This window comes from Coprococcus sp. TM115-187, assembly GCF_027679115.1.
GTDB lineage: Bacteria > Bacillota > Clostridia > Lachnospirales > Lachnospiraceae > Allocoprococcus > Allocoprococcus comes.
The window spans coordinates 229,456-344,798 of record NZ_JAQEKS010000001.1 but is presented as its reverse complement, the minus strand read 5'-3'; the positions used below and the strand labels follow the sequence as shown (position 1 = coordinate 344,798).

Here is a 115,343-nt window from a genome sequence, read left to right as displayed (position 1 = left end):
TGTGGATAATCGGCAGTTTCTGTGTGAATTGGTTGAGAGCATGTGGGAAGAATTGCCGAAGAAGAAAGAGAAAAATTGCACGTAAGACTTGACAAAACCGAACAAATATTCTATATTAATAGCGGAGATTTTATACCCAAAAGCAGAAAATACAAATGTACAAATGGAGCTCAAGCCCTTGTGGTTTGGGCTTTTTCTAATTTTGTAGAAAATCTGAGAACAACTATTTCTAAAAAGTCAATTATCATTTTGTAATGGAAAATGGACAGAATTATTCACAAAACTGTTTGTGCAATACTAACAAATTTTTGAGCGTATATAATCTTGCAAAAGTGGCAGCATGGCAATCGAGTAACATCGGTTGCTTTTTTGTTGCCTATTTTTAGAAAGTCATTAAATGCCCCGATAGAGTGATTTCTAAAAAACAAAGTAAAAAGAGTGGAGGAAATGCAAAGTGAAAGAGTATTCAAAAGGTATTTATGTGAAATTTAAACCGGAGGAGGTGGAAATACTGCATGATCGGATGAAGGAAGCCGGAGTTCAAAATATGAGTGCGTATATCAGGAAGATGGCGATAAACGGGTATGTAATAATCCCTGAATGGCCTGATTTGAACCGGGTAATATCTTTACATGCAAGGATTAGTAATAATCTCAATCAGTATGCTAAGAAAGCAAATGAAACGGGGAAGCTGTATGAAGAGGATATTGCAGAAATAAAAATGATGAATAATGAGCAAACAGAACTTCTGAAAAAGGCACTTGAAGCAGTTATTCATCTATATGAGGAAGATTCAAAAAAGAGAAAGTGAATTGATAAAAAGCGTTAGCGTGGCTCTGCGGTTTATCCGCAGTTCGAGGGGATTGGGGCATTTTTCCCAACAAGCAAAAATGCGCCGGGTATATACCGGGGCACTGCTTGCCAATTTGCAAAAAATGAAAGGAAGGACTTTATTTATGAGAAATTTAGAAAAAGAACAGAGGCTTGGAAGAAATGGAATAGAAAATCTGTGCATTAAGCCGACGTTTAATTACTGTACTGGTGAAGAGCAGTTTACATTCTTCAAGTTACCAAAATGTCTGGTAGATGCTGCATGCTTTTTGGGGTTGTCAATAGATGCAAAACTTTTATATGCAATCTTTTTAGATAGGGTTTCATTATCTATAAAAAATGGATGGGTGGACGAAAACGGAAGAGTATTTATCTATTATTCTGTAATAAATATTTGTGAGATATTGAATTGTGGAACACAAAAAGCCTGCAAGTTATTGGACGAGCTGGAGACATTCGGGGCACTTGAACGTAGGAGACAGGGACTTGGAAAACCTAACAAGCTCTATTTAAAGAAAGTGTTTTGAAAGATATCCACATAAGAAAAAATCAAAGCACATAAGACGTAAAAATCACAGTCAGAAATTTTGATTTTTACGATTACAGAGTTTTTATTTCTACAGGTCTGGAACTGAAAAAATCAAAATCTAATAAGACTAATATTAACAAGACTAATTTTAATAATATCTATCTTATCCTATCTGAACGAAAGAATAGTATCTTGGATAGGATATGATGGATAACAATGGCAGAAAGGATTTCAATTATGATTAAAAATAAAGTGGTTATAAAAGAAAGAGATGCATGGAGTGATTTGGCGAATTTTATTGGAGAAATGGTGGCAAAGTATGCAGACGCAATGGAACTGGACCAATTACCGGATCCTGATAATTATCTTCGCATGAAGAGAATAAAACAGTTGTACATGGAATTATATAAAACAGAAAATATTGAGAAATTCAGAAGTATTATCATTTCTATTGAAAGAAATGCTGCGGCATGATAGAATGACCGTATAAACGGAAATAAAAACGATAAATACGGATATAAAATATAACGGAGGAACACACATGATTATCAGTGAAAGAATTTTTTACATAATGGAGCAGAAGAACATGAGTCAGTTGGAACTGTCGAGAAGAACTGGGATTGCAACAAGTAACATTAGTGATTGGAAAAAGAAAAAGACGAATCCAAAAGCAGACTGTCTGTTATCCATATGTGACGCATTGGATATTACACCGGAACAGCTTTTAACGGGTAAAGGAATTGATCCGGAGTATAAAGATGCAGATATGGATTATGAAGTTACCAGGTCGGATATTAAGATATTAAAGCAGATTCATAGCCTTGGAGACGAACAGTATAAAAGACTGATGGCATATATGAAGGCATTGCAGAAACTGGAGCAGATGGAAAGCATTGTGGAGAAATAGTCTGTGAAGTCACAATTGACCGAGTTCTTTGAGCGAGGGATGCTTCTTGTCCGAAGGGCAAGAAGATGGAATATACAAGGAATGCTAATAACAAGGGATGTGTGATTTCATAGAAACGGAATAGGAATCAGCAATTTATAGAAATTGTAATCGATTGGTTGGGAGGAAGAATGGAAGGAACAAAAGAATTGATTACTACAGATGCTATTCGGAGTAAGGTGTACATACTTCGTGGACAGCAAGTAATGTTGGATCAGGATTTGGCAGAAATTTATGGTTATCAAGTTAAAAATTTAAATCAACAGGTAAAACGTAATTTGACAAGATTTCCAGAAGATTTTATGTTTCAACTAACTAAAGAAGAAGTGGAATTGGTGAAATCACAATTTGTGACTTCACGGAATATAAATTATTTTGAAGGGCAGGAAGGAGGTCGTAGAAAACTACCATACGCATTTACAGAACAAGGAATTTATATGCTTGCGACAGTTCTTCGTGGAGAATTGGCAGAACAGCAGAGTATATTTATAATGCGCACTTTTAGGGAGATGCGTCACTATATTAGTCAAAATCAACAGTTTGTTACTAGAAATGAAATGGAACTTTTAACAGCGAAGGTTGGAACGATAACTGAGAGACAGGATCGAATGGAGAAAAGGGTAGAGTTCATTCAAAAAGATGTGACTATTTTAGCAGATAACTTTATTACTGATAAGGATAAAAAGGATTTTGTTATTTATAAAGGCCAGAAGTTAGAAGCTGACATTGCATACATAGAAATCTACCAACAGGCAAATAAATCAATCTATGTTGTGGATGATTATATGAATGCAAAATCATTACAACACCTTTCACAGAAAGCAGATGGCGTGGAAGTTGTTTTATTCACAGAGAATGGAAAAGGTGGGAGAGGATTTCTTACGAACTCTTTAGTGACGGATTTTCAAAATGAATATCCAACGATTCGGATTAAGCCGAATCCTGATTGTCACGACAGGTTAATTATACTTGATTATGGGGAAAAGACAGAACTGGTTTATCATTGTGGAGCATCCAGTAAGGATGCAGGGAAGAAACTTTGTGCCATCAATCAGATTACAGAGACAGAAATCATTCATCCGGTAATAGACAGATTACTTTCATTGCCAGATAAACAGGTATAATTAGTAGCTATGCTTTGACTGCGAAAATGACGTTAAGAGGTGATAAGAATATCTAAAGAAAAGATAAAAGTGTATCTTTACACCCGTGTTTCTACAACAATGCAGATAGACGGATATTCTCTAGATGCACAGAAAACAAAAATGAAAGCCTTTTGTGATTATAATGAGTATGAAATTGCCGGGGAGTATGAGGATGCAGGAAAATTCGGTAAGTCAATAGAGGGAAGAATTGCATTTAATCAGATGATGGACGATATCAAATCAGGAAAAGATGAAGTGTCTTATGTCCTTGTATTTAAGCTTTCCAGATTTGGAAGAAATGCGGCAGATGTTCTTGCAACATTACAAGTGATGCAGGACTTTGGTGTGAATCTGATTTGTGTAGAGGATGGAATAGATTCATCTAAAGATGCCGGGAAACTTATGATATCTGTTCTGTCAGCAGTGGCAGAGATTGAACGTGAGAACATCCGTGTTCAGACAATGGAAGGCAGGATGCAGAAAGCCAGGGAAGGTAAATGGAATGGTGGTTTTGCACCATATGGATATGCTCTCATTGATGGAAAATTGGTAGTGAATGAGGAAGAGGCAGTAGTTATCAGAACGATATTTGACCAATATGTGAATACAGATCTGGGAGCGAATGGAATTGCTAAGTATTTAGAAAATCATGGAATCCATAAGATAGCCAGGCAGAATGGCAAAAATCCATTATTTGATGCTGCTCTTATCAGAAGAATTATACAGAATCCGGTTTATAGCGGTAAAATCTCCTATGGTAGAAGACGGACAGAAAAGGTTCATGGTACAAGGAACGAGTACAGACAAGTTAAGAAAGATGATTATCTGTTGGTAGATGGTTTACATGAAGCTCTTGTATCAGAAGAAGTATGGGAGCAGGCGCAGGTCAAGGTGGCGGCACAGGCTAAAAAGTACGAAAAGGTCAATCGTGATAAGAAAGAAAAGATACATCTTTTATCTGGAATTTTAAAATGTCCTGTCTGCGGTGCAGGAATGTATGGCAACAAGGCCATTAAGAAGCGCAAGGATGGAAGCCATTATAAGGACTTTTATTATTATGGCTGTAAACACCGGAATATGACCAGAGGTCATAAATGCGGTTATAAAAAACAGGTGCATGAAGAAATGCTGGATGCTTCTGTTGCAGAGGTGATCAGTAAACTGGTTAGCAATCCTAAATTTTCGGATTTAATACGCAGCAAGATAAATATGGAAGTAGACACAAGCGCTTTAGATCAGGAAATAGCAAATTACGAAAAGCAATTAAGACAGCTATATCATAACAAAGATACGATCTTGTCAGATATTGATTCTCTTGATTATGAGGATAAACATTATCAGCGAAGAAAAACAGATTTAGAGAACCGTTTGTACAAGACTTATGATAAAATAGATGAAGCAGAGGAATTGCTTATATCTGCAAAAACTAAGAAACGCGCTCTGCTGGCAGACAAGATTACCGGAGACAATATATACAAGGCACTCATTTTCTTTGATAAGCTGTATGCCAAAATGAACGAAGCTGAGAAACGAGAGTTCCTGTCACAGTTGGTGGATAATGTACAGATTTACGAAGAACGCAAAGAGAATGGTCAGTGGCTGAAATCCATAGAATTTAAGTTGCCGATTATAGAAAAAGAGTTTACACTAGGTTTGGATAACAATACACAAAATGAGACGGTAGTTTTGATGTCAAAAGTACAGAAGTAAGAACTGCAAATAGTCTTGAAATAAAGGGATTTCGAGAGCTTGGAGTAAATTATTATAGGTTTGCTCCATGCTCTCTTTTTTGTGTCTGAGAGAACTGGTCTACTGTGATTTTTCGGTAGGGTTGAGTTGACAAGATGAACATTGGCATTGTTTGAATGATTGAAAGGCTATACCTAAACGTTGTGCAATCGTCTTCATACTGCCTTTTCCATCTAAATATTCTTGAACTGCACTTATCTTTTCTTCAGCACTGTATCTTGCTTTTCTTCCCAATAAAAATACCCCCTTTCAGGTAACAAGTTTTATATTATTTTACTTGTCTACCTAAAAGGGAGCATATCACAGATGGAGAGGTTTGAGTGATCATGGTTTTGTTTATGTATCGGAATAAGAACTGCATTTTTCTTCCAGCATTTTGAAATTACAGCATCTTGCAGCAAGGGAAGAATCCGGCTTGGCAATGCACTTTTGGTATAATTTCAGGGCTTTGTTTTGCAGAGTGTCCTGAACATTGTCAATCAGGGCTTTTTCTTTCTGGAGAAGGTAAACATAGTCGGTTTTTTCCTTTTCGTTGCTGAAAGAACGGAAACTTTCTACCTGATTATATTTTAACTGAGTAAGGCAGTTATCAGGAACCGGAATCATATTATTGATATTCAATACAGCATAAAGATATCCGGCGGATTCATCCTGGAGTTTGTGGAAATCCAGACTGTTGGACATCTTCTGATGTTTCGGTTTTGCAGAGGAAATAGGGACATAGTAGTGGAAATCTCCGATAGTAAGAAGAATTCCCACATGGAGTTTCAAACGTTCCCCATACTCCACATATCCGACACGGGAATCAAACTGTGTCAGGTAATTTATGTATTTTTTATCGACAACGTACCAATCCATAGAGCCTCCTGAAAAGTAAAAAAGCGGGTGGATTACTCCACCCACTGCTGTTAACCGATTGTTTTAATTGGACAATCTAACCGCTTTTAAACGAGCATTTTAACTGGACGCTCTAACCGCTGCACAGATATTTCTATCTGTGTTTTTATTATATGCAATTTACAGCGAAAAATCAATGCCTTTAATTGCTAAAATTTTATGAACTTTTTTCGATATCTATGAAATCAATTTTATCACAGACAGGAACAAAAAGAAAGAGAGGGATAGCAGATGGGTATAAAAAGTTTGCTTGGTTTCGGTCAGGCGAGGGATAAGCCTGTACGGAATTACAGTAATGGTGAGTATTCGTTCAATTTCGGACGAAGCACCAGCGGAAAGAGCGTCAATGAAATGACAGCCATGCAGACTACTGCAGTTTATGCATGTGTGAGGATTTTGTCAGAAGCAATTGCATCACTTCCGATTCATGTATATCGATACAAAGATGGTTGGAAGAAAATGGTCTGTGACTACCCGCTTTATACGCTGCTCCATGATGAGCCAAACCCGGAGATGACTTCATTTGTGTTCAGAGAAACACTGATGAGTCATCTTTTAATTTGGGGAAATGCGTATGCACAGATCGTACGAAACGGGAAAGGAGAGGTGCTTTCGCTGTATCTGCTTCTGCCTAACAAAATGAGTGTGGAGAGACAGCAATGGTGTTCTGTATTATGTGTATTCACGCTATTCGGATGAAAACCTCAATATGAAAAAGATGGGAGATGTTACCTTAAGGCAGGAGGATGTGCTTCATATTCCCGGACTTGGATTTGATGGTCTTATCGGTTACTCACCTATTGCGATGGCAAGAAATGCTGTCGGTATGACAATGGCCTGTGAAGAATACGGAGCCAGCTTTTTTGCCAATGGCGCAAATCTCGGTGGTGTATTAGAGCATCCGGGAGTATTGAAAGACCAAGCAAAGGTAACTGTATTATCAAAGAAGACGGCTCTGTTGTGACATGGGGACTGAAAGGTTACTTACTTGGAACAGATAATCTTGGAAGAAACGTATTCTACCGTATCTTAAAGGGTGGACAGATGACTATGACAGGCGGATTCATCGCTGTTATCATCCAGTTTGCGATCGGTATCTTAGTAGGGGGTATTTCCGGATACTACGGTGGAACTGTGGATATCCTTCTTATGCGTCTGGCAGAGGTTGTCGGATCCCTTCCGTTTATCCCGCTGGCACTGATTCTTTCAGCTTTGATCGGAAATAAAGTATCTGATGTCGGAAGAATCATCATGATCATGTTGATCCTCGGTTTCCTCGGATGGACCGGTATCGCAGGTCTTGTCCGTGCACAGGTGCTTGCAGAACGTAACAAAGAATTCGTTGTCGCTGCAAAAGCACTGGGTGTAAGAGAAAAGAATATTATTTTCCGTCATATCGTACCGAACGTAATGACGATCATTATCGTACAGGCAACAATCTCATTTGCAACCTGTATGCTGACAGAATCCGGATTATCATTCTTAGGATTCGGTGTTGCAGAGCCAATTCCTTCATGGGGAAATATGCTGAACAATTGTCGTTCTTCAGAAGTTATCTCACAGTACTGGTGGAGATGGGTATTCCCGTCAGTTGTATTAGGACTTTGTACTGTAAGTATCAACTTGTTTGGTGACGGACTTCGTAGAGCAGTTGACCCGAAAGCAAATGAAAGGTAGGAATAACGATGGCATATTTATTGGAAGTAGATGATCTACATACATTTTTTAAGACAAAAAAAGGAATTGTAAAAGCGGTCAACGGTGTTTCCTATCGAGTAGAGCCTGGGAAAACATTAGGTATCGTAGGAGAATCCGGAAGTGGAAAGAGTGTATCGGCAATGAGTATCTTAAAACTTTTGGATGGAAACGGATATATCGACAGCGGTACAATTACTTTCAAGGGAAGAAATCTTGCGGAGTGTACAATCAATGATATGTACCAGATTCGTGGAAATGAGATTTCCGTTATTTTCCAGGAACCGATGACAAGTTTGAACCCGGTATATACGATCGAAAAACAGTTAAATGAAGTTTATTTAACCCATCAGAAAATCACAAAAAAAGAAGCAAGTGAGAAATCACTTGAAATGTTAAAAGCTGTTAAGATCCCGAATCCGGAATCTGTTATGAAACAGTTCCCGCATCAGCTGTCAGGTGGAATGCGTCAGAGAGAAGAAAGTGGAACTTGAAAAAGCGGAGAAGAAGTTAGAAGAACTCCGCAGTAAATATAAAAACGATGAAGCTTTTACAAAATACGAAGCATACCGTGATAATGGAGTAGATCTTGCGAGACTGAAAACACAAGAAATGCGTTTCCTACGTAAAGATATGCAGATGATCTTCCAGGATCCATACTCATCACTGAATCCGCGTATGACAGTTGGACAGATCATCGGAGAAGGTCTTCTTGCACATGGCATTTTTAAGAAAAATGATGAAAAAATGCAGGCGTATGTTATGGAAGTCATGGAAAAATGTGGACTTGCACCATATATGATCCATCGTTATCCACATCAGTTCTCCGGTGGACAGAGACAGAGAATCGGTATTGCACGTGCACTTGCATTGAAACCAAGATTTGTAGTCTGCGATGAGGCGGTTTCCGCACTTGACGTTTCCATTCAGTCGCAGATCGTCAACCTTCTGAAAGATCTCGGAAGCGAAGACAATCTTGCATACTTATTTATTTCACATGGTTTGAGTGTTGTAAAATATATCAGTGACCGAATTGGTGTTATGTACCTTGGAAACATCGTAGAGCTTGCAGAGTCACAGGAAATGTTTGATCACCCTACACATCCATATACAGAAGCGCTGTTATCAGCAATTCCGACGACAGACGTAGATTCTAACAGAGAGATGATCCCGCTTGAAGGAGATATCCCAAGTCCGGTTCATCCGCCGAAAGGATGTAAGTTCCATACAAGATGTAAATACTGTACAGAAATCTGTAAGCATATTACACCGGAACTTGTGGAAATGAGACCTGGACATTTTGTAGCCTGTCATAATCCACTCGGAGTAGAAAAGGATTCATAAAATCAGAAAGGAATTAGCATGAGCTTTTTTGGAGGATACAGCAAACGAGGAAGACAGTTGGAAGAACAGGATAAAAAGTTCCTGGAATTTAAAAAGCAGATGAGTGACCAGAACATTGTTTTTGAAAAGGGAGATTATCTGGCAATGGTTTTGGGGGCATTCTGGGCACTCTGGCCGGCTCTGGCCATTACACTGGCAGTAATTGTGGGGATCAGCCTGTTCTTTTTATAAAAAAACTGCAAAAATCTGAAAGGAAGAATGAATGGATTATACCAGGAAGGCATCAATACAAAGAAAAACTCTTTGGCAGCAAATCGCTGATGTGTTAAGAGAAGATATCATTCGGGGGAAGATCAAACCGGGGGAACGAATTGTAGAAGAAGATATTGCGGAGAAGTTTCATGTAAGCCGGGGACCGGTCAGAGAAGCCCTGCGTCATATCGGGGAGGAAGGATTTGTTGTTTATGAGTCTCATAAAGGCAGTACAGTAAAGACGATTTCCTATGAAGAAATGCAGGAAAAATATCTTGTCCGCTCTACCCTGGAAGTTCTGGCAATCAGGATCATTGCCGGAAAACTTCCGGAAGAAATCGAACGGGAAATGGATGAGTGTCTGGACCAGATGGAAAAAGCTGCGAAAGAAAAAGATGTGTACCACATTATGTGTTATGATGAACAGTTTCATTCATGCATTGTTCGGGCAGCAAAGTGCGAAACCTTATATAAAATATGGGCAATGCTCCGGGAAAGCAATTTGTGCGGGTATTATACAATGGGTGTTGAATCCATCATTCCCTTTGATGTACTTCGCTACAATCATGAGATCCTTTTAAAAGGAATAAAAGAATTGCCTGTTGAAAAGACAGCAAAATTGATTGAGGAGCATTACATGATTGTTCCGGAAGTTCTGCATGAAAAGCAGTGTAAGAAATCCGAATAGAACGAAGGATAATGTGATTTCAGTTGTTTTAGATCAGGTGGCTAAAAAGGCCACCTGACAGCGGCGTTCTGCTTCAAAGTTTCGTTACAAAACAGTCTGTGTAAATGCTTGCAATTACAAGTAAAAACGAATACAATATAGAAAAAGAGGCAGGTATTAGGCAGAAATGAGACAGATGGAATTTAAAATGGAGCGTCCGGGACTGGTTGAGCCCGGACAGATTGTTGATGTGACAGAGGGCGTTGTAGCAGCGTATTTTTATTATACGATTGAGCCGGCTGTGGCAATGAGTGCCAATTACCGTTCATGGCAGAGGCTTAAGTCCGGACAGGGAAAGGTGATTGACGTAAAGCAGACACCGCAGGGGTATTATGTGGTGTGTGAATTTGATGAAGAGGATGTGGAATAACGAGAAGGAAAAATCCACTGGAAAGAATTCAATATAAAAAGATCAGAGAATGATAAAAAATGTGATTATCAGACTCTGATCTTTTTATATTGTCATGTGTATGGAAGGAAACTACCGGTGGCAGACTCTGCAGATGCTGAATGATGGAAAAAACTGCTATATAATCCTGAACCAGGAACATAAACAGAGAAAATCTACAGTCCAAGAAGAGCAGGAAGTTCCCTGATTGCGCCAATCTGTCTTGGTGGATTCGGAACATCACCAAATCCATACGAAGCATAAATAAAAGGCACGTCTGCTTTCTGGCAGGCATCAAAATCACCTGAGGTATCTCCGACATAAACCACATCCTGCAGATGATTGCGCTCCATCAGAAGACGGATGGATTCGTTTTTTGGAACCTGTGTCTGACCAAAGCATAAAAAATCTTTGATGTATTTTCCGAGTCCCATCGTTTTTAGAAAAACTTCGATATATCCACATTGGCAGTTGCTGACGATATAAAGATCGATTTTCTGAGAAAGGCTTTCCAGTGTCCGTGCAACATCCGGGTAAAGAATACCATGATCGGTTTCAAGCAGCCGGTTTTCATAGTCAAAGCAAAGATAGCCGATCCGGTCACGTTCTTCTTTTGGGCAGGAAGGAAAGAGTGCAAGCGTGATCTCATCCATAGTTTTTCCGAAAAGTGACTTAAGCCCATCAGCTGTAAGTGAGAGGGAAAAATCTGTATTCTCCTCTATCGCCTGATTCCAGGATCTGGCAACTGCTTCGGTTGAGTCCCAGAGTGTGCCGTCTACGTCAAATATAATACCATCCATGATTCAATCTCCTGTATCTGAAAAATTATTTAACAGATTAAGGATAGCACAAGGTGGATATCCGGGCAATGATCTGTAAAATATTTTATCGAAAAGTTACAGGTGATGTCGAAAAAATGCGAATTAGTAAGAAAGAAGAAAAGAAGTGTAAGATAGTAGAAACAGAAAAAACAAAAGAAATAAGTGGGGGAAAGAAATGGCTGAGGGGAAAATCAGGATCAAAGATATTGCAAAAATAGCCGGAGTGAGTGCAACAACTGTATCGAATGTGATCCATGGAAGAACGGAAAAAGTATCAAGAAAGACGAGAAAAAGGATAGAGGAGATCCTGGATGAACAGGAATATGCCCCAAGCATGGGAGCACGTATCCTTTCTGGAAAATCTTCCGGGATGATTGCTGTAGTTGTTGGAAAAAGGCAGGAATGGGAGCAGGAGAGTGAAAAATTAGAAGAAATACTGCGTGAGATCGAGAAGAGTCTGGATGAGAGAGAATACTATATGCTGCTGCATTTTGTAAAAACAGCAGAAGAATTTGTACGATATGCGGCGGTATGGAAACTGGATGGGGTTATCTGTATCTGGCTCAATGAAGAGGAGTGTACAAGAATCCGGCAGATGTGTGCAGTTCCGGTGGCTGCGATATACAGAACAGACCGGATTTACGGAAAAGCCGGTGAGGAAGTCGCAAGGTTTCTGTTTAAAAGAGAGGAACGGAGAATCTGGTTTCTGGATGGAACGGAAGAGTACGGAAAAGCGGTATGGCAGGGAATGCAGAAAATATTTTCAAAAAAAGGCTGCTGTCTTGAAGAAGAACAATATCTGGAAATTCCAAAAGACAGGGATCTGCGGAGAATGTTCTATAAAATCCGGCTGGCAGGGCTTGCTTTATCCGCAGATATGCTCGTATTTGCATCTGCCGTACAGGGAGCAGAAGCTGTCGGTTATCTGCATGATCTGGAAATCAAGGTGCCGGAGGAAATTGAAGTGATGGCAGTCGGAAAAGAAGAAACAGCACTCATTTGCCGCCCGCAGCTGACAACAGTCGAATTTGACAAAAAACGATTTGTCCGGCAGGCAATTGAAGAATTATATGTTCAGATGATAAAAGGATATATTTTGACAAAATCCGGAAAAATCAGTGTGAAAACGATAATTAGAGGTTCCTGTAATTGATAAAATCGAATTAAAGTGATAAAATTTTAGAAAGCTACTTGACAAAGGTGGTGTCAATTGCTACAATAAAAAAACAGAACGCACTCTGTTTTGTAAAGTAAAGGAGTATGTTATGAGAAAACAAGCTTATTCAATTTTGGTTTATAACAATCCGGGACTATTAAGCCGTATGGCAGGATTGTTCAGCAGACGTGGGTACAATATTGAAAGTATTACCGCAGGTACAACTGCAGATCCGAGATTTACAAGGATCACGATCGTAGCAAGTGGAGATGAACAGATTCTTTCACAGATCGAGAAGCAGGTTCGCAAGATGGAAGATGTGATTGAGGTGAAGCCGTTAAACGACAGCAATTCAGTATGCAGAGAACTGGTTATGATCAAGGTTCGTGCAAATGCATCTGAAAGAGCAGACCTTATTTCACTGGCAGATATTTTCCGTGCGAAGATCGTTGATGTTGAAAAAGACTGTCTGATGATTGAACTGACGGGAACCGAATCAAAGCTGAAAGCGTTTATGGAGCTTCTGGACGGATATGAGATCCTGGAGCTGGCAAGAACCGGTATTACCGGACTGAAGCGCGGAAGCGATGATGTGATCATGTTTGATTAAAGCAGAGAGACGTTTTGAAAAGAGCGACGAGCTCGAAAGCAGCACCTTCAGGGATGCAGCAGTAGTTACATAAGAAAGCTAGGGGCATGGAGCCTTTAACTCTATAGAATTCAATAAGTCATAGGAGGAAATTAAAAATGGCAGCAAGAATTTTTTATCAGGAAGACTGTAATTTATCAGTATTAGAAGGACAGACAATCGCTATCATCGGATATGGTAGCCAGGGACATGCACATGCACTGAACCTGAAAGATTCAGGATGCAATGTCATTATCGGTCTCTACGAAGGAAGCAAATCATGGGCAAAAGCAGAAGCTCAGGGATTTGAAGTATATACAGCAGCAGAAGCTGCAAAGAAAGCTGATATCATTATGGTCCTTATCAACGATGAACTTCAGGCTGATATGTATAAGAAAGACATCGAACCAAACCTTGAGGAAGGTAATATGCTGATGTTCGCACACGGATTCAACATCCACTTCGGATGCATCACACCTCCGGCATATGTAGATGTAACAATGATTGCTCCAAAAGCACCGGGACATACAGTAAGAAGCGAATATCAGGCAGGAAAAGGAACACCATGTCTGATCGCAGTAGAACAGGATTACACAGGAAAAGCCTGGGACAGAGCACTTGCTTACGGTCTTGCAATCGGTGGAGCAAGAGCAGGACTTCTTGAAACAACATACAGAGTAGAGACAGAAACAGACCTCTTCGGAGAACAGGCTGTACTTTGCGGTGGTGTATGTGCCCTTATGCAGACAGGTTTCGAAACACTTTGCGAAGCGGGATACGATCCAAGAAACGCATACTTCGAATGCATCCATGAAATGAAACTTATCGTAGACCTGATCTACCAGAGCGGATTCGCCGGAATGAGATACTCAATCTCCAACACAGCAGAATACGGTGATTACATCACAGGACCAAAGATCATCACAGAAGATACAAAGAAAGCAATGAAGAAGATCCTCTCAGACATCCAGGACGGAACATTCGCAAAAGAATTCCTTCTCGACATGTCACCGGCAGGACGTCAGGTACACTTCAAAGCAATGAGAAAGAAAGCCGCAGAACATCCATCAGAAGTAGTAGGAGAAGAAATCAGAAAACTCTACAGCTGGAATGGTGAAGACAAACTGATCAATAACTAAGCGATAGGCAACAAGCCGGTCAGCTAAGCGGAAATAGAAGGAGTCCCGGAAAAACATGCTCGCATGCTTTTCCGGGACTCCTTCTATTTCTGATTAGTTAGTTGGCGCCGCCAACGGTCGAACAAGCTCTGCTTGTGAGACTCTGACCGGCTTGTATGTAAATCATTCGACCCACAAACTCACAAACACACCCAGCGGAATCGCGCTATGCGCCAATTCCGCGTCCCCTCAAAACAAAAGTCCCGTCCTTCCACAAACACATCCCAGCCAAACCGCGCTATGCGCCAGTTTGGCGTCCCCCCAAAACAAAAGTCCCGTCCTTCCACAAACACATCCCAGCCAAACCGCGCTATGCGCCAGTTTGGCGTCCCCTCTAAACACTCATCCCGTTCCTCCACCATACTCCCCCCCAATATACATATTGCACAACCCATCCCTCTGTGCTATACTAAAACCAGTCAAAACCACCAAAACAACTTAAAGGAGGAACTAGAAATGGATGAAAGACTGGAAGACCTTCGCTCCGCTAAAAACCCAAAGGCGCGAATTAAAATTTTAAAAGGACACTTTGCAACAAGTCATTCCCACATCAACACCTACATCGACATGTCAACGGTCAAATCCCGTCACAACAACGCCCGTGAAACTGCAAAAGTTCTTGCAGCAGCTTACCTTTCTAACACAACGGTAGATACCATCGTTTGCATGGAAGAGACAGAAGTGATCGGAACCTTCCTTGCCGAGCAGCTTGCCGATGAGAACCAGTACTCACTCAGCAAAGGAAACAACATTTCCATTATTACCCCGGAGATGTATCAGGATGGACAGATCCTGTTCCGTGACAACAAACAGAGAATGGTTGAGAACAAACAGGTTCTGATTCTTGCAGCGTCCATCACAACCGGTAAATCTGTCAAACAGGCAATCGAGTCCATTCTGTACTACGGCGGAAGAGTCTGCGGAATCAGCGCAATTTTCAGTTCAGTCAACAAGATTGCAGGGATGGAAGTCAATACGATCTTCACAAGCAGTGACCTTCCACATTACAGAGCATATTCTCCGGAAGATTGCCCGAAGTGCAGAGAAGGACAGCGGATCGAAGCTATCGTGAACAGCTACGGCTATTCTAAATTATAAGAGAAAATCAGAAGACAAAAAAGTCTGTACCGAATACAAGCAGCATTCAGTACAGACTCTTTTTTGGAAAGGTTTATGAAAACAAAAAAGACAGCCACTGACGGGATGGCTGCCTTTCTATCATTCATTATTTATCTCGAAACCGGAATTAAGCAATTTCGTTAACAGCTTTTGTTAAACGAGAGATCTTTCTTGCGCAAGTATTTTTGTGGTAAACACCCTTGCTTCCTGCTTTGTTGATTACAGAGATTGCTTCTTTTAATGCAGCCTTTGCAGCTTCAACATCTTTCTTTTCAACAGCAGTTTCAACTTTCTTTACATAAGTTTTCACTTTAGATTTGATTGCTTTATTTCTAGCTGTCTTTGTCTCAGTTACTAAAATTCTCTTTTTTGCGGATTTAATATTAGCCATTTCCGACACCTCCAAATTATCATTTTATAAATTATATAATCATAATATTGAATTCGACGAAAAGTGACACGGAACATCCGTCGAACACACTTATTTATTTTAGGCGAAGAAAGATTGCTTGTCAATACATAATTCCAATTTTTTGCGAAAAACTAAGTGAATAAAACAGAAAATACAGAAATGGGAGAGGACTATGGTTGAAAAGTATAATATCAGGACGGATCTGGCGCTGGAAGAGAAGGAACGATTTGAATCTGATCATGTTGAGGTCCAGGGTGTGATCCTGACGGAAGAGTATGATGAGGAAAATGAGATCCGCATCACAACGGTGCGGATTGAAACCGAAAACGGAGCAAAAGTGATGGGAAAACCAGTTGGCAGCTATATCACGATCGAGGCACCGGAAATGGCAGTTCCCGATGAAGGATATCATGAGGAGATTTCACAGCAGCTCCGGAAATTCATTGGAGAACTGCTTCCTAAAAGAAAGATGGAAAAGATCCTGGTGGTCGGTCTTGGCAATCGGCAGGTGACACCGGATGCACTTGGTCCTTATGTGGTAGACAACCTGCATATCACAAGACATATCATTGAGGAGTACGGAAAGTATGCAACAGGGGAAGATGAGGTCTGGTCGGTCAGCGCGATCGTGCCGGGGGTTATGGGGCAGACCGGAATGGAGACTGTGGAGGTGATCCGGGGGGTGGTGGCAGAGACAAAACCGGATATCCTTCTGGTGATCGATGCGTTGGCAGCGAGAAATTCAAAAAGGTTGAACCGGACGATCCAGATTGCGGATACGGGAATCAATCCGGGATCCGGGGTGGGAAATCACCGGAATGCAATCACGGAAAAGACAGTCGGGATCCCGGTGATTGCAATCGGTGTGCCGACTGTAGTGGATGCGGCAACCATTGTAGGCGATACGATGGATAATCTGCTCAGTGCAGTGGAAGTATCTGAATCTTTAAAAGGCATGGCAAGTGTGATCAAAGGATACAGTCCGGCAGAAAAATATGAGCTGATCAAAGAACTGATCGCGCCACATTTAAATGGAATGTTTGTAACACCAAAAGATATTGATGAGACCGTCAGGCGAATCAGTTATACGATTTCGGAGGCACTGAATATGCTTTTTGCAGCTTCAGCGACATAATCAGGCAGTGAGCTGCATATATTATGTCAATATGACACAAAAGGTCCGGGGCAGGATCCAGTCTGGAAAGATATGGTTTTGCTACAGCGATCTTCAGAAACTGGCAGGGAGGCGCGCAGATGAAAAAAGAACAGAGAATTTGTGTGCTTCTTGCCATTATGATTTTGGGAATCTGGGGACTGGAAGCAAAAAGCAGCGGTTCACTGATCCCGAAGTCCTGGAAGATTAGGATGATCCAGAGCGTTCAGGAGAATGCGGAGCGGCTTTATATGCCGGGAGTTACATATACGGAAAAAAAACAAGGGGAAATCCGGGTGACGGAGGCTGTTGTCCACATGGCATCTGCTCTGATTCCTCTTGGCAATTATGTGACTGAACGGGAGGCGGCAGAGCTTCTGACAGAAGATGAGGCTACCTATGCGATTCTTGCAAAAAAGCAGGCAGAAGAAGAAAATTCGGTGGATGAAAATGGACAGCTTATCGGGAAAGACAAAAGTGAAGAGACAAGGCAGGCGTCCGTACCGACGATGGATCTTTCGATGGAGCGGCTAAACGATTTTGAATATCTTGTGAGCAATTTTTATACGGTGGACAGCGTGACTTATATCAATCCTTCGGAATTGAACGCTTCGGAGCTGCTTGGAAAGGATTTGAGGATCGATCTGAGTACGGGCGGTTCGAAAATTCTGATCTATCACACCCATTCCCAGGAAACATTCGTAGATTCGGACAATGATCCGTCCACCTCAATTGTAGGGATCGGGCGTTATCTGACGGAGATTTTAAATAACAAATACAAGATTCCGACCATGCATCATGAGGGTGTATATGATCTGATCAATGGGAAACTGGACCGGAGCGAGGCCTATGAATTTGCCAAACCTGAGGTGGAACAGATCCTTGCGGAAAATCCGAGTATCGAAGTGGTGATCGATCTGCATAGAGACGGCGTGGCGGATACTACGCATCTGGTGACAGAGATAAATGGGAAACCGACGGCACAGATCATGTTTTTTAACGGACTGAGCCGGACGCGGGTAAACGGAGACCTTGTCGGAATGGCCAATCCATATTTGCAGGATAATCTTGCATTTTCCCTGCAGATGAAGATTGCGGCAGAAACAAAATATCCGGGATTTGCAAGGAGAAACTATCTTCGCGGCTATAAATACAATATGGATCTGATGCCGCGGATGCTTCTTATTGAGGCGGGCGCACAGACCAACACGGTAGAGGAAATGCGAAATGCCATGGAGGTGCTGGCAGACCTTTTAAATAGTGTGCTGACCGGACGATAGAGGGAGTATTCTTATGACAGAATGGAAACTACAGAAGTTTAATGATATAAAATATGTTATAATGGCAGGGAGGGTCAATTTGGCTTGACAAGAGGATTGAAATTGAGATAGAATTTTTCTTACTGAATTGAAGAAACAGATCAGGGAATCCGGGAAATTGTAAGGAGGCTGCTGCCGCAGGATTTTACCTGGATATTTTAGGATAGATCATAAGAGGAGAGAAAGAAAATGGCAAAAAAGACTACATATGACGCGGAGAGTATTACCATTCTGGAAGGACTTGAAGCCGTCCGGAAAAGACCGGGAATGTATATTGGAAGCGTCAGTACCAAGGGGCTTAACCACCTGGTGTACGAAATTGTAGATAATGCGGTAGATGAGCATCTGGCAGGATTTTGTTCACAGATAGAGGTGACACTGGAAAAGGACGGTTCTGCAACGGTAACAGATAATGGACGCGGTGTGCCGGTAGGTATGCATGCAAAAGGAGTATCGGCGGCCAGAATCGTATATACCACCCTACATGCGGGAGGTAAGTTCGATGATTCGGCATACAAGACAAGTGGCGGTCTGCACGGAGTAGGTTCTTCGGTTGTTAATGCACTATCTACTTATATGGATGTAAAGATCAGCCGTGACGGTGCGGTCCACCACGACCGTTATGAGAGAGGAATTCCGGTGGTAGAACTGGAGGATGGACTTCTTCCGGTGATCGGAAAGACCAAAAAGACCGGAACCTGTGTCAATTTTCTTCCAGATCCGACAATTTTCGAGAAGACGAGATTTAAAGAGGAAGAGATCAAGAGCCGACTGCATGAGACAGCCTACCTGAATCCGGAACTGACGATTATATTTACAGATAAAAGAAAGACACAGGAAGAGAGGATCGAGTATCATGAACCAGATGGGATCATTGGATTTATCAAGGATCTGAATTCCAAAAAAGAAGTGATCCACGATCCGGTTTACTATAAAGGAGAAGCAGAAGGTATCGAAGTGGAAGTTGCATTCCAGTATGTGAATGAATTTCATGAAAATGTACTAGGTTTCTGCAACAATATTTATAATGCGGAAGGGGGAACCCATCTGACCGGGTTCAAGACGACATTTACGACGATCATGAACCAGTATGCCCGTGAAATTGGTGTGTTAAAGGATAAGGATGCCAACTTTACCGGTGCGGATGTACGGAACGGAATGACGGCGATCGTATCGATCAAGCACCCGGATCCGAGATTTGAGGGACAGACCAAGACAAAGCTGGACAACCAGGATGCGGCAAAAGCGACCGGAAAGGTGACCAGTGATGAGATCCCGCGTTTCTTTGACCGGAATCTGGAGACACTGAAAAAGGTTCTTTCCTGTGCGGAAAAAGCAGCAAAGATCCGTAAGACTGAGGAAAAAGCAAAGACGAATCTTCTGACCAGGCAGAAATATTCTTTTGACAGTAACGGTAAGCTTGCCAACTGTGAGAGCAGGGATGCATCCAAATGTGAAATCTTCATCGTTGAGGGAGATTCTGCGGGAGGAAGCGCAAAGACTGCCCGCGACAGAATGTATCAGGCAATCCTGCCGATCCGTGGAAAGATCCTGAACGTGGAAAAAGCAAGCATCGATAAGGTTCTGGCAAATGCCGAGATCAAGACCATGATCAATGCATTTGGATGTGGATTTTCAGAGGGATACGGTAATGACTTTGATATCACAAAGCTGCGGTATGACAAGATTATCATCATGGCGGATGCGGATGTGGATGGAGCGCATATTTCCACACTATTGCTGACCTTATTCTACCGGTTTATGCCGGAACTGATATACGAAGGTCATGTCTACGTGGCAATGCCGCCGCTTTATAAGGCAATGCCGAAAAAGGGAGAAGAAGAGTACCTTTACGATGATAAGGCACTGGAGAGATATAGAAAGACACATTCCGACTTTACCCTGCAGCGATACAAAGGTCTGGGTGAAATGGATGCAGAGCAGCTCTGGGAGACAACCCTCAACCCGGAAACTCGAATGATGAAACGGATCGAGATCGAGGATGCACGTATGGCATCCGGTGTAACAGAGATGCTGATGGGAACAGAAGTTCCGCCGCGCCGCGCATTTATTTATGAAAATGCGACAGAGGCAGAACTGGATATTTAAAAACAGATCGGAAAGGCATGGATTTTCAAAAGGGGAAAGTCTGTGTATCAGAAAACATAAACTAGAAGAGGTAAGAGAAAATGGAAGAGTCACAGATCATCCGGACGGAATATTCGGAGCTGATGAAAAAATCATATATTGACTATGCCATGAGTGTTATCATTTCCAGAGCCCTCCCGGATGTCAGGGATGGTTTGAAACCGGTACAGAGAAGAACACTCTATGACATGTATGAGCTGGGAATCCGTTATGACAGACCATACCGTAAATGTGCGCGTATTGTCGGGGATACCATGGGTAAATATCATCCACATGGAGACAGCTCGATCTATGAAGCGTTGGTTGTTATGGCACAGGAATTCAAAAAAGGAATGATCCTGGTAGATGGTCATGGAAACTTCGGCTCCATTGAAGGAGACGGGGCTGCAGCCATGCGTTATACTGAAGCAAGACTGGCGAAAATCACACAGGAGGCATATCTTGCCGATCTGGACAAAGATATCATTGATTTTGTACCGAATTTTGATGAGACAGAAAAAGAGCCGGCAGTTCTTCCGGTAAGAATTCCGAACCTTCTGCTGAACGGTGCGGAGGGAATCGCAGTTGGTATGGCAACCAGTATTCCGACACATAACCTGGGCGAGATTGTGGATGCGGTTAAGGCATACATGAAGAACAATGACATCACGACAAAACAGCTGATGAAGTACATCAAAGGACCGGATTTCCCGACAGGCGGGATCGTCGTCAATAAAGATGATCTGGCAGAAATTTATGAGACTGGAACCGGAAAGATCAAGATTCGTGGAAAAGTAGATGTGGAAGAGATAAAAGGCGGACGGAAGAAGATCGTCATTTCCGAAATCCCGTACACCATGATCGGAGCCGGAATCGGTAAATTTCTGAACGATGTCTGCAATCTGGTGGAGACAAAGAAGACCAGTGATATCGTAGACATTTCCAATCAGTCTTCCAAGGAAGGAATCCGTATTGTAATTGAAGTGAAGCGTGATGCAGATGTGGACAATCTGATCAACATGCTTTATAAAAAGACCAGACTGGAGGATACCTTTGGTGTCAATATGCTTGCGGTAGCTGATGGCAGACCGGAAGTACTGGGACTCAAACGTATCATCGAACATCATGTAGATTTCCAGTTTGAACTTGCAACCAGAAAATACAAGACGCTGCTGAAAAAAGAGCAGGATAAAAAAGAAATCCAGGAGGGTCTGATCAAGGCGTGTGACGTGATCGACCTGATCATTGAGATCCTGCGTGGAAGCTCGTCCATCAGGGATGCAAAAGAATGTCTGACAACAGGTACGACGGAGAAGATCAAGTTTAAGTCGAAAAGATCTGAGAAGATGGCATCCATGCTCCGGTTTACTGACCGGCAGGCACAGGCAATTCTGGAGATGCGTCTGTACAAGCTGATCGGTCTGGAAATCGAGGCGCTGATGAAGGAGCATGAGACAACGCTTGCAAATATTGCAAAATATGAGGATATTCTGAATAATTATGATTCTATGGCGCAGGTGATCATTGATGATTTGGATGCGCTGAAAAAAGAATATGCCGTGAAGCGTAAAACGAAGATCGAGAATGCAGAAGAAGCTGTGTTTGAGGAAAATAAAGTACAGGAGCAGGAGGTTGTCCTTCTGATGGACCGCTTTGGTTATGCAAAGACGGTGGATGGATCCGTCTATGAACGTAACCGGGAAGCGGCAGATAAGGAGAATAAGTATATTCTGCGCTGTATGAATACTGGCAAGTTGTGTCTTTTTACATCGGATGGCAAGATGCATCAGATCAAAGTGATGGATCTTCCTTATGGAAAGTTCAGGGACAAAGGATTTCCAATCGACAATGTAAGTAATTTTGACAGTACAAAAGAAGAAATCGTATATCTGTGTGATGACAGAGAACTCTTTTTCTCAAAATTCCTGTTTGCCACGAAGCAGGGAATGATCAAAAAGGTGGCAGGAAGTGAATTCCAGGTAACTAAGCGGACAATCGCGGCAACGAAACTGCAGGACGAAGATGCACTGGTAAGTATCCAGCCGATCCGGGATGTGCAGGATGTAGTTCTGATGACGGAGAATGGATTTGTACTCCGTTTCCCTGCAGAAGAAGTTTCGGAGAAGAAAAAGGGTGCAGTTGGTGTACGCGGTATGAAATTACAGAAAAATGACAATGTAGAAGAAGTATATCTGTTTGAAGAAGGAACGGAGAGCAAGGTAATCTTCCACGAAAAAGAAGTGACACTGAACCGTTTGAAACGGGCAAAAAGAGATGGAACAGGAACACGAATGAGAAAGTAGGTCGGTCATATGGCAACGGTAGGAATTGATCTTGGAACAACAAACAGTCTGGTAAGCGTATGGCAGGATGATAAATGCACGTTGATTCCAAATAATCTGGGAGAATATTTAACACCGTCGGTAGTAGGAATTGATGAAAACGGTGAAATGCTGGTGGGAAAAACCGCGAAAGAGCGGCTGATCTCCCATCCGGAAAGTACAGTGGCAAGCTTCAAGCGTTTTATGGGGACGGAGAAGACATTTATGCTTGGAAACAGGCGGTTTACAGCGGCAGATCTGTCGTCCATGGTCCTGCGGCAGCTGAAAGAAGATGCGGAAAAATACCTGGGTGAGCCGGTTGAAGAGGCAGTCATCAGTGTTCCGGCGTATTTTAATGATTTTCAGAGAAATGCGACGAAGATGGCAGGAGAGCTTGCCGGACTTACTGTGGAGCGTCTGGTCAATGAGCCGTCGGCGGCAGCACTTGCCTATCGTTTTGGAAAGACTAAGGAGGATCAGACCTTTCTGGTGTTTGATTTTGGCGGAGGAACTCTGGATATCTCGATCGTAGATGCATTTGACAGTGTGATCGAGATTGTGGCAGTTGCCGGAGACAATCATCTCGGTGGGGATGATGTGAACCGTGCAATTGCGGAAAAATTTCTAAGTGTCAATCGGATTGATGAAGGAAAGATCACTAATGAAGAAAGAGCCAGCCTGATCCGGGAGAGTGAGAAGCTGAAACGTACACTGACTGATGCGCCGGAGGGCGAGATGGAGGTTGTGATTGGCGGACAGATTTACCAGATGAAACTGGATGCGAAAGGACTTCTGGAGGTGTCTGCAAAGCTGCTGGAAGGAATCGGGATTCCGCTGAAACGGGCGATGAACGACAGTGGTTATGGATGGGAAGATATTGACGAGATCATTATGATCGGTGGATCCGGTAAGATGAAGATCGTGCAGAATTATCTGCAGTTTTTGAGCGGCAAAAGACCGCGGTGTGAGATCGATCCGGATGTTGCGGTTGCGGTCGGCGCCGGAATGTATGCCGGGATTAAGGAACGACAGCAGGCAGTGCGGGATGTACTTCTTACAGATATATGTCCGTTTACACTCGGAACCGAGATCATTCACGGGGATACCAAGGGACCGGCGATCATGTCTCCGATCATTGAGCGAAATTCGGTTCTTCCGATCAGCCGGGTGGAGCGATACTGGACGGTACATCAGTTCCAGGAATACTGTGATATCACGATTTTACAGGGCGAGCACCGCTATGCAGACCAGAATCTGGAGCTTGGGCGGATCCGTGTGCCGGTGCCGCTGGCAAGAAGAGAGGATCAGAGGGAAGCGGTGGATGTCCGATTTACCTATGACATTAACGGAATTCTGGAAGTGGATGTGACCGTGGTGAGCACCAAAGAGCATTTCAGTAAGGTGATCGTCAACAAAAATATCCATCTGACACCAGAGCAGATTGAGGAAAGAAGAAAAGAGCTGCAGAAGATTAAGATCCATCCGAGAGAGCAGGAAAAGAACCGGCTTCTGCTGGAAAGAGGCGACCGTCTTTACGAAGAAAACACCGGAGAAATCCGAAAATATCTGGACAAGATCCTGGCAGATTTTTCAGTTGCATTAAATGCACAGGATCTGCGGACAATCGAGAAGGCGTATATAAGGACAAGTGAGCTTCTGGATATTGTGGAGAATACACCGAAGAGATCGGTGCCGGTCAAGATAGAAGCTTATCTGTATGATGAGTGGAGGAGGCAGCAGTGATGAACTGTTTTACGGTACTTGGGATTGAACCAACAACGGAAAAGAAAAAGATAAAGAGAGCATATGCGGCAATGTCCAGGGAATTCCACCCGGAAGAACATCCGGAGGAATTCCAGAGGATCCACGATGCCTATGAAGAGGCGCTTGCGTGGGCGGAGCGCAATGCGGGAAGAGGGGAAGAGCCACAGATGCCGGAAGAGCCGCGGCGGATGGAGATGGGAGCAGCGGAGCAGGAAAAAGCAGCGGAATCTGAAACATGGAATTATGCAGAGCCGGAGAGAAATCCGGAAGAGGCTTACATGGAAAATCCTCAGAAAGAAGATGCACAGTCAGAAGAATCTTCTGCGCAGTATGAAGAACTTCCTGTGCATTCTGACGAAGATTCTGAGGAAAGTTTCCGGGAAGAAGAGGCAGGAGAGCTACCTGTACAGTTAGAGGAAGATTCCCAGACATGGGACAGTGACTGGACCCGTCAGTTCCAGAATATGGCGGATGCTTCTGAGCAACAAGGTGCGGATGACCGTGAGGTCCGGAAAATCATGGAGCAGTGCATCAGTCTGTATTTGAATGAAAAGGAGCGAAATAAGCTGTATCACTGGAAGGATATTCTGGAGGAACCGGCGTATAGAGAATATTTCCGAACAAAAACCTTTGTGGAATCCTGGTATCATTTTCTGGACACCCACCGGATGTTTGATGCGGCGATCTGGCAGTATTTTCAGTGGATCGATGGGAAATTATTTTCAGCTCTTGAAGCAGGTGTGATGCCGTTTGACTATCCGACACAAGAAGAAATCGAAAGAATGCCGCGGCAGGAGACACCGGAACAGACGCAGGAGAGGCGAACACCGGAGCCTGGTCCGGCACTTCCAAAGGTGAAAAAGGAGAAATCCAAAGCGGTGAAGGTACTCTTATATCTTGTGGTGCTTGCGGGAACCGGGATCGGCGGAATGATCCTTGGAATTATAGCAGGTACGATATTAGGGTAAGGAGGACGGAAGATGAAAAAGAAAAAATCCGGAAAAAGAATTTTTGCAATCGTTCTTCTTGTTGTGATTGGAATTGGCGGTTTTTACTTTGGATATGATATCGGAAGAATGGATCACGATGAGGAGAGGATTCGGGCAGAGCTGAAAAAGACGACTGCTGATTCAGAAATATCCATCCGCCCGGTTGCAAAGGGTGGTACTGGAAAAACGGAGATCGAAATCCTGACAGAATGTCTGGAGGATGCGAAGGACAGCCTGGAGAATCTGGAAAAATATAATGAACAGCTGCAGGCGCTCGATGGAAAGACACCGGATACAGAAACCGTTGTTTTGATACAGGATCTGGATGATAAGAACGAAAAAGCATATGAAGTACTGAAAGATCTTACGGAAGACCCGGCGGGATACATCGCAGAAAAAGCGGCGGCGCGTGGCGAAGGTGATGAAGTCTGGGCAGATGACTGGGCAGCAGATATCCAGGTTGTAAAATGGCTGAAGGAGAACGACGGAAAGCGTCTTTACAAAGAGAATCAGGCATATATTTTAAAAATCCTTGCATTTCAGGAAAAGTAGTGCTATACTGTATGCAGTTACATAAGAAATCTGGCAGAAGAGTGGACGAAAGTTCACTCTTCTTTTTGCCAGTCATACAACCAAAATCGGACAGATTTTTGGAGCCTGATTAAGAAAGGAAGTTGCAGATTGTCAAAAAAAGAAGTATATGAACAGAAAACAGAAGAGATTCTGAACCCAATCGTGGAAAAGCATGGATTTGATCTCTGGGATGTAGAATATGTAAAAGAGGGCGGAAACTGGTACCTGCGTGCTTATATTGATAAGCCGGGAGGAATTATGGTCGATGACTGTGAGGTTGTAAGCCGGGAACTTTCAGACATTCTGGATGAGAAGGATTTTATCGATGAAGCGTATATTCTGGAAGTGAGTTCGCCGGGACTTGGCAGACCGCTGAAGAAAGAAAAAGACTTTGCAAGAAGCCTGGGAGAAGAAGTAGAGGTTCGTACTTACCGGGCAATCGACAGACAGAAAGAGTTTATTGGAATCTTAAAAGATTATGATAAAGATACAGTTACCATTGAATATGAAGACGGCGAGACGATGACATTTGATAAAGCAGACATCGCACTGATCCGTCTGGCGTTCGATTTCTAGTGACAGGAGGAAGAAGGAAATGAATACCGAATTATTAGAAGCACTTACAATTCTTGAAGAGGAAAAAGATATCAGCAGAGATACTCTGATGGATGCCATTGAGAATTCACTGATCAATGCATGTAAGAATCATTTCGGAAAAGCAGACAATATCAAAGTAATTATGGATAAGGAGACATGCGATTACACTCTGATCCAGGAGAAGACCGTTGTAGAAGAAGTAGAGGACAAAGTAGAACAGATCAGTCTTGCAGATGCGAAGATGATCGATCCTTCTTATGAGATCGGCGACATCGTACAGATCCCGGTTGAGTCCAAATCTTTCGGACGTATCGCAACACAGAATGCAAAGAACCTGATTCTTCAGAAGATCCGTGAAGAAGAAAGAAAAGTTGTATATGATCAGTACTTTGAAAAAGAAAAAGATATCGTGACAGGTGTGGTTCAGAGATATATTGGCAAGAATGTCAGTGTAAACCTTGGAAAAGCAGATGCGATCCTTACTGAGAATGAGCAGGTAAAAGGTGAGAAATTCGAGCCGACAGAGCGTATCAAACTTTACGTTGTAGAGGTGAAGAACACGACAAAAGGACCAAAGATCCTTGTATCAAGAACACATCCGGAACTGGTTAAGCGTCTTTTTGAGGCGGAAGTAACCGAGGTGCGTGATGGTATTGTAGAGATCAAGAGCATCGCAAGAGAAGCAGGTTCCCGTACCAAGATCGCAGTATGGTCTAACGACCCGGATGTAGATCCGGTTGGAGCATGCGTTGGTATGAACGGTGCCAGAGTCGGAGCCGTTGTAAATGAACTCCGCGGTGAAAAGATTGATATCATCAACTGGAGTGATAACCCGGCAATCCTGATCGAGAATGCACTCAGCCCGGCGAAGGTTATTTCTGTAATGGCTGATCCGGATGAGAGAACAGCAAGTGTAATTGTACCGGATTACCAGCTTTCACTTGCAATCGGTAAAGAAGGTCAGAATGCACGTCTTGCAGCAAGACTGACCGGATATAAGATCGATATCAAGAACGAAACACAGGCGATCGAGTCTGGCGAACTTCCGGCAGATTATATGAATATGGCTGAGAATTATGAAGATGATTATCAGGAGGAAGAGTATTCAGACAAAGAATATTCTGCTGATGAAGAATCAGAGGAAGAAGTAGCAGATGATCTTGATCTGTATGAAGAATAGACAGAGGTGATTATTTGAGTACGACCAAAAAGATCCCGATGCGTAAATGCGTGGGATGTCAGGAAATGAAGAATAAAAAAGAAATGCTGCGTGTTCTGAAAACAGCAGAAGGCGAATTCATTCTGGACGCAACCGGACGTAAGAACGGGCGCGGGGCATATCTGTGCTTTTCCGGAAAATGTTTGCAGGAAGCAATAAAGAATAAAGGACTGGAACGTTCTTTCAAACAGGCGATACCAAAAGAGATATACGAAAATCTGGAAAAGGAGCTGGAGCAGCTTGAACATAAATAGAGCATTATCGATGATCAGTCTGGCGACCAAAGCCGGCAAGACAAAGAGCGGGGAATTCATGACAGAAAAAGAAGTCAAAGAAGGACGCGCGCATCTGGTGATTGTGGCAGACGACGCATCGGACAATACAAAAAAGAAATTTCAGAACATGTGTGATTTTTATAAAGTGCCAATATACTTTTTTGAAGATAAAGATACCCTGGGCCATGCGATGGGAAAAGAGTTCCGCGCTTCGCTTGCAGTAACAGATGCAGGGTTTGCAAAAGGAATCAGAAAACATCTGGATATGGAAGAAGGATAATAGGAACTGTATACAGGAGGTAGATTTATGGCAAAATTAAGAGTATATGAACTGGCAGAACAGATGAATAAGACAAACAAAGAAATACTCTCTATATTAAAAGACAAAGGAATTGAGGTGGCAAGTCATATGAGTACACTTTCAGATGAACAGATTGATGCAGTAAAAAGTGAAAAATCTTCTGAAGATACCCCGAAGAAGAAAAATATCGTTCAGGTTTTCAGACCGCAGAACTCACAGGGCGGCGGAAGAGGCCGTAATGGTCAGGGACGCCCGCAGGGCAGTCGAAACGGACAGCGCCCGCAAGGCAATGGAAATGGACAGGGACGCTCACAGGGCAATGGAAACAGACAGGAACGTCCACAGAATGGTAACAGCCAGGGACGCCCTCAGGGAAATGGCCAGGGACGTCCGCAGAACGGAAACAGACAGGAACGCCCGCAGGGTAATGGAAATGGCCAGGGACGTCCACAGAACGGAAACAGACAGGATCGTCCGCAGGGAGAAAACCGTGATAACAGACAGCGCAGAAATCCAAACGGACCAAGAAACGGTCAGGATCAGAGACAGGGACGCCCGGGTGATGGAAGAAGAGATGGCGGATTCCAGAACCGCGGAGACAGAAGAGATAATCGAGATAACCGTGATAACAGAGACGGAAGAGAGATGCGTGATGGCGGACGCCGTGACGACAGAAGAAAATCCAGCCCGTCTATTCCGGCACCTGCAATCGCAGAACAGAAACCAAGCCGCAACAAACCAAAAGATGCGCACAAGAAGAAAGAATATAACAGAAATGAAGAGAACGAAGACAGACTGCAGAAAGGCAAAAAGGGCAAAAACAATAACGCTCAGCCGAAAATGGTAAAACCACAGCCAAAGAAAGAGGTTGTGGAGGAGCAGATCAAGCAGATCACAATTCCGGAAGTACTTACAATCCAGGAACTTGCAGATGCAATGAAGATCCAGCCATCCGTAATCGTTAAGAAACTCTTCATGCAGGGCAAGATTGTAACAGTCAACCAGGAAATTGATTACGAGACAGCTGAAGAAATCGCTCTGGAATTCGATGTGCTCTGTGAAAAAGAAGAAGTAGTCGATGTGATCGAAGAACTTCTGAAAGAAGACGAAGAAGACGAAAAGAAAATGAAGAAACGTCCGCCGGTAGTCTGCGTTATGGGACACGTTGACCACGGTAAAACCTCTCTTCTTGACAAGATCCGTGATACTCATGTCATCGCAGGAGAAGCAGGTGGAATCACACAGCATATCGGTGCTTCAGTTGTGGAAATCAACGGTGAGAAAATCACCTTCCTCGATACACCGGGACATGAAGCATTTACCGCAATGCGTATGCGTGGTGCAAATTCTACCGATATTGCAATCCTGGTTGTTGCAGCAGATGACGGTGTCATGCCGCAGACTGTAGAAGCGATCAACCATGCAAAGGCAGCAGGGATCGAGATCGTAGTTGCGATCAACAAGATTGACAAGCCAAGTGCCAATATCGACCGTGTAAAACAGGAACTGACCGAATATGAACTGATTCCAGAAGACTGGGGCGGAAGCACTATCTGTGTACCGGTATCTGCTCATACAGGAGAAGGAATCAAAGAGCTTCTGGAAATGGTTCTTCTTACCGCAGAAGTGATGGAACTGAAAGCAAATCCGAACCGCCGCGCAAGAGGTCTTGTAATTGAGGCTGAGCTTGACAAAGGAAAAGGACCGGTTGCAACCGTTCTTGTACAGAAGGGTACACTCCGTGTCGGAGATCCGATCGCAGCAGGCTCTGCATATGGTAAAGTACGTGCCATGATGGATGACCAGGGACGCCGTGTAAAAGAAGCAGGTCCTTCTATGCCGGTTGAGATCCTCGGTCTTAATGATGTGCCGAATGCAGGTGAAGTATTTGTTGGCTGCAAGAATGATAAAGATGCAAGAAGCTTTGCAGAGACATTCATCAGTCAGAACAAGATCAAGAAACTGGAAGAAACCAAGTCCAAGATGTCTCTGGATGATCTGTTCAACCAGATCCAGGAAGGCAACTTAAAAGAACTTGGAATCGTTGTAAAAGCAGACGTACAGGGATCTGTAGAAGCGATCAAGCAGAGCCTTGTCAAACTTTCCAATGAAGAAGTCGTTGTTAAGATCATCCATGGTGGTGTTGGTGCGATCAATGAATCTGACGTTACGCTTGCAGCAGCATCCAATGCGATCATTATCGGATTCAATGTACGTCCGGACGCAACTGCAAAGGAAACGGCAGAACGTGAAGGTGTTGATGTGAGACTGTACCGTGTCATCTACAATGCGATCGAAGACGTTGAAGCAGCCATGAAGGGTATGCTTGAGCCTGTATTTGAAGAAAAGGTACTTGGCCATGCCGAAGTACGTCAGACATTCAAAGCTTCCGGAGTCGGAACAATTGCAGGATCTTATGTCCTTGACGGTACATTTGAACGTGACTGCCAGGCAAGAATCGTCCGTGACGGCGTTGTCATTTACGATGGTAAGCTTGCTTCATTAAAGCGTTTCAAAGATGATGTGAAGGAAGTCAAAGCCGGATATGAATGTGGTTTCGTATTTGAACGTTTCAACGATGTCAAAGAAGGAGACCAGGTAGAAGCATTCAAGATGGTGGAAGTTCCTAGATAAAGAAGGGTAGAAAATGAGAAAAAACAGCATTAAGAATACAAGAGTAAACGCAGAGGTACAGCGTGAACTTAGTACTATTCTGCGTGGAGGGATCAAGGATCCGCGTGTTGCACCGATGACTTCGGTTGTAGCGGTAGAGGTTGCTCCGGATCTTAAAACCTGCAAAGCATATATCAGTGTCCTGGGCGATGAAAAAGCCCAGGCTGATACCCTGAAGGGATTACAGAGCGCAGAAGGCTATATCCGCCGCGAACTTGCTCATACACTGAATATGCGTAACACACCGGAGATCAAGTTCGTACTGGATCAGTCCATTGAATATGGTGTCCGGATGTCAAAGAAAATTGATGATGTAACAAGAGATTTACGGGAAGAGGATGATTAGTATGTTATTAGATGCAATTTCAAAAGCCGGGACGATCGCACTTGGCGGACATGTCCGCCCGGATGGGGACTGTGCTGGTTCCTGCATGGGATTGTATAACTATGTCAGAGAGAATTTTCCTGAAAAAGAGATCGATGTTTATCTGGAAGAGCTTCCGAATACACTGAAGTTCATGAAAAATACAGATAAGATCCGGCATGAAGTGACGGAAGAAAAAACCTATGATCTGTTTATCGCACTGGATTGTGGGGATATGGGAAGACTTGGATTTTCGGCAGTCCTTTTCAAAAAAGCGGCAGTAAGATTCTGTGTAGATCATCATGTGAGCAACCAGAGTTTTGCAGACCAGAACTATATCATGCCAGATGCAAGCTCGACAAGTGAGCTGATCTACGATCTGCTGGATTATGGGAAGATGTCTGTGGAGACTGCCGAGTGCCTTTACACAGGAATGGTGCATGATACCGGTGTGTTCCGTTATTCCTGTACCCATCCGTCGACCATGCGCGCAGCAGCAGCACTGATGGAAAAAGGGATCGATTTTACAAAAATAATTACAGAGACTTTTGATGAAAAGACCTATGCACAGAACCAGGTTCTGGGGCGTGCATTGTTGGAAAGCTTTCTTTTTATGGACGGAAGATGTATTGTATCTTACGTTACAAAAGAAGAGATGGATTTCTACCAGGTAAAAGCGAAACATCTGGATGGAATCGTAAGCCAGCTGAAACTCACAAAAGGTATCGATGTTGCAATTTTTATGTATGAGCTTGAACATGGAACTTTTAAGGTAAGTCTGCGATCCAGTGAAAAGATAGATGTAAGTGTAGTTGCAAGCTATTTTGGCGGCGGCGGACACGCAAGGGCAGCCGGATTCTCCATGACTGCCACACCACATGATATCATCAACAATCTGGCAAGAAGACTGGAACTTCAGTTTAACAGTGGGAGCGAAGCGGAATGATACATGGCGTACTGAATGTATATAAAGAAAAAGGCTATACGTCCCATGATGTGGTTGCAAAGCTGCGCGGGATCGTAAAGCAGAAAAAGATCGGGCATACCGGAACCCTTGATCCGGATGCCGAAGGAGTACTTCCGGTCTGCTTTGGGAAAGCAACAAAGCTTTGTGACCTGCTGACAGATAAAGATAAAACCTATCAGGCGGTCCTTCTTCTCGGTCAGGTGACGGATACACAGGATACTTCCGGTCAGGTTCTGGAAAAACATAGCACAGAAGATCTGACCAATGAAAAAGTAGAAAATGTGATCCGCAGCTTTGAGGGAGAATACGATCAGATTCCGCCGATGTATTCGGCACTCAAAGTTAACGGAAAAAAGCTTTATGAGCTTGCCAGAGAGGGCCAAGAAGTAGAGCGGAAAGCACGGAGAATCACGATTCATGAGATCCGGATCCTGGAGATCAATCTTCCGGAGGTAAAACTGGAAGTGACCTGTTCAAAGGGAACGTATATCCGTACACTGTGTCATGATATCGGTCAGAAGCTTGGCTGTGGCGGATGCATGAAAGAGCTTTTGAGAACACGTGTAGAGCGGTTTGGACTTGAAGACAGTATCCGGCTCGGTGAAATTGCACAGCTTCAGAAAGAAGGAATTCTGGAGGAGAAGATCATCGCGATAGATGAAATGTTTCCAACGTATGCACAGGTCGTACTGCCACCGAAAACGGCCGCGGCAGTACGGAACGGGAATAGTTTCAGAAAAAGAGATATTTCACAGGAAACAGCATTAAAGGAGTATGAGAACGATGAGAGAGTCCGCGTGTATGATGAATCGCATCAGTTTATTGCGATTTACTGTTACTGCAGGAAAGACGATCTCTTCAAGATTGTAAAAATGTTTTTTGATGGAAATGAAAAAAAGTAATTAAAGAGGAAAGAACATGGACTATATCAGAGGGCTGGAAGCCTATCAGGATTCCAGAGAGGCAGCAATCACACTCGGCAAATTTGATGGAGTTCACAGAGGACATCAGAAGCTGATCAAAAAAGTATGTCAGCTGAAGGCGAAAAAAGGCGTTCGTTCTGTTGTGTTTGCATTTGATATGAATCCGCTTTATGAAAAGCTTGGAAAATCAAGAGAAGGGATCATGTCCAATGAGGAGCGCAGATGTCTTCTGGACGAGAAAGTAGATGTACTGCTGGAATGCCCGTTTTCCGAAGATGTCACAAGTATGTCGGCAGAGGATTTCATCCGGAAGATCCTGATTGAGAAAATTCATGCCCGGTATATTGTGATCGGAACGGATTTCCACTTTGGGCATGACAAGCGTGGTGATGCAAAAATGCTTGCAGAATATGCCGATGTGTATGGATATGAACTTTTTGTGATTGAAAAAGAGATGTACGGAAAACGGGAGATCAGCAGCAGCTATGTCAGGGAAGAACTTCGGAAGGGAAATATGGAAGCTGTGAATGATATGCTGGGGTATGCATATACTGTACGGGGAAAAGTAGAGCATGGCAGGCAGCTGGGCAGAAAACTGGGATTTCCGACACTTAATGTACATCCGTCAAGGGATAAACTTCTTCCACCGAACGGAGTTTATCTGGATAGTGTGAGGATTGATGGAATCTGGTACAACGGAATCGGTAATGTCGGGTTTAAGCCAACGGTATCCGATGAGAACCGGATGCTGATCGAGAGCAATCTGCTGGATTACAGTGGTGATGCCTACGGAAAAGAGGTAGAGATCCAGCTTTATCATTTTAAGAGACCGGAGCAGAAGTTTGAATCGATAGAAATGATGAAGGCTCAGATCGATCAGGATATTGCTTACGCAAAAGAATTTTTCCGTTATCATCATAAGAAATAACAGAGCCGGTGAAAAAGCTCCGGAAATGCGGTTATTTACAGGCAGCCTGTGAACAGGAATATGAAAACCTGCCAGATGCGGGAAAGATAAAATCCTTCTTGACAGGATTCGGGGCATATGGTACACTAGGCAAGTATGAAAAACCGATGTTCGGCAGATGGAATCTCCAACCACTGCTTAATATCAGGCAATTAACAGTATATTTAGGAGGTAGTGACAAATGATCACAAAAGAAATGAAAGAACAGATTATCAAAGAATACGGAAGAACAGAAGGAGATACAGGATCTCCGGAAGTACAGGTAGCTCTTCTTACAGCAAGAATCAATGATCTTACAGATCACTTCAAAGCTAATCCGAAGGATCACCACTCAAGAAGAGGACTTCTTAAGATGGTTGGACAGAGAAGAGGACTTCTTGCATACCTTAAGAAGAATGACATTGAAAGATATCGTTCACTGATCGAAAGATTAGGTTTAAGAAAGTAAGACGTATTTTACAGGGAGCGAAAGGCATCAGCTGGATGTTTTCGCTCCCTGTTTGTTTACGCAAACAATGAGCCGAACCGGTACAACATGCATCATCCATGCCAATCAGCATAGTGATTGACATGGGAGTGACCAATAACCGTGTTTTGCCACATTTTAAAGTTAGTTATATAGAATCTTGCAAGAGATGTAAGGATATGATATAATACAAAAGATTGTGGGTAGAGATTGCGTCCGAGACCACTGAAAAGTATATTTTGAGAAGTGTATTTTTCAGTAGTTTCGGAGATTTTACCCGTCAGATAAACAGATAAAAAAGGAGAACATTTATGTACAAAAAGTTTGAAATGGAACTGGCAGGCCGTACACTCCGCGTAGATGTTGGAAGAGTTGCCAAACAGGCGAACGGCGCAGTACTTATGCATTATGGTGATACAGTTGTGCTTTCAACAGCAACTGCATCCGACAAACCAAGAGAAGGAATTGACTTCTTCCCGCTCAGCGTTGAATACAATGAGAAGCTTTATGCAGTAGGAAAGATCCCGGGAGGATTTAACAAGAGAGAAGGAAAGGCATCAGAAAATGCTGTTCTTACCTGTCGTGTGATCGACCGTCCGATGAGACCGCTTTTCCCGAAGGATTACAGAAATGATGTAACTTTGGAGAACCTGGTTCTCTCTGTTGAACAGGACTGCTCACCGGAGCTTACCGCTATGCTTGGATCAGCGATTGCAACTGCTATTTCTGATATCCCGTTCGATGGTCCGACAGCTTCTACCCAGGTAGGACTTGTTGACGGAGAACTGGTATTCAATCCAACCGCAGAGCAGAAAGAAAAGTCCGACCTTGCACTGACTGTTGCATCTACAAGAGAAAAGGTAATCATGATTGAAGCCGGAGCAAATGAAGTACCGGAAGCTAAGATGCTCGAAGCCATCTTCGCGGCGCATGAAGTGAATCAGAAAGTCATCGCATTCATCGACCAGATCGTTGCAGAATGTGGAAAACCAAAACATGATTATGTAAGCTTTGCAGTACCGGAAGAACTCTTTGAAGCGATTCAGAAGATCGTAACACCGGAAGAGATGGAAGTTGCAGTATTCACAGATGACAAGCAGACAAGAGAAGAAAATATCCGTAAGATCACAGAAAAGCTGGAAGAAGCTTTTGCTGATAACGAAGAATGGCTTGCCAAACTTGGTGAAGCTGTATATCAGTACCAGAAGAAGGTTGTCCGCAAGATGATCCTCAAAGACCACAAGCGTCCGGACGGTCGTGCAATCGAAGAAATCCGTCCACTTGCCGCAGAAATTGACCTGATCCCGAGAGTACATGGTTCTGCTATGTTTACACGTGGACAGACACAGATCTGTACCATCACCACACTGGCTCCGCTTTCAGAAGCACAGAAGGTAGACGGACTGGATGAATCTGAGACATCCAAGAGATATATGCATCACTATAACTTCCCGTCATACTCTGTAGGTGAGACAAGACCTTCCAGAGGACCGGGACGTCGTGAGATCGGACATGGAGCCCTTGCTGAGAGAGCACTGGTACCGGTACTTCCGTCAGAGGAAGAATTCCCGTATGCGATCCGTACCGTATCTGAGACATTTGAATCTAACGGTTCTACTTCTCAGGCAAGTGTATGTGCATCTTCTATGTCACTTATGGCAGCCGGTGTACCAATCAAATCTGCAGTTGCAGGTATCTCATGTGGTCTGGTAACAGGTGCTACTGACGATGATTATCTGGTACTTACAGATATTCAGGGGCTGGAAGATTTCTTCGGAGATATGGACTTCAAGGTAGCAGGTACACATAAAGGTATTACAGCGATCCAGATGGATATTAAGATCCATGGACTGACAAGACCGATCATCGAAGAAGCAATTGCACGTACAAGAAAAGCAAGAGTTTACATTCTGGATGAAGTTATGGCTAAGACAATCGCTGAGCCAAGAGCACAGGTTGGCAAGTATGCACCGAAGATCATTCAGATGAATATTGATCCGGCTAAGATTGGTGAAGTTGTAGGTCAGAGAGGAAAGACCATCAACGCAATCATCGAAAAGACAGGCGTTAAGATTGATATCACAGATGAAGGAAGCGTATCTATCTGTGGCGTAGATGCAGACAGCATGGAACAGGCAAGAAAGATGATCGCTACCATCGTAACAGACTTCGAGGCAGGAATGGTTCTTGAAGGTGATGTTGTAAGCATCAAAGAATTCGGCGCATTCATCGAATTTGCACCGGGCAAAGAAGGAATGGTACACATTTCCAAAATCGCTAAGCAGAGAATCGATCATGTAGAAGATGTTCTTTCTATCGGAGATCATGTCAAAGTGGTTTGTCTTGGAAAAGACAAGATGGGACGTTTGAGCTTCAGCATCAAAGATGTTGCAGAATAAAGTTTTATAAAATCAGAAGGACTTTACCAGTATCGGTAGAGTCCTTTTTTAGTTCTATTTTTCTCCTGCCTTCCATATACATTCTTTAAAGAGAGGTGGACAAGATGAGAAGAGAAAAGAAAGATCAAATTCTGGCGGTGCTTCCGGAGAAAATCCGAGGGATCCTGTTGAATCATAGACTGGATTTTGAGAAGATCCAGGAGATCCGGCTTCGGGAAGAACAGCCGCTTGCAGTGAAAAAAGAGGGAAAGGAAGAACTTTTTACCCATCGGGTGACAAAAGAAGAACTGCGTGAAACGATGGAATATGTATCCAATTATTCCCTGTATGCCTATGAAAATGAACTGCGCCAGGGGTTTCTGACGATTGAAGGAGGGCATCGGGTCGGAATTTCCGGGAAAATTATTTCGGAAAAGGAACAGATCCGGAATTTTCAGTATATTACATCGATCAATATCCGAATCTGCCATGAGATTACAGGTTGTGCGAATAAGCTGTTTCCTGTGATCCTTGAAAAAGGAAGACTTTGCCATACCATGATCATTTCCCCACCAGGTGGAGGAAAGACTACACTTTTGCGGGATCTGGTGCGGCAGATTTCGGATGGGAACCGCTGGGTGGAAGGAAGAAATGTGGGTGTGGTGGATGAACGTTCAGAGATTGGAGGGTGCTACCGTGGCGTGCCACAGAACCAGCTTGGGATGCGGACAGATATTCTGGACAACTGCCCGAAAGCAGAAGGAATGATGATGCTGGTGCGGTCCATGGCGCCGGAGGTGATTGCGGCAGATGAGATTGGGACAGCGAAGGATGTAGAGGCGATCGAGTACGCCATGCACTGTGGGGCAACCATGCTGACGACGGTGCATGGTTCCGGTATGGATGAGATCCGTGAAAAGCCACTGGTCAGCAATCTGGTAAAGGAAAGATGCTTTGCCAGATATGTTGTGATGAAATCTGGGAAACATGTAGGAGAAATTGAAGGGATTTATAACGAACGGGGAGAAAAACTGTGTATCTGAAAATGGTCGGATGCCTGGGAATTGTGGCGGCGACATCCGGCTATGGATACAGCAGGGGAATGGAATATCAGAGACAGATCACGGATACCGGAGAGCTGCAAAGAGTGATAAGGCAGCTTGCGGGAGAAATGGAGTATACTTATGCACCACTCGCCCAGGTATGCGCTTCTGTTTCCCGAAGATGCAGTCAGAACTACAGGATCTGGTTGGAACATCTGGCAAAAGAATTGGAGATGCCGTCAAGAAGTCTTGCAATAATCTGGGAGAGGTGCTGCGAAAGTGATCTTGAATGTCTGCTCCTTGGCAGGGAGGAAAGGGTACGTCTGCATGAGCTTGGGATGCAGCTTGGCAGCCTGGATAAGAAGCAGGAAACGCAGATTTTCTTGCAGTATGCAGAATTTCTGGAAGAAAAAAGAGGCGGTCTTTTAAAAGAAATTCAGGAAAAACGGAGGCTTTGCAATCTGCTGGGTGTTACAGCAGGGCTTTTCCTGACAATTTTGATTCTGTAAATAGGAGCGAAACATGAGTGTAAATCTGATATTTAAAATTGCGGCAGTCGGGATTCTGGTTTCTGTCCTGGGACAGGTGTTGAAACACAGCGGAAGAGAAGAACAGGCATTTCTCACAAGCCTTGCAGGACTGCTCCTGGTTTTATTCTGGATCCTTCCTTATATTTCAGATCTGTTTGACGATATCAGACGGCTCTTTGCTCTGTAAAGGAGGGAAAAGATGAGTATCCTTAAGGCAGCCTGCATCGGGATTGCAGGAACTTTCCTGGCATTACAATTTCAAAATACCAGAAAAGAGTATGGGATCTATCTGGGGATTGCGGTCAGCATTTTCCTTTTTCTCGGAATGAGCCGGAATCTGTCGGTGATCCGGGAAACTTTGGAATTGGTTGGCAGCTTTGTAAAGATCGATGCGGTATATCTGACGGCAATGCTGAAAATCCTGGGTGTGACCTATCTGGCGGAATTTGCGGCAGCAATCTGCAAGGATGCCGGTTATCAGACGATCGCCGGGCAGATCGAGGTCTTTGCAAGGCTCAGTATACTTGCAATAGGAATGCCGATATTAAAAGCACTGCTTCTTGCAATCCGCGAACTTGGACAGTAAAAGGGAAGAAAAATGAAACATTATTTTCAGAAATATGGCATAGCATGCATGATCGGACTTGTAATCTTCGTACTGATACTGCCGGTACAGGTATTTGCGGCAGGGGAAGATTCTTCTTCGGAAAACAACCGGACAGAAGATAATATGACAGAAACGGATCTGGAAAAAACGCAGGAGGAAACAGAGCAGAAAATCTGGGAGCTGACAGAGGTAAAGAATCTGGATACGGCAATCCGGAAACTGTTCCCGGAAGAAAAACTGCATTTTCAGGATCTTGTTGAGTCTGTGATCCGGCAGGATGAGAACCTGTCTGCCGGACAGATCAGAAACTTTGTGACGGATCAGTTTTTCTATGTGCTGAAGGTCAATAAACCGGTGCTTGCATCTATCATTTTTCTGGTGCTGATCGCAGCGGTTTTTTCCAACTTTTCGGAAGTGTTTCAGAACTGCCAGATCTCACAGACCGCCTTTTTTCTGGTATACCTGTCTGTGATTACAGTCGGCATACGGAATTTTCAGGCAGCAGCCGTAGAGGTACAGCATGGACTCGAAAATCTGATCCTCTTTATGCGAGTACTCTGTCCTGTCTACTTTGTCTGTATGGCAGTCGCAGTGGGAAGTATTTCTGCGATCGCATTTTATAATCTGGCGATTTTCCTGATCTTTCTTGTGGAACTTGTGATTTTGAAATGGATCGTTCCGCTGATCCAGATCGCACTTCTGATGGAAATCTTGAACAATCTGACGGAGGAGGAATTTCTTTCTAAGGCAGCGGAACTTTTGCAACTTGTAATCGGATGGAGTCTGAAAAGTCTGCTTGCCCTGGTGACGGGGATCGGGTTTATCGAGCGGATAATCAGTCCGGCGGCAGATCAGGTGAAAAGGAGTGTCTGGACAAAGGGCGTGGGAATGATTCCGGGAATCGGTGATGTAGTCAGCGGGACAAGCGAAGTCGTGCTTGGAAGTGCGGTCCTTTTAAAAAATGGAGTTGGAATTGCAGGGGCACTGCTTGTAACGGGAGTTGTGATGATCCCGGTCATCAATATGGGAATTCTGACGCTTCTTTACAAAGGAACGGCGGCACTTATCCAGCCGGTGTCTGATAAACGGATCGTGGAGGCCATCAGTTTTACCGGGGAAGGTTATCATATGCTGCTAAAGACGGTGCTTGCGACGGCGGTCCTGTTTCTGGTGACACTTGCAGTTGCGGCATCGGCAGCTTCGTAGGAGGGATAAAATGATACAGCTGGTTTACAGGTGGATGCAGAATCTCGCCGTTTATATGCTTCTTGTAACCGCATTTTTGCAGGCACTTCCAGAGAATAGCTACCGGAAATATGTCCGTTTTTTCTGCGGACTTCTTCTGACAGTTCTGCTTGCCCAGCCGGTTCTGGACCTTATGGGGGAAGCTGGACAGGTAACGGAGCTGTATCGGACGGCGGAGTATGAGCAGATGATAAAAGAGATGGAGTATGCGGCGGATTTGCTCGAAAAGGGCGGTGAATGAAGATGTTTGAAATCCGTAAAATAAAAAAAGACAAGTGGCTGATCATATTGCTTGTCGGACTGCTTCTGGTTGTGATCGCGATGCCTGTTTCCGGTATAAAATCAGACCAGACACAGGATGAACAGCAGGTGCAGAAGGCGGAAAATGCATCGGAGGATACTTATACAGATGCTCTGGAAACACGGCTGGAAAATGCACTTGCAAAAGTAGAAGGAGTTGGAAATGTAAAGGTGATGATCACTCTGGCTTCTTCCTCGGAAAAGGTAGTGGAAAAGGATCAGGAGATGACAAGTGAGGTGCAGGAAGGGGAGAGCGGAGGAAAAAATACCAGTTCTTCAGAGACGGCAGTTTATGCAAACGGAAATGGAGAAGAAACGCCATATGTGAAACAGGAATTAAGTCCCCGGATAGAAGGTGTTCTCGTAATTGCAGATGGCGGAGATAATGCCATCGTGATTGAAAATATCACAGAGGCTGTGCAGGCATTATTCGGAGTAGACACGCATAAGATAAAAGTAATGAAGCATAACTAAAAAAGAATCTTATAGGAGGAAGGCTAGTGAAAAAAGTATTTAAGAAAAATCAGATTGTGATTGCGGTTCTTGCGGTGATGATCGCTGCGGCAGGATATCTGAACTATTCCGGAAAAATTTTTGGCTCGAAAAACAAAACAGCAGAGACGGGAAGCGAGATGGCAAATAAGGAACTTCTGGATATTTCGGATCAGGACACAGGAGGTGACAGCTCCCTCCAGACAGCGGATAACGATCAGGTGGACGGAAATCCGGGAGAGGCGGTGCTGACCAATGGATCGGTCAGTGCGCTTGTAGCACAGGCAAAAGTGAACCGGGAGCAGGTGCGGGCAAAAAACAAAGAAACCCTGCAGGCGATCATTGATAATGCAGATATCGCAGAAGACCAGAAAGCAGATGCAGTTGCGCAGATGGTGGAGATGACACAGCGCGCCGAACAGGAGGTCGCAATTGAGACTCTGCTTGCCAGCAAAGGCTTTCAGGATGCGGTGGTAAGTCTTACCGAAGAATCCGCAGATGTGGTCGTTGATGTGGCGGATCTGTCGGATGCAAAACGGGCACAGATCGAGGATATTGTCACACGTAAAGCAGAGGTAAATGCTGCAAATGTGGTGATCACACCGATCCATGAAAGTACAAATACGAGTGAATCAGGGGATTGATATTATGGCAAAAATACCATATAATAAGAGTTTGAGTGACATTGAGAAAATAGTAGGAGTAGAATAACATGGCAGATTTTACGAATGAGATAAAGAAAAGAAGAACATTTGCGATCATTTCCCATCCGGATGCAGGTAAGACTACCCTGACAGAGAAGTTTCTGTTATATGGTGGGGCAATCAATCAGGCAGGTTCTGTAAAAGGAAAGGCAACAGCGAAACATGCGGTTTCAGACTGGATGGAGATTGAAAAAGAAAGAGGTATTTCGGTAACATCTTCTGTCCTGCAGTTTCAGTATGACGGTTATTGCATCAACATTCTGGATACACCGGGACATCAGGATTTCTCGGAAGATACTTATCGTACTCTTATGGCGGCCGATTCGGCGGTTATGGTGATCGATGGATCAAAAGGTGTGGAGGCACAGACAAGAAAGCTGTTCAAAGTCTGCGTCATGCGTCATATTCCGATTTTTACATTTATCAATAAAATGGACCGTGAAGCGATGGATACCTTTGAATTACTGGATGATATTGAAAAGGAACTGGGGATCGCTACCTGTCCGATCAACTGGCCGATCGGTTCCGGAAAAGAATTCCGCGGCGTATTTGACCGGAACAGCAGAGAACTGGAGATTTTCTCAGATACCAAGAAAGGAACCTCGATCGGGGAAGTTGAGAAGGTTTCCATCGACAGTGAGGAAGCAAAGAGCATCGTAAGTGAAGCACAGTTCACACAGCTGGAAGAAGAGATTGAGCTTCTGGACGGAGCAAGTGCAGAATTTGACCAGGAGATGGTCAGCAAAGGAGAACTCTCTCCGGTATTTTTCGGATCAGCTCTGACCAACTTTGGTGTGGAGACCTTTCTTCAGCATTTCCTTAAGATGACGACTTCACCGCTTCCGAGAATGTCCGACAAAGGACTGATCGATCCGATGAAAGAAGAAGATTTCTCCGCATTTGTGTTTAAGATTCAGGCAAATATGAATAAGGCACACCGGGACAGAATCGCATTTATGCGTATCTGTTCCGGTGAGTTCAAGGCAGGCATGGATGTCTTCCATATCCAGGGAGGCAGGAAAGTCCGTCTGTCACAGCCACAGCAGATGATGGCGAGTGAACGTCACATGATCGATACCGCTTATGGTGGAGACATCATCGGTGTATTTGATCCTGGTATCTTCTCCATTGGAGATACACTGACCAATTCAGCGGAAAAATTTGCATACGAAGGAATTCCGACTTTCGCACCGGAACATTTTGCCAGAGTACGCCAGGTGGATACGATGAAGAGAAAGCAGTTCATCAAGGGAATCAACGAGATCGCACAGGAAGGCGCGATCCAGATTTTCCAGGAATTCAACACCGGTATGGAAGAGATCATCGTCGGTGTAGTCGGTGTCCTGCAATTTGATGTATTAAAATACCGTCTGGAAAATGAATATAACGTGGAGATCCGTCTGGAACCACTTCCATACGAACATATCCGCTGGATCGAGAATGAAGAAATCAATATGGACAAGCTGGTCGGCACATCCGATATGAAGAAGATCAAGGACCTGAAAGACAGACCGCTTCTTCTGTTTGTCAACAGCTGGAGCATCCGTATGGTGCTGGAACGAAACGAAGGACTGAAACTTTCCGAATTCGGACGTTCCTAAAAAACTTTCCAATAAGGATCTTTTATGTTACAATGAACGCATAGCGACGAGCGCAGGACTGGGTGGGAAATGATCGGCTGTTTGCAGGCGAATCATTTTCAAACCAGGACTATGTGAGTGCAACGAACATCGAGGAACCGAAAGGTTCCGAGATGAGCGCGAGGAGCGTAAAAAGAGCGCAGGACTGGGTGGGAAATGATCGGCTGCTCGCAGACGAATCACTTTCAGCCCAGACCTATGTGAGTGCAACGAACATCGAGGAACCGAAAGGTTCCGAGATGAGCGCGAGGAGCGTAAAAAAAGCGCAGGACTGGGTGGGAAATGATCGGCTGCTTGCAGGCGAATCATTTTCAAACCAGGACTATGTGAGTGCAACGAACATCGAGGAACCGAAAGGTTCCGAGATGAGCGCGAGGAGCGGAAGAACCGCAGACAGGAGGACTTATAATGAGTAAAGAAGAGAGAAATACCTATAAGATAGAATCAGATGAGAACCTCGGAGAAGTACAGATTGCTGATGAAGTAGTTGCAATTATCGCAGGACTTGCAGCAATGGAGGTAGAGGGGGTATCTTCCATGGCAGGAAATGCAACCAGAGAACTGATCGCAAAGCTTGGAATGAAGAGCCTTTCCAAAGGAGTAAAGGTAGACGTGCTGGAAGGTATCGTTACCGTATCCCTTGCCCTGAACCTCAAATATGGTAGCAGTATCAAAGATACTACTTTAAAGGTACAGGAAAAAGTAAAGGCAGCAATCGAGAATATGACAGGTCTTACCGTTGCAGACGTAAACATCCGTGTTGCAGGTGTGGACATGCCGGAAGAAGAATAATTGGAGAGAGAACATGCGAAGAAGTAAAGTCAGAGAACATATATTTAAAATGCTCTTCAGCATCGGATTTGATGCGGCTGATGCAGACGAACAGATCGAACTGTATCTGGAACAGGTAGAAGAAGCAAGTGAGGAAGAACGCGGATATATGCGCAAAAAGGTCAAAGATATCGCAGCACATGAAGAAGAAATCGATGCGATGATCAATGAACATACAACCGGTTGGAAAACCGGACGTATGAATAAAGTGGATCTTTCTGTTCTTCGTCTTGCCGTATATGAGATGAAGTGGGATGACGAAGTGCCGGTCAAAGTAGCGATCAATGAAGCAGTTGAGCTGGCAAAGAATTTTTCAGGAGATGAGGGACCGGCATTTGTCAACGGTGTACTCGGAAAGCTTGCATAAGAATCAGAAATCATGCGAAATGTATATACTGTAAAACAGGTCAATGCGTACATTAAGAATATGTTTACGCAAGACTTTATGTTGAATCGAATTTATATCAAAGGGGAAGTGTCAAACTGTAAGTACCATACTTCAGGACATCTGTACTTTTCACTGAAAGATGAGTCCGGAACGATTGCCTGTGTTATGTTTGCCGGGCAGCGCAGCGGGCTTTCTTTTCGTATGCAGGAAGGGCAGCAGGTAATCGTGCTTGGAAGCGTCAGCGTCTATGAAAGAGATGGCAGATATCAGGTTTATGCAAAGGAGATCGTACTGGATGGTGCGGGACTTCTCTATGAAAAATTTATAAAGCTCAAAAAAGAGCTGGAAGAAATGGGAATGTTTGCGCCGGAATATAAAAAGCCGATTCCGAAATATGTGCGGACAGTTGGTGTTGTAACGGCACCAACCGGAGCGGCAGTGCGCGATATTATCAACATTACCAGGCGGAGAAATCCATATGTGCAGATTCTTCTGTATCCGGCACTGGTACAGGGGGATGGCGCGTCTGAAAGTGTGGTACGGGGAATCCGTGCACTGGAGGAAGCAAAGGTTGATGTGATGATCGTTGGCAGAGGCGGGGGGTCTATTGAAGATCTGTGGGCATTTAACGAGGAAAAGGTAGCGCGCGCAGTTTTTGAATGCAGTGTACCGGTTATTTCAGCAGTAGGACATGAGACGGACACGACGATCATAGATTATGTAGCGGATCTTCGTGCACCGACGCCTTCTGCTGCGGCAGAGCTTGCAATCTGTAATTACCGGGAACTTCTGGAAACGATCCGGACAGAATGGGAAAGGATGCACCGAAGTATGAGGAGAAAGCTGGAGGTTGCGTCACTTCATACAGCGCGGTATGCAGAAAAATTCCGTTACTTAAGTCCGTCAGGGAAACTTAAGTCCATGCGCCAGCAGCTTGCAGACTATGAGGAGCAGATTCCAAAAGCCATGCATCAGCGGTTGGAACAGGAACAGGAGAGGACCCGGAAAGTGCAGGAGATGCTGCCGCTTCTGATGGAGCGGAATCTGCGGGAAAACCGTCAGCAGCTTGCAATCCGGATCGAACGGATGAAGGGACTTTCTCCGCTTGCCAAGCTGAACCAGGGTTTTTCCTATGTACAGGGATCGGAAGGGACCGTAAAGAAAGTAGCGGATGTAAAAAAAGGAGACTGGCTTCGGATTTATGTGACAGACGGGCAGATCGAGGCACAGGTAACAGATACCAAGAAGGAGTAGGAAAATGGCAGATAAGAAAAACGAGATTGCAGAAGAAATGCCGGAAGAATCTCTGGAAGAGCTTTTTGCAAAGCTGGATCAGGTGGCAAAAGAGCTGGAATCGGGGGATACTTCGCTGGAAGAGTCCTTCGGACTGTATCAGAAGGGTATGGAAATGCTGAAGCTTTGTAATGAGAAGATTGATACAGTAGAGAAAAAAGTGCAGGTGCTGGAAGAGAATGGAGAAATACATGACTTTTAAAGAAGAAATGAAAGAAAGAACAGAAGTGATTGAAAAGCTTCTTGTAAAATATCTGCCGAAAGCAGAAGGTTACCAGAGCCAGATCATGGAGGCGATGGAGTACAGTGTGATGGCAGGCGGAAAGAGACTCCGCCCAATGCTGATGCAGGAGACATACCGCCTTTTCGGAGGAGAAGGAAAAGAAATCGAGCCGTTTATGGCAGCAATGGAGATGATCCATACTTATTCCCTGGTGCACGATGATCTGCCGGCAATGGACAATGACGAGTACCGTAGAGGAAGAAAGACAACGCATATTGTATACGGGGAAGCAATGGGAATTCTTGCCGGGGATGCACTTCTGAACTATGCGTTTGAGACGGCGGTAAAGGCATTTGAAATCGCACCTGAAAAGAGTCTTCTGATTGGAAAAGCTTTAAAAATCCTTGCAGAAAAAGCCGGTATTTATGGGATGATAGGCGGTCAGGTCGTGGATGTGGCTTCCTGCGGTGTGGGACTTGATGAAGGCATGCTGAACTTTATCTATGAACTGAAAACAGGAGCGCTGATCGAAAGTTCGATGATGATCGGGGCACTTCTTGCAGGTGCAGAGGATGCAGAGCTTGAGAAAGTGCAGAAGATCGCATCGGATGTGGGGATTGCTTTCCAGATCCAGGATGACATCCTGGATGTGACAAGTACTACAGAAGAGCTTGGCAAACCGGTCCACAGCGATGAAAAAAATGAAAAAACAACCTATGTTACATTAAAAGGTCTGGAAAAAGCAACCAGAGATGTGGAAGTTATTTCACAGGAAGCACTGGAGCTGCTTTCCGGGTTGGACAGAGAAAATACGTATCTGACACAGCTGATACAGGAACTGATACACAGGAAAAAATAAGCGGGGTGGATGAAGTGTATCTGGAGCAGATTCACGAAGCGAATGATATCAAAAAATTAAATGAACAGGAACTGGCAGGGCTTGCAGAAGAAATCCGTACCTTTCTTGTTGAGAAGATCAGCAAGACAGGAGGGCATCTTGCGTCCAATCTGGGTGTGGTAGAGCTTACCATGGCAATGCATCTCAGTTTTCAGCTTCCGGAGGATAAGATGATCTGGGATGTAGGGCATCAGTCTTATACGCATAAAATTCTGACCGGAAGGAAAGAAGGATTTGATGATCTGAGAAAATATGGTGGGATGAGCGGTTTCCCGAAACGAAAAGAAAGTGACTGTGATGCCTTTGATACCGGTCATAGCTCCACTTCAATTTCGGCCGGACTTGGCTATGCCAGAGGAAGGGATATCCTGGGGCAGGATTATTCCGTGATCTCTGTTATCGGTGACGGATCCCTGACCGGAGGAATGGCATATGAAGCACTGAATAATGCTGCGGAGATGAAGACGAATTTTATCATCGTGCTTAACGATAACCATATGTCTATTTCCAAAAATGTCGGTGGAATGTCCAGTTATCTCGGAGAGCTGCGCACTGCCCGGGCCTATACCGACCTGAAGGATACCGTGGAAAATGTACTTGGCAGTATTCCATTTGGCGGTGAAAAGATGGTGCGGCATATTAAGCGCACCAAGAGCAGCATCAAGCAGCTTTTGGTTCCGGGAATGTTCTTTGAAGATATGGGAATCAAGTATTTAGGACCGGTGGACGGGCATGACCTGAAGGCACTGTGCCGTGCGTTTACCGAGGCAAAAAGGGTAAAAGGACCGGTGCTTGTCCATGTACTGACGAAAAAGGGGAAAGGGTATCTCCCGGCAGAAGAAAACCCTTCCCGTTTCCATGGAACAGGTCCGTTTGATATCCAGACAGGAGAGCCGATTTCCAAAAGTGGAAAGGATTCCTGTACAGATGTGTTTTCCAAGGTTATGCTGGATCTGGCAAAAAAAGATGACAGACTGGTAGCGATCACGGCGGCAATGGAAGACGGTACCGGCCTGGCAGCATTTCACAGATACTATCCGGACCGCTTTTTTGATGTGGGGATCGCAGAGGGACATGGCGTGACCTTTGCGGCAGGACTTGCTGCGGCAGGACTGCATCCGGTATTTGCTGTATATTCTTCGTTTTTACAGAGAGGATTTGACCAGATGATCCATGATGTCTGTCTGCAGAAGCTTCCGGTTGTATTTGCCGTGGACAGGGCAGGACTTGTGGGAAGCGACGGGGAGACCCATCAGGGGATCTTTGATCTTTCTTATCTGTCAATGATTCCGAATATGACCGTCCTTTCTCCGAAAAATAAATGGGAACTGGCGGACATGGTGCGGTTTGCGGTGAGACTTGGAGCACCGGCAGCAGTGCGCTATCCAAGAGGCAGCGCATTTGACGGATTCCGTGAATACAGAGCACCGATTGAGTATGGAAAGAGTGAGCCGGTCTATGAAGAAGAGGATATTGCGATCATCAGTGTCGGACATATGTTTGAGCAGGCAGTTCAGGTTCGGAAGCGTTTGAAAGAGATTGGATATAACTGTACCCTGATCAATGCCCGGTTTGTAAAGCCGGTGGATGAGGAGATGCTCCGGAAACTGACGGTGGAACACCGGCTGATCGTGACACTGGAAGAGAATATCCGCAGAGGCGGATTCGGAGAATTTGTGACTGCTTATCTGGCAGGTCTTGAGACAGACGCAGAGGTTCTGAATCTGGCACTGCCGGATGACTATATCGAACACGGAAGTGTAGACCTACTTCGCAGTGAGGTGATGCTGGATATTGAATCCTGCGTGGCCAGGATTATCACTGCATATATAGCAGAAGAGAGCAGGAGGGATTGATAGAGAATGAAAGAACGGTTGGATGTATTACTTGTAAAGAGAAATCTGGCATCCTCCAGAGAAAAGGCAAAAGCGATCATCATGTCCGGCAATGTATTTGTGGACGGGCAAAGAGAGGATAAAGCGGGAACTTCCTTTTCGGAAGAGGTTCAGATCGAAGTCCGTGGACATGCACTTCCGTATGTCAGCCGCGGAGGACTTAAGCTGGAAAAGGCGATGAAGAATTTTGATGTATCCATGGAAGGAAAGGTATGTACCGATGTGGGATCTTCGACAGGAGGATTTACAGACTGCATGCTGCAAAATGGAGCAGTCAAGGTGTTTGCCATCGATGTGGGACATGGTCAGCTGGACTGGAAATTACGTCAGGATGAAAGAGTGGTCTGCATGGAAAAGACCAACATCCGTTATGTACAGCCGGAAGATCTGGGAGAACCGATTGATTTTTCATCAATTGATGTTTCTTTTATTTCGCTGACGAAGGTACTTCTCCCAATCCGCAATTACCTGAAAGAGAACGGAGAGATCGTTGCGTTGATCAAGCCACAGTTTGAAGCCGGACGTGAGAAGGTTGGGAAAAAAGGTGTGGTAAGGGAAAAGAGTACCCATATCGAGGTCATCGAAAAAGTAACCGATTATGCAGTATCGATCGGCTTTGAAGTAGCAGCACTTGAATTTTCACCGATCAAAGGACCGGAAGGGAATATCGAGTATCTGGTACATCTGAAAAAAAGGCCGGAGGAAGAGGCAAGGATTGTGGAGAGCGTAGACATTCGGGGGACTGTCGATGCTGCTTTTGACACACTTGCGAAAAAGGATCCGGCTGAGGAGAAGAAATAAAAAGACATGGAAAAGTTTTACATTATCACGAATGATATGAAGGATGCAAATCGGAAGATCACCGTGAAAATAAAAAAATGCATTGAATCCTACGGGAAGAAATGTTATCTGGAAGAGCGGCCGGAAGAAGGGAATTTTTCGAAGATCAAGATTCCAAAGGATATTGATTGTGTGTTGACGGTAGGCGGAGATGGAACCTTTATCCAGGCATCCAGACGTCTGTTCGGACGGGATCTTCCGATGCTTGGAATCAATATGGGCACCCTTGGCTATCTGACCGAGGTAGAGGTGCAGAATGTAGAAGAGGCTGTAAAACAGCTCGTAGAGGGCAATTATACGATTGAAGAGAGAATGATGCTGTATGGATCCGCTGCATACCGCAATGTAAGGGATGTGGCACTCAATGATATTGTCATGACAAGATCCGGCAGCATGAAGATTGTTCATTTTAATCTCTATGTTAACGGAGAGTTTCTGAACTCCTATGATGCGGACGGATTGATCGTGTCCACACCAACGGGTTCTACTGCGTACAATCTGTCTGCAGGAGGACCGATCGTGGAGCCGACAGCGTCATTGATCGTTGTGACACCGATCTGCTCGCATGCACTCAATTCCCGCAGTATCGTTTTCGCGGACAAAGATGAGATCGTGATCGAGATTGGTGCAAAACGGGAAAATCAGATCGAGGAAGCAGTGATTGCATATGATGGTGCGGATGAAGTCACGCTTCATACCGGTGACCGGATCCGGATCAAAAAGGCATGGGAGACAGCGAAAATCGTAAAACTCAGCAAAGTGAGCTTTCTGGAAACATTACGTGAAAAGATGAAAGGAAACTAGAAGATGAAAGTAAACCGACATGCCAAAATTGTAGAATTGATCAACAAATATCAGATTGAGACACAGGATGAGCTTGCCGAGTATCTGAATGAAGCGGGATTTAAAGTGACGCAGGCAACGGTATCCAGAGACATCCGCGACTTAAAGCTCACCAAGGTTCCGGCAGAAAACGGCAGGCAGAAATATGCGGTACTCCAGAGTGCACAGAACGGAATGACTGAAAAATATGTGCGCATTTTGCGGGATGGATTCAGCTCTATGGATATGGCTCAGAACATTCTGGTACTGAAAACGGTATCCGGTATGGCGATGGCAGTGGCTGCGGCACTGGATGCGATGAACTGGAATGAGATCGTTGGCTGTATTGCCGGGGATGATACGATCATGTGCGCTGTGCGGACCGTAGATGATACGATTCTACTGATGGAAAAGATCAAGAAACTACTGGAACAATAGACAGGAGAAAGAATGTTACAAAATTTGCATGTAAAAAATCTGGCGCTAATCGATGAGGCGGAAGTGGATTTCTCTGGTGGACTTAATATCCTGACAGGGGAAACCGGTGCCGGAAAATCAATTATCCTGGGGAGTGTCAGTCTTGCCCTGGGCGGAAGATATTCAGCAGATATGCTTCGTAAGGGAGCCGATAAGGGACTTGTAGAACTGACCTTTTATGTGGAAAATCCGGAAACGGTACGGAAGCTGGAAGAGATGGATCTTTCGCCGGACGGAGGGCAGATCATTATCACCAGACGGTTTAACGGAAACCGAAGTGTGAGCCGGATCAATGGAGAGACTGTGACACTGGGGCGGCTAAAGGAAGCAGCCCAGGTTCTGATCGATATTCACGGGCAGCATGAGCATCAGTCACTGTTATATAAAAAAAATCATCTGGCAATTCTGGATGCATTTGCAAAAGAAGCCGGAGAATGGAAGAAAAAAGTGGCGGATTCATACAGGGAATACCGCCGGCTGGAAAAAGAACTTAAGGAAGCCGATAAAGACGAGGCTGAGAGAGCCAAAGAGATTTCTTTTCTTGAATTTGAGATTGATGAGATTGAAAATGCAGGAATCACTGCGGCAGAATGCCAGTCGGTAGAAGAAGATTACCGGCGGATGATGCAGGGGAAAAGAATCGCAGAGAATCTGGAAGAGGCGTATCTGTATACAGCAGGAGAAGGCGGTATAAGTGCGGCAGAAGCGATCGGACGGGCAGTACGTGCGGCAGCTGTGGCGGCAGAACATGATGACAAATCGGGAGAACTGTATGAACAGCTGGTCGAAGTGGAGAATCTGATCGGGGATTCCGGGCGCGAGCTTCGCTGTTATCTGGACAGTCTTTCCTTTGAACCGGAACAGTTCTATGAGACGGAGAGCCGGCTGAACCAGATCAATCATCTGAAGGTCAAATACGGAGATTCGGCAGAGGCAATCCTGCAGCATAAGGCGGATGACGAGGAGCGCCTCCTGATTTTAAAAAATTATGATGAATATTTAAATGAATTAAAGGGAAAACTGAAAAAATCAGAGGAACGTCTGCAAAAAGAATGCGAGGGTCTGTCGAAGATCCGTAAAAAAGAGGCAAAGCTTTTGCAGGCAAAGATCGCAGAAGGACTTCAGGATCTGAATTTCCTGGATGTCTGCTTTGAAATTCGGTTTTCAAAAACCTCCGGGTACACAGTAGAAGGAACGGATGAGGTGGAATTTATGATCTCCATGAATCCGGGTGAACCGACAAGACCGCTTGCAACTGTGGCATCCGGCGGTGAACTTTCCCGCATCATGCTTGCGATCAAGGCAGTCATGGCGGATAAAGATGAGATCGAGACACTGATCTTTGATGAGATCGATGTGGGGATCAGCGGTCGTACCGCACAGAAGGTTTCCGAGAAGATGTGCCTGATCGGCAGGAAACATCAGGTGATCTGCATTACGCATCTGGCACAGATCGCTGCAATGGCAGATACTCATTACCTGATTGAAAAACGGGTGGAAGATCAGATGACAAAGACCAAGATCCGGCAGCTTGACGGGGAAGAATCTGTGCAGGAGCTGGGAAGGATCCTTGGAGGCGCAAAGATTACGGATGCGGTGCTGAAAAACGCACGGGAGATGAAAATTCTGGCATCCGGTTTGAAAAAATAAGATTGAGCACATACTAGAGGCAGGAGAAAAAATCCTGCCTTATTTTTTGCGGAATTTTAGGGAGGAAAAAGGGGTGTGCAATGTCGGTTAGAAGTTATCGGAAAATGTTAAGTGTGTTATTAGCGGTAATCGTGGTTATAGGAGGCGGCTATTGCTACAGGGAATGGCGGGCTGAGAAAGCGGAGAGGGAGGCTTCGGTCAGTGAACTTTCGGGAAACCTTCTGATTCCGGGAGGGATGCCGGTTGGGATCTATATGGAGACGGATGGCGTGATGGTGCTGGGGACGCAGGAAATTAAGGGAAAAGATGGGATCGGTGTGAATCCGGCGAAGCATCTGGTGAAGGAGGGAGATTATATTGTCGGAGTTGATTCTGACAGTATTTATAATAAATCTGAGCTTATCGAACGGGTTAAAAAATTATCGAATAAGTCCGTTGTCTTACACATTCGTCGAAAAAAAGTGTATATTGATGTACAACTTCATCCGACAAAAGATGAAGGCGGGGCATATAAACTTGGAATCTGGGTGCGTGATAACGCGCAGGGACTCGGCACAATCACTTTTCTGAATGCAGATAGTGAATACGGTGCGTTGGGACATGGAATACATGATGTAGATACCGGCAAACTGATCGAAATGTCAACGGGAAGATTATATGATACCAGCATTCAGAATATTAAAAAAGGTGAGAACGGAAATCCCGGAGGGATGGAAGGGATCATTGTCTACAATCATTACAATATTTTAGGTTCGATTACTACAAACACAGAGACAGGGATTTATGGGAAATTAGACAGGATTGAGAGAATATTTGACAGCAAAGAAGCTTATCCGGCTGTGGCAAAGGAAGAAATTCAGGTCGGAAAGGCGTATATCCGCTGTGCGGTAAGCGGAAAGACAGAAGATTATACAGTCAGAATCACAAAAGTTGACCTGGATGCCAGGGAGGTGAATAAGGGGATTGAAATTCAGGTTACTGACAAACGGTTACTTAAACTGACCGGTGGGATTGTGCAGGGAATGAGTGGAAGCCCCATTATGCAGAATGGAAAGATTATAGGCGCAGTAACACATGTTTTCGTACAGGATGCGACAAAAGGATACGGAATATTTATCGAAAACATGCTGGAAAATCTGAAAAAAGATTGAAATATGCGAACCTTGTCAGATTTCTGCGACACCATTTGCTTGTATTCGCAGAATACAGAAGGTTATAATAGGTTCCATTCCAGTGCAAATTGTCACTTTAAGGAGGGGAAAGGCTTTATGGAAAAACTGAATGTAGCGATTGCTGACGATAACGAAAGAATGTTGAATTTACTAGGAGAAATTGTAGAAAGTGATAAAGATCTCAAACTGGTGGGAAAAGCCAGGAACGGAGAAGATATTTATCACATTATAAGAGATAAACAGCCTGACGTTGTACTTCTTGACCTAATTATGCCGAAAATGGATGGAATCAGTGTGATGGAAATGATAGGCGCAGATAAAACAGTAAAGAAACAGCCGAATTTTATTATTGTAACTGCGATTGGACAAGAGAGGATCACGGAAGATGCCTTCGAAAAAGGAGCAGCCTACTACATCCTGAAACCATTTCGCAATGAAACAATCCTTCAGCGGATCAAAAGCTCCGGACATGCGGAAAAGAGTGTAGCGCCTTACACAGATTATACCGTATATGCGGAACCTTCTGAGGAGGACCTGGAAACACAGGTGACAGAACTGCTCCATGAAATCGGAATCCCGGCACATATAAAAGGGTATCATTATTTGAGGGATTCCATTCTGATGGCGGTTGACGATATGGAAGTTTTAAATGCGATCACAAAGATCCTGTATCCGACAGTCGCGAAAAAGAACCAGACCACATCGAGCCGTGTTGAACGGGCGATCCGCCATGCGATCGAGGTTGCATGGAGCAGGGGAAAGCTGGATACCTTAGAAGCTCTTTTCGGTTACACAGTAAGTAACGGGAAAGGAAAACCGACCAATTCTGAATTTATTGCTCTGGTCGCAGACACGATCAGACTGAAATCAAAGCGCAGATAATTCTTTTCAAACGGATGAAATTGCGGTATAATTATAAATAAGCCGCGAGAGTAAGGAGGGTGTTAAATGAAAAAAGTATTATTTGTGTCATCTGAATCAGTTCCGTTTATCAAAACAGGAGGATTAGCCGATGTAGTGGGATCACTACCAAAATATTTTGATAAGAACAAATACGATGTACGTGTTATGCTTCCAAAGTATATGTGCATGAAAGACGAATGGAAAGATAAACTTTCTTACAGACTTCATTTCTATATGGATCTGAACTGGAGACAGCAGTATGTAGGGCTTCTTGAACTTCAGTACGAAGGAATCACTTTTTATTTCATAGACAATGAATATTATTTTAATGGTTCGCAGCCATATGGTGATATTGCATACGATATTGAGAAGTTTGCATTCTTTTCAAAAGCAGCCTTAAGTGCACTGCCACTTCTGGATTTCAGACCGGATATCATTCACTGTCATGACTGGCAGACCGGGCTTGTTCCGATTTATCTGGATAATTTCCGCTATAACAATGAGTTTTTCCGTGGAATCAAGACTGTGATCACCATACATAACCTCAAATTCCAGGGTATCTGGGATAAGAAGACGGTTATGGATATCACCGGACTTCCGGCATACTATTTCTCACCGGATAAGCTGGAAGCATATGACGATGCCAACTATCTGAAAGGCGGAATTGTCTACGCTGACCGTGTGACAACGGTAAGTAGCAGTTACGCGGAAGAGATCAAGACACCGTTTTACGGGGAGAAGCTGGAAGGACTGATGCAGGCAAGATCAAACTGCCTGTCAGGAATTGTCAATGGTATTGATTACGGTGATTTTAATCCGGCAACAGATACCAACATTGCAAGAACTTACTCTGTCGAAAACTTCCGCAAGGAGAAAGTGAAAAATAAAATGGCGCTGCAGGAAGAACTCGGACTGGAGAGAGATCCGCACCGTATGATGATCGGTATCGTATCCAGACTGACCGACCAGAAGGGGTTTGACCTGATCGACTGTGTGATGGATGAACTTTGCCAGGATGCGGTTCAGATCGTCGTACTCGGTACCGGAGATGAGAGATACGAGAACATGTTCCGTCATTTCGCATGGAAGTATCCGGATAAGGTATCTGCACAGATCTATTATTCAGAGCCGATGTCTCACAAGATCTATGCATCCTGTGATGCATTCTTGATGCCGTCATTATTTGAACCATGTGGACTGAGCCAGCTGATGAGTCTGAGATATGGTACGGTGCCGATCGTAAGAGAGACAGGCGGACTCAAAGATACTGTAGAAGCTTACAATGAGTACGAGAAGACCGGAACCGGATTCAGCTTCACCAATTACAATGCGCATGAGATGCTTGCAACTGTAAGATATGCAGAACAGATTTACTATGACAAGAAGCGTGACTGGAACAAGATTGTAGAGCGTGGTATGGAAAAAGACTTCTCATGGAAGAATTCAGCCAAGCTTTACGAAGAACTTTACGAAAATATGTAAAATGCATTCTGGTAATTTACCGGAAAATATGGTATCATGAAATGAAAATTTTACAGAGGAGAAACATTCATTATGAGGATTATAGACAAAATTAAAGCAGACGGAGTACATATTTCCTTTGAAGTGTTTCCACCGAAAACGGATGCGGGCTTTGAATCCGTGTTAAAAGCAACGGATGGGATCGCAGAACTTACCCCGTCATTTATCAGTGTTACCTATGGAGCCGGTGGTGGAACCAGTAAGAATACGGTTAAGATTGCAAGTCATATCAAGAATGACCTGAAGATTCCGGCACTTGCACATCTAACCTGTGTGTCCTCAACCAAGGAAGAGGTACATAAGGTTATCGGACAGCTTCAGAAAGAAGGGATTGAGAATATCCTTGCACTCAGAGGAGATATCCCGCAGGATGGACAGTTTCCGCTTCCGGGACAGTATTCTCATGCCTGTGAACTGATCGAAGACATCAAAAAAATGGGAGACTTCTGCATCGGAGCTGCATGCTATCCGGAAGGACATGTAGAGATGGAACACAAGAAAGATGATATCCGTTATCTCAAAGAAAAGGTAGATTGTGGAGTGGATTTTATTACCACACAGATGTTTTTCAATAATGATATTTTCTATAATTTTCTGTATCGTATCCGTGAACAGGGAATCATGATACCGGTGCTTCCGGGAATCATGCCGATCACAACGAAAAAGCAGCTCGCAAGAAGCTGTGCCCTTTCAGGAACTGCTGTTCCGCAGAGATTCCGTGCGATTGTAGATTATTTTGGAGATGATCCGGCAGCGATGAAGCAGGCGGGAATTGCATATGCGACCGACCAGATCATTGACCTGATCGCAAATGGAGTCCGCAATATCCACGTATATTCGATGAATAAACCGGAAGTAGCTGCTGCAATCATGCAGAACCTTTCAGAAATCGTAAAATAAAGGAACATAAGAAAGATGACAGATGCCAGAACGAAAGAAGCAATTCGTTATCTGGGATATGGAAGACATGCGGTAGATGAACAGACGCTTGCGCTGATCGATGTTTCCTTCGGGGAGCTCGATCAGACTACGCAGGCAAAATCCGTCTATCGCATTTTTGACTGTAAAGTTACAGGAGAAGACCAGGTGACGATCGGAAAAATGAATATTAAAAGCAGAAGTCTCGGAAAGAATCTCAGAGGTTGCAAAGAGGCAGTTGTATTTGGCGCAACACTCGGTACCAGTGTCGATATACTGATGAAACGTTATTCACTGACAGATATGGCGAAATCTGTCGTATTGCAGGCATGCGCAGCTGCATATCTGGAGGAGTACTGTGACGATCTGCAGCTTTCGATCGGAGAAGAGTTAAAAGCACAGAATAAATGGCTCAGACCGAGATTCAGTCCGGGGTACGGTGATTTTGATATCCATCATCAGGACGATATCTTACGGATGCTGGATACGGCAAAGAAGATCGGACTTACCATGACAGACAGCTATATGCTCACACCGACAAAATCGGTGACTGCAATCATTGGGATCAGTGATACGCAGGAAAAATGCCACATCAAAGGCTGCGAAGTGTGTGAGAAGAAGGACTGCATTTACAGAAGAAATTAAGGAGCGTAGGGTATGAATATCAGAGAACGTTTGGGAAAAGAACTTTTATTTTTAGATGGAGGAATGGGAACTCTTCTGCAGGCAGAAGGACTTGCACCGGGAGAACTTCCGGAGACCTGGAACATCGAACATCCGGAAAAGGTGGAAGCGATTCACCGCAGATATTATGAAGCAGGAAGTGATGTGGTTCTTGCAAATACCTTTGGCGCTAATGTCTGCAAATTTCATGATGACAGATATACGGTTGAAGAAGTGATCCGTGCAGGGATTGCAAATGCAAAAAGAGCAGGGGAGCAGATTGGAAAAGAGACTTATGTGGCACTGGATATGGGACCGACCGGAAAGCTATTAAAACCAATGGGAGATCTGGATTTTGATGATGCTTATGAAGCATTTGCAGAAGCCGTCCGCTATGGAGAAAAGTACGGTGCAGACCTGATCCATATCGAGACCATGAGTGACACCTATGAAGTAAAGGCAGCCATTCTTGCAGCAAAAGAAAATTCTTCTCTTCCGGTATTTGTAACCATGATCTTTGATGAAAGAGGAAAGCTTCTGACAGGCGGGGATGTCCCTTCTGTTGTGGCAATGCTGGAAGGACTCCGTGTAGATGCACTGGGGCTGAACTGTGGACTTGGGCCGAAACAGATGCTTCCAATCCTAAACGATTTAAGAAGATATACCTCCCTTCCGATCATTGTGAAGCCAAATGCCGGACTTCCGAAGCAGAAGAACGGGGAAACGTATTACGATGTAGAGCCGGATGAGTTTGCCCGGATCATGCAGGAGGTTGTAAAAGAAGGAGCCTGTGTGATTGGCGGATGCTGCGGAACGACACCGGAGCATATTAAAAAGCTGGTGGAAGAATGCAAAGATCTTCCGCTGCGCGAGATCGAGAAAAAGCATGATACGATCGTATCTTCTTATGGACAGGCTGTGATCCTGGATGATATGCCGCGTATCATCGGGGAAAGAATCAACCCGACTGGAAAGAAAAAATTCAAAGAAGCACTGAAAAATGAAGATATGGACTACATTTTGAAAGAAGCGATCACGCAGCAGGATAAGGGCGCGCACATTCTGGATGTCAATGTAGGACTTCCGGATATTGACGAAGTTGCCATGATGGAAAAAGTTGTAAAAGAACTGCAGAGCGTGACCAGTCTTCCACTTCAGATTGACACAGTAGATGGAAAGGCTATGGAACGTGCAATGCGTATCTACAATGGAAAGCCGATGATCAACTCTGTAAACGGAAAGCAGGTTTCTATGGACGAAGTCTTTCCTCTGATCCGGAAATATGGCGGTGTGGTTGTCGGACTGACCATTGATGAAGAGGGGATTCCGAAGGATGCAGAAGGCCGTGTGCGTGTTGCAGGTAAGATCATCAACGAAGCAGCCAAATACGGAATCGACAAGAAAGATATCGTGATCGATGTGCTGACCATGACCATCAGTTCGGAAAAGGACGGGGCAAAGGTTACCTTGGAAGCATTGAAGAGAGTACGGGAAGAATTCGGGGTCAGAACCGTTCTTGGAGTATCGAATATTTCTTTTGGACTTCCAAGGCGCCCGATTGTCAACAGCTATTTCTATGCGATGGCAATGCAGAACGGACTGACGGCAGGAATCATCAATCCATCCTCAGAAGATATGATGAAAGCTTATCGTTCTTATAATGCACTGATGGGCTTTGATGAAAATTGTACGAATTATATCAGTACTTATGCGGGAACCACAGAGACGGTGACAGTCCAGGCATCGCAGGCAGCTGCAGCAGCCGGAAATGCACCAAAAGCTGCAGGCGTTGAGATGACACTCAAATATGCAATCGAGAGAGGGCTGAAAGAAGAGGCGCATCATATCACCCGTGACCTGATCGGTACGAGGGAACCGCTGGATATCATCCAGGAGGAACTGATCCCGGCACTCAATGTAGTCGGTGAAGGTTTTGAAAAGGGAACCGTCTTCCTTCCGCAGCTTCTGATGAGTGCGGATGCTGCGAAGATTGCCTTTGCAGTTATCAAGGATGTGCTTGCTTCATCCGGACAGGAAGAAGAAAAGAAGGAGAAGATCATCCTTGCTACCGTAAAAGGTGATATCCATGATATCGGAAAGAATATAGTGAAAGTTCTTCTTGAAAATTATGGTTTTGATGTGATCGATCTCGGAAAGGATGTGCCGCCGGAGGCAATCGTAGAAAAAGCAGTTGAGGAGAATGTCACTTTGGTAGGCTTAAGTGCGCTGATGACCACAACTGTAGTCAGCATGGAAGAGACGATCAAACTCTTAAGAGAGAAAAAACCGGACTGCAAAGTCATGGTAGGCGGGGCTGTTCTGAACCAGGATTACGCGGATATGATCGGGGCAGATTTCTATGGAAAAGATGCCATGCAGTCCGTACACTATGCGCAGAAATTTTTTGGCATGGTGGAGTAGGAACTGCAAGGCAGATACAAAAGGTCGAAATTGTATGTGAAAATGCTAAAAAAGTTTGGAAAATTTTTTTGTATATGCTATAATATGCATAAATCAAGGAGAAAAGAAAATGATAGCATGGGAGGCATGACAAGATGGCATTTTTTTCAACACTGATCTCTACGGTATTGAAGATGCTCTTTATCGGAGTGTTTGCAGTCGGAGGGGTTTTTGCAGGCAAGAAGCTTCGCGAAAGAAAAGACGCAAAGAATTCAGAGACTAAGTAGAATGGAAAAAAGAAGGAATCGCAGAAAATGCGGTTCCTTTTTAAATTTCATTATATTGACAAGCCATCAAAATCTCTTTATAATTAGAATTTAGCTGATAGAAGCGAGGAGGATAAAGATGAAAGCTTACGGAGTTAACGAACTTAGACGCATGTTTCTTGACTTTTTTGAGAGCAAAGGTCATTTAAAAATGAAAAGCTTTTCGCTGGTGCCGCACAATGATAACAGCCTTCTGCTGATCAATTCAGGAATGGCACCGCTGAAACCATATTTTACAGGACAGGAGATCCCGCCGAGACGCCGTGTGACAACCTGTCAGAAATGTATCCGTACAGGAGATATCGAGAACGTAGGAAAGACTGCACGTCACGGTACTTTCTTTGAAATGCTTGGTAACTTCTCATTCGGTGATTACTTTAAGACAGAAGCGATCCACTGGTCATGGGAATTCCTGACAGAAGTGGTTGGACTGGATCCGGATCGTCTGTACCCGTCCGTATATGAAGACGATGATGAGGCATGGAAGATCTGGAACGAAGAGATTGGTATTGCACCGGAGAGAATTTTCCGTTTCGGAAAAGAAGACAACTTCTGGGAGCATGGATCAGGTCCGTGCGGTCCGTGTTCAGAGATTTACTATGACCGTGGAGAAAAATACGGATGCGGTAAACCGGGATGTACAGTAGGCTGCGAATGTGACCGTTATATGGAGATCTGGAACAACGTATTTTCACAGTTCGACAATGATGGACATGGAAACTACAGCGAACTGAAGCAGAAGAATATTGATACCGGTATGGGACTTGAGAGACTTGCATGTATCGTACAGGATGTAGACTCTATGTTCGATATTGATACTTTAAAAGCACTGCGTGACCAGGTATGTGAGGTCGCAGGAGTATCTTATGGAGATAATGAAAGCACAGACGTATCTCTGCGTGTAATCACAGACCATGTGCGTTCTGTATCTTTCATGATCTCTGATGGTATTATGCCGTCTAATGAAGGAAGAGGATATGTTCTTCGCCGTCTTCTCCGCCGTGCATGTCGTCACGGAAGACTTCTGAACATTGCACCGGGATTCCTTACAGATCTTGCTGCAACTGTGATCGAAGGCTCTAAAGACGGATATCCGGAGCTGGAAGAAAAGAAAGACTTTATCATGAATGTCATCCGCAAGGAAGAAGAGCAGTTTGAGAAGACCATCGACCAGGGGCTTGTCATTCTGAATGAGATGAAAGAAAAGATGGCAGAAGAAGGAACAAAGACTCTGTCCGGAGAAGATGCGTTCAAATTATATGATACCTATGGATTCCCGATCGATCTTACCAAAGAGATCCTGGAAGAAGAAGGTATGGATATTGATGAAGAGGGATTTAAAGCCGCAATGGAAGTTCAGCGCCAGACTGCAAGAAAAGCACGTAAGGCAACGAACTACATGGGAGCAGATGCAACTGTATACGAATCCATCGATCCGTCTGTAACTTCTAAGTTTGTCGGATACGAGCATCTGGAATATGAATCGAAGATTACGGTACTTACCACAGAAGATGAGATCGTAGACGCTCTTTCTGACGGTGAGAGAGGAACCATCTTTGTAGATGAGACTCCGTTCTACGCAACAAGCGGTGGACAGGAAGCCGACCACGGTGTGATCAAATGCGGTGACGGTGAATTTGTTGTGGAAGATGTGAAGAAGATGCTTGGTGGCAAGATCGGTCATATCGGTTATATGGCAAAGGGTATGATGAAGGTTGGAGATCAGGTTACTCTGACCGTTGATTCGCAGAGACGTGTGCTTTGTGCAAGAAACCACAGTGCGACCCATCTGCTTCAGAAAGCACTCCGTACCGTACTTGGTACACATGTAGAACAGTCCGGATCTTATGTGGACGACAAGAGACTTCGTTTCGACTTCTCTCATTTCTCGGCAATGACACCGGAAGAACTGCAGAAAGTAGAAGATATGGTAAATGAAAGCATTTCCAGATCTCTGCCGGTTGTCATTAAGAACATGCCGATCGAAGAAGCAAGAAAGACCGGAGCACAGGCTCTGTTCGGTGAGAAATACGGCGACATCGTCCGTGTTGTAAATATGGGAGATTACTCTGTTGAGTTCTGCGGTGGTACACATGTTGCCAATACAAGCGAGATCGGAGCATTCAAGATCCTGTCTGAAAGTGGTGTGGCAGCAGGGGTACGCCGTATCGAAGCACTTACATCCAAAGGACTGATGGATTATTATGGAGAACTGGAACAGTTGCTTCATGAAGCAGCTAGGCTCCTGAAAGCAACTCCGGATACTGTATCTGAGAAGATCGCACACCTTCAGGCTGAGAACAAAGAACTTCACAGTGAAGTAGAAAGCCTGAAGAGTAAGCTCGCAAAAGATGCCATGGGTGATGTGATGGATCAGGTAGAAGAAGTAGCCGGCGTAAAAGTGATTGCTGTCAGCGTAGAAGATATGGACATGAACGGACTGCGTGACCTTGGAGACCAGCTCAAGGAGAAAATCGGAGAAGGCGTGGTCGTGATCGCATCCAGCGCGAACGGCAAGGTAAGCCTGATGGCTACAGCAACAGATGAAGCAATGAAGAAAGGTGCTCACGCAGGCAACCTGATCAAGGCAATCGCTTCCTGTGTAGGTGGTGGCGGCGGTGGACGTCCGAACATGGCACAGGCTGGCGGAAAGAACCCGGCTGGAATCCCGGATGCCCTTGCAAAAGTCAAAGAGGTACTGGCAGAACAGATAAAATAATGCCGGAAAATGACAGATTTATGCATATTTTTCCTATTTTTCAAAAAATTCTTGACTGAGATGAAAAATATGATATAATCTAATGTAGTGCAATAAATATACCCGAACAGTCGTATGATGCACAATACCAGGCTGGAGGGGAGGTTAGGTGTGAGACTATGTCAAATGTAATCGTTAAAGAAAACGAAACGTTAGATAGTGCTTTACGCAGATTCAAAAGAAACTGTGCCAAAGCAGGAATTCAGCAGGAGATTCGCAAAAGAGAACATTACGAAAAACCAAGCGTTAGACGTAAAAAGAAATCTGAAGCTGCTAGAAAACGTAAATATAACTAATATGTGCAGAACAATAATGGAGGGTTTATGATTCATAAACCCTCCATTTTTACAGGAAAATTTTATGTGGTGGAATAGGATAATATTTGGAATAGATGGATATGAGGTTGTGATGTGGTTTCTGACTTACAGCATGATGGGATGGCTGGTGGAATCCATCTATATGTCATTTTGTAATCATAAGATTACGAACAGGGGATTTGCAAAAGGTCCGTTTTGCCCGATCTACGGGTTTGGTGCTCTTACGGTGTTTTTTATATTACGTCCGTATAGCGACAATAGTATACTGCTGTTTTTCCTGGGATCGTTTCTTGCAACGACGTTGGAATTTCTGACGGCACTTGTGATGAAGCGCATTTTCGGTGAGATCTGGTGGGATTACCATGAGAAGCCATTTAACTACAGGGGGATCATCTGTCTGGAGAGTTCGATCGCATGGGGATTTTATACGTTGTTCCTTTTTATGTTCCTGCAGAACATAGTTGCAGCGTTTGTTGCCATGATACCGGTTCGTGCAGGGCGTGCAATTGGTAATTTGATCCTGATTGGATACATTATGGATTTTTCTGCGACAATTTATCGCCAGAAGAAAGAAAATCTTCAGGAAAGCATGGATGAGGAACAAATACAGCAGATTGAACAAGCAAAAGACAAAATGAAAGATAATTTTTTGACATAATTGTTGTTGACAAAACCATAGACTGTGGTCTATACTGTGTCTTGTAAACGACAAGGACGTCATGTACAGTTAGTACATGGCGTCTTTTTGTTTAGCGGTAAATTCCGAAGGAATTTCCTGCTAAACAAAAGGCACATTCTTTTACACATTTTTATTCGAAGTCCGGAACGAATAGCATGAAGTAGTATATGATCAAAAGAAGGAAAGCGAGGAGATTCTTATGAAACTCAAAGACACAGGACTCACAGCAGAAGAATTAAAGGACATTGTAAAAAAATATATGGTAGAAACCTATGCAAGATATGATTTTATCGCAGAACGTGCAGAAGGTATGTATCTCTACGATGAAAAAGGGGTAGCTTACCTCGACTTTTATGGTGGAGTTGCCGTAAATACACCAGGTAACAGAAATCCGAAGGTTGTCGCAGCAGTAAAAGACCAGCTTGATGACATCATGCATACATTCAATTACCCATACACAATTCCACAGGCACTTCTCGCAAAGAAGATCTGTGACACGATCGGAATGGATAAGATTTTCTTCCAGAACTCAGGAACAGAAGCCAACGAATGTATGATCAAGATGGCAAGAAAATACGGCGTTGAAAAATATGGCCCGGAACATTACCATATCGTAACAGCAATCAATGGTTTCCACGGAAGAACATACGGAGCACTTTCCGCAACAGGACAGCCGGATAACGCATGCCAGCTTGGATTCAAACCGATGCTTCCGGGATTCTCCTACGCAGAATATAACAACCTTGAAGATTTCAAGTCAAAAGTAACAGATAACACGATCGCGATCATGATCGAGCCGGTACAGGGCGAAGGTGGTGTACATCCGGCAACACAGGAATTTATCGAAGGACTTCGTAAACTCTGTGATGAAAGAGGTATGCTTCTCCTTCTCGATGAAGTACAGACCGGATGGGGACGTACAGGATCTCCAATGGCATTCATGGGATATGGTGTAAAACCTGACTGTGTAACGATGGCAAAAGCTATGGGAGGCGGAATGCCGATCGGTGCATGCTGCGCAAGCGAAGAAGTAGCTGCAGTATTTACATCAGGAACACATGGCTCTACATACGGTGGACATCCACTTGCATGTGCCGCATCTCTTGCTTCCATTTCTGAAATCCTCGACAGAGATTTAAGTGGAAATGCAAAAGTAATGGGTGAATACATGAAAGAAAAACTTGCAGAGCTTCCACATGTAAAAGAAGCAAGAGGAAAAGGACTTCTGGTAGGATGCGAATACGATATTCCGATCGCTCTTGAAGTAAAATGGGCATGCTTCAGAAGAAGACTTCTGATCACAGCGATCGGCGACAGCGTAAACCGTATGATCCCGCCACTGATCCTTGCAAAAGAACACGTAGATCAGGCAATCGAGATCATGCGAGATGCAATCAACGAAGCTGCTGCAAAATATGAGGCAGATCAGAAGACTGCATAGTATAGACATTCCTCCGACTTATTGATATAATTGTATAAAAAATAGAGTACCGGCACAGAAATCCCCAAGTTTCTGTGCCGGTTTTTGAGGTGAAAAATATGTTAGAAAGAATGCAGCTTTTTCCGCTGAATTTTTATAAAAAAGCGAAATTTAACGGAAGTATGGGAAAAATGAATTATCGCCTGGCGAAAGAAGAAAAAAAGACCGATGAGGAAAATTCAGAAACGATTCTTGTCGGAAGTATCTGGGAAGGACCGTTTATTTATGATAAGATTCCACAGGAAAAGATCACAAAGAGAGAATTCCCATTTGCAGAAGAAGGAATCTGTCAGGCAATGGACTGGTTCAATGAGGAAGGCGAAAAAATGAACCGGGAAGTGTAAAGAAAGGTTCTATTTTCCTGTCAGAAGGCTTATTTATATAGTATCGATGGATGGAAAAAAGGAGTCTTATGATGCGCAAATTTCTGGCAGGTCTGCTTGGCATGGTTCTGTGCGTGCAGACCGTATATGGGATCCCGGTCCGGGCGGCGGATGTTTTTGAGCCGGGAGAAAGACCGAAAGCTATGCAGGATGTGATCCGGCAGGAGGATCCGGAGCAGACGAACAAAGACAATTCGGGCAATCTGACCGGTCTGGAACTATCTGCTGAGTCCGCAGTTATTATGGAAGCTTCCGGAGGTCAGGTTCTCTTAGAAAAAAATGCGGATGAGAAAAAGCCCCCGGCGAGTGTGACAAAGGTTATGACGCTGCTTCTGATCTTTGATGCACTGGCAGACGGAACGATCACGCCGGATACCGAAGTCACAACTTCTGAGTACGCTGCATCGATGGGTGGATCCCAGGTATTTCTGGAAGCTGGTGAGAAGCAGACTGTGGATACAATGATCAAGTGCATTGCTGTGGCAAGTGCCAATGATGCCTGCGTGGCGATGGCAGAAAAGATTGCCGGGAGTGAACCGGCTTTTGTGGAAAAGATGAATCAGAGATCGGCAGGGCTTGGAATGACGAATACCCATTTTGTCAACTGCAATGGACTGGACACGGAAGGGCATCTGACGACAGCGAGAGACATTGCACTGATGTCGCGGGAACTGATCACGAAGTATCCACAGATCGAGGACTACTCAACGATCTGGATGGAAAATATTACCCACACTACGGCAAAGGGCAGTAGTGAATTCGGACTGAGTAATACCAACAAACTGATCCGGCAGTATGAATACGCAACCGGACTGAAGACCGGATCCACAAGCGGTGCGAAGTTCTGCCTGTCTGCAACGGCAAGAAAAGACGGGGTCAATATGATTGCGGTTGTAATGGCAGAGCCGGATTCTAAGACACGGATAAAGGATGCCATTGCCATGTTAAACTATGGCTTTGGGAAATGCAGTATTTACCAGGATGAAAGGGCACTGGAAAAAATTGTGTATGCCGAAGTGAAACATGGAATGCAGGAGAAGGCAAAGGGAGAGACACTGGAGGGTTTCCGGTATGTGGATACCAGTGGATCAGATCTGTCTGCCGTGGAAAAAGAGGTACAGATACAGAAACAGACTGCCCCGGTAAAGAAAGGCGACCAGATCGGAGAAGTCATTTACCGGCTGAATGAGAAAACCATCGGAAGCGTTCCGGTTTATGCGACAGAAGGTGTCGGGGAGTTGACATTTGGGGGCGCATTCCTTAAAATTCTGGAAGAAATGATGGTATAACGAAAGAGGGAAGAGATGAAGGCAACAGGGATTATCGTATTGATACTGGTGATTTTTGCAGCAGCAGTTCTTGCAGAAGTATGGCGGGAGCTGCACTGCTTCAAGATTACAAGATACCGGATCAGAACCAGTAAAATAAAGGGAGATGCCGGAAAAGTACGGATTGCTTTCTTAAGTGATCTGCATAATCATGTCTATGGAAAAGAGAATGAGGAGCTGCTTTTGGCGATCAGGGAAGCAAAGCCGGATCTGATCCTGGCAGGCGGCGATATGCTGGTCGGGAAAGCCGGAAGAGACTGGACACCGGCAGCGGATTTGATGAAAAAACTTCCACAGATCGCACCGGTCTGGTGCTGTAATGGCAATCATGAGCAGAGAATGCATGAGCAGCAGGAGATTTACGGCAAAGAATATGGATATTATGAGAATGAACTGAAAAAGGCAGGGATTCATGTCCTGGTGAATGGATCAGAAGAGATCCCGGTAAACGGGATGAAACTGCGCTTATATGGGATGGAGCTTCCATTTGGATGCTATAAAAAAGGATGGAAGGTGTGTCCGCTTACGACTGGCGAGATGGAAGAACGGATTGGCAGTGCAGAGACGGACGCATACTGCATTTTAATGGCACATCATCCGCTTTACGCAGAAACCTACTGGAAGTGGGGAGCAGACCTGGTGCTGTCCGGACATTTACATGGCGGGATTGCCAGACTTCCACTGCTTGGCGGTGTGATCAGTCCGCAGTTCCGTCTGTTTCCACGCTACAGCGGGGACTGTTATGAAAAAGACGGGAAATATATTGTGGTAAGCAAAGGGCTCGGAACCCACACGATCAATTTCCGCTTCTGGAATCCGGCAGAGTTAGTCGTACTTGATATCATCCCGGCTTTCCTGTATAATAAATAAGGTTATCGACAATTTGACTGGAAAGGATATCTATGGGAAAAGGAATACCGGTAAAGCTGCAGGTTTTTGAGGGACCTCTGGATCTGCTCTTACATTTGATCGATAAAAATAAAATAGACATCTACGATATTCCAATCGTAGAGATCACCAACCAGTATATGGAATATATCCAGGCGATGGACAGAGCAGACCTGAATGTCATGAGTGAGTTTCTGGTCATGGCGGCGACACTTCTGGACATCAAATGCAAGATGCTTCTTCCAAAGGAAGTCAATGAAGAGGGCGAGGAAGAAGATCCGCGTCAGGAACTGGTAGAGCAGCTTTTGCAGTACAAGATGTACAAATACATGTCTTATGAACTGCGTGACCGCCAGGTGGACGGAGAAAAGCTGTTCTATAAGGGAGCGACTATTCCGGATGAAGTAAAGAAATACGAAGAACCGGTAGATCTGGATACGCTTCTTGACGGGCTGACCCTGACGAAGCTGAATGATATTTTTCAGGATATCCTGAAAAGACAGGCAGATAAGACGGATCCGATCCGGAGTAAGTTCGGCAAGATCGAGAAAGAAGAGGTTACGCTTCCGGAGAAACTGGAATATGTTTATGAGTATGCAAAGGTACATCACAGATTCAGTTTCCGGGATCTCCTGAAAAAGCAGGCATCCAAGGTACAGATCATTGTCACCTTCCTGGCGGTGTTGGAGCTGATGAAGACAGGAGAGATCCAGGTATATCAGGAACATACGTTTGATGATATCATCATTACATCGGACGAGGGACTGCGGCAAGGAGTATAGAAGAAAATGAGAACAAAACAGTTGGAGAGTATCATAGAGGCAATCCTGTTCACTATGGGAGATTCGGTTGAGGTGAGTAAGATCGCATCCGCGATCGAGCAGGATGTGCCGACGACGGAGAAACTTATCCATAATATGATGGACAAGTATCAGAAAGAGGAGCGTGGCATCCGGATTATCGAACTGGATCATGCATATCAGCTCTGTAGCAAACCGGAGATGTATGAGTATCTGATCCGGATCGCAAAGCAGCCGAAAAAGTATGTCCTGACAGATGTCATGCTGGAGACACTTTCAATCATTGCTTACCGTCAGCCGATCACCAAGCTGGAGATTGAGAAGATTCGCGGAGTCAAATCGGATCATGCGGTAAACAAGCTGATCGAGTACAATCTGGTCTGCGAGCTTGGGCGCCTTGATGCACCGGGACGTCCGCTGCTTTTTGGAACAACCGAAGAATTTCTGCGCAGATTCAGTGTGCAGTCTTTAGATGATCTCCCGGGCATTGAACCGGAGAAGTTGGAGACATTCAAAGAAGAAGCGGAAGATGAGGCACAGATCCGGCTGAATATTTAAAATGGAATCTATAGTATAAACGCCCGTCCCTGTTCATAAAATGGAACAGAAAAGAGCAGGAGGGAGACCGGGGCGCATGAAAAAGAAAGAAAAGAAGAGGAATGGAATACCGGCACGGACCAGAAGAGGGATTCTGGCAGCGTGCATGGTATTCTTTTTTAGTTTGCAGATTTTTCAAGGAAAGATGCTATGGAGAGAATCCACAGGAGAAAGTCCGGGTAAGGTCTTATCTGGGAAAGTGCCTGCGGAAGAAAATGAACGGACGCAGATAATGGAGACTACGCAGCAAAAGGAACCGGTCTCGGATGCGCAGACTGCACAGGAAAAAGAAACCCGTGAGCAGGAAAGGGAGCAGCTTCTTACCCGGCTCTATGCCCGTTCCGCTGCGCTGGTGGATGCGGACAGCGGCAGGGTTCTGCTCGGAAAAGAAGAGCATGTAATGCGCCCGATGGCAAGTACAACGAAGATCATGACTTGTATTCTTGCGCTGGAAAAGGGGAATCCGAAGGACCTGGTGACAGCCTCTGCAAATGCGGTCGCACAGCCGAAGGTTCATCTGGGAATGCACGAAGGGGAAGCGTTTTATCTGGGGGATCTTCTATATTCCCTGATGCTGGAATCCCATAATGATTCTGCAGTGGCGATCGCGGAACACCTTGCAGGATCCGTTCCGCAATTTGCCGGGTGGATGAATGAAAAGGCGGAAGAGATCGGATGCACTGAGGCACATTTTGTTACGCCAAACGGATTGGATGGAGAGGATGTGGGCGGTGTACACAGCATTTCAGCTGCAGATCTGGCAAAAATCATGAGCTACTGTGTCCTGCGTTCTCCCAAAGCTGCAGAATTTCTTGCGATCACGCAAATGCCGGTATACAGCTTTTCTGATGCTGAGGGAAAGGGGAATTTTAGCTGCAGCAACCACAATGCATTTCTTCAGATGATGGATGGCGCAATTTCCGGGAAAACAGGGTTTACCGGGGATGCCGGATATTGCTATGTAGGGGCTTTACAGAGTGAGGATCGTACATTTGTAGTGGCACTGCTTGCCTGTGGCTGGCCAAACAACAAGAATTATAAATGGACAGATACCAGAAAACTGATGGAGTACGGAATGGCACATTATCGTTATGATGAGGTGTGGAAAATACCGGAGCTTTCGAAAATACCCGTGGAAAACGGTGTTTCCCAAAATGGTTTGTTTGGAAAAGCAGCAGTGGAAGTGGAAATCAAAGGAAAAGAAAGTCCGAGTAAGATTCTGGTCGGAGATGATGATGTGGCAGAAGAAAAGACAGAAGTACCGGAAAAACTGGATGCGCCGGTGAAAAGCGGAACACCGGTCGGACAGATCACGTATCTCTTAAACGGGGAGAAATGGGGGAGCTGCCAGGCTGTTGTAAAAGAAACAGTCAGACGGAGAACATTTACCTGGATAGCCATGAAAATGTGTGAAATGTTTTACCAATTTAATTTTTAAAACACGAGAAAAATAAAATAGATCAAGAAAATTGCTTAAATTCATCAATGGACTTTCGCGATAAGATATGTTAGCATTAGCTAGACAACAAAATAAGACAAGAAAGTTGACGGATATTTGTGAAAAGTCAGGAATTAGGCAAATTGTGTGATTTTTATGAAAAATTTCTTGTTTTTTCATATGAACAGAAGAAAAAGCAGATGCCGCCCTTTCCAATTAAATAAAAGGAGAGAAACAAAATGGAAAACTGTAAAAAATACGAGAGACAATATTTTATGCCTCCGAAATTTGAATATGATTGGGTGAAAAAAGATTATGTAGACGCACCGCCAATCTGGTGCAGCGTTGACCTGCGTGATGGAAACCAGGCACTGATCGAGCCGATGAGTCTGGATGAAAAGCTGGAATTCTTCCAGTTATTGGTCGATGTGGGATTCAAAGAGATCGAAGTCGGATTCCCGGCAGCATCTGAGACAGAGTACCAGTTCATGCGTACCCTGATCGAGAAAGACATGATCCCGGATGACGTGACTGTCCAGGTACTGACACAGGCAAGAGAGCACATCATCAAACGTACCTTCGAAGCCGTACAGGGAGCACCACATGCTGTGATCCACGTGTACAACTCAACCTCTGTTGCACAGAGAGAACAGGTTTTCAAAAAAGATAAAGAACAGGTAAAACAAATCGCCATCGACGGAGCAAAGCTGTTGAAACAGCTTGCTGATCAGACAGAAGGAAACTTTACTTTCGAGTACAGTCCGGAAAGCTTTTCAGGAACAGAGGTGGACTATGCAGTGGATGTCTGCAATGCAGTACTGGATGTATGGCAGCCGACAAAAGATAAAAAAGTCATCATCAACATTCCGACAACCGTAGAAAACGCAATGCCGCATGTATTTGCAGGACAGGTAGAATATGTAGACAAGAACCTGAAATACCGTGACGGGGTTGTACTCAGCCTTCACCCACACAATGACCGTGGATGTGGTGTGGCAACTGCTGAAATGGGTATTCTTGCAGGTGCAGACCGTATCGAAGGAACCTTATTTGGAAATGGAGAACGTACCGGTAACGTGGATATCGTGACACTGGCACTCAATATGTTCTCGCAGGGTGTAGATCCGGGACTGGATTTCACTGACATTCCGAAGATCCGTGAAATCTACGAACGCCTGACCAGAATGCATGTCTATGAAAGACAGCCATATGCAGGAGATCTGGTATTTACCGCATTTTCCGGTTCCCATCAGGATGCCATCGCAAAAGGTATGGCATGGCGTGAAGCAGAAGAAAGAGATCACTGGACCGTACCGTATCTGCCGATCGATCCGAAGGACATCGGAAGAACTTACGATAAAGATGTTATCCGTATCAACAGCCAGTCAGGAAAAGGCGGTGTAAGCTACATTCTGAAACAGAACTTTGGCATCAGCGTTCCGAAAGAAATGCGTGAAGAAGTCGGCTACATGGTAAAAGATGTATCCGATAAAGCACACAAGGAGCTGACTCCGGACTGGGTATACCACATTTTTGAAGATCATTATGTAAATTACAAAGGAATCTTCTCTATCGATGAATGCCACTTCAAACAGGAAGATGGTATTATAGCAGATGCAACCATTTCCCATGCAAATGGAAAACGTGTGGTAACAGCAGGCGGTAACGGACGTCTTGACGCAGTCAGCAATGCGATCAAACAGTACTTTGGTATCAGCTATGAACTGAGCTTCTACGAAGAACATTCCCTGACACGTGGTTCTTCTTCCAAGGCATGTGCTTATGTAGGTGTCATCTGCAATGGAAAGACCTACTGGGGAGTCGGAATTGATGCCGATATCATCAAAGCTTCTATTGAGGCATTGACAGTTGCTGTCAATAAGATCGATGAACTGAAGAATGTGAATGAATGTAAAGATGAAAGAATGGTAGAGATCATGAACTATATCCAGGCAAATTATCTGGATGTATCTTTAGATGATCTGGCAGAAAAATTCTTCCTGTCCAAACCGTATCTTTCTAAATATATCAAAGAAAAATCCGGAATGACTTTCGGGGATATTGTCAAAAAAGTCAGAATGAAAAAGGCACGTGCCCTGTTAAAGAGCAGCAGCATGACCGTTGAAAATATTGCACTGACCGTTGGATACCAGAATGTAGAACACTTCAACAGGCTCTTCAAAAAGGCGTACAATATCACACCGGTACAGTTCCGCAACCAGAAATAAATAATACAGAAAAATGACGAAAAAAGGGCGCAAAAAACGGTTAAAAAGACGTTTTTTGCGTTCCTTTTTTGTCAATGTTTATGAATGTGAACAAAAATTCATATTTACAGGCAAAATTATTGACAAAGTAAACAAAAAAAAGTAAGATATTTGTATGTTCATAATAAAAAACAAAAGTTAAAAATTATGAAAAAGGAGGAGTGAAGACATCTGAGGATGGGGAAATAATTAACGATTGTTTTTTGCTGAATGAATAGAATACAAAAGGTTATCTTGGAGGAAAAAATAATGAACGAACATGATGAGGCGTTAAGAAAACAAACCGCCTTTTTAGGACAGCCAAAGGGTGTGGGAACCCTGAGCTTTATGCAGCTTTGTAACTCTTTCGCAAGCTATGCGATGAGTGCGGTACTGATTTACTACTTATACGCAAATGCACCGGAAGGACTTGGATTCAGCAAGGCAAATGCAGCACAGCTGATCTCTTTATATTCAACAGTTGTCGTACTGACAGGTATTGTCGGAAGCTTTGTCTGCGACCGTATCTTAGGATGCCGGAAGTCCTTATTTATATCAAGATCACTTTCATTTATTGGATATGTATGCCTTGCATTACCACTTGGCGTTCCTGGCTATGGAATCGCTATGGGATGTCTGGCAATCGGACCGATGTTCGGTGGCAGATGTCTGGATGCTCTTCTTGGAAAATTCTATGATGAATCCGATGGAAGACGTGACAGCGCTTACACGATTTCTTACGTAATTTCCAACATTGGTGCAGCAGCTCCGGTACTTTCCGGTATAATCGCAGCAGCACTCGGATATCATGTAGCATTCGCGGCATGTGCAGTCCTTGCATTCCTGGGTATCGTTGTATATGCAGTTACATACAAACCGTTCTTCGGTAATATCGGTATTGAACCGGATGATCCGCTTCCGGATGATAAGAAACGTTCTTTCATCACAAAGATGATCATTGTACTTGTTATCTGCGCAGTTGTTCTTGCGACGCTTTTTGCAACAGGAACATTAAGTATTTCTGTATTTTCAAATGTAATCAGTACTGTATCGATCATTATCCCGATCGTATACCTGGTAGTTATTTACAAAAGTAAAAAGACAGAGCCACATGAGAAGAAGAAAATCCTCTGCCTGGTTCCGCCGTTCATCTGTAACGCAGTTACCCTGCTGATCTGGACACAGACAATTTCAATCCTTGCAATCTTCTATGAAGAAAAGGTTAACCGTGTACTGTTCGGAATTGAAGTGCCTGCAGCATCTATGCAGACAATCCCAGCAGTATTTGCAGTTATCATCGGAAGTATCCTGACAGCAGTATGGACAAAACTCGGAAAGAAACAGCCATACGGAACCACAAAGATGGGTATCGGAACAATCTTCTGGGGACTTGGAGCTTTAATCATTGCACTCCTCTATGTAATCTATCCTGGAGATGCAAAAGTCAGCGCATGGTGGATCGTATTATTCTATGCAATCCTGATGCTTGGTGAAGGATTTACCTGCCCGATCGGTTACTCAATCACGGCTGTTGCAGCACCGAAGGCATTCATGACACAGATGATGACAATCTGGTCAATGTCACAGTCTACAGGAGCTGCTCTTAACACGCTGCTCACAAACTTCTACAAAGAAGGAAGCGAAATTCCGTTCTTCGTAGCAATCGGTTTGGGTGTATGTGCAGTCGGTGTGGTTGTAGCAATTTTCAGTAAAAAGCTTGCAGTCGGAATGGGACTGGACAAGAACGCAGAAGCATAAAAGATTAGAAAATAAGTTTATGTTTCAGGAGGATGAAAAATAAATGTCAGAGAATTGTAATTATGCACCGGTCGAAAAAGTCATTCTGATCGATGACAGAAGAATTGAGATTTATTGGGGCGAACAGATGCGCCGTGCTGATAATGAAAACGATTATCTGGTAAAATACAAAGGGGAAGTACAGGAACTGGTACACTGGACCAGTGATATGACATGGGATTATGGTACGGTATACCAGAAAGAATCCATGCGTACCACACTTTCCCTGGTTCATCCGGTTGATCCGGAATGTGCAGGAGAGGTTACCGTACAGGTTGTCGGAAAGCTGACTGATGTAAAAGACAGACCGGTAGACAATGAAAAGGTCTACCAGACCGTGTATCAGCCATATTATGTAGTCCGCAAAAAAGGAACCTCCGGCATTGTAGTAAAAGCCGGAGAAAAAACAACACCGGCTGTAGTGGATAAAGCACTTGCAATTATTGATATGATGCTTGAAAAGATCCCGGAAGTAGCAGAAGAGCTCGTCCGCAGAGGCGCAGAGATATCTGTTTTCGGACTGCTTGAGAATGCATACGATGTCCCGGAACACAGAATGGGATATCTGCTTGCAACCCGCCACGTGGCAGGTTACGGCGGTGAGATGACGAATCCGGCATCCTCTATTTCAGAGGCAAATGTAATCCGTCTCAGAACCGGAAGATATGCAACCAGTTATCCAAATGAGATGATCCTTGTGCATGAATTTGGACATGCGATCCATCTGGTTGGAATGAATGGTCTGAAAGACCAGACGCTTGCAGACATGATCCGGAAAGCATATCAGCATGCCAGCGACAATGGTTTGTGGCCGGACACTTATGCGATCAGCAATTACGAAGAGTATTTTGCAACCTTAAGTACTGTCTGGTTCAATGTCATGCAGGAAGGTGTTGACGGACGATGGGATGGTATCCGCGGACCGGTCAACACAAGAGAGGAACTGAAGGTCTATGATCCGGAAGGATATGAGCTGATGAAGCACATTTATCCGGAGAAGACACTTCCGGAACCTTGGCATTATAATGTAAACATCTATGATATTGATGGAAAACCATACAAATCATATGATGAAAATATGAAATTCAACTGGGATTTCATTCAGTAGGAGATGGAACAATGAATACACGCATACAGAAAATTGTAGATGCTGTAAAGAAAAATAGTCATGACGGAATTGTGATCAGCAAAGGCAGCGACATTAAGTATCTGACCGGCTTTACCGGAGAATATGGAGTTGCGGTCCTGCTTTTGACAGAAAAGAAAAACTATTTTGTAACCGACGGACGGTTTGAATTCCAGGCCGCACAGGAAACAGAAGGATTTGAAGTTGTTGTCTACGGTGAAGGACTGAATTACTTCAGCCAGACCGGTAAATTGGCAGCAGAAGCAGGGGTAAAACAGTGTGCAATCTGTGGAGCCGATCTTACGTTTGATGATTATCAGGATCTGGTAAGTCAGGCGCCTGATACCAAATTCGTTTCCGAAGGGTCTTATGTAGAACCTTTACGTGCGATCAAGACACCGGAAGAAATCGAGACGATCGAACAGGCATGCCGGATTTCAGAGAGATCTTTCTATGCACTGCTTGATGTGATCAAACCGGGCGTTACAGAGATCGATATTGCAAATGAACTGGAATATCAGTTCAGAAGCCGTGGCGGCTCCGGATTCTGCTTCGAGACGATCGTAGCATCTGGTCCGGATAACGGAGCAAACTGTCATGCGACAGCATCCGATAGAAAAATCCAGCTTGGTGATTTTGTGACGATTGATTTCGGAACTTATTATCACGGATACTGCTCGGATATTACCCGTACTGTTGCAGTAGGGAAAGCCAAAAATCCGGAGCTTTACAAGATGTTTGACGTAGTCAGAAAAGCAAAGGATGCTGGTCAGAACAGCCTGAAACCGGGAATGGTTATGGGCGAGCTCAGAGATATCATCGTGAAGGTAGTAGAAGATGCAGGCTATCATATTCCACATGGTCCGGGACACAACTTCGGACTGGATATTCATGAACAGCCGTATATCTGTACCGGCAGTAAAGTGACCCTTCAGCCGGGAATGGTTCATACGATCGAACCTGGAATTTACATTCCGGGAATCGGTGGCGTCCGTCAGGAAGATGATTTCCTGATCACAGAAGATGGATACCGCAGAATTACAAATATTACAGATGCGCTGATCACACTGTAATAAGAATGTTGTCATCCTAAAAAAGTATAAAGAATTGAGGAAATCCTTATCTGGTGATTTGCCGGGTAAGGATTTTCTTTTTTGTGGGGACGGTCTGCGAAAGGGAGGTAGTGAGGCAGATTAAAAAAATATAGGGGTGAAGTCCATTGTGCAAACCATTCAGATGAGCCTCTGGAAGCGAAAATTGTGTCAGCAGAGGCTTCCACAATTTTTAAGTCTCATCTCCATTGCACAATAAGTGCCTTCACCTCTATATTTTTTAAAATCTGCCGCTGTAATCTTTGGACGCAGACCTGGGAATCACAAAATTTTAATATTGATTGTTAAACGATGTTGTGAGTAAAATGAAAAGCGCAAGCGTATCCGTATAAAGTTTTGGACGTAAAACGGATTAAAAAATGCAAAATATTTAACAGATTCTGTGGAAAACGGTTGCGTTGGTCTGAAAAAACAAGTATAATACACTTCAAGATGGTTGCACTTTAAAATGTTAAAGAATGGATGCGACGGGAGAAAGGCAGCATGAAAGGGCTGCGTGTATTTGAAAAATAAAGGAATAAAAGAGGGATCAAGGGATGATTATCAGTACGAAATATCTGATTACAGGAGATGGAAAGACCGTTCTTACGGATAAGGCAGTTTATATTGGAGAGGACGGCAAGATCGGAAAAATCGCACCGAAAGAAGAGTTGCTGAAAGAATTTCCGCAGGAGGAAGTTAAGGAGTATGGTGATGCGACACTTCTTCCTGGACTTATGGATATGCATGCGCATCTTGCATACGGCTATTCCCAGCCGGACAGCTTTAATTATGGGGCACAGCTGATCATGTTATATGCGTTGCAGCATGCGCAGTCTGCATTTGAAAGAGGGATCACCACGGTGCGGGATATGTCTTCTGCACATGGTGTATGCAAGAATCTGAAACTGGCAGAAAAGAAGGGATTTGTCGTGATCCCGAGAATCGTGCATACGGATACCGGAATCTGTATGACAGGCGGGCATGCCTGGGAAGAGGTAGAGGAAATGGACGGTCCGTGGGCAATCCGTAAAGAGATCCGTAAGCAGGTGCGTGACGGTGCGGAATGGGTGAAGATCCTGACCACCAACCGGGAACCATATCCGGAGTTTACCCAGGAAGAACTGGATGCGGCGGTGGATGAGTGCCACAGAAGAGGAATCAAGTGTGGCGTGCATGCCGGAACCAATCCGGGGATCCAGATGTGCATTGATGCCGGATTTGACACGATCGAACACGGGACCTTTATGACACTGGATCATGCAAAGCAGATGGCAGAAAAAGGTATTGCCTGGACACCGACTATCATGGCATATACTTATCTCTATAAACTGTGCAAGGAAAATATTGAGAAGAATGGCGATGCACCGGTCAGCGATCCGGTCATGCAAAAAGAGATGGCAAATTATGAATTCTTTGAACCGGCATATAAAGCGTACCGGGATCATTTTAAAGAATTTTATGATACGGGTGTGACGGTTCTTGCCGGCACCGATATGGTGATGTATCATTCTCCGCTCTTGCCGCTTCCGAGAGAACTGCAATATATGGTGGAATACGGAATTACGCCGGTGCAGGCAATACAAGTGGCAACATCCAACCCGGCAAAGGTACTGGGTGTGGAAAAAGAACGCGGACTTGTTGCGGAAGGACTGGATGCAGATCTTCTGGTAGTTGGCGGTGACTTAAGCCGGGATATCACCAGATTAAAAGATGTAAAATTTGTTACACTTGGCGGAAAGAGAGTCTTTGAAGACGGAATCCGTTATGTTGGAACAGGGAATATGTTTATGTAAGAAAAGGCTTCTGCGTTGCAGAGGCTTTTTTTGCACGTGAAAATTACTTGTCGAAAATTTAACAAAATAAGAGAAAACTTATCAAAAACAGTTGCGTATTGCATAGAAAGCAAGTATAATATACACGGCAGAAAATTTGATTTAATTATTAAATTTATAAAAATGGAGGGCTAGATTTATGAGCAACACAACATCATCAAACCCGGCGAGCTTAAGAATTGCCAATTTGCTCGATGAGGGAAGCTTTGTTGAAATCGGTGGACAGGTAACTGCAAGAGCAACAGATTTCAACATGCAGGAGAAAAAAGCTCCGACAGATGGCGTCATCACAGGTTACGGTGTAATCGATGGAAACCTGGTATATGTATACAGCCAGGACGCATCTGTACTGAACGGAACCATCGGCGAGATGCACGCAAAGAAGATTGCGAACATTTATGATATGGCAATGAAGATGGGCGCACCGGTGATCGGTCTGATCGACTGCGCAGGACTTCGTCTTCAGGAAGCAACTGACGCACTGAACGCATTCGGAAGCTTCTATTACAAACAGGCTATGGCTTCTGGCGTAATTCCACAAATCACAGCAGTATTCGGCAATTGCGGTGGTGGACTGGCAGCGGCAGCAGCACTTTCTGATTTTACATTTATGGCAGAGAACGGAAAATTATTCGTAAACTCTCCGAACACCATTCCGGGCAACACTGCGGACAAATGCGATACAGCAAGCGCAAAATTCCAGAGTGAAGAATCCGGAATCGTTGACGGCGTAGGAAGCGAAGAAGAAATTCTTGACGAGATCCGCTCACTCGTAGCAATTCTTCCGGCTAACAACGAAGACAACGATGCATATGATGAATGCACAGATGATCTGAACAGAGTATGTGCAGATCTTGAGAATGCAGCAGAAGATGCAGCACTTGCTCTTTCTATGATCTCTGACAATGGTGTATTCATTGAGACAAAGAAAGCTTATGCAAAAGATATGGTAACAGGATTCATCCGCCTGAACGGAATGACAGTAGGTGCTGTTGCCAACCGCTCAAAAGTATACGATGAAGAAGGCAACACAGCAGAAGAATTCGACGGCACACTCTCAGCAATGGGATGCAAGAAAGCAGCAGCTTTCGTTAAATTCTGTGATGCATTCGGAATTCCGGTACTCACACTTACAAACGTAAAGGGACTCAAGGCAACTGCATGCTCAGAAAAGAACCTTGCAAGAGAGATGGCAGCTCTCACTTATGCATTTGCAGATGCAACTGTACCAAAAGTCAATGTGATCACAGGTAAAGCATTCGGAAGCGCATATGTGACAATGAACAGCAAAGCAATCGGAGCAGACATGGTATACGCATGGCCGGAAGCTGAGATCGGAATGATGGCAGCAGACATGGCAGCGAAGATCATGTACACAGATGCAGATGCAGATACATTAAAAGCAAAGACAGAAGAATACAAAGCACTTCAGTCAAGCCCGCTTTCCGCAGCTGGAAGAGGATATGTAGATACCATCATCGAACCGGCAGATACCAGAAAATATGTGATCGGTGCATTTGAGATGTTATTTACAAAAAGGGAAGAAAGACCATCCAAAAAACACGGAACAATTTAGCGAGGTGAAGCAAAGTGAAGAAAAAGATTAGTTTAGTAGTCGCAGTTCTGGTACTTGTGCTCGGCCTTGCAGGCTGCGGAAATGCCAAGACCGTCAGCTATGACAAAGATACACTGATCCAGTCTTGTGATGCTGTTTTTGATATCATTGAGAGCGGATCCATCACAAGCGACCAGATCACAGAGATGTCAGACTGGAATCAGGGATATCTGATGGCACAGTTTGAAAGCCAGACCGGTGTGCAGATGGAAGCAGACACTTTCGCAACTGCACTGGAAGGATGGAAAGCATCCCTGGAAGAATGCGGCGATTATGAAAGCCATAAAGACTATGAATTCGAGGCGTCTTCTACAGGTGTTACGGTAACTGCACCGGCAACATTTTCTGACAGAAGTGCAGACCTGGAATTCGTATTCGATGAGAATATGACTCTGGAATCATTTACAGTCAATGCTCATTACGGCATGAGCGAAATCCTTGAAAAAGCGGGACTTAACACATTACTTGGTATGGGAACTGTATTCGTAATGCTTATTTTCATGAGCTTTATCATTTCCCTGATCAAATACGTTCCTGCATTACTTAACGGTACATCCAAGAAGAAAAAAGAAGAAGCTCCGAAGGCAGCACCGGCACCGGCAGTGGCAGCAGCTGTAGAAGAAGCAGAAGAAATGGATGATACCGAACTTGTTGCAGTTATCGCAGCAGCGATCGCAGCAGCAGAAGGAACTACTACAGACGGATTTGTAGTACGTTCTATCAAGAGAAGAAAATCAAACAAATGGAATGCATAGTGCGAATAGAATCAGGAGGATTTAAAGATGAAAAACTATACAATCACAGTTAACGGCAACGTATATGATGTTACAGTAGAAGAAAACGGAAACGGAGCAGCTGCAGCACCAGTAGCAGCACCAAAGGCAGCTCCGAAAGCAGCACCGAAGGCAGCTCCAAAAGCAGCAGCCGGAGCTGGAAGCATCAAGGTAGAAGCAGGTGCAGCCGGAAAAGTATTTAAGATCGAAGCGAGCGTAGGACAGAAAGTATCCCGCGGTGATGCAGTTCTTATCGTAGAAGCAATGAAGATGGAAATTCCTGTTGTAGCTCCGGAAGACGGAACAGTTGCAAGTATCGATGTAGCAGTGGGTGATGCAGTAGAAGCAGGACAGACACTGGCTACATTGAACTAAGGAGCAACATCCTTTTGAAAAACAGGAGGTTATAACATGGAATATATCACTAACACACTGGGAAACCTCGTGCAGCAGACTGCGTTCCTCAACCTGACTTGGGGTAACTACATTATGATCGCAGTTGCATGTTTTTTCCTTTATCTTGCAATCAAGCATGGGTTTGAACCGCTTCTGCTTGTACCGATTGCATTTGGTATGCTCCTGGTAAATATTTACCCGGATATCATGCTTCATGCAGAAGATTCGGCTAACGGAACGGGCGGACTTTTGTATTACTTCTTCCAGCTGGATGAGTGGTCTATTCTCCCGTCACTTATTTTCATGGGTGTCGGTGCGATGACTGACTTCGGACCGCTCATTGCCAACCCGGCGAGCTTCCTCCTCGGTGCGGCAGCACAGTTTGGTATTTTCGCAGCTTATCTTGGTGCGATGGCTCTTGGTTTCTCTGATAAGGCAGCAGCTGCCATCTCCATCATCGGTGGAGCAGACGGACCGACTTCCATCTTCCTTGCAGGTAAGCTCCAGCAGACAGCACTTATGGGACCGATCGCCGTGGCAGCCTACTCTTACATGTCACTGGTTCCGATCATCCAGCCGCCGATCATGAAACTTCTCACAACCGAGAAGGAAAGAAAGATTAAAATGGGACAGCTTCGTCCGGTTACACAGCTTGAGAAAATTCTGTTCCCGATCATCGTAACCATCGTTGTATGTATGATTCTTCCGACAACAGCTCCTCTGGTAGGTATGCTGATGCTTGGTAACCTGTTCAAAGAATCCGGTGTTGTAAGACAGCTGACAGAGACTGCATCCAACGCAATGATGTACATCGTAGTTATCCTGCTTGGTACATCTGTAGGTGCTACTACAAGTGCAGAGGCATTCTTAAATGTCAGCACATTGAAGATCGTAGTACTTGGTCTGATCGCATTCGCATTCGGTACCGCAGCAGGTGTCCTGTTTGGAAAACTGATGTGCGTAGCCACACATGGCAAGGTAAATCCGCTGATTGGTTCAGCCGGAGTATCTGCCGTACCTATGGCAGCCCGTGTATCTCAGAAAGTAGGAGCGGAAGCAGATCCGACCAACTTCCTTCTGATGCATGCAATGGGACCGAACGTAGCCGGAGTTATCGGAACAGCCGTAGCAGCCGGAACATTTATGGCTATTTTCGGAGTTATGTAGCAACAGGAAGCGCGTATCTGACAGTGAGATAACAATCCTGGAGCTTAATAAACCTTATAATAATTGGAGGAAGATATAATGGCAGCAATTGAAAAGAAACCGATTAAGATTACGGAAACAGTTCTGCGTGATGCGCATCAGTCCCTGATCGCAACAAGACTTACCACAGAACAGATGCTTCCGATCGTAGATAAAATGGACAAAGTCGGATACCATTCCGTAGAGTGCTGGGGCGGAGCTACATTTGATGCATCCCTTCGTTTCCTGCATGAAGATCCATGGTCAAGACTTCGTAAATTCCGTGACGGATTCAAGAACACCAAACTTCAGATGCTCTTCCGTGGACAGAACATCCTTGGATACCGTCCATACGCAGATGATGTAGTAGAATACTTCGTTAAAAAATCTGTTGCAAACGGAATCGATATCATTCGTATTTTTGACTGTCTGAATGACCTTAGAAACCTTCAGACAGCAGTAAAAGCAGCAAATTCTGAAAAAGCAGAAGCACAGATCGCACTTTCCTATACTCTTGGAGATGCTTACACCTTAGATTACTGGGTAGACATCGCTAAGAGAATCGAAGATATGGGTGCAAACTCTATCTGTATCAAAGATATGGCAGGACTTCTTCTTCCGTACAAGGCAACAGAGCTTGTCGGAGCATTAAAAGAAGCTGTTGATATCCCGATCCAGCTGCATACACATTACACATCAGGTGTTGCTTCAATGACATACTTAAAAGCAGTTGAAGCCGGTGTAGACGTGATCGATACCGCTATTTCACCGTTCGCACTTGGAACTTCTCAGCCGGCAACAGAAGTTATGGTTGAGACATTCAAGGGAACACCTTATGATACAGGATTTGACCAGAATCTTCTGGCTGAGATCGCTGATTACTTCCGTCCGATCCGTGACGAAGCACTTGACAGCGGACTTCTCAATCCGAAAAACCTTGGTGTTAACATCAAGACTCTTCTGTACCAGGTACCGGGTGGAATGCTTTCCAACCTTACTTCCCAGCTCAAAGAGCAGGGAGCAGAAGACAAGTTCTACGACGTACTTGAAGAAGTACCGAGAGTTCGTAAAGACCTTGGTGAACCACCGCTGGTTACTCCGTCATCACAGATCGTTGGTACACAGGCAGTATTCAATGTCCTGATGGGCGAACGCTACAAGATGGCAACAAAAGAGACGAAAGACATCCTGAGCGGAAAATACGGTGCAACTGTTAAACCGTTCAACCCGGATGTTGTTAAGAAAGTACTCGGAGACAATCCGGAAGTTATCACATGCCGTCCGGCAGACCTGATCCCGGATGAACTCGGAACTCTTGAAAAAGAGATGGAACAGTACAAAGAGCAGGATGAAGACGTACTCAGCTACGCACTCTTCCCGCAGGTAGCTACAGACTTCTTCAAATACCGCGAGGCACAGGAGAAGAAAGTAGATGCTACAATTGCAAAAGACGGAAGTTATCCGGTATAATAGCATATTAGTAAGAACAGCTTTTTGGCAACAAAAAGCTGTTCTTTTCATATAAAAAAAGGACAGGCATATAATTTATAATAAGAAATCAATAAAAAAGGAAATGGTTAAATGCTGTCTTGTTTTGAAGTAGAAAATTATGGAAATTTTATAGAAAAATTATCAATAGAATGGAATCAGGGGATTTCGTGCGTATTTGGAAAATGTGGAGCTGGAAAAACTACATTGTGTATGGCATTAAAAGATATTATTACTGAACAAGATTTGAAAAATCAATATATAGAAAATAATGGAAAGTTCAAATATATATTTTTAATAGAAGATATAGAAATTGAAATAGTATACGAGCGGAAAAAGAATGGGAGGATCTATTGTGGATGCATTAAAATAGAAAAAATGCTTTTTGAATTTATTTTAAAGAATGAAGTAAACGTGCCTATAGATATGATAAAAAAATCAGTTAAATATGCAAAAGTAAAAAATTTGAAAAGAGAAACAGAGATTTTAGAAAAATGTATGAATATGTTTCAACAAAAGGAATATGTTGTTGAAGTTACGAAAAATGACAAGTCTGTGGAATGGAACAAGGTGAGAAATGATTTAAAGAAAGAATATTTGAAAAGAAATAGTAAGAGAACGAAAATAAAAATTATTGATGATGTGGATGATAGCGAAATAGATAGAATAAAAAAAGAAGGTATAGATTCAGAGGTTCAGATTATAGTGTTTGCGAGAAGAAGCTGTTGGATAGATGAATGTATTGCACCATTGGATAATTACTATTACATAAACGGAGGAAAGATGATAAAAATGATAAATGGGATAGAAAAAGAAATAAAAACAGTGTACCAGCTAAAAAAACTTTTTTTAAAGGGAATTTATGATATATAACTGTAGTTTTTTTACGGATGAATATTGTAAATGCCTTTTTTTTGGTGTAATATGAAAAGACAGGAGGAAAGAAGGCAATGTTAAAAAAGTTTTGGCTGAAAAATTTTAAAAATTTTAAAGAGGACTTATTGCTTGATTTATCTAAAATAAATAATTATGGATTTAGTGATAAAGCAGTTCATAATAGGACGATAAAAACCGCACTCGTATATGGGGAAAATGCGAGCGGAAAAAGTAATCTGGGATATGCTTTATTCGATATTATTTTACACTTAACAGATAAAGAAAGAAATTTTGAATTCTATCGGTTATATGGGAATCTGGAAAAAGATGAGCCGACTGAGTTTTATTACGAATTTGAATTTGAAGAAGGAAATTTGAAATATTGGTATAAAAAAGAAAGTGCACAAAAGTTACTGGAAGAAAAGGTCTGGATCAATGGAGATATTTATCTGAGATATAATTATGAAACGCATGAAGGAGAGGTACTGCTGGCAGGGGCAGAGACATTGAATACAAATCTGACAGAGAAGAACATTTCGTTTGTAAAATATGTTTCTAATAATACAGTTTTGAAGAACACAGAAGAATGTATAGTATTTACTAAATTCATGAGATTTGTCGATCGGATGCTCTGGTTCAGTTCTTTGGAAAAAAATGATTATCAAGGATATTATAACGGCACTGAAAAAATTGCACAGGGAATAATCAAACGTAATAAGGTAAAAGATTTTCAGGAGTTCTTACACGAATTAGGTATAGAATATGAATTAGTAGCTAAAGAAATAGAAGGTGAACAACAATTGTTCTGTAAATTTGGTAAGCGAGAAGTGAATTTTTATAGTGTGGCTTCGCGAGGAACATGTTCATTGACATTGTTTTATTATTGGCTGATGCATTTGGAAAATGTATCACTTGTGTTTATTGATGAATTTGATGCATTTTATCATAATAATCTTGCAACAGCAGTTGTAAAAGAACTTTTGAAACTTCCTAAGACACAAAGTATACTGACAACACATAATACAGATATCATGAGTAATGATCTGCTTCGACCAGATTGTTATTTGCGTATCCAGAACGGAAAGATTAAATCATTCAGTGAAGCAACCAATAAGGAATTGAGAAAAGCACATAATTTGCAAAAGCTTTATAATGCGGGGGCATTTGATGATTAAAAAATACATAGCGATTATTTATGAGGGTGAACGGACAGAAAAGCAGCTTGTATGGAACTTGAATCAAATCTTTTTCTCGGAACAATGCGAGCTTGTGCCGATTACGTTTCCGGCAGGAGAAAATATTTACATGTTGTGGAAACAATTAAAGAAGGACGAGTTTGAGACCGATGTAATTGAAGTACTAAGGGAGTCGAATAAAGAGGCGAAAAAAGTACTGGAAGGTTTTGAACGAAATGATTTTATGGAAATATATTTGTTTTTTGATTATGATGGCCATAATAATAATCTGAAAGCGAAAGAAAAAGATGTAGATATTCTGGAAGAAATGTTAAATACATTTAATGAAGAGACAGATTTGGGAAAGCTGTATATTAATTATCCAATGGTGGAGTCGTTAAGGGATCAATACGCATTTGAAGAAGAAAAATGTTATCGCAGATGTATGCTTGATATTGATGATATCAAAAAATATAAGAAAACAGTTCATGAAATCAAAAAATATCAGGATTTCAGACATTTATCGAAAAATGACTGGTATGATTTATGCCGAAACAGTTTACGCAAACTAAACTGTATTATAAAAGGAAGATATGAATTGCCTGAAAGAAATGATTTATTTAATGAGCTGACTCAGGACAGATTATATGATTTTCAAAAGACTAAATTTATAAAAAATGGAAAAATAGGAATTATCAATAGTTTTCCATTGTTTATATATGAATATTTTAGAGAGTCTATATGGGAAGCTTAACAGGGGACGAGGAATCGTCCCTTGTCAAATGATACTGGAGGCAAATTGTGAGCACAAAAAATGAGTTACTGATTAGAATTGATGAGAGATATCCGAAGTTCAGCAAGGGACAGAAGCGGCTTGCGGATTACATCAAAGAAAATTATGATAAAGCAGCCTTCCTGACGGCTGCAAAGATGGGAGAGGCAGTCGGTGTCAGCGAATCAACGGTTGTCCGTTTCGCAACACAGCTTGGATATAAAGGCTATCCCGAATTCCAGAAAGCACTGGGAGAACTGGTGCGTACCAAGCTGAATTCTATCCAGCGTATGGAAGTGACCTACGGACGGATCGACCGGAGCGAGATCCTGGCGACGGTTCTGCAGTCTGATATCGAGAAGATCAAGCAGACATTGGAATCCGTGGACAATCATGCATTTGAACTGGCGGTGGATACGATCCTTGCGGCAAAAAAGGTTTATGTGATCGGAATCCGAAGCTGTGCACCGCTGGCAAAATTCCTGACTTTCTATCTGAATCTGATCTGTGAGGATGTGGTAGAGGTCGATACCAACAGTTCCAGCGAGATTTTTGAGCAGCTGATCCGGATCGGGGAAGAAGATGTGATCATCGGGATCAGTTTTCCGCGATATTCCATGCGTACATTAAAAGCACTGGAATTTGCCAGCAACCGGAAAGCAAAGGTAATAACCTTGACCGACAGTGTGAATTCACCGATGAATCTTTATTCCTCCTGCAATCTGATCGCCAAGAGTGATATGGCATCTATCGTAGATTCCCTGGTTGCACCGCTCAGTGTGATCAATGCACTGGTGGTTGCACTCTGCATGAAGAAGCAGGATGATGTCATCGAGACGCTGGAGACACTGGAGGACATCTGGGACGAATATCAGGTTTATTCCAGAGATGAGCTGGAGCCTGTAGAAGATGAGGTAAGGATCAAATGAGTAAAGTACTGATCGTAGGGGGCGGAGCTGCCGGTATGTTCGCATCGATCTTTGCGGCGAAAAATGGCAATGAAGTCCACGTATTTGAAAAAAATGAAAAACTTGGAAAGAAGCTTTTTATCACGGGAAAAGGCAGATGCAATGTCACCAATGCCTGTGATGTAGAGGAGCTTTTCCAAAATATGGTATCCAATGAGAAATTCATGTACAGCAGTTTTTACGGATTTACCAACCAGGATGTGATGGATTTCTTTGAAAATGCAGGATTGCGTTTGAAGACAGAGCGTGGTAATCGTGTATTTCCGCAGTCGGATCATTCTTCGGATGTTATCCGCACACTGGAGTTGGAAATGAAGCGAAATGGAGTACACATCCATCTTTATTCCAATGTAGAAAAGGTTGTGGCAGAGGATGGAAGATTTTCCTATCTTGTTATGGCAGATGGAAGCAAAGAAGAAGGGGATGCCTGCATTATCGCAACCGGTGGTGTCAGCTATCAGACAACAGGTTCCACCGGAGATGGCTATCGCTTTGCAGAAGCGATGGGACACAAGATCACCGAACCTGCACCTTCCCTGGTTCCGATGAATGTCAGAGAAGAGTACATTCCGGCACTGATGGGGCTTTCCCTCCGGAATGTCCAGGCAACGGTCTATGACGGAAAGAAAGAGCTGTACAGTGATTTCGGAGAAATGTTATTCACCCACTTTGGAGTAAGCGGACCACTGATCATCAGTTCGAGTGCCTATGTAGGTAAAATCCTGCAGAAAAAGCATGAGTTAAAGCTGGTCATCGACCTGAAGCCGGCACTTTCCGAAGAGCAGCTGGATGCGAGAGTGCTGCGGGAATTTGATGCAAACCATAATAAACAGTTTAAAAATGCAGTTACCGGACTGTTTCCGGCAAAATTACTTCCGGTCATGATCCACTTAAGCGGCATTGATCCGGAAAAGAAGGTCAATGTGATCACAAAAGAAGAGCGGATGAATTTCGTCCATCTGATCAAGCATTTTACTGTGACATTGACCGGGCTTCGGGATTTCAAAGAGGCAATTATTACACGGGGCGGCGTAAAAGTCAAAGAAGTCAATCCGACTACGATGGAGTCCAAGCTGGTACAGGGACTGTATTTTGCAGGGGAAGTGCTGGATCTGGATGCACTGACTGGTGGATTCAATCTGCAGATCGCGTGGTCGACTGCATATGCGGCAGGAAGTAATATCTGGTAGTTTTTGGATTATAGATATCGCACAGCAATCCAGAGATGGCGTAAACAGGAAATGATCCGGATGGAAGGTGAGAAAAGCTGAGGATGAGAATATCAGCGGAAAGCCGGAAAAGGAACTGTCAGATCTGGACAGGAACAGAAAATGTGAGTGAAACAGGGAGGATATAAAATGGGATATAATATCGCAATTGACGGACCGGCAGGTGCCGGAAAGAGCACGATCGCAAAACTGGTTGCAAAGGAACTGGGATTCATCTATGTAGATACCGGGGCAATGTACCGCGGACTTGCCGTGCATTTCTTGAAAAAAGGGATCGTACCGGGAGAAGTAGAGAAGATCGAGGCAGCATGCGAGGATGCAAAGGTAGAGCTTGGTTATGAAAATGGTGTGCAGCAGGTCTATTTGAATGGAGAAAACATCACTTCACAGCTTCGTGAGGAAACGGTTGGAAATATGGCATCCGTAAGCTCGGCAGTACCGGCAGTCCGTGCAAAGCTTCTGGATCTGCAGAGGAATCTTGCAAAAGAAAAAGATGTCGTTATGGATGGAAGAGATATCGGAACCAATGTACTTCCGAATGCGGACGTTAAAGTGTATCTGACTGCAAGTGTAGAATGCCGCGCAATGCGCCGGTTCAAAGAACTGGAAGGAAAAGGAGAAGCCTGTGATTTTGAACAGATCAGGCAGGATATCCAGGAAAGAGACGAGCGCGATATGACAAGAGAGATCGCACCGCTTAAGCAGGCTGAAGATGCAACGCTGATCGACAGCTCTGAGATGGGAATTGACGATGTGGTGAAAGCAATTATTGCACTGACAAAGTAGAAAATCTGTCAGAAATCAGATTGCAGCAGCAAAAAAAGGTGATTATTGTATGGAAAGGGTAAAAATCTATAATTGAAAATACAATAATCGATAAATAATTAAAAAGTCATTAGTTTTTAGGAAAAAAGTACACAAAACTAATGACTTTTTTGTGCGAAAAGTCGATAAAATGTCAAAAAAGAGAATTGTACATGGAGATTGCTTTACCTTTTATACGAAATATGTTATAAATGTTAGAGAAAACGAATTACGAAAGTAATGTTTAAGAGGGTCGGGTTTAATTATGTACAGAAAGAAAATTTCCAGTTGGTTAAAACACTGGGATTTTATTTTGTTAGATTTAATATTGTTGGAAATATCTTATTTACTTGCTCAGTGGTTACGTCATGGGACTGCATATTACAGGGAAGCACCGCTTTATCGGAATGTATTTTTTGCAATTGCGGCGATCGATCTGGTTGTTGGCCTGACGATGGGAAGCTACAGAGGAATCTTGAGGAGAGGATACTGGTTGGAGGCTAAGGCAGTCGCAAAGCACGCGATCATCGTGACCGTGTGTGTGATTGTCTATTTGTTTGCAATGAAAGAGTCGAGCAATTACTCACGAGTTGTCACATTTGCATTCCCAATCATATCGATCTGCGTATTATATATAGGAAGGATTTTGTTGAAAAAATGGCTTTCCAAGCACAGAGGCCCTGCATCAGGGAAAAGAGCGATCCTTCTGGTCGGTGGAAAAAAGAATTATAGAGAAATTGTGGAGGCATTTACCGGCAATCCCTACAGTGAGTTTCATGTAATGGGAATTGGAATTATTGATGCAAAAAAAAATGAAATTCCAAATTATCATGGATTCCCGGTATTTTGTGGAGAGAGTGCGATTGAAGATTTTGCGCAGTTGAACTGGGTGGATGAAGCACTTTTCAGCATTCCGACAGAGCTTGCGCTTCCGGATAAACTGATCAGAAATTTCGGTATCATGGGAATTACTGTACATATCAAGCTGGCAAGAGTTGCGGATGATTCTTCCAACCAGATTGTGGAAAAGCTGGAAGGATATACGGTGCTTTCGACCAGCATCAATATGGTAAGCACCGGTCAGTTGATCTTCAAAAGGACGATGGATATCTGCGGAGGACTGGTTGGAATGCTACTGACAGGTATCATTTTTATCTTTGTAGCACCAATCATTTATATTAAGTCACCGGGACCGATCTTCTTCAAACAGGTGCGAATCGGTAAAAATGGTAAGAAGTTCAACATTTACAAATTCCGAAGTATGTATATGGATGCGGAAGAGCGGAAGAAAGAGTTGATGGCACAGAACGATATCAAAGATGGTATGATGTTCAAGATGGATAATGATCCACGTATTATCAAAGGAATCGGAAATTTCATTCGGGATTATTCTCTGGATGAATTCCCACAGTTCTGGAATGTGCTCAAAGGTGATATGAGCCTTGTGGGAACCAGACCGCCTACAGTAGATGAGTGGGAAAAATATGAGATGCATCACCGCTCCAGACTGGCATTCAAGCCGGGACTTACCGGTATGTGGCAGGTCAGCGGAAGAAGTAATATCACAGACTTTGAAGAAGTCGTAAGACTGGATACCGAGTATATTAAAAAATGGAGTCCGGGGTTGGATATTAAGATTCTGTTTAAGACCGTGGCTGTTGTGCTGGGGAAGGTTGGATCGAAGTAGGATTGTTGTAAAAGGTCAATAAAAAGCATACGAAATGCTGAAAAGGCTACTTCTTTTAAGTATGTAGAGTGCAGAAATGTCTACTCAACAAAAGTACATAGATATAAAGGAGCAGAGGGAACAATATTGGTTGGAGAACATTATGAAAGATAAATTTGCAGTGTCCATGTTCGGACAAAAAAGACTGTCCCGTGAGGGCGGGATAGAGATTGTTGTAAAAGAACTGTGCACCAGAATGGCACGAGATGGATGTCGGGTTACCTGTTACAACAGATCTGGTCATCACGTGAGTGGTGCAGAGTATGACAATAAAATTGAATATGATGGAATCCGACAGAAATTTGTTCCAACTATTGAAGGAAAAGGTCTTGCAGCGGTGAGTTCCTCTTTCTTTGCGGCTCTGTACAGTGCTTTTGGAAAATATGATGTGGTACATATCCATGCAGAAGGTCCAGCTTTTTTCTCATGGCTTCCAAAGATGTTTGGAAAGAGGGTTGTGGTTACCATTCATGGTATAGACTGGCAACGGGAAAAATGGAAGTCAGGATTTGGCTCTAAATTCATCCGTCAGGGTGAAAAGAATGCTGTAAAGTATGCGGATGAAATTATCGTACTAAGCAAAGGTGTTCAGGACTACTTTAAAGATACCTATGGTAGGGAGACACATTTCGTTCCGAATGGAGTGAACAGACCAGAAACCCGAGAAGCTGGTTTAATAACAGAAAAATTTGGACTGACGAAAGATTCCTATATATTATTTCTTGGTCGACTGGTACCGGAAAAAGGTATCCGGTATTTGGTTGAAGCGTTCAAGGATGTCAAAACAGATAAAAAGCTGGTCATCGCAGGCGGTTCCAGTGATACAGATTCCTTTATGAAGGAATTGAAAGAACTGGCGAAGGGTGACGATCGGATTCTCTTTACCGGATTTGTGCAGGGAGCGATGCTGGATGAATTATACAGCAACGCTTACATCTATACGCTGCCGTCTGATCTGGAAGGAATGCCATTAAGTCTTCTGGAAGCCATGAGTTATGGAAATGCTTGTCTGGTATCTGATATACCGGAATGTACCGAGGTGGTAGAAGATAAAGCAATCATATTCCGAAAATCCAATATCAAGGACCTGACAGAAAAACTGCAGGACGCATGCGATGATATTCGGAAGGTAGGAAAGTTAAAAGAACAGGCAGCCGACTTTATCTGTGCAAAATACAACTGGGATGAAGTAGTGGATAAAACACTTGCATTGTATGGGGAGAAGAGCCGATGAGAGTATTAATAATAAATAATCTCCTCTAACCGAACGCAGGTGGTGAGATGTACATAGTGAAAATGCAGGGAAAATAGCGTATTTACGGCACTTTTCAAGAGAAGCTTGGAGCTGCGAGTGTGGTTTTTATCTCGCTACCTAGGTTCGGCAACAGCAGATGATTTTATCATAAGAACTTTCAGTATCACTACCTGCGTTTGTATGGAGCACTCTGGTTTATGAACAATACATTGGAAGTGCTTCATCTGAACAGAGGTAGTGAAATAGAACATAGAATAAGGAGAAATTTAACGTGAGGACGCTGATTTTGAATAAATTTCTGCACCGAAACGGCGGCAGCGAGACGTATATATTCAAATTGGGTGAGGCACTGGAGCAGCATGGACACGAGGTTCAGTACTTCGGAATGGAGCACGAAGGCCGCTGCGTAGGCAACCGGGTCAATGCTTATACATCTGATATGGACTTTCACGGTGGCAGCAAACTGAGCAAGCTGACCTACCCCATCAAGACCATCTACAGCAAGGAAGCGCGGGTGCAGCTGAGAAAAGTTCTGGACGACTTCAAGCCGGATGTCTGTCACCTGAACAACTTCAACTACCAGCTGACACCTTCCATCATTCTGGAAATCGTGAAGTGGCGCAAGGAGACCGGAAGGGATTGTAAGATTATCTTCACGGCACATGACTACCAGCTGGTTTGTCCGAACCATCAATTAAAGAACCCTATTACACATGAAAATTGTGAGAAGTGCCTCGGTGGTCATTTCATGAATTGCGTAAAGGGAAAATGTGTTCACGGATCTACTGCAAAGTCTATTGTGGGCATGATGGAGGCGGAATTCTGGAAATGGAACGGAGCATACAAGTACATTGACAAGATTATTTGCTGCTCGGAATTCTTGAAAACCAAGATGGACACGAATCCGTTGTTTGCAACTAAGACAATCGCAATGCACAACTTTGTGGAGAAGGTAGAGCCTAAAGAGGTTGAAAAGAAAGATTATGTCCTTTACTTCGGCCGCTTCTCTGAAGAGAAGGGAATCAACACACTTGTTGAGACCTGCAATCTGTTGCCAGATATTCAGTTTATTTTTGCTGGTTCTGGCCCATTGGAAGACAAGGTCAATCAGCTGAAAAATGTTAAGAATGTTGGTTTCCAGACTGGCGATGCATTGGACAAACTGATTCGGGAAGCAAAGTTCTCTATTTGCCCTTCGGAAGTCTATGAAAACTGCCCGTTCTCTGTTATGGAGAGTCAGCAACGCGGAACTCCTGTCATCGGCGCAAATATCGGTGGCATTCCTGAGTTGATTACAGATGGTGTGGATGGACGACTGTTCACAAGCCGGGATTCCAAGCAACTGGCATCTATTATCAAGGAGCTTTGGAATGATCCGGCAGAAACCGATAAGTACGCAAAGGCGTGCCTTAACCTTGAGAGAGATGATCTTGAAGCTTACTGTAACAAGCTCATCCCGATTTATCTGGGGGGGGGTAATCCTCTGTAAGTATCAGCGGATGGACTATGCGCTGTACTTCGGTCGTTTCTCCGAGGAGAAGGGTATCGGCACACTTATCAAGGTCTGCAAGGAACTTCCAGATGTACAGTTCATCTTCGCCGGCACTGGCCCGCTGGAAGAGACAGTAAATGGTATTAAGAACATCAAAAACGTTGGTTTCCAGAAAGGCGAGGCACTGGAAAAGCTCATCTGTGAGGCACGGTTCTCAATCTACCCGTCTGAGTGGTATGAGAACTGCCCGTTCTCCGTGATGGAGTCCCAGATGTACGGCACGCCGGTACTGGGAGCGAACATTGGTGGTATTCCGGAGCTGATTCAGGTTGGCAAGACCGGTGAGCTGTTTGAAAGCGGCAATGCCGAAGATCTGAAGAAGAAGATCGAGAAGCTCTGGGGTGATGAGAAGATGTGTGAGCAGTATAGCAAGAACTGCAAGGACATCAGCTTCGATACCATTGATGAGTATTACGAGAAAATTATGAAGGTTTATAGATAAAAAGAGAGATAGAGGTATTAGAAAAATGGCTAACAATAGCGAAAAGAAACTGAATGGTACGGTCATTGTCACTTACCGTTGCAACGCTCGTTGCTCCATGTGCAACCGTTATAAAGCGCCTTCCAAGCCGGAAGAGGAAATCAGCATTGAAACCATCAAGAAGCTGCCGAAGATGTACTTCACCAATATCACCGGTGGCGAGCCGTTCATCCGTACTGACCTGAAAGATATCGTGCGTGAGCTGTATAAGAAGTCTGACCGTATCGTTATTTCCACGAACGGCTTCTTCACCGATCGTATTGTTGACCTGTGCAAAGAGTTCCCGCAGATCGGTATCCGTATCTCTATCGAGGGTCTGGAGCAGACCAACAATGAGATTCGTGGCCTGCAGAATGGCTACCAGCGTGGTTACGGTACGCTGAAGAAGCTGCGTGAGATGGGCATGAAGGACGTTGGTTTCGGCATGACTGTTCAGGACAAGAACGCTCCTGACTTGGTTCCTCTGTACAAGATTTCCGATGAGATGGGCATGGAGTTTGCAACTGCTTCTCTGCACAACAGCTTCTACTTCGTTGAGGCAAAGAACATCATCCATGACCGTCCGATGGTTGCGAAGAACTTCGAGAATCTGGTCAATGAACTGCTCCGCAGCAATAGCCCGAAGAAGTGGTTCCGTGCGTACTTTAACCACGGCCTGATCAACTACATCTATGGTCAGAAGCGTCTGCTGCCTTGCGACATGAGTTTCGATACTTTCTTTATCGACCCGTATGGCGATGTTATGCCTTGCAACGGTACCAAGGACAAAGAGGTTATGGGTAACCTGAACAACCAGACTTGGGATGAGCTGTGGAACAGCCCGGAGGCCGAGAAGGTTCGTGCAAAGGTTCGCTGCTGCGACCGTGACTGCTGGATGATTGGTAGTGTAAGTCCTGCTATGCACAAGTACATTTGGAAGCCCGCTACATGGGTTCTGGTTCACAAGTTTAAGGCTCTGTTTACCAAGCATCCGTACAGCATGTACGAGTTGAAGATTTGCCGTGATTACCGTGATGGCAAAGTCACCAAAGAGGATCTGGATAAGTGCAGCACCTGCGATATGAACTGTGTGATCAACAACGGTCTGAGTGAAGCCTCCAAGGAGCAGCTGAAGCATAAGACCGGCGAGGAAATCGTGGATGCTGATATTGCACAGCAGATGGAGACGAAGTAATGAGTGAAAAGACAGCGGTAAGAACAAGAGAAAAATGGGTCGATGATGTAAAAGTCATGGCCTGTATATTGGTTGTGCTGGGCCATTTCTTCCAAAGCATGACGAAGGCGAATATTCTGGCTGAAAATGATTTGTATGAGTGGTTCAACACAACAATTTACTACTTCCATGTGCCGTTGTTCTTCATTTGTAGCGGATACCTGTATCAGAACTACAGCAAGGTAAATAGTGTGGGTAGTTGGTGCAAGAATATGGCGAAAAAGGCATTAGCACTGGGCGTACCTTATGCCACTTTTACGACTGCTACCTGGGTGCTGAAAAAGGTGTTCTCAAGTAGTGTTAACGACCAGATTGGCGGTCTTTGTGATACACTGCTTCTTCACCCGACTGCTCCGTATTGGTATCTATACGCATTGTTCTTTATCTTTTTGGTTACACCGACTTTTAGCAGTGTGAAAGCGACTGTGGTAGGACTAATAGTTGCATTGGCTGCAAAAGCCCTGATTTTAACTGGGGGGGGTACAGCGTTTACGCTGTATCGACAGTTCTTTCAAACGAAATCTGGTTTGTGCTCGGTATGAGCATTTATACATTTAATGTACAGTTGAAGGGTAGAAAAGTACAAGGAACGATATTAGGGTTGCTGTTTGTGATTCTGAGTGTTGTAGTATATGCAGCGGGAATCAGCGGCGGTGCAATCTCTTTTATAATGGGGTTATTGGCTTGCGTAGCTGTTATCTTGATGGTGACAGATTTTGAGGAAAAGCTCGGTAGAGGTATGGATTTTCTTGCAAAATACACAATGCCGATTTTTCTGATGCATACACTGTTTGCAGCATCACTGAGATCTGTTCTACTGAAGGTTGGCGTTACGAATGCTGTGGCACATGTGGTACTGGGACTTGGAATCAGCTTTGCAGGTCCGATTATAGCTACATGGATTATGAAAAAGACGAAGTGGCTGGAGTTCTTCTTGTATCCGAATAAAGTGTGTTTGAGGAATAAATGATGAGTACATATATGTTGTTTAACATGCCTCCGTGGTCTGGATGGCAATTTTTACATGATACAGAATATGAAATTTCAAAAATTGAATTTGTATACCAGAAAAAGCATTTGCAGTCCATTAAAGAACTGATACAGGCTTGTAATGACTGCATAAAGAGGTCTGATGAAAATGATACCATTGTATGCGCATATGATTTGATGGGGGTTTTGTGTTGGTGGCTTTGCAAACTGCAAAATAAAAAGAGGAAGATTATCGCAATTAATATTCTATTGAAAACAAAAAATACATTAAAAAACAGGATCCTTAAACAGTTATATCGTACTGCATTAAAATCGAAAAGTTTCTATGCGACCGTTACTTCTACAGAATACGGGCAGTGGATCAACCGGCAGCTTGGAATTTCTACTAGGTATACATTACTTCATGATACATACAGGGGGGGGGTATACCGAATGCACAGGATTAGAAGTGCGGCATAATAGCGTTTTTTGTGGTGGACGAAACGGAAGAGATTGGAATCTTTTGACTCAAATTGCAGAAAGAATGCCAGATACAATTTTTAATTTCGCAATGCCACAGCAATGTTTTGAAGAGTATAAGACATGTTTTGGAAAAAATGTAAATGCAAAATTTGATATCCCAGAAAGTGAATTTGCGAAACTTATGCTTGAGTCAGAATTAATGGTAATGCCACTTAATACGGAAGCTCCAGCAGGATTAATTGTATTATTTCACGCAGCAGGGAATAACAAATTAGTTATCACATCGAACACCGTAACAACGAGAGAGTATTTCGGAGGAAATAAAGGTGTACTGTGTGGTAACAGTATAGATGAATGGGTCAAACAGATTAAATACTGGCAAGAACATCCTGATAAGGCAGCAGAGAATGCAAATAGATGTAGATTTTTTTTGGAAAATGAATGCTCTGAAAGAAATTATGCAGAAACGTTGCTGCGAGTGATACAGAAGGTTAACGAGGAGACTAAAGATGATTAAAAACTTCGTAAAACATTTTCTGGGAAGTATTAGGTGTCATTTGAACGGTATAGAGTGTTCCCGGGGGGTATACATTGGTAAAAATGTCCGTGTGGTAAATGGTAAAAATGTTACACTGGGGAAAAATGTTTCCATCCGTCCGGATTGCGACCTATTTGCAGGAACCAAGATGTTCATTGGAGATTACTGCGATTTAGGAACTCGGAATAGATTTACAGGAAATATTATAATAGAAAATTCGGTTTTAATAGGACCAGATAATTATATAGCATCCGTAGATCACTGCTATGAAGATATATCTAAACCAGTTATGAATCAAGGTGTTTACTCTCCACACAACAATGGGCATCAAGAGTTAAGGATTGGAGAAGGAAGCTGGATTGGAACACATGTCTCAATAGTGGGTGATGTCCATATCGGCAAGCATTGCGTTATAGCAGCAAACACTGTTGTGACACGAGATGTGCCGGATTATTGCGTTGTGGCAGGTGTTCCTGCAAGAATGATAAAAAAATACAACATAGAAACAAAAGAGTGGGAGAAATTGAAATGATTATTACAAAAACACCGTTTCGTATGTCTTTTTTTGGTGGTGGAACGGATATGGAGAGCTTTTTTAAAGAATATGGTGGTGCAGTGTTATCAACAACATTTGATAAGTACTGTTATGTTAATGTACGCCATTTGCCTCGTTTTTTTGATTATTCAACAGAGCTTTCTTATTCTAAGACAGAACGTGTAACAAGTATTGATGATATACAGCATCCAGCAATCCGAAATGCGATGAAAATGCTTGATATGCATGAGATTCGACTAACATATGAAGCAGATCTTCCTGCAAGATCAGGTCTTGGAACATCGAGCTCATTTGCGGTCGGAATGCTGAATGCTTTTTATGCTTTGAAGGGCAAGTATGCTGACAAGAAGAAGTTGGCAGATGAAGCTATTTATTTGGAGCGTAATCTTTGCCAAGAAGCTGGTGGATGGCAAGACCAAATAGCCGCTTCTTTTGGTGGATTTAACCGTATCAATTTTAACGCAGATGGGTATGAGGTTTTACCGGTTATTATTTCGCCAGAGAGAAAGAAGCAGCTCAATCAAAACCTAATGATGTTCTTTACTGGGTTTACCCGTTTTTCTTCAGATGTGCAGAAAGCAAATGCAGCAAGTAAACAGGATAAGACTGCACAACTGAAAGAAATGTTAGCATTGGTTGATGACGCAGAGCATGTTCTGACAGATAAGAATGCGGATCTTGATGATTTTGGTAGAATGCTGGACCATACATGGAAGCTTAAACGCCAGACTGGCTCGGCGGTTTCCACGAACAGCATTGATGAACTCTATGAAAAAGGCATGGCTGCCGGAGCACTGGGAGGAAAGTTGCTGGGCGCAGGCGGCGGTGGATTCTTGGTATTCTATGTGCAGCCAGAGCGGCAGGATTCAGTTCGCTGGGCAATGCGCGATTTGATGCATATTCCGTTTGAATTTGAGGATGGCGGAACAAGAGTCATTCATTATACGCCAGAAGCGTATGAGCCGAATGTATGATGGAAAGAGAGTAATAACGATGAGAGATCTTAGTAGTAAATTGAAAAAGCATGTGGAATTGTTGATTTCTAGATATCCTGTTTTAGAGTGCTGTGAAGACAGTATTATTCGTGCATACTTTATGCTTGAGGAAAGCTACGCTGCAGGCCATAAGCTCCTTGTAGCGGGCAATGGTGGTTCTGCTGCAGATTCGGAACATATTGTTGGAGAATTGATGAAGGGATTTAAGCTTGCAAGAAAATTGGATGAAGCAATCTCTCAGAAATTGATTAATGAGAGTGAAGAACTTGGAAAGACTCTTGCTGAAAACTTGCAGGGAGCACTTCCAGCAATTGCGTTGGACGGACATCCGGCACTCTCTACGGCATATATGAATGACTGCGAGCCACTACTTTGTTTTGCACAGCAGGTTAATGGCTATGGGGCAGAAGGAGATGTGTTTTTAGGCATATCTACAAGTGGAAACAGCAAGAACATCTTGTATGCAGCGGTTACTGCACATGCAAAGGGCATGAAGGTAATTGGCTTGACAGGTGCCAAAGATAGTAAACTTGACGTTTTGAGTGATGTATGTATTAAAGTTCCTCAGACAGAGACTTATATGATTCAGGAATTACATCTGCCAGTATATCATTGCCTGTGTCTGATGCTTGAGGATAGATTTTTTGGAAATGAGTGACAAAATAAGGAGTTAAAAGTAAATGAAGAAAATCGGAGTACTGACATTTCACCGTGCAGATAGTTATGGCGCACATTTACAGGCATATGCTACAGTAGCCTTTTTGAATCAAGCTGGATATGAAGCGGAGCTTGTAGACTATACAAATCCATATGAACAACGATTCCGAAAAATTTTTTATTCGGAAAACGGTAGAATGACCGGTTTTCTTACTTCATTTGTTAAGGATGTTGTATTCAAAAAGCGATATTACAAGAGCAAGGCATTTGGCAATATAGAGCAGTACTGCCAAGTATCTAAGAATAAATATAAAACAAAGGAAGCATTGGATAATGCATCTTACGATGTGCTGGTAGTCGGAAGTGACCAAGTATGGAATCGTGAGATTACAAATGGTTTGGATGATACGTTTCTTTTAATGCATGGACAAGCGTCAAAAAGAATATCAATTTCTTCAAGTATGGGTTCTGTAACATTGACTGATGGAGAAAAGCGGATGTTTCGAGAAGCTTTTGAACAGTTTGATGCTATTAGCGTTCGAGAAGAGTTTGCAAAGATACAACTCCAAGAAACAACAGATAATCAGATTAAGGTGCTCATGGATCCTACGTTTCTGATCGATAAAGAAAAATGGATGCAGAATCTCGTTCAAAAATCGATTCAGTACAGGAAGATAAAAGAAAAGTACATTTTGACGTTTTTCCTTGCACCAGATGAAACCTATAAGTCCAGAATGACCAAACTGGCAAATAAATTGAAATTGCCGGTTTGGTCAATTCAATCCATTGCGGTTAAACGAATAGAAAGCGATAAAATAATTCTGGGTGCTACGGTGGCCGATTTTCTTGCATTAATTGCAAATGCAGAAGTTGTGGTTACAGATTCTTTTCACGGGACAGCACTATCTATTAATTTGGAAAAGAATTTTGTGTCATTTAAAAATAAGGGAAATCCTGTGCGAGTTATGACATTACTTGATGCGTTAGGATTATCAAACAGATTGGATATGAATGAAGAGGATTATTGCCCAGTAAATTATGATGATGTCAATCGCATTTTGGAACCACTGAGAAAAGACTCGAAAAAATGGATCATTCGGGCAATAGAGGGAGAGACAAATGGATAAAAAGAGAATTGCGTGGATAACTGCAACTTGTTTTTTGGATACAGATATTTATATTGTTCCTCTGTTGCAAGAATACTTTGATATCAATTGGTATATTCTTCGCAAAGAAAATGAAAAAATTGACTATTCAAATGAATTGGAATTGCTGAAAGACAAAGTTAGTCACTTTGAATATATATTGATAGGACGAAAAAACAGCAGTCCGGATGCATTGATGTGTTATGTTGAGTTTTTGAAATATATAAAAAAAAGCAACTATGATCTGATTTATACAGCTATGGGTAATATGCCTTTTTATACGCCGACATTAGGACTCCTTATAAACCCTAAAAATGTTGTCCTAGGAATTCATAACGTTACAGTACTTAAAGGCGGAAGTCATCCAATCATAGAAAAATTTTATAATTGGTTTGCAATTAATCGCTTTAAAAATTTCCACGCATACTCAAAGGTGCAATATGAAGAATTGAAAAAGCGTGTAAAAGGGAAAAATGTTTTGTATGCTCCATTTTTACTTAAAGATTATGGAAAAGCAATTCATACAAGGGCAGATACAAGAATTACATTTTTAGGATATGGAAACATACGTAGATATAAAAGATTAGATGTTTTGATTGATGCAGCAGAGAAAGCATTTGCGGAAGTGAAGATTCCGTTTAGAGTGATTATAGCCGGATCAAGTAGCAATTGGTCGGAATATCAAGAACATATTATTCACCCAGAGCTGTTTGAAACAAAAATTGGTAGAATACCAAACGAAGATATTCCAGAGTTGTTTGCAGAAACAGATTATGTTGTCATGCCTTATGAAAGCATTGCGCAAAGCGGCGCAATGATGGTTGCAATGAACTACGAAAAGCCGATTCTTGCATCACGTTTAGAAGCATTCGAGGAATATATAGAAGATGGAAGAAATGGGATTTTCTTCTCGCCTGCAGACGTTGATGAATTGGCTGAAAAAATGATTTATGTCTTGAAAAATCACAAGGAAATTTATCCTGAATTTGAAAATAATTTTAAACAAATAAAAAAGTCTAAATTTGATACAAATCAAATTGTAAAAAAACATAAGGATTACTTCGAAAAGGTGATTTCTATGTGTGAAAAGTGAGGAATTTTAGATGAGAATTTTGCATATAGCAACTCAAGCACCAGGGCATACGTCAGGAGGAGAGATAGGAACGCTTTTGTTTTCGTATGCATTAAACAATATTAATGCTGTAGTGGATTATATTGGTCCAGAGATAAAAGATAAAGCTATAGCATCTTGGTATAATAAAACCATATATCTTGAAAAATCTATCAATAAAATTGAAAAAGTATGGACTCTGATGCATTTTTATTTTGATAGACACTATCTTGGATGGAAAAGAACAAAGATAGATTATAATGAGTACCAAGTGATTTTTGTGGAATTCACAAAAATGGATTATTTTATCCGAGATATATTGAAATCTGGATACCGAGGCAAGATTATTGTTCGAGCACATAATGTCGAGCATGATTTCTTTAAAATCAATTTTACAGCACATAAGACTTTTATGAACGGTGCCAAATATTTGATTTCTAAAAAACGCGAAGGTTATATGATTGCAAATAGTGATCTTGTTTTAGCAATTACTGAACTCGATAAGAAGAGGCTAATTGAGCTATATAATGTATCACCTGATAAAGTGCAAATTTTCCCTGTTGCTGTTAATTTGGCAAAAGATACTAAGGTCTTCAATGGTAAAATTAGTGAACGAGTTAAATGCCTGATTACAGGATCTCTTTGGTTTGGCCCGAATGCAGATGCAACAGTGTGGTTTTTGAAGGAAGTTTATCCAGCTGTAAGAAGTATTTGTGATCTTACAGTGGCTGGTTTTAGACCGAACGAGCGAGTCAAACAGTCCTGTCAGGAAAGTGGAGTAAAGCTGGTGGATTCACCTGATAGCATGGAACCATATTTTAACGAAACGGAAATGGTTTTGGCACCGATTTTTGATGGTGGTGGTATGAAGGTGAAAATTGCAGAGGCTCTATCTTATGGCCTTCCGGTTATGACAACAGATCACGGAAATATAGGATATGATTTGATTGATCGCAAAAACGGTTTTATCGCAAATACAGCGCAGGATTTTATTTCAGATATTAAATTTTATTATGGATTAGACAATGAGGCAAGGACTTTAATTCTAAAAAATTCATGGGAAACTTATGTAGAAAAATTCAGTCTGAATGCAGCTACTAAGCGGTGCGATGAAATCATTTGCAATATTACAGCAAAGTAAGAAGAAGGGTTTGTCATTGATTGGCAGTGAGAATGGGAGATAAGGAGAATGAAAATACAAAAAAATGTTAAATTGGCAACCAAGACAACTCTTCACATAGGCGGATATACGAAAATTTTATACCTGCCTGAAAATGAGGAGGAACTCATTCATATTGCTGCCGAATTGTATGAAAAAGAGGGAAAGGTCTATTTGCTTTCTGGAGGTTCAAACTTATTAATCAATGATCAAAGAGAGTTTGAATCTGTAATCAGTATGAAAGAAGCATGTACTGAATTGACGGATTTAGGAAATGGTCGATTCTATATAGGTGCTTCAAATCGTATACAAAAAGTTATTTCATTTGTTAATGAACGAGGGTATGGTGGTTTTGAAGAACTAATTGGACTTCCGGCAATGTTTGGTGGCATTATATGTATGAATGCTGGCATAGGTGGAGAAAGTGCGCCGCTTTTTACAATCGCAGAGTTTGTGAAAAAAGTAAAAGTTTTTAATCTTGAAAAAAAGGACATCGAAGTGATTGTAGCGAATGATTGCGGCTTTTCACATCGAACCTCAATGTTTCAGAGGGGAAAGTATATAATCTTGGGTGCCGAAATTGTTTGTCAGGTAATTAATGATAAAGAGTCTGATAGGAAGAAAAGAGATAGACTTACGTTTTGTAAAGCAAATTTTGAGTATGGCAAAGGTTGCTTTGGTTCTTGCTTTTCAAAATGTAATGGAAAACTGTTGAGGTTGATATCTATTTTATATCCTAAAAATATAGAAGGGGTTCATTTTGGAAAAAACACCTGCAACTGGTTGGTGAATGGTGGAAACGGCACGTTTGAAGAGGCTTATAAAATTATAAAAACAAGCGAGAAAGTTCACAAACTTTTGCATCAGGATATTATGTGTGAAGTTGTGATTTGGAAATGACTTTAATATGAGGATTAAACGTATTTTGCAGAAAGGTGGGAATGAAATTGAAGGTTAGATATAGCTCTATTATTAAATTTAATATTTTCCTGCTATTGACAATGCAATTGGGATATACAAAGCTACTTGGAAATGTTTTTCCTATTTTTTCAACAAGCTATATATCAAATCCGTTAGTAATGTTTTATTTGGCAATAGGGTGTATTACAATTCTATTATCATTGTTTTATTCTGAAATGGGAAGCAGAATGATTTCAATAGAATTTTTGATTATGTTGATAGTGGTGACTATAGGACTGATTAATACATCGGAAAAATATAGTGTCGATTTTATTTTTATTGCTGCATCCGCATTGAATTATTTGTATTTCTTTTTGGCGCTTCCAGTATATAAGATCTTACGATTAGAAAGAATAGAATTTAGAAAATTCCTTAAGATTTTGACTTTCCTATGTGCAGGATCATATGTTATACGAGGAGCTATTTCACTGTATTATGTAGCAACTGGAGTAGATATACTTCCGGCAATCGCATTGGAAGGAGCAGCTGTAGGGTGGATTAGGAATGGAGTGCTCAGAATAAATCCACCTTGTTTGGGACTGATATATTTGCCGATAACGTTTTATTTGTATTCAACCGCTGAAAAATTAAAGCAAAGAGTATTGTATGTCGGAATGATAGTGCTTGGCGTGTGGTATATGACGTATATTACGCAGGCACGCTCCATGATGATTTATCAAATTTGTATATTGATTCTTTTGCTAATGCTTAAAAATAAGCCGAATAGCAGAAAAGGTATCATAGGAACGGCACTGTTAATATGTGTGGTAGTATATTTGATTAATTCACCTGCTGCGGAGAAATTAATCGCAAGTTTTTCTGCCTCAAACACGGAAACAGGTGCATCAACAGTAGCTAGATTTAATGCAATTTCATACTTTGGAATGCAATTTTTACAAAAACCATTGAGTGGGATTGGATTACTATTAGGAAGGGATACGAGAACCCCTATAGGAGGAGATATTTCAGACATAGGACTGCTAAGAAGCGTATACATGCTTGGAGTGGGAATGGCTCTTCTATATCTGGTGATATTTATTAGGGGTGTTTATGTTGCATATAAGGCAAGAAAAGTTGATTCTAATATATCGCTACTTGTATTAGGAATGACTTTGCTTATTATATTAACAAATATTAATATTGATTCTTTTTGGGATATTTTTGCTTTTGCAATGCCGTTTTATATATCAATTGTAGAGTATTCCATGTGTAGAATAAGGATGATTCAAGAAAATGAGGAAGTATAAATGAGCGTTAGGGACATAGTCAATAAGGCGTTGAGAAAGAGCCTATTAATACCATATTGTATAATAAATAAAATGAAAAAAGACGGTACGGACTTTTTTATGTCAGAGGCTTGTCGCATTGCAGAAAATGACCGATATCAATTAGCATATCGAAAAATTCCAAAAAAATTGGATGATGCACACCTGTTTGATTATCCAGCAAGTGCATCATATGCTATTGTTATGCAAGGACCCATTAGAACAGAAGAAAAATTTACCGTAACAACTGTCGCATATTACAAAAAAATGTATCCGAGTGCATATATAATAGTATCAACATGGGATGATGAACCCAAAGAGGCTATTGATCAAATAAAAGCAATGGGAGCGTACGTTGTTTTAAATTCAAAGCCGACTTGTACGGGTACATTGATGGTAAACTATCAATTGACGAATTCACTGGGTGGCATCAAAAAGGCGGCGGAACTGGGAGCAAAATATGTAGCCAAGACGAGAACGGATCAAAAAATTTGTAAGTCGCATTTTTTGGATTATTGTAGGGCATTGATTCAAAATTTTTCTAAAGAGACAGTAGCGGAAAATGAGACAGGGCGAATAGTCGCATTGTCTATGGCATATGGAAACCTTTTTTACCCATATCTAATTAGTGACTTTTTCTATTTTGGAAAAACATCTGATATGTTAAAACTTTTTTCTATCCCTTTAGATACGAGGGAACGCTATGTCGAAATAAAGAAAAATGCAACAAAACGCGAATTTTCTAAATTAATGATTGCACCAGAAGTCTATATAATGAAAACGTATTTTCAGACGCTTGGATATGCAGGTGATGATACAGTTAAAGATTATTGGATGGGAGTTAAAAATAATCTTATTTGTATCAGTATGAAGGATTTAGATATTGTGTGGCCGAAGTATGAAGAACGTTATAGACTGCACCATTATTATGGGGACTATTTTGAAAGCGATTCAGCAGAAAAATTAAAAACAGAAAATTTTGATTTTGAAAACTGGCTTAATCTTTATTCTGGAATATTGCAGTATAGACCGGAATATGAAAGGTATGCAGATGTCATTTTTAAATAGAGATGAGAGGAGTATAGCTATATGGCAGAGAATTTTAGGGTAATTATTCCTAGTGCAAAGCTCGTACCTGAAGAATTACAAAAATTAGGAAAGTTGCCTGCTATTATTTACCCGATTAATCAGAGAATAACATTTGATTATATTTATGATCAATATAAAAATTTACACACAGAAGTAGATATTATCTGTTATGAAAATGCAGATAAAGTTGAAAGACGATTGAGAAAAGTACTTGGAAATGGGATTAAGTTAAAAAGGTTGCCGGAACTTAAGGATCTTGGTTACACTATTCTTTATGCTATTGAAGATATAGATGAGCCTGTTGTAATTAATTTTGCAGATACTATTGTCATGGATCCAATTACTGATATTTGCGGTGATGCGGTTTTCTATCAAGAAGATTATATGTCGGAGACTTGGACATATTTTGATGAAGAAAGCGGGAAAATCACACATATATATGACAAGGAAGCTATAAATGAGGAAATAAAGAAGAAACTATTTGTTGGTGTCTTCAAAATTACTAATACACATGATTTTAGAGAGTGCTTGAGAGATGCAGTTCAAAAAAAGAATAAAAAAATGAACTCTTTTTATCATGCACTAGAACTTTATAGCCAGAAACATCCTATGCAAGCAGTATTGACGCACAATTGGTTTGACATTGGACATGAGGATAAGTACTATAATTCAAAACTTGAGGTGCGCGCTAGAGAGTTTAATCATATTACAATTGATAAAAACCGCGGCATACTGAAAAAGACAAGTGATGATAAGGATAAGTTTATCGGTGAGATTAAATGGTATTTAAAGCTGCCTGCAGATGTTGAGTATGTCAGACCTAGAATTTTTGATTATTCAACATCTTATGTTAATCCATATGTTTCTATGGAGTATTATGCATATCATACTGTCCATGAGTTGTTTCTCTATGGCGATTTGACATTGCAGCAATGGGTAGATATTTTTAATCGAATTCGCTTTGTGTGCGATGACTTCAAACGCTATACGGTGAAGGATGCAAGTATCCGATTGGCACTGGAAGAGATGTATTTGACGAAAACTCTGCAGCGCTTTGAAAAGATGAAGAAAGATGAACGATTTTTAACTTTCTTTGAGTCACCGATAACAGTGAATGGAAAGAAATATCGGCCTTTGGAGAAGGTCATTGTAGCATTAAAAAAGGCAATACCAGAGATGCTATATGATGTGGATACTTTTAGTATTATTCACGGAGATCTGTGCTTCGCCAATATTATGGTGGACTCAAATTTTTCTTTTATTAAAGTGATTGATCCGCGCGGTAAATTTGGCACATATGATATCTACGGTGATTTCCGCTATGAACTCGCAAAATTGTTCCATAGTGTAGATGGAAAATATGATTTTATTATAAAAGATTTATTCGATCTTGATTATAACACCGAGACATCCTGCATTAATTATTGCATTCAAGATCGTAAGAGAGAATTTGATTTGTATAAAGTGTTTCTGGATACGTTTGCGGCAGAAATCGGCAATGATCTCAGAAAAGTCGAACTAATAGAAGCGTTGCTCTTCCTGAGCATGATCCCACTTCATGGTGAGAGCATTAGACACCAAATGGTTATGCTGGGAACTGGATTGGAAATTCTAAATAGAGTGGTTAATATACAGGTTGAAGGAGAAGAAAAGGATGTTTGATGAATATTCGTTTGTTTTTGATATAGACGGGACATTGTGCCCGATTAAGAAAAAAGATGAAAAGTATGAGGACTTAGTTCCGTACAAAGAAATGGTGGAAAAATTGAAATTTTACCATGATAACGGGGCCAGAATTGTTTTATTTACATCTCGAAATATGAATTCCTATAACGGGAATATAGGGCTGATTAATAAAAACACTGCGAAAGTGTTGTTATCGTGGCTGGACAAGTGGGACATTCCATACGATGAAATTTTATACGGCAAACCGTGGCCAGGACATAAAGGTTTCTATGTCGATGATAGAACCGTTCGCCCGGATGAATTCCTAAACTGCTCAGTGGATGAGTTGAATGAAATTTGCAATAAATCTAAATGCAAAGATTGAGAGGAAGAAGCTAAATGGACATTATAATTACAATGGCAGGTTTGGGTAGCCGTTTTCGGAAAGTAGGATATAATTGCCCCAAATATATGATTGAAGCTAAAGGTAAAACTCTGTTTGACTGGTCTATGGACAGCTTGGTTGGTTATAATAAGCATGTCGACAGATATGTGTTTGTTGTCAGAGCGGAAGATCATGCAGAGGAATTTATTAAGAAGCATTGTGCTGCATATGGAATTCATGACGTGAAAATTGTTGAATTGGATCATATGACGGATGGACAGGCAACGACTTGTATGCTGGCAATTCCTTACTGTGACGAGAATGATTCCATTATGGTGTACAATATTGATACTTATGTAGAGCCCAATGAAATGAAATATGAAGATATTTCAGGCGACGGACATATCCCGTGCTTCCATGCAGATGGAGATCATTGGAGTTTTGTAAAGCTGAATTCGGAAGGAAAAGCTGTAGAAGTACGAGAAAAGAAGCGTATCTCTGACAATTGTACATTAGGTGCTTATTATTTCTCATCTGCTAAATTGTACAAGGAACTCTATGAGGAGTATTACGCAGATGAGAGTCACTTAGAGAAAAACGAGAAGTATATTGCTCCTCTTTACAATTTTATGATTGAAAAAGGTATGCCCGTAACAATCAGCATTGTTGATGCAAAGAAGGTTCATGTTTTGGGAACACCGGAGGAACTGCAAGTTTTTTTACAGGAGAATTAAGATGTTTGAAAAAGTAATAAGAGGAGTTCAACGGCGACTAAAGGAAGCTAGAAAAGGAATACAACTTATTTGTTCGGACCTTCTTCAGAATTGGCTTGCTGCAGGAGTGGCATGCCCGATTAAACTCAGACCCATTTTATATCGTCTAGCTGGAAATAGAATTGGGAAAAATTGTTATCTTTCTCCAAGAATCTTTCTGGGTCCCGGACCGGGAAAATTGTCCGTTGGGGGGGGACATTCGTTAATTACAATTGCTGGTTTGATTTAGGAGATGACATTGAAATCGGTGAAAATTGTAATATTGCTATGAATGTCCATTTTATTAATGGAACACATGAAATTGGCGATGAAAACAGACGCGCAGCTAAGGGGATTACAAAACGTATTGTGGTTGGTTCTGGCTCTTGGATTGGCGCTGACACAATAATAATGCCCGGAGTGACTATTGGAAAAGGTGTAGTTGTTGGAACAGGCTCTCTTGTAACAACTGATCTTGAAGACAATGCCATTTATTTTGGAAGACCAGCACGTCTATATAAAAAGTTATAATACTGCAATGAAGAAATGAGGATAGGTGGATGCAACACACAGTAGAAACAATAAAAAATAAGTATATAGGAATGTCTAAACCTGTTAAAGCAGCATTTTGGTTTACCGTGTGTAGCTTCTTACAGCGTGGTATTAGTATGATAGCAACCCCTATATTTACGCGGTTGCTTTCAACAGAAAATTATGGCCTATATAGCACATATCTTTCGTGGGAAACCGTATTGATGATGCTTGTTACGCTTAGCCTGTATAAGGCTATGATGAACTTGTATGTCAAATACGAGAACCAGGAAATGGTTCTGTCAGCAGTATGTGGATTAGAATTAGTATTGTCTTTAACATGGCTGGTTATTGGAATAAGTTTTAGAAATTTGGTTGCAGAATGGTTAGGGTTGTCCCCTCAACTGGTCTGCTGCCTTTTTGCTAGTTTTATTTTCCAAGCTGTTGTTCAATGCTGGTCATTATACAAAAGATATATCTATGATTATAAAACACTCGTGGCTGTTACACTGTTGTCCACAGTTGGCTCGACCCTATTTGGAGTTGTTGCAGTAGTTTTTGTCAGTCCTACTGCAGAAGCGAGAGTTCTTTCGAACACAATTGTAATGGCACTGATAGGAATAGTGCTGTATTGTTCAGTGTTTAAAAAAGGAAAGAAATTCTATGACAAGAAAATTTGGCTGTTTTCATTAGGATTTTGTATCCCGCTGATGCCACACTATTTGTCAGAATTTGTTTTACAAAGTTCCGATAAGATTATGATTAACTATTTATGTGGCCCAAGTGATGTGGCCCTATATAGTATTGCATATTCCGCAGGAAGTTTGATAAACCTTATTACAAATGCAATTAACGCTACTTTCGCGCCATACCAATATCAGAAATTGAAATCTGGCGAATATAAAGTTATGGCTAAGAGAGCGGATCAGGTTTTGTTTTTTGTCGCTGCAATGTTAGCTGTAATTATGCTTTTTAGCAGAGAAATTGTGTTGATATTTGGCGGAACAAAGTATATTGATAGTGTTGATGTAATTATTCCGATTTGTATAGGTGTCTACTTTAACTATATGTTCCAACTGTTTGCAAGAGTACAGGAATATTATGAAAGAAAATTAACGGTTGTTATTCCGTCAATCCTATGTGCAGTGCTTAATTTGATTCTGAATTATATTTTCATAAAACTTTGCGGGTATCAAGCCGCAGCCTATACTACGTTCTTTTGCTATGCATTATTTTGCTTTATTCATTATTTGTTCTACAAAAAGGTGTGCACGGAAGTTTTAAACGGTACGCAGCTTTATGATGTTAAAGGACTTCTTGCAATCTCGATAGGTGTAGTGCTTGCGGGTGTTGTGATTACATTTATTAACAAATTGTTATGGCTGAAATATACTATTTTGATTGTAGCCTTTGTTGCACTCATTATTTATAGAAAACGTGTTTATAGAATAGTAAAATCTGTTCTTGGAAAGTAAGAGGAAGCAAAATGAAAACAGTGATAATGGCCGGAGGGCGAGGAACTCGAATATCTGAATTGTTTCCTGATATTCCGAAACCTTTGATTCCAATTGAAGGTGTTCCGGTTCTTGAACGAGAGATTGTCTCGTTGAGAGATCAGGGATTTAAAGATATCATTATGACTATTTCCCATATGGGAGACAAAATTATGAACCATTTTGGAGATGGCTCTAAACTTGGAGTGTCAATCCAGTACTACAATGAAGTTACACCGCTTGGAAATGCAGGTGCACTTTTTAAATTGCGAGAGCAACTGGGGGATGAACCGTTTCTACTTCTGAATGCAGATGCCGTTTTTGATGTAGATTTTAACCGAATGGTTAGATTCCATCAGGAGCATGGTGGATTGGTGACATTGTTCACCCATCCGAATAACCATCCGTATGATAGCGGGCTCATCATTGCGGAAAAAGATATGTCGGTTCAATCTTGGTTGGCGAAGGAAGATGCTCGCCCGACATATTATAAAAATAGAGTCAATGCAGGTCTGCATGTGATTGATCCTAAAGTCCTTGATATGGTGGCAATTGATGCAGATAAAATCGGCACTGTGGATGAGATAACAGGAAAGACTGTAAAAGTTGATTTAGATCGTCAGCTTTTGAAACCGTTGGCTGGAACTGGTAAGATGTTCTGCTATGATTCGCCAGAGTATGTAAAGGATATGGGAACACCAGATCGCTTCCATCAGGTTGAAGAGGATTTCAAAGCAGGAAGAGTATCGGCTAAGAATCTTTCAAACAAGCAGAAGGCTGTGTTCCTCGACCGGGATGGTACGATCAATAAATATGTTGGGTTCCTTAGAAACATTAATGACTTTGAGTTGATTGATGGCGTGGCAGAGGCAATCAAGAAAATCAATGCGTCTGGTTATCTTGCAATTGTAGTCACAAATCAGCCTGTTATTGCTAGAGGAGAGGTGACGTTTCAAGAACTGGAAGAAATCCACAATAAGATGGAAACAGAACTCGGCTTGCAGGGAGCTTACCTTGATGCAATCTATTATTGCCCTCATCATCCACACAAGGGATATGAAGGTGAAGTACCAGAATTGAAGATTGAATGCGATTGTCGTAAACCGAAGCCGGGAATGCTACTGAAAGCGGCTGGCGATTATAATATCGATCTGAGTCAGAGCTATATGATTGGCGATGGTGAGAATGATATTAAAGCTGGATTGGCGGCTGGATGCAAAGCAGTTCTGGTTAATGGAGATGGAACAGATGCCAAGAATGAAGATTTTGGACATGTAGACACACTGTCCTCTGTACTGGAGTTTACAGAGAAATATCTGTAAGATGCAATGGATAAAGGTATAGAAGTAGTAAATAAGATCATCACAAACATCCTGACAGCTCTTTATGAGCCGTTTGGGTTCTCACTCCTGCTTTCCTTCCTCGCCATGTTTTTCTATCTTTATGCTTATGAATCTATTGGAGCAGGCAAAGGCTGGAAGAATGCCATAGTGACCTGGTATCAGAAGTTCAAAGAGAGCGTGTTCTTCAGAAAACTATTCTTCTTGGCCTTTGTGACTTCACTTATTCTGTTCCGAACCTTGTTAAACCGTCAGCTGTGGATGAATCCTTTATCCGATGTCATGGGTGGCTGGGGCATCTGGGAGACCGTGAACGGCGAACAGAAGCTGACCACCGAGTGCATCGAGAACGTGATCATGATGGTGCCGTTTTCAGCTATAGTGATGTGGACGTTCGGAAAGAAGATAGGAAACAGTTGGAAGAAGATACTGTGGCAAAGCGGTAAGATAGCATTTATCTTTTCTGTAAGTATTGAGATGCTACAATTATTGCTTCGCTTGGGAACACTCCAGCTATCAGACATCTTCTATAACACAGTCGGCGGAGTGCTAGGCGGATTGATGTATTGTGCGTTGATGAAGGCAAGAAAGCGGCTGTAAAACTGGATGAAATTGTGATATACTGGGAGCGGTAGCTCCCTGCGCTGCTCTGATAATCACACACCTCTTCGTGGTGAGCAGTAGGCAACGATCTTATGATCGGCTGAGATGTGAAGGAATAACAATGAGAGATAGAAGGTGAAAAGTATGGAGGTTAGAGAAGTTTCTCGACTACTTGATTCAATGTGTTGGCAAAAAGTGCATCAGGGAGACGCTGTGAGAGTAGCACCTATCGATTATAATGCACTTATGCTAGATGAATTAGAACAGATTGAAAATTTTTCGCCGAATTGTAAAGATGAATTGAAATGTCTCAGCCATTGCATTCGACGATATTTATGGAAAAACAATACAGAAAAGTTGTGGAAGCTGATTACTAGACTGAATATCTTAACGAAGGTTTTA

At 43.0% G+C, this 115,343-nt stretch carries 119 protein-coding genes and 2 pseudogenes (2 of these 121 only partly in view); 117 read left to right on the top strand and 4 right to left on the bottom strand.

The features are described 5' to 3' along the window. From PGW42_RS01720 to PGW42_RS01690, 7 genes are all read left to right on the top strand, one after another. Nucleotides 1-85, top strand: partial view of a transcriptional regulator gene (locus PGW42_RS01720; protein WP_243271999.1) — the end only. Its footprint begins 119 nt before the window's first position; 85 of the gene's 204 nt are visible here — the last part of the coding sequence; its start codon lies off the left edge, out of view; it ends in the stop codon at nucleotides 83-85. A 369-nt stretch (nucleotides 86-454) separates the two neighbouring features. Continuing rightward, nucleotides 455-811, top strand: a complete 357-nt coding sequence (locus PGW42_RS01715; protein ID WP_118668380.1) for a plasmid mobilization protein — start codon at nucleotides 455-457, stop codon at nucleotides 809-811. Beyond that, complete coding sequence (locus tag PGW42_RS01710) at nucleotides 783-1,358, top strand: replication initiator protein A (protein WP_270203880.1); 576 nt, start codon at nucleotides 783-785, stop codon at nucleotides 1,356-1,358. The genes PGW42_RS01715 and PGW42_RS01710 overlap by 29 nt, the downstream gene beginning before the upstream one ends. A 218-nt stretch (nucleotides 1,359-1,576) precedes the next feature. Beyond that, entirely contained in the window at nucleotides 1,577-1,834 is a 258-nt protein-coding gene (locus tag PGW42_RS01705; RefSeq protein ID WP_117699325.1) for a hypothetical protein, read from the top strand. Between the two features lie 67 nt (nucleotides 1,835-1,901). Next, nucleotides 1,902-2,267: a helix-turn-helix domain-containing protein gene (locus PGW42_RS01700; RefSeq protein WP_195502487.1), complete on the top strand. Its 366-nt coding sequence runs from the start codon at nucleotides 1,902-1,904 to the stop codon at nucleotides 2,265-2,267. A 170-nt stretch (nucleotides 2,268-2,437) separates the two neighbouring features. Next, nucleotides 2,438-3,430 carry an ORF6N domain-containing protein gene (locus PGW42_RS01695; protein ID WP_195502488.1) on the top strand — a complete coding sequence of 331 codons (993 nt, stop codon included), beginning with the start codon at nucleotides 2,438-2,440 and terminating at the stop codon, nucleotides 3,428-3,430. A gap of 48 nt (nucleotides 3,431-3,478) precedes the next feature. After that, nucleotides 3,479-5,161 (top strand): recombinase family protein, encoded by a 1,683-nt coding sequence (locus PGW42_RS01690; RefSeq protein WP_270203888.1) that lies wholly within the window; start codon nucleotides 3,479-3,481, stop codon nucleotides 5,159-5,161. 99 nt (nucleotides 5,162-5,260) lie between these two features. Here the strand turns inward: PGW42_RS01690 and PGW42_RS01685 are convergent, their stop codons facing one another. After that, the gene (locus PGW42_RS01685; protein ID WP_270203881.1) at nucleotides 5,261-5,434 is read right to left on the bottom strand and encodes a transposase; all 174 of its coding nucleotides are present in this window, start codon (nucleotides 5,432-5,434) and stop codon (nucleotides 5,261-5,263) included. A 102-nt stretch (nucleotides 5,435-5,536) separates the two neighbouring features. Next, nucleotides 5,537-6,058: a type III toxin-antitoxin system ToxN/AbiQ family toxin gene (locus PGW42_RS01680; RefSeq protein ID WP_270203882.1), complete on the bottom strand. Its 522-nt coding sequence runs from the start codon at nucleotides 6,056-6,058 to the stop codon at nucleotides 5,537-5,539. Between the two features lie 270 nt (nucleotides 6,059-6,328). On the opposite strand from PGW42_RS01680, the pseudogene PGW42_RS01675 reads away from it, so the two are divergent. The 7 genes and pseudogenes from PGW42_RS01675 to PGW42_RS01645 all read left to right on the top strand — a co-directional run. After that, nucleotides 6,329-7,028: pseudogene (locus tag PGW42_RS01675) on the top strand (phage portal protein); the annotation flags it as partial. A 29-nt stretch (nucleotides 7,029-7,057) separates the two neighbouring features. After that, a complete protein-coding gene (locus PGW42_RS01670; protein WP_270203883.1) occupies nucleotides 7,058-7,774 on the top strand; it encodes an ABC transporter permease in 717 nt (238 codons plus the stop codon). An 8-nt stretch (nucleotides 7,775-7,782) separates the two neighbouring features. Next, nucleotides 7,783-8,286, top strand: a complete 504-nt coding sequence (locus tag PGW42_RS01665) for an ATP-binding cassette domain-containing protein (RefSeq protein WP_270203884.1) — start codon at nucleotides 7,783-7,785, stop codon at nucleotides 8,284-8,286. Beyond that, on the top strand, nucleotides 8,276-9,136 hold the full coding sequence (locus PGW42_RS01660; RefSeq protein ID WP_270203885.1) for an ABC transporter ATP-binding protein: 861 nt from the start codon (nucleotides 8,276-8,278) through the stop codon (nucleotides 9,134-9,136). Before PGW42_RS01665 ends, PGW42_RS01660 begins: the two co-directional genes overlap by 11 nt. Before the next feature lie 18 nt (nucleotides 9,137-9,154). Beyond that, nucleotides 9,155-9,367: a hypothetical protein gene (locus PGW42_RS01655; RefSeq protein WP_008369357.1), complete on the top strand. Its 213-nt coding sequence runs from the start codon at nucleotides 9,155-9,157 to the stop codon at nucleotides 9,365-9,367. 31 nt (nucleotides 9,368-9,398) lie between these two features. Further along, nucleotides 9,399-10,076 carry a GntR family transcriptional regulator gene (locus PGW42_RS01650; protein WP_117556479.1) on the top strand — a complete coding sequence of 226 codons (678 nt, stop codon included), beginning with the start codon at nucleotides 9,399-9,401 and terminating at the stop codon, nucleotides 10,074-10,076. A gap of 166 nt (nucleotides 10,077-10,242) precedes the next feature. Continuing rightward, nucleotides 10,243-10,485, top strand: coding sequence for a hypothetical protein (locus tag PGW42_RS01645; protein WP_008369354.1), 243 nt, complete (start codon nucleotides 10,243-10,245; stop codon nucleotides 10,483-10,485). A 194-nt stretch (nucleotides 10,486-10,679) separates the two neighbouring features. On the opposite strand, the gene PGW42_RS01640 is transcribed toward PGW42_RS01645, so the two are convergent. Then, a complete protein-coding gene (locus tag PGW42_RS01640; protein ID WP_270203886.1) occupies nucleotides 10,680-11,303 on the bottom strand; it encodes an HAD family hydrolase in 624 nt (207 codons plus the stop codon). Between the two features lie 53 nt (nucleotides 11,304-11,356). Between PGW42_RS01640 and PGW42_RS01635 the strand changes: the two genes are divergently transcribed. The 5 genes from PGW42_RS01635 to PGW42_RS01615 all read left to right on the top strand — a co-directional run bounded on the left by PGW42_RS01635 (nucleotide 11,357) and on the right by PGW42_RS01615 (nucleotide 15,384). Next, nucleotides 11,357-11,542: a hypothetical protein gene (locus PGW42_RS01635; protein WP_147339256.1), complete on the top strand. Its 186-nt coding sequence runs from the start codon at nucleotides 11,357-11,359 to the stop codon at nucleotides 11,540-11,542. Further along, the gene (locus PGW42_RS01630; protein ID WP_173824958.1) at nucleotides 11,500-12,477 is read left to right on the top strand and encodes a LacI family DNA-binding transcriptional regulator; all 978 of its coding nucleotides are present in this window, start codon (nucleotides 11,500-11,502) and stop codon (nucleotides 12,475-12,477) included. Before PGW42_RS01635 ends, PGW42_RS01630 begins: the two co-directional genes overlap by 43 nt. A 112-nt stretch (nucleotides 12,478-12,589) precedes the next feature. After that, nucleotides 12,590-13,090, top strand: a complete 501-nt coding sequence (gene ilvN, locus PGW42_RS01625; protein ID WP_270203887.1) for an acetolactate synthase small subunit — start codon at nucleotides 12,590-12,592, stop codon at nucleotides 13,088-13,090. A gap of 137 nt (nucleotides 13,091-13,227) precedes the next feature. Then, nucleotides 13,228-14,247 (top strand): ketol-acid reductoisomerase, encoded by a 1,020-nt coding sequence (gene ilvC / locus PGW42_RS01620; protein ID WP_118199207.1) that lies wholly within the window; start codon nucleotides 13,228-13,230, stop codon nucleotides 14,245-14,247. Between the two features lie 495 nt (nucleotides 14,248-14,742). Further along, entirely contained in the window at nucleotides 14,743-15,384 is a 642-nt protein-coding gene (locus PGW42_RS01615) for an orotate phosphoribosyltransferase (RefSeq protein ID WP_118217719.1), read from the top strand. A gap of 148 nt (nucleotides 15,385-15,532) precedes the next feature. On the opposite strand, the gene rpsT is transcribed toward PGW42_RS01615, so the two are convergent. Next, nucleotides 15,533-15,796, bottom strand: coding sequence for a 30S ribosomal protein S20 (rpsT, locus tag PGW42_RS01610; protein WP_173688486.1), 264 nt, complete (start codon nucleotides 15,794-15,796; stop codon nucleotides 15,533-15,535). A 193-nt stretch (nucleotides 15,797-15,989) separates the two neighbouring features. Between rpsT and gpr the strand changes: the two genes are divergently transcribed. The 98 genes and pseudogenes from gpr to PGW42_RS01120 form a co-directional block, all read left to right on the top strand. Then, entirely contained in the window at nucleotides 15,990-16,952 is a 963-nt protein-coding gene (gene gpr / locus PGW42_RS01605; RefSeq protein ID WP_117823782.1) for a GPR endopeptidase, read from the top strand. Nucleotides 16,953-17,071: 119 nt separating this feature from the next. Then, the gene (locus PGW42_RS01600) at nucleotides 17,072-18,250 is read left to right on the top strand and encodes a stage II sporulation protein P (RefSeq protein ID WP_117556489.1); all 1,179 of its coding nucleotides are present in this window, start codon (nucleotides 17,072-17,074) and stop codon (nucleotides 18,248-18,250) included. 228 nt (nucleotides 18,251-18,478) lie between these two features. Beyond that, nucleotides 18,479-20,398, top strand: a complete 1,920-nt coding sequence (locus tag PGW42_RS01595; RefSeq protein WP_022220261.1) for a DNA gyrase/topoisomerase IV subunit B — start codon at nucleotides 18,479-18,481, stop codon at nucleotides 20,396-20,398. An 80-nt stretch (nucleotides 20,399-20,478) separates the two neighbouring features. Continuing rightward, nucleotides 20,479-22,719 (top strand): DNA gyrase/topoisomerase IV subunit A, encoded by a 2,241-nt coding sequence (locus tag PGW42_RS01590; RefSeq protein ID WP_270203955.1) that lies wholly within the window; start codon nucleotides 20,479-20,481, stop codon nucleotides 22,717-22,719. 9 nt (nucleotides 22,720-22,728) lie between these two features. Then, complete coding sequence (locus PGW42_RS01585; protein WP_270203954.1) at nucleotides 22,729-24,480, top strand: molecular chaperone HscC; 1,752 nt, start codon at nucleotides 22,729-22,731, stop codon at nucleotides 24,478-24,480. Further along, nucleotides 24,480-25,469, top strand: a complete 990-nt coding sequence (locus PGW42_RS01580; protein WP_270203953.1) for a DnaJ domain-containing protein — start codon at nucleotides 24,480-24,482, stop codon at nucleotides 25,467-25,469. The genes PGW42_RS01585 and PGW42_RS01580 overlap by 1 nt, the downstream gene beginning before the upstream one ends. Before the next feature lie 12 nt (nucleotides 25,470-25,481). Next, nucleotides 25,482-26,042: a hypothetical protein gene (locus tag PGW42_RS01575; protein ID WP_008369317.1), complete on the top strand. Its 561-nt coding sequence runs from the start codon at nucleotides 25,482-25,484 to the stop codon at nucleotides 26,040-26,042. A gap of 129 nt (nucleotides 26,043-26,171) precedes the next feature. Further along, a complete protein-coding gene (rimP, locus tag PGW42_RS01570) occupies nucleotides 26,172-26,639 on the top strand; it encodes a ribosome maturation factor RimP (protein ID WP_008369315.1) in 468 nt (155 codons plus the stop codon). Nucleotides 26,640-26,658: 19 nt separating this feature from the next. After that, nucleotides 26,659-27,840, top strand: coding sequence for a transcription termination factor NusA (gene nusA / locus PGW42_RS01565; protein ID WP_195412942.1), 1,182 nt, complete (start codon nucleotides 26,659-26,661; stop codon nucleotides 27,838-27,840). Nucleotides 27,841-27,878: 38 nt separating this feature from the next. Beyond that, complete coding sequence (gene rnpM / locus PGW42_RS01560) at nucleotides 27,879-28,133, top strand: RNase P modulator RnpM (RefSeq protein WP_334294126.1); 255 nt, start codon at nucleotides 27,879-27,881, stop codon at nucleotides 28,131-28,133. 10 nt (nucleotides 28,134-28,143) lie between these two features. After that, nucleotides 28,144-28,434 (top strand): L7Ae/L30e/S12e/Gadd45 family ribosomal protein, encoded by a 291-nt coding sequence (locus PGW42_RS01555; RefSeq protein WP_118217726.1) that lies wholly within the window; start codon nucleotides 28,144-28,146, stop codon nucleotides 28,432-28,434. 27 nt (nucleotides 28,435-28,461) lie between these two features. Further along, nucleotides 28,462-31,089, top strand: coding sequence for a translation initiation factor IF-2 (gene infB, locus PGW42_RS01550; protein ID WP_117823785.1), 2,628 nt, complete (start codon nucleotides 28,462-28,464; stop codon nucleotides 31,087-31,089). A gap of 13 nt (nucleotides 31,090-31,102) precedes the next feature. Then, nucleotides 31,103-31,474 carry a 30S ribosome-binding factor RbfA gene (gene rbfA / locus PGW42_RS01545; RefSeq protein ID WP_008369305.1) on the top strand — a complete coding sequence of 124 codons (372 nt, stop codon included), beginning with the start codon at nucleotides 31,103-31,105 and terminating at the stop codon, nucleotides 31,472-31,474. 1 nt (nucleotide 31,475) lies between these two features. After that, nucleotides 31,476-32,438 carry a DHH family phosphoesterase gene (locus PGW42_RS01540; protein WP_117556505.1) on the top strand — a complete coding sequence of 321 codons (963 nt, stop codon included), beginning with the start codon at nucleotides 31,476-31,478 and terminating at the stop codon, nucleotides 32,436-32,438. Further along, nucleotides 32,435-33,361 carry a tRNA pseudouridine(55) synthase TruB gene (gene truB, locus PGW42_RS01535; protein WP_117556507.1) on the top strand — a complete coding sequence of 309 codons (927 nt, stop codon included), beginning with the start codon at nucleotides 32,435-32,437 and terminating at the stop codon, nucleotides 33,359-33,361. Before PGW42_RS01540 ends, truB begins: the two co-directional genes overlap by 4 nt. Nucleotides 33,362-33,377: 16 nt before the next feature. Next, entirely contained in the window at nucleotides 33,378-34,310 is a 933-nt protein-coding gene (locus tag PGW42_RS01530) for a bifunctional riboflavin kinase/FAD synthetase (RefSeq protein ID WP_117556509.1), read from the top strand. Nucleotides 34,311-34,530: 220 nt separating this feature from the next. Continuing rightward, the gene (gene rpsO, locus PGW42_RS01525; RefSeq protein ID WP_008369295.1) at nucleotides 34,531-34,797 is read left to right on the top strand and encodes a 30S ribosomal protein S15; all 267 of its coding nucleotides are present in this window, start codon (nucleotides 34,531-34,533) and stop codon (nucleotides 34,795-34,797) included. A gap of 329 nt (nucleotides 34,798-35,126) precedes the next feature. Then, on the top strand, nucleotides 35,127-37,214 hold the full coding sequence (locus tag PGW42_RS01520) for a polyribonucleotide nucleotidyltransferase (RefSeq protein WP_008369294.1): 2,088 nt from the start codon (nucleotides 35,127-35,129) through the stop codon (nucleotides 37,212-37,214). A gap of 104 nt (nucleotides 37,215-37,318) precedes the next feature. Continuing rightward, the gene (spoIIIAA, locus tag PGW42_RS01515; protein WP_270203952.1) at nucleotides 37,319-38,236 is read left to right on the top strand and encodes a stage III sporulation protein AA; all 918 of its coding nucleotides are present in this window, start codon (nucleotides 37,319-37,321) and stop codon (nucleotides 38,234-38,236) included. Further along, complete coding sequence (locus PGW42_RS01510) at nucleotides 38,227-38,745, top strand: stage III sporulation protein AB (protein WP_022220255.1); 519 nt, start codon at nucleotides 38,227-38,229, stop codon at nucleotides 38,743-38,745. Before spoIIIAA ends, PGW42_RS01510 begins: the two co-directional genes overlap by 10 nt. 13 nt (nucleotides 38,746-38,758) lie before the next feature. Continuing rightward, nucleotides 38,759-38,953 carry a stage III sporulation protein AC gene (gene spoIIIAC / locus PGW42_RS01505; protein WP_008369289.1) on the top strand — a complete coding sequence of 65 codons (195 nt, stop codon included), beginning with the start codon at nucleotides 38,759-38,761 and terminating at the stop codon, nucleotides 38,951-38,953. A gap of 12 nt (nucleotides 38,954-38,965) precedes the next feature. Further along, nucleotides 38,966-39,352, top strand: a complete 387-nt coding sequence (locus PGW42_RS01500; RefSeq protein ID WP_008369287.1) for a SpoIIIAC/SpoIIIAD family protein — start codon at nucleotides 38,966-38,968, stop codon at nucleotides 39,350-39,352. Nucleotides 39,353-39,364: 12 nt separating this feature from the next. Then, complete coding sequence (locus PGW42_RS01495) at nucleotides 39,365-40,579, top strand: stage III sporulation protein AE (protein ID WP_270203951.1); 1,215 nt, start codon at nucleotides 39,365-39,367, stop codon at nucleotides 40,577-40,579. 10 nt (nucleotides 40,580-40,589) lie between these two features. Continuing rightward, entirely contained in the window at nucleotides 40,590-40,859 is a 270-nt protein-coding gene (locus PGW42_RS01490; RefSeq protein WP_055155880.1) for a stage III sporulation protein AF, read from the top strand. Continuing rightward, on the top strand, nucleotides 40,856-41,392 hold the full coding sequence (locus PGW42_RS01485; protein ID WP_173824986.1) for a stage III sporulation protein AG: 537 nt from the start codon (nucleotides 40,856-40,858) through the stop codon (nucleotides 41,390-41,392). Before PGW42_RS01490 ends, PGW42_RS01485 begins: the two co-directional genes overlap by 4 nt. A gap of 26 nt (nucleotides 41,393-41,418) precedes the next feature. Then, nucleotides 41,419-42,054: a SpoIIIAH-like family protein gene (locus tag PGW42_RS01480; protein WP_008369281.1), complete on the top strand. Its 636-nt coding sequence runs from the start codon at nucleotides 41,419-41,421 to the stop codon at nucleotides 42,052-42,054. 68 nt (nucleotides 42,055-42,122) lie between these two features. Next, the gene (locus PGW42_RS01475) at nucleotides 42,123-43,715 is read left to right on the top strand and encodes a peptide chain release factor 3 (RefSeq protein WP_270203950.1); all 1,593 of its coding nucleotides are present in this window, start codon (nucleotides 42,123-42,125) and stop codon (nucleotides 43,713-43,715) included. A gap of 152 nt (nucleotides 43,716-43,867) precedes the next feature. Next, a complete protein-coding gene (locus PGW42_RS01470; RefSeq protein ID WP_270235100.1) occupies nucleotides 43,868-44,170 on the top strand; it encodes a hypothetical protein in 303 nt (100 codons plus the stop codon). Next, entirely contained in the window at nucleotides 44,163-44,546 is a 384-nt protein-coding gene (locus PGW42_RS01465) for an Asp23/Gls24 family envelope stress response protein (RefSeq protein ID WP_008369274.1), read from the top strand. Before PGW42_RS01470 ends, PGW42_RS01465 begins: the two co-directional genes overlap by 8 nt. A 13-nt stretch (nucleotides 44,547-44,559) precedes the next feature. Continuing rightward, a complete protein-coding gene (gene nusB, locus PGW42_RS01460) occupies nucleotides 44,560-44,952 on the top strand; it encodes a transcription antitermination factor NusB (RefSeq protein ID WP_008369272.1) in 393 nt (130 codons plus the stop codon). A 12-nt stretch (nucleotides 44,953-44,964) separates the two neighbouring features. Further along, nucleotides 44,965-46,227: an exodeoxyribonuclease VII large subunit gene (gene xseA, locus PGW42_RS01455; RefSeq protein ID WP_270203482.1), complete on the top strand. Its 1,263-nt coding sequence runs from the start codon at nucleotides 44,965-44,967 to the stop codon at nucleotides 46,225-46,227. A 4-nt stretch (nucleotides 46,228-46,231) separates the two neighbouring features. Further along, on the top strand, nucleotides 46,232-46,468 hold the full coding sequence (xseB, locus tag PGW42_RS01450) for an exodeoxyribonuclease VII small subunit (protein WP_008369268.1): 237 nt from the start codon (nucleotides 46,232-46,234) through the stop codon (nucleotides 46,466-46,468). Continuing rightward, nucleotides 46,458-47,348, top strand: coding sequence for a polyprenyl synthetase family protein (locus PGW42_RS01445; protein WP_117556523.1), 891 nt, complete (start codon nucleotides 46,458-46,460; stop codon nucleotides 47,346-47,348). The genes xseB and PGW42_RS01445 overlap by 11 nt, the downstream gene beginning before the upstream one ends. Before the next feature lie 14 nt (nucleotides 47,349-47,362). After that, entirely contained in the window at nucleotides 47,363-49,243 is a 1,881-nt protein-coding gene (gene dxs / locus PGW42_RS01440) for a 1-deoxy-D-xylulose-5-phosphate synthase (protein ID WP_173825154.1), read from the top strand. Nucleotides 49,244-49,249: 6 nt separating this feature from the next. Beyond that, nucleotides 49,250-50,083: a TlyA family RNA methyltransferase gene (locus tag PGW42_RS01435; RefSeq protein ID WP_008369262.1), complete on the top strand. Its 834-nt coding sequence runs from the start codon at nucleotides 49,250-49,252 to the stop codon at nucleotides 50,081-50,083. A 6-nt stretch (nucleotides 50,084-50,089) separates the two neighbouring features. Continuing rightward, complete coding sequence (locus PGW42_RS01430) at nucleotides 50,090-50,926, top strand: NAD(+)/NADH kinase (protein ID WP_270203481.1); 837 nt, start codon at nucleotides 50,090-50,092, stop codon at nucleotides 50,924-50,926. A 3-nt stretch (nucleotides 50,927-50,929) separates the two neighbouring features. Then, entirely contained in the window at nucleotides 50,930-51,382 is a 453-nt protein-coding gene (gene argR, locus PGW42_RS01425; protein ID WP_008369259.1) for an arginine repressor, read from the top strand. A gap of 12 nt (nucleotides 51,383-51,394) precedes the next feature. Next, nucleotides 51,395-53,071 carry a DNA repair protein RecN gene (recN, locus tag PGW42_RS01420; protein WP_117823795.1) on the top strand — a complete coding sequence of 559 codons (1,677 nt, stop codon included), beginning with the start codon at nucleotides 51,395-51,397 and terminating at the stop codon, nucleotides 53,069-53,071. An 80-nt stretch (nucleotides 53,072-53,151) separates the two neighbouring features. Next, nucleotides 53,152-54,222: a SpoIVB peptidase gene (gene spoIVB, locus PGW42_RS01415; protein WP_117556529.1), complete on the top strand. Its 1,071-nt coding sequence runs from the start codon at nucleotides 53,152-53,154 to the stop codon at nucleotides 54,220-54,222. A gap of 117 nt (nucleotides 54,223-54,339) precedes the next feature. Continuing rightward, the gene (spo0A, locus tag PGW42_RS01410; protein WP_022220247.1) at nucleotides 54,340-55,125 is read left to right on the top strand and encodes a sporulation transcription factor Spo0A; all 786 of its coding nucleotides are present in this window, start codon (nucleotides 54,340-54,342) and stop codon (nucleotides 55,123-55,125) included. A 66-nt stretch (nucleotides 55,126-55,191) separates the two neighbouring features. Continuing rightward, on the top strand, nucleotides 55,192-56,628 hold the full coding sequence (gene glgA / locus PGW42_RS01405; protein WP_117556531.1) for a glycogen synthase GlgA: 1,437 nt from the start codon (nucleotides 55,192-55,194) through the stop codon (nucleotides 56,626-56,628). A 72-nt stretch (nucleotides 56,629-56,700) separates the two neighbouring features. Further along, nucleotides 56,701-57,567, top strand: coding sequence for a methylenetetrahydrofolate reductase [NAD(P)H] (gene metF, locus PGW42_RS01400; RefSeq protein ID WP_008369248.1), 867 nt, complete (start codon nucleotides 56,701-56,703; stop codon nucleotides 57,565-57,567). 15 nt (nucleotides 57,568-57,582) lie between these two features. Next, nucleotides 57,583-58,230: a vitamin B12 dependent-methionine synthase activation domain-containing protein gene (locus tag PGW42_RS01395; RefSeq protein WP_055155914.1), complete on the top strand. Its 648-nt coding sequence runs from the start codon at nucleotides 57,583-57,585 to the stop codon at nucleotides 58,228-58,230. A 12-nt stretch (nucleotides 58,231-58,242) separates the two neighbouring features. Then, a complete protein-coding gene (locus tag PGW42_RS01390) occupies nucleotides 58,243-60,669 on the top strand; it encodes a homocysteine S-methyltransferase family protein (RefSeq protein ID WP_117823796.1) in 2,427 nt (808 codons plus the stop codon). Between the two features lie 134 nt (nucleotides 60,670-60,803). Further along, the gene (locus tag PGW42_RS01385; protein WP_195249974.1) at nucleotides 60,804-60,935 is read left to right on the top strand and encodes a vanadium nitrogenase; all 132 of its coding nucleotides are present in this window, start codon (nucleotides 60,804-60,806) and stop codon (nucleotides 60,933-60,935) included. 118 nt (nucleotides 60,936-61,053) lie between these two features. Further along, on the top strand, nucleotides 61,054-63,693 hold the full coding sequence (gene alaS / locus PGW42_RS01380) for an alanine--tRNA ligase (protein WP_270203480.1): 2,640 nt from the start codon (nucleotides 61,054-61,056) through the stop codon (nucleotides 63,691-63,693). A 158-nt stretch (nucleotides 63,694-63,851) separates the two neighbouring features. Next, nucleotides 63,852-64,028, top strand: a complete 177-nt coding sequence (rpsU, locus tag PGW42_RS01375; RefSeq protein WP_004054229.1) for a 30S ribosomal protein S21 — start codon at nucleotides 63,852-63,854, stop codon at nucleotides 64,026-64,028. 64 nt (nucleotides 64,029-64,092) lie between these two features. Then, on the top strand, nucleotides 64,093-64,707 hold the full coding sequence (locus PGW42_RS01370) for a putative ABC transporter permease (RefSeq protein WP_117556539.1): 615 nt from the start codon (nucleotides 64,093-64,095) through the stop codon (nucleotides 64,705-64,707). Between the two features lie 220 nt (nucleotides 64,708-64,927). Further along, on the top strand, nucleotides 64,928-66,169 hold the full coding sequence (locus PGW42_RS01365) for an aspartate aminotransferase family protein (protein ID WP_195368686.1): 1,242 nt from the start codon (nucleotides 64,928-64,930) through the stop codon (nucleotides 66,167-66,169). A 98-nt stretch (nucleotides 66,170-66,267) separates the two neighbouring features. Beyond that, nucleotides 66,268-66,552, top strand: a complete 285-nt coding sequence (locus PGW42_RS01360; protein ID WP_022219906.1) for a hypothetical protein — start codon at nucleotides 66,268-66,270, stop codon at nucleotides 66,550-66,552. A gap of 71 nt (nucleotides 66,553-66,623) precedes the next feature. Continuing rightward, a complete protein-coding gene (locus tag PGW42_RS01355; protein WP_270203483.1) occupies nucleotides 66,624-67,880 on the top strand; it encodes a D-alanyl-D-alanine carboxypeptidase family protein in 1,257 nt (418 codons plus the stop codon). 15 nt (nucleotides 67,881-67,895) lie between these two features. Beyond that, nucleotides 67,896-68,789, top strand: a complete 894-nt coding sequence (locus PGW42_RS01350) for a metallophosphoesterase (RefSeq protein WP_117823800.1) — start codon at nucleotides 67,896-67,898, stop codon at nucleotides 68,787-68,789. Between the two features lie 32 nt (nucleotides 68,790-68,821). Then, nucleotides 68,822-69,589: a segregation and condensation protein A gene (locus tag PGW42_RS01345; RefSeq protein ID WP_173685147.1), complete on the top strand. Its 768-nt coding sequence runs from the start codon at nucleotides 68,822-68,824 to the stop codon at nucleotides 69,587-69,589. Nucleotides 69,590-69,595: 6 nt separating this feature from the next. Next, on the top strand, nucleotides 69,596-70,165 hold the full coding sequence (gene scpB, locus PGW42_RS01340) for an SMC-Scp complex subunit ScpB (protein ID WP_055155895.1): 570 nt from the start codon (nucleotides 69,596-69,598) through the stop codon (nucleotides 70,163-70,165). A 76-nt stretch (nucleotides 70,166-70,241) separates the two neighbouring features. Beyond that, nucleotides 70,242-71,642, top strand: a complete 1,401-nt coding sequence (locus tag PGW42_RS01335) for a D-alanyl-D-alanine carboxypeptidase family protein (protein WP_270203479.1) — start codon at nucleotides 70,242-70,244, stop codon at nucleotides 71,640-71,642. 239 nt (nucleotides 71,643-71,881) lie between these two features. Continuing rightward, nucleotides 71,882-73,870, top strand: a complete 1,989-nt coding sequence (locus PGW42_RS01330; RefSeq protein WP_008369222.1) for a 2-isopropylmalate synthase — start codon at nucleotides 71,882-71,884, stop codon at nucleotides 73,868-73,870. A 288-nt stretch (nucleotides 73,871-74,158) separates the two neighbouring features. Then, nucleotides 74,159-75,646: a peptide MFS transporter gene (locus PGW42_RS01325; protein WP_117823802.1), complete on the top strand. Its 1,488-nt coding sequence runs from the start codon at nucleotides 74,159-74,161 to the stop codon at nucleotides 75,644-75,646. Between the two features lie 43 nt (nucleotides 75,647-75,689). After that, nucleotides 75,690-76,793, top strand: coding sequence for a hypothetical protein (locus PGW42_RS01320; protein WP_117834494.1), 1,104 nt, complete (start codon nucleotides 75,690-75,692; stop codon nucleotides 76,791-76,793). Between the two features lie 11 nt (nucleotides 76,794-76,804). Next, a complete protein-coding gene (locus tag PGW42_RS01315; RefSeq protein WP_117556557.1) occupies nucleotides 76,805-77,884 on the top strand; it encodes a M24 family metallopeptidase in 1,080 nt (359 codons plus the stop codon). A gap of 575 nt (nucleotides 77,885-78,459) precedes the next feature. Continuing rightward, a complete protein-coding gene (locus PGW42_RS01310; protein WP_270203478.1) occupies nucleotides 78,460-79,698 on the top strand; it encodes a metal-dependent hydrolase family protein in 1,239 nt (412 codons plus the stop codon). 178 nt (nucleotides 79,699-79,876) lie between these two features. Beyond that, nucleotides 79,877-81,313 (top strand): acyl-CoA carboxylase subunit beta, encoded by a 1,437-nt coding sequence (locus PGW42_RS01305; protein ID WP_117556561.1) that lies wholly within the window; start codon nucleotides 79,877-79,879, stop codon nucleotides 81,311-81,313. Nucleotides 81,314-81,327: 14 nt separating this feature from the next. Then, nucleotides 81,328-82,107: an OadG family transporter subunit gene (locus PGW42_RS01300; RefSeq protein ID WP_008369211.1), complete on the top strand. Its 780-nt coding sequence runs from the start codon at nucleotides 81,328-81,330 to the stop codon at nucleotides 82,105-82,107. Nucleotides 82,108-82,134: 27 nt separating this feature from the next. Next, nucleotides 82,135-82,500 carry a biotin/lipoyl-containing protein gene (locus PGW42_RS01295; protein ID WP_008369209.1) on the top strand — a complete coding sequence of 122 codons (366 nt, stop codon included), beginning with the start codon at nucleotides 82,135-82,137 and terminating at the stop codon, nucleotides 82,498-82,500. 36 nt (nucleotides 82,501-82,536) lie between these two features. Further along, the gene (locus PGW42_RS01290) at nucleotides 82,537-83,688 is read left to right on the top strand and encodes a sodium ion-translocating decarboxylase subunit beta (protein ID WP_117556567.1); all 1,152 of its coding nucleotides are present in this window, start codon (nucleotides 82,537-82,539) and stop codon (nucleotides 83,686-83,688) included. A 78-nt stretch (nucleotides 83,689-83,766) separates the two neighbouring features. Then, entirely contained in the window at nucleotides 83,767-85,176 is a 1,410-nt protein-coding gene (locus PGW42_RS01285; RefSeq protein ID WP_117823807.1) for an oxaloacetate decarboxylase subunit alpha, read from the top strand. Between the two features lie 111 nt (nucleotides 85,177-85,287). Continuing rightward, the gene (locus tag PGW42_RS01280; RefSeq protein WP_270203477.1) at nucleotides 85,288-86,067 is read left to right on the top strand and encodes a hypothetical protein; all 780 of its coding nucleotides are present in this window, start codon (nucleotides 85,288-85,290) and stop codon (nucleotides 86,065-86,067) included. 77 nt (nucleotides 86,068-86,144) lie between these two features. Next, entirely contained in the window at nucleotides 86,145-87,245 is a 1,101-nt protein-coding gene (locus PGW42_RS01275; protein ID WP_118217742.1) for an AAA family ATPase, read from the top strand. After that, nucleotides 87,238-87,999 (top strand): hypothetical protein, encoded by a 762-nt coding sequence (locus PGW42_RS01270; RefSeq protein ID WP_118217743.1) that lies wholly within the window; start codon nucleotides 87,238-87,240, stop codon nucleotides 87,997-87,999. The genes PGW42_RS01275 and PGW42_RS01270 overlap by 8 nt, the downstream gene beginning before the upstream one ends. A 47-nt stretch (nucleotides 88,000-88,046) precedes the next feature. Further along, nucleotides 88,047-88,946, top strand: a complete 900-nt coding sequence (locus tag PGW42_RS01265) for a MurR/RpiR family transcriptional regulator (protein WP_008369203.1) — start codon at nucleotides 88,047-88,049, stop codon at nucleotides 88,944-88,946. Then, nucleotides 88,943-90,175, top strand: a complete 1,233-nt coding sequence (locus tag PGW42_RS01260; RefSeq protein WP_270203476.1) for an NAD(P)/FAD-dependent oxidoreductase — start codon at nucleotides 88,943-88,945, stop codon at nucleotides 90,173-90,175. Before PGW42_RS01265 ends, PGW42_RS01260 begins: the two co-directional genes overlap by 4 nt. Nucleotides 90,176-90,343: 168 nt before the next feature. Continuing rightward, nucleotides 90,344-91,000 (top strand): (d)CMP kinase, encoded by a 657-nt coding sequence (gene cmk, locus PGW42_RS01255; RefSeq protein ID WP_270203475.1) that lies wholly within the window; start codon nucleotides 90,344-90,346, stop codon nucleotides 90,998-91,000. Between the two features lie 283 nt (nucleotides 91,001-91,283). Next, a complete protein-coding gene (locus PGW42_RS01250) occupies nucleotides 91,284-92,705 on the top strand; it encodes a sugar transferase (protein ID WP_270203474.1) in 1,422 nt (473 codons plus the stop codon). Between the two features lie 142 nt (nucleotides 92,706-92,847). Continuing rightward, complete coding sequence (locus tag PGW42_RS01245; RefSeq protein ID WP_270203473.1) at nucleotides 92,848-93,978, top strand: glycosyltransferase family 4 protein; 1,131 nt, start codon at nucleotides 92,848-92,850, stop codon at nucleotides 93,976-93,978. 292 nt (nucleotides 93,979-94,270) lie between these two features. Continuing rightward, nucleotides 94,271-95,488, top strand: coding sequence for a glycosyltransferase (locus tag PGW42_RS01240; protein WP_270235099.1), 1,218 nt, complete (start codon nucleotides 94,271-94,273; stop codon nucleotides 95,486-95,488). 4 nt (nucleotides 95,489-95,492) lie between these two features. Next, a pseudogene (locus PGW42_RS01235) lies at nucleotides 95,493-95,993 on the top strand (glycosyltransferase); the annotation flags it as partial. A 25-nt stretch (nucleotides 95,994-96,018) separates the two neighbouring features. Continuing rightward, a complete protein-coding gene (locus PGW42_RS01230; RefSeq protein ID WP_270203471.1) occupies nucleotides 96,019-97,206 on the top strand; it encodes a radical SAM protein in 1,188 nt (395 codons plus the stop codon). Continuing rightward, a complete protein-coding gene (locus PGW42_RS01225) occupies nucleotides 97,206-97,787 on the top strand; it encodes an acyltransferase family protein (RefSeq protein ID WP_270235098.1) in 582 nt (193 codons plus the stop codon). The genes PGW42_RS01230 and PGW42_RS01225 overlap by 1 nt, the downstream gene beginning before the upstream one ends. Further along, nucleotides 97,784-98,215: a hypothetical protein gene (locus PGW42_RS01220; RefSeq protein WP_270235097.1), complete on the top strand. Its 432-nt coding sequence runs from the start codon at nucleotides 97,784-97,786 to the stop codon at nucleotides 98,213-98,215. The genes PGW42_RS01225 and PGW42_RS01220 overlap by 4 nt, the downstream gene beginning before the upstream one ends. After that, the gene (locus PGW42_RS01215) at nucleotides 98,212-98,694 is read left to right on the top strand and encodes a hypothetical protein (protein ID WP_270203469.1); all 483 of its coding nucleotides are present in this window, start codon (nucleotides 98,212-98,214) and stop codon (nucleotides 98,692-98,694) included. The genes PGW42_RS01220 and PGW42_RS01215 overlap by 4 nt, the downstream gene beginning before the upstream one ends. A 43-nt stretch (nucleotides 98,695-98,737) precedes the next feature. Then, complete coding sequence (locus PGW42_RS01210; protein WP_270203468.1) at nucleotides 98,738-99,214, top strand: glycosyltransferase; 477 nt, start codon at nucleotides 98,738-98,740, stop codon at nucleotides 99,212-99,214. Continuing rightward, entirely contained in the window at nucleotides 99,207-99,767 is a 561-nt protein-coding gene (locus PGW42_RS01205) for an acyltransferase (protein ID WP_270203467.1), read from the top strand. The genes PGW42_RS01210 and PGW42_RS01205 overlap by 8 nt, the downstream gene beginning before the upstream one ends. Further along, nucleotides 99,764-100,765, top strand: a complete 1,002-nt coding sequence (locus PGW42_RS01200) for a GHMP family kinase ATP-binding protein (RefSeq protein WP_270203466.1) — start codon at nucleotides 99,764-99,766, stop codon at nucleotides 100,763-100,765. The genes PGW42_RS01205 and PGW42_RS01200 overlap by 4 nt, the downstream gene beginning before the upstream one ends. Before the next feature lie 19 nt (nucleotides 100,766-100,784). Continuing rightward, nucleotides 100,785-101,444 carry a D-sedoheptulose-7-phosphate isomerase gene (locus tag PGW42_RS01195; RefSeq protein ID WP_270203465.1) on the top strand — a complete coding sequence of 220 codons (660 nt, stop codon included), beginning with the start codon at nucleotides 100,785-100,787 and terminating at the stop codon, nucleotides 101,442-101,444. Between the two features lie 22 nt (nucleotides 101,445-101,466). Beyond that, on the top strand, nucleotides 101,467-102,570 hold the full coding sequence (locus tag PGW42_RS01190) for a polysaccharide pyruvyl transferase family protein (protein ID WP_270203464.1): 1,104 nt from the start codon (nucleotides 101,467-101,469) through the stop codon (nucleotides 102,568-102,570). After that, a complete protein-coding gene (locus PGW42_RS01185; protein WP_270203463.1) occupies nucleotides 102,563-103,681 on the top strand; it encodes a glycosyltransferase family 4 protein in 1,119 nt (372 codons plus the stop codon). Before PGW42_RS01190 ends, PGW42_RS01185 begins: the two co-directional genes overlap by 8 nt. A gap of 10 nt (nucleotides 103,682-103,691) precedes the next feature. Next, on the top strand, nucleotides 103,692-104,840 hold the full coding sequence (locus tag PGW42_RS01180) for a glycosyltransferase family 4 protein (protein ID WP_270203462.1): 1,149 nt from the start codon (nucleotides 103,692-103,694) through the stop codon (nucleotides 104,838-104,840). 48 nt (nucleotides 104,841-104,888) lie between these two features. After that, entirely contained in the window at nucleotides 104,889-105,758 is an 870-nt protein-coding gene (locus PGW42_RS01175) for an FAD-binding protein (RefSeq protein WP_270203461.1), read from the top strand. Between the two features lie 47 nt (nucleotides 105,759-105,805). After that, complete coding sequence (locus tag PGW42_RS01170) at nucleotides 105,806-107,065, top strand: hypothetical protein (RefSeq protein ID WP_270203460.1); 1,260 nt, start codon at nucleotides 105,806-105,808, stop codon at nucleotides 107,063-107,065. Further along, nucleotides 107,066-108,151 carry a WavE lipopolysaccharide synthesis family protein gene (locus PGW42_RS01165; protein WP_270203459.1) on the top strand — a complete coding sequence of 362 codons (1,086 nt, stop codon included), beginning with the start codon at nucleotides 107,066-107,068 and terminating at the stop codon, nucleotides 108,149-108,151. A 21-nt stretch (nucleotides 108,152-108,172) separates the two neighbouring features. Next, nucleotides 108,173-109,834: a capsular biosynthesis protein gene (locus PGW42_RS01160; protein WP_270203458.1), complete on the top strand. Its 1,662-nt coding sequence runs from the start codon at nucleotides 108,173-108,175 to the stop codon at nucleotides 109,832-109,834. Continuing rightward, complete coding sequence (locus PGW42_RS01155; protein ID WP_270203457.1) at nucleotides 109,827-110,222, top strand: capsular biosynthesis protein; 396 nt, start codon at nucleotides 109,827-109,829, stop codon at nucleotides 110,220-110,222. The genes PGW42_RS01160 and PGW42_RS01155 overlap by 8 nt, the downstream gene beginning before the upstream one ends. Before the next feature lie 14 nt (nucleotides 110,223-110,236). Beyond that, the gene (locus tag PGW42_RS01150) at nucleotides 110,237-110,956 is read left to right on the top strand and encodes a glycosyltransferase family 2 protein (protein ID WP_270203456.1); all 720 of its coding nucleotides are present in this window, start codon (nucleotides 110,237-110,239) and stop codon (nucleotides 110,954-110,956) included. Between the two features lies 1 nt (nucleotide 110,957). After that, entirely contained in the window at nucleotides 110,958-111,224 is a 267-nt protein-coding gene (locus PGW42_RS01145; protein WP_270203455.1) for a hypothetical protein, read from the top strand. 38 nt (nucleotides 111,225-111,262) lie between these two features. Further along, entirely contained in the window at nucleotides 111,263-111,505 is a 243-nt protein-coding gene (locus PGW42_RS01140) for an acyltransferase (RefSeq protein ID WP_270203454.1), read from the top strand. Nucleotides 111,506-111,534: 29 nt separating this feature from the next. Continuing rightward, nucleotides 111,535-112,980, top strand: a complete 1,446-nt coding sequence (locus PGW42_RS01135) for a lipopolysaccharide biosynthesis protein (RefSeq protein ID WP_270203453.1) — start codon at nucleotides 111,535-111,537, stop codon at nucleotides 112,978-112,980. Between the two features lie 11 nt (nucleotides 112,981-112,991). Beyond that, a complete protein-coding gene (gene gmhB / locus PGW42_RS01130; RefSeq protein WP_270203452.1) occupies nucleotides 112,992-114,320 on the top strand; it encodes a D-glycero-beta-D-manno-heptose 1,7-bisphosphate 7-phosphatase in 1,329 nt (442 codons plus the stop codon). A gap of 6 nt (nucleotides 114,321-114,326) precedes the next feature. After that, the gene (locus PGW42_RS01125) at nucleotides 114,327-114,938 is read left to right on the top strand and encodes a VanZ family protein (RefSeq protein WP_270235096.1); all 612 of its coding nucleotides are present in this window, start codon (nucleotides 114,327-114,329) and stop codon (nucleotides 114,936-114,938) included. Nucleotides 114,939-115,085: 147 nt separating this feature from the next. Then, on the top strand, nucleotides 115,086-115,343 hold the start of the coding sequence (locus PGW42_RS01120; protein WP_270203450.1) for a hypothetical protein. The gene runs 1,005 nt beyond the window's last position; the window shows 258 of its 1,263 coding nt (coding positions 1-258); its start codon is at nucleotides 115,086-115,088; its stop codon lies beyond the right edge, outside the window.

Bases quoted from the DNA above. Each gene is read 5' to 3' on its own strand.
- PGW42_RS01710 (WP_270203880.1), top strand. From the start codon at position 783: ATGAGGAAGATTCAAAAAAGAGAAAGTGAATTGATAAAAAGCGTTAGC.
- PGW42_RS01705 (WP_117699325.1), top strand. From the start codon at position 1,577: ATGGCAGAAAGGATTTCAATTATGATTAAAAATAAAGTGGTTATAAAA.
- PGW42_RS01700 (WP_195502487.1), top strand. From the start codon at position 1,902: ATGATTATCAGTGAAAGAATTTTTTACATAATGGAGCAGAAGAACATG.
- PGW42_RS01695 (WP_195502488.1), top strand. From the start codon at position 2,438: ATGGAAGGAACAAAAGAATTGATTACTACAGATGCTATTCGGAGTAAG.
- PGW42_RS01680 (WP_270203882.1), bottom strand. From the start codon at position 6,058: ATGGATTGGTACGTTGTCGATAAAAAATACATAAATTACCTGACACAG.
- PGW42_RS01665 (WP_270203884.1), top strand. From the start codon at position 7,783: ATGGCATATTTATTGGAAGTAGATGATCTACATACATTTTTTAAGACA.
- PGW42_RS01655 (WP_008369357.1), top strand. From the start codon at position 9,155: ATGAGCTTTTTTGGAGGATACAGCAAACGAGGAAGACAGTTGGAAGAA.
- PGW42_RS01650 (WP_117556479.1), top strand. From the start codon at position 9,399: ATGGATTATACCAGGAAGGCATCAATACAAAGAAAAACTCTTTGGCAG.
- PGW42_RS01645 (WP_008369354.1), top strand. From the start codon at position 10,243: ATGAGACAGATGGAATTTAAAATGGAGCGTCCGGGACTGGTTGAGCCC.
- PGW42_RS01640 (WP_270203886.1), bottom strand. From the start codon at position 11,303: ATGGATGGTATTATATTTGACGTAGACGGCACACTCTGGGACTCAACC.
- PGW42_RS01630 (WP_173824958.1), top strand. From the start codon at position 11,500: ATGGCTGAGGGGAAAATCAGGATCAAAGATATTGCAAAAATAGCCGGA.
- ilvN (WP_270203887.1), top strand. From the start codon at position 12,590: ATGAGAAAACAAGCTTATTCAATTTTGGTTTATAACAATCCGGGACTA.
- ilvC (WP_118199207.1), top strand. From the start codon at position 13,228: ATGGCAGCAAGAATTTTTTATCAGGAAGACTGTAATTTATCAGTATTA.
- PGW42_RS01615 (WP_118217719.1), top strand. From the start codon at position 14,743: ATGGATGAAAGACTGGAAGACCTTCGCTCCGCTAAAAACCCAAAGGCG.
- rpsT (WP_173688486.1), bottom strand. From the start codon at position 15,796: ATGGCTAATATTAAATCCGCAAAAAAGAGAATTTTAGTAACTGAGACA.
- gpr (WP_117823782.1), top strand. From the start codon at position 15,990: ATGGTTGAAAAGTATAATATCAGGACGGATCTGGCGCTGGAAGAGAAG.
- PGW42_RS01600 (WP_117556489.1), top strand. From the start codon at position 17,072: ATGAAAAAAGAACAGAGAATTTGTGTGCTTCTTGCCATTATGATTTTG.
- PGW42_RS01595 (WP_022220261.1), top strand. From the start codon at position 18,479: ATGGCAAAAAAGACTACATATGACGCGGAGAGTATTACCATTCTGGAA.
- PGW42_RS01590 (WP_270203955.1), top strand. From the start codon at position 20,479: ATGGAAGAGTCACAGATCATCCGGACGGAATATTCGGAGCTGATGAAA.
- PGW42_RS01585 (WP_270203954.1), top strand. From the start codon at position 22,729: ATGGCAACGGTAGGAATTGATCTTGGAACAACAAACAGTCTGGTAAGC.
- PGW42_RS01580 (WP_270203953.1), top strand. From the start codon at position 24,480: ATGAACTGTTTTACGGTACTTGGGATTGAACCAACAACGGAAAAGAAA.
- PGW42_RS01575 (WP_008369317.1), top strand. From the start codon at position 25,482: ATGAAAAAGAAAAAATCCGGAAAAAGAATTTTTGCAATCGTTCTTCTT.
- nusA (WP_195412942.1), top strand. From the start codon at position 26,659: ATGAATACCGAATTATTAGAAGCACTTACAATTCTTGAAGAGGAAAAA.
- rnpM (WP_334294126.1), top strand. From the start codon at position 27,879: ATGCGTAAATGCGTGGGATGTCAGGAAATGAAGAATAAAAAAGAAATG.
- PGW42_RS01555 (WP_118217726.1), top strand. From the start codon at position 28,144: ATGATCAGTCTGGCGACCAAAGCCGGCAAGACAAAGAGCGGGGAATTC.
- infB (WP_117823785.1), top strand. From the start codon at position 28,462: ATGGCAAAATTAAGAGTATATGAACTGGCAGAACAGATGAATAAGACA.
- rbfA (WP_008369305.1), top strand. From the start codon at position 31,103: ATGAGAAAAAACAGCATTAAGAATACAAGAGTAAACGCAGAGGTACAG.
- PGW42_RS01540 (WP_117556505.1), top strand. From the start codon at position 31,476: ATGTTATTAGATGCAATTTCAAAAGCCGGGACGATCGCACTTGGCGGA.
- truB (WP_117556507.1), top strand. From the start codon at position 32,435: ATGATACATGGCGTACTGAATGTATATAAAGAAAAAGGCTATACGTCC.
- PGW42_RS01530 (WP_117556509.1), top strand. From the start codon at position 33,378: ATGGACTATATCAGAGGGCTGGAAGCCTATCAGGATTCCAGAGAGGCA.
- rpsO (WP_008369295.1), top strand. From the start codon at position 34,531: ATGATCACAAAAGAAATGAAAGAACAGATTATCAAAGAATACGGAAGA.
- PGW42_RS01520 (WP_008369294.1), top strand. From the start codon at position 35,127: ATGTACAAAAAGTTTGAAATGGAACTGGCAGGCCGTACACTCCGCGTA.
- spoIIIAA (WP_270203952.1), top strand. From the start codon at position 37,319: ATGAGAAGAGAAAAGAAAGATCAAATTCTGGCGGTGCTTCCGGAGAAA.
- spoIIIAC (WP_008369289.1), top strand. From the start codon at position 38,759: ATGAGTGTAAATCTGATATTTAAAATTGCGGCAGTCGGGATTCTGGTT.
- PGW42_RS01500 (WP_008369287.1), top strand. From the start codon at position 38,966: ATGAGTATCCTTAAGGCAGCCTGCATCGGGATTGCAGGAACTTTCCTG.
- PGW42_RS01495 (WP_270203951.1), top strand. From the start codon at position 39,365: ATGAAACATTATTTTCAGAAATATGGCATAGCATGCATGATCGGACTT.
- PGW42_RS01490 (WP_055155880.1), top strand. From the start codon at position 40,590: ATGATACAGCTGGTTTACAGGTGGATGCAGAATCTCGCCGTTTATATG.
- PGW42_RS01485 (WP_173824986.1), top strand. From the start codon at position 40,856: ATGAAGATGTTTGAAATCCGTAAAATAAAAAAAGACAAGTGGCTGATC.
- PGW42_RS01475 (WP_270203950.1), top strand. From the start codon at position 42,123: ATGGCAGATTTTACGAATGAGATAAAGAAAAGAAGAACATTTGCGATC.
- PGW42_RS01470 (WP_270235100.1), top strand. From the start codon at position 43,868: ATGAGCGCGAGGAGCGTAAAAAGAGCGCAGGACTGGGTGGGAAATGAT.
- PGW42_RS01465 (WP_008369274.1), top strand. From the start codon at position 44,163: ATGAGTAAAGAAGAGAGAAATACCTATAAGATAGAATCAGATGAGAAC.
- nusB (WP_008369272.1), top strand. From the start codon at position 44,560: ATGCGAAGAAGTAAAGTCAGAGAACATATATTTAAAATGCTCTTCAGC.
- xseA (WP_270203482.1), top strand. From the start codon at position 44,965: ATGCGAAATGTATATACTGTAAAACAGGTCAATGCGTACATTAAGAAT.
- xseB (WP_008369268.1), top strand. From the start codon at position 46,232: ATGGCAGATAAGAAAAACGAGATTGCAGAAGAAATGCCGGAAGAATCT.
- PGW42_RS01445 (WP_117556523.1), top strand. From the start codon at position 46,458: ATGACTTTTAAAGAAGAAATGAAAGAAAGAACAGAAGTGATTGAAAAG.
- PGW42_RS01435 (WP_008369262.1), top strand. From the start codon at position 49,250: ATGAAAGAACGGTTGGATGTATTACTTGTAAAGAGAAATCTGGCATCC.
- PGW42_RS01430 (WP_270203481.1), top strand. From the start codon at position 50,090: ATGGAAAAGTTTTACATTATCACGAATGATATGAAGGATGCAAATCGG.
- argR (WP_008369259.1), top strand. From the start codon at position 50,930: ATGAAAGTAAACCGACATGCCAAAATTGTAGAATTGATCAACAAATAT.
- recN (WP_117823795.1), top strand. From the start codon at position 51,395: ATGTTACAAAATTTGCATGTAAAAAATCTGGCGCTAATCGATGAGGCG.
- spoIVB (WP_117556529.1), top strand. From the start codon at position 53,152: ATGTCGGTTAGAAGTTATCGGAAAATGTTAAGTGTGTTATTAGCGGTA.
- spo0A (WP_022220247.1), top strand. From the start codon at position 54,340: ATGGAAAAACTGAATGTAGCGATTGCTGACGATAACGAAAGAATGTTG.
- glgA (WP_117556531.1), top strand. From the start codon at position 55,192: ATGAAAAAAGTATTATTTGTGTCATCTGAATCAGTTCCGTTTATCAAA.
- metF (WP_008369248.1), top strand. From the start codon at position 56,701: ATGAGGATTATAGACAAAATTAAAGCAGACGGAGTACATATTTCCTTT.
- PGW42_RS01395 (WP_055155914.1), top strand. From the start codon at position 57,583: ATGACAGATGCCAGAACGAAAGAAGCAATTCGTTATCTGGGATATGGA.
- PGW42_RS01390 (WP_117823796.1), top strand. From the start codon at position 58,243: ATGAATATCAGAGAACGTTTGGGAAAAGAACTTTTATTTTTAGATGGA.
- PGW42_RS01385 (WP_195249974.1), top strand. From the start codon at position 60,804: ATGGCATTTTTTTCAACACTGATCTCTACGGTATTGAAGATGCTCTTT.
- alaS (WP_270203480.1), top strand. From the start codon at position 61,054: ATGAAAGCTTACGGAGTTAACGAACTTAGACGCATGTTTCTTGACTTT.
- rpsU (WP_004054229.1), top strand. From the start codon at position 63,852: ATGTCAAATGTAATCGTTAAAGAAAACGAAACGTTAGATAGTGCTTTA.
- PGW42_RS01370 (WP_117556539.1), top strand. From the start codon at position 64,093: ATGTGGTGGAATAGGATAATATTTGGAATAGATGGATATGAGGTTGTG.
- PGW42_RS01365 (WP_195368686.1), top strand. From the start codon at position 64,928: ATGAAACTCAAAGACACAGGACTCACAGCAGAAGAATTAAAGGACATT.
- PGW42_RS01360 (WP_022219906.1), top strand. From the start codon at position 66,268: ATGTTAGAAAGAATGCAGCTTTTTCCGCTGAATTTTTATAAAAAAGCG.
- PGW42_RS01355 (WP_270203483.1), top strand. From the start codon at position 66,624: ATGCGCAAATTTCTGGCAGGTCTGCTTGGCATGGTTCTGTGCGTGCAG.
- PGW42_RS01350 (WP_117823800.1), top strand. From the start codon at position 67,896: ATGAAGGCAACAGGGATTATCGTATTGATACTGGTGATTTTTGCAGCA.
- PGW42_RS01345 (WP_173685147.1), top strand. From the start codon at position 68,822: ATGGGAAAAGGAATACCGGTAAAGCTGCAGGTTTTTGAGGGACCTCTG.
- scpB (WP_055155895.1), top strand. From the start codon at position 69,596: ATGAGAACAAAACAGTTGGAGAGTATCATAGAGGCAATCCTGTTCACT.
- PGW42_RS01335 (WP_270203479.1), top strand. From the start codon at position 70,242: ATGAAAAAGAAAGAAAAGAAGAGGAATGGAATACCGGCACGGACCAGA.
- PGW42_RS01330 (WP_008369222.1), top strand. From the start codon at position 71,882: ATGGAAAACTGTAAAAAATACGAGAGACAATATTTTATGCCTCCGAAA.
- PGW42_RS01325 (WP_117823802.1), top strand. From the start codon at position 74,159: ATGAACGAACATGATGAGGCGTTAAGAAAACAAACCGCCTTTTTAGGA.
- PGW42_RS01320 (WP_117834494.1), top strand. From the start codon at position 75,690: ATGTCAGAGAATTGTAATTATGCACCGGTCGAAAAAGTCATTCTGATC.
- PGW42_RS01315 (WP_117556557.1), top strand. From the start codon at position 76,805: ATGAATACACGCATACAGAAAATTGTAGATGCTGTAAAGAAAAATAGT.
- PGW42_RS01310 (WP_270203478.1), top strand. From the start codon at position 78,460: ATGATTATCAGTACGAAATATCTGATTACAGGAGATGGAAAGACCGTT.
- PGW42_RS01305 (WP_117556561.1), top strand. From the start codon at position 79,877: ATGAGCAACACAACATCATCAAACCCGGCGAGCTTAAGAATTGCCAAT.
- PGW42_RS01295 (WP_008369209.1), top strand. From the start codon at position 82,135: ATGAAAAACTATACAATCACAGTTAACGGCAACGTATATGATGTTACA.
- PGW42_RS01290 (WP_117556567.1), top strand. From the start codon at position 82,537: ATGGAATATATCACTAACACACTGGGAAACCTCGTGCAGCAGACTGCG.
- PGW42_RS01285 (WP_117823807.1), top strand. From the start codon at position 83,767: ATGGCAGCAATTGAAAAGAAACCGATTAAGATTACGGAAACAGTTCTG.
- PGW42_RS01280 (WP_270203477.1), top strand. From the start codon at position 85,288: ATGCTGTCTTGTTTTGAAGTAGAAAATTATGGAAATTTTATAGAAAAA.
- PGW42_RS01275 (WP_118217742.1), top strand. From the start codon at position 86,145: ATGTTAAAAAAGTTTTGGCTGAAAAATTTTAAAAATTTTAAAGAGGAC.
- PGW42_RS01270 (WP_118217743.1), top strand. From the start codon at position 87,238: ATGATTAAAAAATACATAGCGATTATTTATGAGGGTGAACGGACAGAA.
- PGW42_RS01260 (WP_270203476.1), top strand. From the start codon at position 88,943: ATGAGTAAAGTACTGATCGTAGGGGGCGGAGCTGCCGGTATGTTCGCA.
- cmk (WP_270203475.1), top strand. From the start codon at position 90,344: ATGGGATATAATATCGCAATTGACGGACCGGCAGGTGCCGGAAAGAGC.
- PGW42_RS01250 (WP_270203474.1), top strand. From the start codon at position 91,284: ATGTACAGAAAGAAAATTTCCAGTTGGTTAAAACACTGGGATTTTATT.
- PGW42_RS01245 (WP_270203473.1), top strand. From the start codon at position 92,848: ATGAAAGATAAATTTGCAGTGTCCATGTTCGGACAAAAAAGACTGTCC.
- PGW42_RS01230 (WP_270203471.1), top strand. From the start codon at position 96,019: ATGGCTAACAATAGCGAAAAGAAACTGAATGGTACGGTCATTGTCACT.
- PGW42_RS01225 (WP_270235098.1), top strand. From the start codon at position 97,206: ATGAGTGAAAAGACAGCGGTAAGAACAAGAGAAAAATGGGTCGATGAT.
- PGW42_RS01220 (WP_270235097.1), top strand. From the start codon at position 97,784: ATGAGCATTTATACATTTAATGTACAGTTGAAGGGTAGAAAAGTACAA.
- PGW42_RS01215 (WP_270203469.1), top strand. From the start codon at position 98,212: ATGATGAGTACATATATGTTGTTTAACATGCCTCCGTGGTCTGGATGG.
- PGW42_RS01205 (WP_270203467.1), top strand. From the start codon at position 99,207: ATGATTAAAAACTTCGTAAAACATTTTCTGGGAAGTATTAGGTGTCAT.
- PGW42_RS01200 (WP_270203466.1), top strand. From the start codon at position 99,764: ATGATTATTACAAAAACACCGTTTCGTATGTCTTTTTTTGGTGGTGGA.
- PGW42_RS01195 (WP_270203465.1), top strand. From the start codon at position 100,785: ATGAGAGATCTTAGTAGTAAATTGAAAAAGCATGTGGAATTGTTGATT.
- PGW42_RS01190 (WP_270203464.1), top strand. From the start codon at position 101,467: ATGAAGAAAATCGGAGTACTGACATTTCACCGTGCAGATAGTTATGGC.
- PGW42_RS01185 (WP_270203463.1), top strand. From the start codon at position 102,563: ATGGATAAAAAGAGAATTGCGTGGATAACTGCAACTTGTTTTTTGGAT.
- PGW42_RS01180 (WP_270203462.1), top strand. From the start codon at position 103,692: ATGAGAATTTTGCATATAGCAACTCAAGCACCAGGGCATACGTCAGGA.
- PGW42_RS01175 (WP_270203461.1), top strand. From the start codon at position 104,889: ATGAAAATACAAAAAAATGTTAAATTGGCAACCAAGACAACTCTTCAC.
- PGW42_RS01165 (WP_270203459.1), top strand. From the start codon at position 107,066: ATGAGCGTTAGGGACATAGTCAATAAGGCGTTGAGAAAGAGCCTATTA.
- PGW42_RS01160 (WP_270203458.1), top strand. From the start codon at position 108,173: ATGGCAGAGAATTTTAGGGTAATTATTCCTAGTGCAAAGCTCGTACCT.
- PGW42_RS01155 (WP_270203457.1), top strand. From the start codon at position 109,827: ATGTTTGATGAATATTCGTTTGTTTTTGATATAGACGGGACATTGTGC.
- PGW42_RS01150 (WP_270203456.1), top strand. From the start codon at position 110,237: ATGGACATTATAATTACAATGGCAGGTTTGGGTAGCCGTTTTCGGAAA.
- PGW42_RS01145 (WP_270203455.1), top strand. From the start codon at position 110,958: ATGTTTGAAAAAGTAATAAGAGGAGTTCAACGGCGACTAAAGGAAGCT.
- PGW42_RS01140 (WP_270203454.1), top strand. From the start codon at position 111,263: ATGAATGTCCATTTTATTAATGGAACACATGAAATTGGCGATGAAAAC.
- PGW42_RS01135 (WP_270203453.1), top strand. From the start codon at position 111,535: ATGCAACACACAGTAGAAACAATAAAAAATAAGTATATAGGAATGTCT.
- gmhB (WP_270203452.1), top strand. From the start codon at position 112,992: ATGAAAACAGTGATAATGGCCGGAGGGCGAGGAACTCGAATATCTGAA.
- PGW42_RS01125 (WP_270235096.1), top strand. From the start codon at position 114,327: ATGGATAAAGGTATAGAAGTAGTAAATAAGATCATCACAAACATCCTG.